Genomic DNA, 112377 nt, shown 5'->3' with positions numbered 1-112377 from the left:
TCGCGGGCCGCGACATCGCGCGCTACGCGCTGACCTCGGCGTGGCTGGCGCTGCTTGTGGGTTGTTTCACGGCAGTGACGGGGACGACCGCGGCCTGGCTGGTGGTGATGCATCGCTTTCCCGGCCGCGGTGTGTTCGCCTGGGCGTTGGCGCTGCCGCTTGCGACCCCGGCCTTTGCGCTGGCCTATGGCTATGCCGATCTGTTCGATGTCGCGGGATCGCTGCGCATCTGGCTGCGCGACACGACGGGACACGATCTGCCGTTCGAAATGCGCAGCATCGGCGGCGCCGCCTTCATCCTGTCGGCGGCTTTTTATCCCTATGTCTATCTCGCGATGCGCGCTGCTTTCTTGAACCAGTCAGTGAATGTGCTGGAGGCGGCGCGGATGCTCGGCTGCGGCGGCCGGCACGCACTGTGGCGCGTGGCGCTGCCGATGGTTCGGCCCGCGCTCGCCGCGGGGGTCGCGCTGGCGGTGATGGAAACGCTCGCCGATTATGGCGCGGTCCAGTTCCTCAGCGTCCAGACGTTGACCACCGGCATCGTGCGCGCCTGGTCGGTCTATGGCTCGACGGTCAGCGCGGCACGGTTCGCGCTGCCTTTGCTGGCCGCGGCGGCGCTGCTGCTGTGGATCGAGCGCGCCAGCCGCCGGGGCGCGACGCACGAAACGGGCAAGGCGCGCTGGCGAACAATCGATGTGCAGCCGCTCGCCGGGGTGCGGCGCTGGCTCGCCTTCGGCTTTTGCCTGTCGCTGCTGACGGCGGGATTGCTGCTCCCTGTCGGGTGGCTGATCTGGAACCTCGCGCAGACGACGCCCGATTGGGCGCGGCTCGTCGCGGCGACGCGCAACAGTCTGTTGCTCGGCTTCGCCGGAGCCTTGGTCACGGTCGCGCTTGCAACGATGCTGGCGCTCGGGACGCGGCGCCTGCCGATCGCGGCCCGGATCGCCAGCCTCGGCTATGCAACGCCCGGCGCTGTGATGGCGATCGGCTTGCTCGCGCCTGCCGGGCTGATCTGGAACCTCGCGCCAGGATCAGGCACAGCCGTTGCGATCGTGCTGCTCGTCCTTGCCTATGCGGCGCGGCTGATGGCCGCCGCGCTCGAACCGATCGATGCGGGGCTGGCACGTGTCACGCCGTCGATGCGCCATGCCGCGCGCACGCTGGGGCGCGGCGAGGCAGGCGCGGCGTTCGCGGTCGATCTGCCAGTCGCGCGCGGCGCGCTGCTGACTGCGCTGCTGATCATCTTCATTGATGTTCTGAAAGAACTGCCGGCGACGCTGATCCTGCGCCCGTTCGATTTCGACACGCTCGCGGTGATCGCGAACAATTATGCGCTCGACGAACGGCTGGGACAGGCGGGCCTGCCGTCGCTACTGATCGTCGCGCTGTCGCTGCCCGCCGTCATCTGGCTGACACGCCGCATTGCGACCGCGCGGCCCGGCGACTAGGCACCTTATCGTGACCGATGATCCCGTTCTCGAACTGCGCGATGTCGTGCGCGATTATCCCGGCCGCACCGCGGTCGACGGCGCGTCCTTCGCCTTGCCGTCTGGCGGGATAACCTGCCTGCTCGGCCCGTCAGGCTGCGGAAAAAGCACCTTGCTGCGCCTGATCGCGGGGCTGGAACCCGTCGATGCCGGCGAAATCCGTATCCGCGGGCACGCCGTCGCTGTACCAGGGACGACCGCGGCGCCCGAACATCGCGGCGTCGGGCTGGTGTTTCAGGACAATGCGCTATTCCCGCACCTCAATGTCAGCGCCAATGTCGGCTTCGGCCTCGCCGCCATGGCCGCCGACGCCCGCCGCGCCCGCGTCGCGGCGCTACTCGACCGCTTCCACATCGCCCATCTCGCGGACGCCTGGCCGCATATGCTGTCGGGCGGCGAGCAACAGCGCGTGGCGATCGCGCGCGCGCTGGCGCGCGAACCGTCGCTTCTGCTGCTCGATGAGCCTTTTTCGGGTCTGGACGGCCATCTGCGCGGCGCAGTGCGCGATGCGCTCCTCGCTGATATTCGCGCGGCGGGCACGAGCGTCCTGATCGTCACCCACGATCCCGAAGAGGCGATGATGATCGCCGACAATCTGATCCTGATGGCCGCGGGCCGCATCGTCCAGACCGGCCGGCCTGAGGATTGTTACCATCAGCCCGTATCAATCGCGGCGGCGCGGCTGCTTGGCGATGTCGCGGTGATCGATGCCGTCGTGACGAACGGGATTGCCGATACTGCGCTCGGTGCCGTCCAAGCCGATGCCATTCCAGACGGCGCCGCAAAGCTTGCTGTCCGGCCTGATGCGATTGTTCGAAGCCCGGCGGGCGTTGCTGCGACGGTCTCGGCGACCCGCTTCGCTGGGCACCTTTATATCGTCGAAGCTTTTGCGGCGGACCAGCACTTCACCATTCAACTGCCGGGTAAACCTCCGGCGATCGGCGAGCAGGTGACCTTGGCGCTTCGCCTGGATGTCCGGGCGCTCGTTGTGCGGGATGGTGATTGAATGCCTGTGGTCGTGAATGCCTCCGATAGCGAAGTCAAGGTGCGGGCGTCGCGAGCATCGTTTCCATCATCGCCAGCGCCGACTCTCGTCCAATTCTTGCGATGAGTGCCCGGTCGGTGTCATCACCGATTTCAAACGTCGCGGTGGGGACACCATAGGTTTCATAGACCCATGATTTGGCGGTTGGCAGTCCAGGATTATGGCTGGAATCGCGTTCGACGTGATAGCCGGGCATTCGGTCCTGATAGCGCGCCAGCCAATCGGCAGCGAAGCGGGGCGGATCGGTAATCGTGGCGTCCGGCAAAGTGTAAAAGACATCTTTGCGGGTCGAATGAAAATCAAGGAAGAGCCGCAGCGTCCGGGCCGGATCGTCGGCAATTTCTTTAAGCAAACCCTGGATCAACCGGGTCTCAGCCTGGGTGAATGGACCCCAGTCGCGATTTAGGTCGAGCCCGCCGATGGCGTGACGCCAATGCCCTCGCGCTACGCCATCGGGATTGAGCATCGGCACGACGATCGTGGAAAAGCGCGCCCGATAAGCTGTCGCGATCGGCTCATCCGACAGGATTGTATCTACAAAGGCCAGCATCGCCTGCGCACCGGTGATTTCCGGGGGATGCTGGCGGCCGACCAGTACCACCTGTTCGCGCGGCGGCGTCGGGGCGGACGTGATGGTGAGTTGTTGGATGCTGCGGCCCTCGGCGGACCGGCCCAGAATGGAGAGGCGGGCGTCAGGATGGCGAGCCTTTTCGGCGAGCCAATGATCGTTGGTCGAAGGAGCAATGATTTCCTGCCCGGCGACAAACAGCGGCCCAGCGCCCATCTGGATCCGCAGCTGCGCCTGCTTGATCCCGTTGTTTTCGAATAAAGTCACGTCTTTGGCGGGCAGGTGCGTCCAACGCACCCCGTCTTCGCTGACTTTTGGCCAATAGCGATGCCCGCAGGCAGTATAGTTCAGCGTGATCGTGACCCGCTGGCCGCGCTTTACCCCAGGTTGGGGGGTCAGGCGAAAGGCATACCAGGCGCTGCAATTGATCGGCGGCGCATCTTCGGGCGTCAGCGTCACAGCCAGTTCGTGCTTGCCCAGCGTTTCGCAACGCGCCGCGGCGGCGGTCGGAAAATTAGTGTCGAGCCGCACCTGACCGTTTGCGCATCCCGCCTTTGCCGGCGCGGCGACCGGAACCGCCGATGCGGCGGTGTCGACGGCATGTGCTGACCCAGACGCGAGCAAAAGCGCGGCTATCGATACGGAAAGGCCGTGGCGGATCATGTGTTTCATTCCCGCCACGCCTTTCTCATGCGATTATCCTCAGAATTTCTTGCGAATTTCGGCAAAGAGCGTGCGCTCTTTGCCGCTATGTTTGGCGCTATAGATGCCAACTGGACGATAACGTCGTCGGCCTCAGGTTCGCGGGCACACCATTGTTATAGTTCGTTGAGGATAGCAATCTGAGCCTGCTGGGTGCAGGCTCAGATTATTTTGGCACCGACCACTGCGGCTGTTTCTCAGCCGATCTTGAGGGAGATTACTTCTACGCCGGCATACAAGATTCGTCTTCCGATCGTGCCTAATCTTGCAGCCGTTTCGCTGGCAGCGATTACCCGCCTCGGTGCGCTAGCGACAGGTCACACGCCCGCGCGCAACTTCTCGGCCCAGCACCGCACCAGCTCCTGCGCCGACGATCGCACCGATCGTTTTGGACCTTCCGCGAGCGATCTCGTTGCCGAGTAAGCCACCGATTGCAGCGCCGACAATAAGGCCGGTCGTTCCGTCGTTGCGTCGGCAATAGTATCGGCCATCACCGCCGCGATAAATCCGGTGCGAGCGGTTCAGGCGGTAAGGACGATAGTATTGCCCGTCGCGATAGTATCGATCCGCGAAGTAGCCGCGATTGCCTGGCTCGTAACGATTCCAGTCATAGGACCTGTATTGGCGCCAATCCCGATAATCCGAACGTCGATCGCGTCGGTAGTCGCCACGCTCCTCCCTATACTCGCGTTCAACTTCGCGCCGGTCGCGCTCGCGATCATGCCATGCTTCACGCCGTTCTTCATCCCATTCGCGACGCTCCTCGCGACGTTCCTCCTCCCACTCACGTGCCTCCTCATGCCGATCTTCCCAATAATCGCGGCCCGGATTGGCTGTCGCAGGGGAACTGCCAAAGGCGGCGGTGACGATGGCAAGGCCAAGCGCGTATCTCATCATGATCTTTACTCCAAAACCCCGCGGATGGGGCGATAGATCAGGGAATAGCCACTTCAATCTGAATGGCCTTCAAATCGCATATTCATTGGTCCGAAAGCTTGTTGCGAGCTCTTCGGCTCACGAACGGAGAAACGGGACCCAAACCCATTTCCGAGGCGGCGAACGACGGGGTCCCGAATTTCAAGAATCGGACACTGACGACACAATATCTCGCGGGCAATCGGCACGATATGCCGATCCCTCGTCCCGCAGCAGCCAAGAGAATAAAAGTTTCGCCACTGCGCCATCCACGATGTCCGCGACCATCGCCGAGAGAGGGAGCAATCAGGTTAGTCGCGCAAATGCTTAATACGTTCGAGAAGGGACAGCTCAAGTGACCGGGTAAACCAGACGCCGCCGCGATTGCCGAACACCCAGCGGACAAATGCGCTTCGCGCTATATCATCGCCCGGCAGCAGCAGCTTGAGCTCCATTTCTGGCTCAAGGATCCCACCATAGACAAAGTCTGCCCCCCACTGGGATATGTTGAGAAGATCAATAGGCTTTGCCCCCTCCGGCAAAGCAAGAATGGCTTCGACCCCGGCAGAAGGCCCGAAGGCACGATGGCGTTCGGCACGGTGTTCGGCCGCCAGTGTGCGCAGAACCGCTGCCGCGTCCATTGGCCTGGAGAGTGCTACACCACAGCGGCCAGCATCGGACCAGACGATCCGGCCCACGAGGTTAACGCTTTCCGAAAGCACCATTCTGATCGTCTCGCCAACCACCACCATTGGAGCGGTTGAGACAAGCAACACCCCCTCGTTGGAAATGTTTTCAACGCGCCAGATTCCGGCGCCGGATTCTTGCTCAACCCGCGCGATCCGGCAGATACTGCGCTGGCGATCTGTCATTCGTCGATCTGGCAAAACGGCATCAGGAACGCCGTCCAACCGTCGATCACTATCCGAATGGGAAGGATCAGGCTGGTCCATCCTATCCTCCTCGTCGGAGTTGGAGGTCCGATCGCAGGACACGCTGAGCAGCCGTTGCAGCAGCCAACGCATCGCGCAGATCAAGGCAGGGTGCCGGTTTGGAGATCCCTCCCCAATCCGGCACTTCCGCACAGTTTATCTGGGCGGACGTGATCGCGTCACATCTGCCCAGCCACGATCAAAGTTCGAAGACTACCGAGACCGCCACCCGATGCTCATTATAGTCGGACGGCGCGAAATTGGAGTTTCGATTGGTATAGCGGTAGTCGCCTTCCAGGCGAAACTGGCGGTTTAATGGCAGTTCAAGGCCGGCATCGAAGCGTGACCGCGTCTCGGTGCGCCGTTCTCCAAGCGACGGCGTCACATTGTCATAATCGCGATCGCGATAACTATATCCGAATTTGGCGCGCGGACCCAGTCGAGCACTGCTCAAAGGAACCCGAGCGTTGACGCCGAGCTGATAGCCTTCGAAGTCGAGAGCGGGGTCTGCCGCATCCTGCGTTTCATACTGCACCGAACCGGATACGAAGCCGCGTCGGCCGCTAAAGAAGCGCATCACGCTCGTGCCAACCGTATGGCCATCCGCGTCGCGTCGTTCAAGGATGTCGAAGTTCTTGTCCGAATATTTATAGAAGGCGCGAGCATAAACATCCTTGGCGACAAAGCCGGCAAGGCTCGGCGTGACTGAATGCTCGTCGTAGAGAGCGTCACCGCCTAGGCGAATATGCCTGAAATCATAATCCAGGCTTAGGCGCGCTCCGCCAATACGAGTTTGCACCCCGGTCCCCAGGCGGTGGGACTGGATGTCGAATTCGTCGAAGTCCGCATAGAGCGTCTGGTCGAACGTGTAGCGAAAATCGAGCTCAAACGACTTCGTGTCCACCGGAACCACCTTTACATCGGCGCGCAGGCGCGCGCCGACATCCCCCTGCTGCTGCTCGGCGTCCGCTTCTTCAAAGGTCAGATGGCTATCGTAAAGCGCGCCAACCTCGATTTCGAGCGACACGTCCTGGGCCATGGCTGGGGTGGCGGTCACCACCATGGTCCCGATAATCAAACTGGAAATTCTACGCATTGATTTGCCCCTTACTAATGCGAAGGACGGCGCGCCCGAATATAGGCGCACCGTCCACATTCTCGTGCTGGATGAATTAGCCGTCGTCGCCGTCGTCCTCGGCATCTTCAGCAGCTTCCTCGGCATCGTCAGCCGCTTCATCCGCAGCGTCCTCGGCTTCGTCGGCGGCGTCCTCGGCATCGTCAGCCGCTTCATCCGCAGCGTCTTCGGCCTCGTCTGCGGCGTCTTCAGCCGCATCGGCTGCGTCTTCCGCAGCATCGCTCATATCGTCGGCGGCATCGTTGTCGCCGTCGTCTTCGTTGTCGTCGTCATCCATGTCATCGTCGTCATCGTCGTCGTCATCGTCATCGTCGAAATCGACACTCACGTCGGTGCTCGTGTCGAAGCCCGGACCGCTCGCGTCCGAACTGGAATCAAAGCCTGATGCGTCCCGGCTCTCGTCTTCGCTGCGATCGGTATCAGGTGTGCTGGCGTCGGCGCTTCGATCCGACCCGTCGCGGTCAACCGACGAGTCGGTGCTCTGGTCCGTCTCGCTCGTGCTTGTGTCGGAACTCGTGCTTTGCGCGACCGGCCGCGTTTGGGCGACTACCGTGCCGGAGAGCAGGGCGATTGCGGCCGTTCCTGCTGCAAGGATATTTTTCGTGTTCATTCTTCGCTCCTTTGAAATTCAGAGGCTTGCGACGCTTCGCACCGCAGGCGGGAGAATAGCGTGACAACCCTACAACGGAGCCATTGAGGAGTTATTCCCGAGGCACGCGATTATTTCGCGGCCGTCGGCGCGTCGGTTCGTGACAGAAAACTGGCGACCTCGGCTCAGCGCAAGCCGATAATGCCGTGTCCAAAGACCGGATCCCGGCCAGGCTTGCCTCGATCCAGCGCCACTTTCGCAATATCCGTGATCGCGCGGTTCCGCTGTTTGACGTCCGGCACGGCAAGGATGCGCGCGACACGAGCGCTCACGACCGGCGCTGCAAATGACGTTCCGCTTGAGGAGCGCGTAGCACCATCACCGTCGATGGTCGGAACATCGACCCCCGGAGCAGCAAAGGCAATATGGGCGCCATGAACGGCGCGGCGATAAATTCGGCCCTGGCGATCGACTGCGGTAACCGCAACGACGCCCGGCACCGCGGCAGGAAAGAGCGGCGGCGAAGCGGGGCCGTTGTTGCCGACGGCCGCAACGACCGCGTGACCTCGATCGACCAGAATCTTTATCGCGCGGTTCACCAGCTGATTTTCCGGGCCGGCAAGGCTGATGTTGATAACCGGGACCTTTTCATACGCCATCCATTCGAGCGCACGAAGAAGTGCGACCGCCGGCGCTCGGCGGCCGTGAAAGATGTTTGCAGAGTAAACTCGTCTGACGCCAGCGTCCGACAGCCGACTAGCGACAGCCGTTCCATGGCCCATGGCGCTATTCTCCCATCCGAAATTGGCGGTTCGCATCTCAAGCGAACTGTCGAATAAGCTGCGATTGACCGTGCCATCGATGAGACCGACGGTGCCGCGACGATCCGTATTCCGCCTGATATTCGACCGTTGCGGGGCAGCCGTTCCGATGGCGCCTGCTGCAAACAGATGGTTCCGCGTAACCATAATTTTCGGCGCGGCGCTTTTCAGGCGTTCTATGACCTGCCGCGCCTGCGACGGTTGCACCTTTATGCTGACAAGCTGCAATCCCAATGTCGGTAGCAGTTCTATGATCCTTGATTCGAAACCGGCTTCTTGAAGAGCTAGGAGTTCGTCGGCATCGGAAACCAGGGCCAAGACTTCGTCGGCAACGACTTCATCACCGTTCTCGTCGATTTCGATATGGAACGGATCGACGCTATCGCCCTTGGTGGCTTCCAGCGATGGCGAGCCTGGGCGCGGGCCGCTATCGGCGTCGATGTTGAGTTCGCCTGGCTCGTCACCTGCATTCGATTCCGCACTCTCGGAGACGTCGCTATCGTCCTCATTTTCAGAGGCCGCTTCGTCGTCCTGCTCAAGCTCGACCGGTTCGTCGGCCGCATCGTCTTCGGTCGCATCGATACCTTCGATGTCGGATGCCGCTTCGTCGTCATCGGCAGCGTCACCGAGCGAATCGTCCATATCGTCCATATCGTCGTCGGACGAAGGGTCGATCGCATCCTCTGCGGCGTCTTCCGCTGCATCCTCCCCGGCATCACCCGCCTCATCCGCCGCATCCTCGCCGGGATCGTCTGCGTCATCAGCAGCAGCATCAGCGGCGTCATCGGCTGCCTCATCCGCGGCATCCTCGCTCGCATCATCAGTCGCGTCGTCGGCAGCGTCGTCGGCATCGTCCCCCACGTCGTCGGACGGTTCCTCAACTTCGTCGCTGGCCTTGACGTAGGAAGCCGCGGTAAAGGTCGCGAACACAATGGCGGCGAGCAAATACGTCCTCATATGGCTTGCTTTCGACCGCATTCATTCGCTCCGTTTCCGAGGAAGCCACATCGACGGCGGCTCCGTTAATTATAACTTTGTTGACGGCAGAATATTCCTGACGTGACGGAATAATGTATTCGCCGAACCGTTGTTTAGGAAAATGGTTGATGAAATCTAATAGCACGCTTGATGCCGATTTGCGAAGGGAGTTGATCGCGTTTCTGCCGCGTTTGCGGCGGTTCACGCGTTCGCTTGCTGCGGGCGACGAGGATGTTGGGGACGACCTCGCTCAGTCAACGGTGGCAAAGGCGCTCGCGAGCATCGACAGTTTCAGGCCGGGAACAAGGCTCGACAGTTGGATGTACAGAATAGCTCAGAATATCTGGATCGACACGCTCCGGACCGAACGAGCGAAAGGAATTGCCGTGCCGGAAGATGCGCTCGAAAATCTGGTGGGCGAAGATGGACGCGAGGTTGCGGAGATGCGGATCGATCTCGCGGCGACGCGACGGGCGATCGAGGAACTTCCTGACGATCAGCGTGCGGTCGTCATGCTCGTTCTGGTGGATGGCCTGTCATATCAGGATGCATCCGAAACACTCGGGCTCCCAATTGGCACGGTCATGAGCAGATTATCCCGCGCGCGCGCGATGCTTACAGAAAAGGTGTTCGGATGTCAGTGACGCCAGAAATGTTGCTCGCGTTCCTCGATGGGTCGCTGTCGTCGACCGATCGAGAACGTGTCAGAGAGCTCGCCTGTTCGGATCCGCGTGTCGCGGAACAGTTGATCCGACAGATATTGTTAGCTGACGCGGCGCGTGAAAGCTTTGCCGATGATCTCAAGGAGCCGATCCCCGACGCCTGGATCGCCATGATCGATCACGCGGCGTTTGCGTCGTCGGCGGGACATGTCACGAGCCTCGCCGAGCAACGCCGCTCGCGCACGTCAACATATTCGCGGTGGGCGATCGGTGCGTCAATGGCCGCGTCGGTGGCCATTGGATTATATATTGGCAGCGCCCCGTCGTCGCAATCGCTGATTAATCTCCAGGATGGTCAACTTGTGGCATCAGCCGACTTGTCCGGGGCTCTGGACAAGGCGCGAGGCGGTGTGGCGGTTCGTATCGATGCGGACCATCGTCTCGACGTCCAGCTCAGTTTGCTAAAGGCCTCGGGCTCATTCTGCCGGGAAGCGATCGTGGACGCCGCGGGCACCGAACAGGATCGGCACCTCTTCGCGTGCAAGGACGGCGGAGATTGGAAGATAACTGCCATTGCAAATGCCCCGCGCCGGGAAAGCGGATATGCCGCTGTGAGTTCGGATCGACCGCTTGATGCGTTGGTGGCGTCGATCGAAGGCGAGACGCTCGATCAGCCCGCTGAAGAACGAGCCATCAGACTGAAATGGCAAATCCCGCGCAGCCGGTAAAGGATATGGTGCTCAAAGATAGTCGCTTCAGCGGCGCTGCGATAGCGCGTCGATCTTTAACGCGGGAACGCAGCAGCCCCGCTTCATGCGCGGGGACTGTCGCAGGTCGGATGGCGAATGAACAGTTCTAGTGAATCGCGGCCTTGTGAGAATAGGACGCGAGCTGATGATCATAAGCGGGAGGCGATCAGCTCGCAGCGAATCTTTTACCGCCTCGTCAAGGTCGAACGGTCAACCGACTGCGGCCTGTGGCCGGTCCGCAGCATGTACGACCGCGGAATGATGTTCGATGTCGCCGTGTCGGTGCGGCCGAACGAGAGGCTTCTGATCAGCCTATCCGACACCATCCGCCTTAGGGGCCGGGTTGTCTGGTCCGGCGATGGGCGATGCGGGGTCGCGTTTGATCGCCCGATTAGGCACGGAGACGTGATGGCTCAGCTTATCGCAGAACAGGAGTCGGAGCATTATCGTCCATTGCGATTGACCGTATCCTGCCCGGGGCAATTGCTGTTGGGAGCGCGGTGGGTGAAAGTTGACGTCACGTCGCTGTCGCGGGACGGTGCGACAATTGCCAACGCCGGACTGGTGAATGTCGGTGACCGCATTGACCTGGCGCTGAGAGATGGACTCCAGCGAAGCGGCATCATTCGCTGGGTGCGACGTGGGGAAGCCGGCGTGGATTTGCGACCGTCCTTCGCCGTCCCGGAACTCGAAAGCGTCCGACATTTCGGTTGCCGCCTTTCTGGACGGCCGCAACCTACCGATTGATTGGGCATCGGAAATTGGCGGCTATCTGAAAAGGATTGCGTTTGGAGCGGGAGCGCAGTCGAAAAGGGAAGGAAATCGCGATTTTGAGAGTTTTAGCACCCATCGCAATCATGTGCGTCGCAGGTTGCGCGGAAAATCCGCAGGTCCCACAGAATGGCGATGAAGTCGCGCGCCACGCGCCTTCGCCTACAGCTCAGCAGACCGAAACATGTGCGCCCGAAACGGCAGTCGAACCGCAGGGGCCAGTTGCTTACGACTGATGATCGAGGTTTCGGCCGACAGTCGTCGACAGATCAATGTTACCTGCCTGTCGGGGGCGTTGACTAATCCCTGATCGCCCCTCGCGGTGACATAGCCAATTGCAGAAACGACGATCAGTGAAAACCTTGCGAGCGTCGGTCTTGCGGTGCCGGGAAATGCGACCACGCTGATGGGTTTGGTCCATCTGGCTTGGTTGGCGGTAGAGCCATCAAATTTGCGGATGCCCGACCTTGATGGTGCAGCGGACCTGCTTCTTAGTTTCGAGAGCAGCTTTTTCGCAGGCGGCGATTTTCTCCCTATTATCTCGGCGCATTACGGCAGCGGCCGATATGGCCCGGTAAGCTTCTGGACTACCAACCTGCATGAGCCTGACGCCTCCCTCCCATATCGTCGGCGCGCCGACGATATGCGCCGCCATCCGTTCGGGCAGCTGCCACCGCTCGGGCAGCGCCCTCGCAAAAGCGCCCGGTAGGATCGACCAGAGCAAGCATCCTGCGACAATCCCTCCGCTTGCCGCCCAGACGAGATGGAGGCGCTGCTCATGCGTCGAACGCAGCGTCGCGGTAACACCGCGCAGGTCATGAATGGCATCATCATAGCGATCGTGCGCCTTGCGCATCCATCCCTCGTTGCGCTGGCGCGCTTCCTGCGCAACGCGATCGATCCGCCGCGCCATATCTTCGGGGGTCATCTCCATTGCGGGTTTGGCGAGGATTTCCACCAATGTATGTCCGGCGGATTCCAAGTTTGTCGATAGTTCGCCGAGCGTGAGGCTGTAGTCGGGAATCCGGATTTCCGACTTTTCGGCGGCTAGCTGCTGAACCGCCCGTCGCACGAGCGCGACTTCACCTTCAAGCCGCGCAAATGCCGCGGCTGCGGGGTCTTCGGGTTCGAGTTCTTCGTCATTCATGTTATTCTCCTACATTCCGATACCGATGCCGCGCGATCGCCCTCCACCGAGGTCGGCGATCGCTGCCAGCTCTTGCCCGACCGATCGAACCGAGTGTGCGTCGATGCCGAGCGCCGCTTTGCGACCACGCAGGATTGATTCGACCTGCGCATCGCGCTCGAGACTCTTCGCCATCGCGCCCATCTCGCCAGCGAACCGGCTCGCGGCGCGCTGTTCGCCGCGCGACAGTGACCGGCTGCGCTGTTGCTGGAGCTTCTGCCAGTCATCGACGAAGCGATCGGCGCGTTTGGCAGGGTCGATACGGATGTCGGCTTCATGGTTCATCGCGCGGATCGCGGCCTTGCTGTTGCCAGCTACCGCTCGCGCAACCAGCTCGGGTTGACGCTCGAACGCCGACGCCAGATCGCCCCGCGCATGCGGACCGATCGCGCCCAGCGCATCGCCAGCGCGCGCGAGCGCATCGCGCTGGTGGCGCAGCACCGGGAGGTCTTTGGCGTGCATGCGATCGATATCGGCTTGCGCGCGGGCATAGCGTTCGACCGCGCGCCGCGTGTCGGTGGTTCGCGATGGATCGCGCGGTTCGATGCTCGCCCGCTTCACAGTCGGCTTGAACCCGGCAAAGATGCTGCGCGCCTTCTCGGGGACTTGCCGGGCGATCCCTCGACCCGCTCGGGACAGGTTGTCGGGAAGCTTTTTCGCGGTTTCGACGATCCGCTCGCGCAAGGCTATCCCGCGCTGCTCGGCGTAGGATCGCGCCGGATCGGCCTTGGCGTAATCCTGCGCCATGTCCTTGGCGCGCTCGCGCGACAGCGTGCGGATCAATTTGCCCTGATCCTTGAAGTCATCGCGGCCATAATGAACATCGACGCCGCCGCGGTGACGCGACAGTCCAACATAGGCCGAGTGGCTGTCCATACCTGGCGTGGCGAGCACATGGGTGCGATCGACCGTCATGCCCTGCGCCTTGTGGATCGTCGCCGCAAAGCCATGATCGACATGGGCATAATCTTTGAGGTCGAACACCACCGAACGCCCGTCACCGGTGCGAACGGTCATGCTGTGCGCATCGACCTGTTCGACGATCCCAAGCGTACCGTTCTTCACCTCCAGGCTGCGTTCGTTGCGCAGGAAAATGATGCGGTCGCCGGACGCGAACATGCGATCACCGCGCTCCACTTTCACCGCGACATCATCGCCAAGATCGCCCGCCGCGCGCATCCGATCGCGCGCTGCCTCGTTGAGCGCGCGCACCTCGTCATTGCTATGGGTGAGGATGATCAGCGTATCTCCGGGCCGCGCCTGCCGATCGCGATCCCAGCGGTCGATCAGTTCGGTCCGCGCGGCGTCGCGCGAAGCGGCGGCGTGCACCATGCGCGCCTCGTCGTATGCGCGGATCGCCTCGCCGGTGCGGCCCGTCGCCAGCGCGCGGGTCGCCTCGCGCTGCCAATCTGCTTGCTGACGGCGCACCTCGGTTATCTCGACACCGCCATGCCGTTCGTGGATCGCGCGGAAGGCCGCGCCCGCTTCGATCGATTGCAGCTGCTGCGGATCGCCGACCAGCACGACCTTGGCGCCGACGTCGGCGGCGTGCGACAGCACACGCTCCATCTGCCGCGTGCCGACCATGCCCGCTTCGTCGATTACGAGCACATCACGCGCCGTGAGCAGATCGCGACCCTGCGCCCAGCCATGTTCGAGGCTGGCGATGGTGCGCGACGCGATGCCCGAGCCGTTCTCCAGCCCTTCGGCGGCGATGCCCGACAGCGCGGCGCCGCGTACCTCCAGTCCGGCGTGCTCCCATGCCCCGCGAGCCTGTCCCAGAATCGCACTCTTGCCGGTTCCGGCATAGCCGACCACGATTGCGAGATCCTGCCCGCTCGTTATATGCTTGAGCGCGGCCTGCTGCTCACGACCAAGCACCAGGCCAACACTCCCGGCTGCGTCAGCGGCTCTCTGCAAAGACGCGGCCGGGAGACCATGGCCGGACTGCCTGGCGAGCCGATCCGCCGCGAGTTCGAGTCGCTGTTCGGTCTCGATCATATCGCGCGAGGTGAACCGGTCGTCGCCGCGGCCGTCCATGCCGAGCGCGATCAGGTCGGGCGATGATCGCACCGCGCCAATGACAGCATCATATTGCTCGCGCCCGTCGCTGTTGCGGTGCGCGAACATTGCGAGGTCGCGGTCGGTAAAAGTCGCTTGGCCGTGCGAGATCGCGTCGAGCGCGATACGCGGGTTGGCGATGATCCGCTCGCCATTGCGCTGGGCGATCTCTCGATGCTCGACAATACGTTCGGCTTCGAACCCGCGGCCATCCATACGCGAAGCCGCGGGGCCGATCTTGTCCTGGGGTTCAAGCTCAATGCCCTGCGCCGCGAGACTGCGATGATCGACACGCGCGTCGATGTCGAGGTCGGCGAGACGCTCGTTGACAAGGCTCGCCCAACGCTCGCGCCATTGCTGGACAAGTTCGGTTCGGTTCCAGTCGCGCACCTTCTGACCGAACCCCGCTTCGCCATCCTCGCCGACGACGATCTCGCGCATCGTCAGCATGACATGCGCGTGCGGTTTGGCGAGGCCGTCGGCGCCGATGTCCCAATGGACATTGAGGTCGGCGACCATTCCCTGATCGACAAACTCGCGTTGCACAAAATCGCGCGCAAGTTCGATGCCTTGCGCTTGGTTCATCTCGCGCGGGATCGCGAACTCGACCTCGCGCGCAAGTTGGGCGTCCTTGCGGATTTCTGCGGATTCGATATCGTTCCACAGCTGCTCGCGGTTGCCCCACGTCTCAGACGCACCTGCGGGCAGCAACACTTCCGAATGCACGACGCCCGATTTGTTGGTGAAGTCATGCGCCCGATCGAGCCGCTCATCATGCAGCCGCTCGGCGGACCGATAGGCGGCAGCCGCGACGGCGCTGCGCCCGGCAGCGCGGCTGATGACTTTGACCGAGAGATGGAAAATTGCCATTGCGGCAATCCATCTACACTTCAAAAGCCACGTCGGCACGACGTATAAGCGCGCCCTCACACGGAAAAATCCGCGGAGGGACTAGGCTGTGCCAGACTGTCCCGACGACCTTGCTGCGCACGGACAAGCGCATCCCTATGATGGGCGCATCACCCCGTCATGGAGATGCGACATGCGCAAACCACGCGATATCGATTCGGAACTGAAGGCGCTCGAAGCCAAGGCGAAGACCCTAAAGGAACGCCGCGTTCGCCAGCTTGGCGAACTCGTCATCGCTACCGGTGCCGATGCACTCGACACCGACATGCTAACCGGCGCATTACTCGGTGCGGTGGCGACGAAGGACACAAGCGCGAAGGAGGGCTGGCGCAAGGCAGGCGCGGGCTTCTTTCAGCGTGGCGCGCGGAAAGCTGCGGCAGGAACTGATCGCGGCGCAGCGAACGACACGGCGCCTGATCGCAATGCGGCATCGGCTTGAAGCAGCGCAGGCGCGGACCGGCATGCGCGAATGGCAGATCAAGCGCCGCGAACGCACGCGCCAGCTGATCGAACTCGGCGGCCTCGTTGCGAAAGCGGGGCTCGTCGATCTGACCGACGATAATCGCGCGATGCTCTATGGCGCGCTCCTCTGGATGGCCGACAAGCTGCGCAGCGATGACGGCGCCCATGCCGCCGCGCTCTGGCGCAAGCGCGGCGCTCGCGCATTCGAGAGCGAAGCCGCAGCAGCCGCGCCGCTCGATCCGCCGCGCCGCTAGTCCAGGTCTTTCAAGGCACGGCGCAGTGCGATCAGCGTTGCCGCTATATGGCCCTCGACCTCCTTGACGTCGATGTCGAGGCGCCGCGCAATGCGCTCGTAGCTCAAATCTTCGAAGCGGTGCATGAAGAACACCTCGCGCGTGAGTTCCGGCAACCCGGCGATGGCGACCTCGGCCCGTGCGATGCGCGCATCGCTTGGTGCCGCCAATGGACGACGCCGCGGTTCGCGCCGTCGCCAAATGGTCCAGCGCATCACCGTTGCTCCGCAATCGCGGCGCGGCAGCGCGCGAGCGCGCGCATCATGTGATACTCCACCGTTGCTACGCTGATGCCGATTTGCTCTGCGATCTGTTTGTAGGTCATGCGGCGTAGCCGGTGCATCACGAACACGCGCCGCGTCTTCGGCGGCATGGCGCGAACCGCCTGCCGGTACAGCCGCAGCAGGTCCGCTGCCTCGATCCGCCATGTCTGTTCAGCGCGCGACGCGGCGTCGCGGTTTTCATCGAACGGAAAGAAGACGGTGCAGTCCCGCCTCTTTTGGCGCGAGCGGTCGATCAACAAATTGCGCGCGATCCGGGTTAGATAGGCGGGCGGATTGTCGATCCGGTCCAACGTCCCGCTGCCGAACATGCGTGCGAACACCTCCTGCACCAGATCGGGGGCTGCTTCGCGGCCAACGCGTCGGCTGAAGTAGCGCAGCAGTCGGGCATGTTCGGCGGGGAGCGTGGCATGGAGCATCGCCTTAGGCGTGTGGAGCGTCATGGCCGCACCCTCCTGCCGTCGCGCGCACCAAGCGGCGCATCACGCGACTCGCGGTAGAGAGTGATGCCCGCCTCGATCCGGTCGAGGATGAAGGTGTCGCGTTCGGCCTTGGCGATGCGGATGTCGGACTTGGAGTAAATCTCCAGATCGACCGCGCAGCGGTCGCCAAGTTCGCCGCGGATGACGTCGCGGGCGCGTTGCCAGCAGCGCTCGTCGGTGAACAGCGGATGGTTGACGACGATCCAGAACTCGTAATCGGAAAAGTCGATCGTCCGACTGTCTTCGTACCAAGATCGCCGCGCGTAGGGACCGATCAGGATGATGCGTTTGATCTCGCCCGGCTCGGGTGCTTGCACCTGACTTGAATCGAAGAAGGCGCGCAGGATGCGCGTGATCCGTTCGACCTCGCGCTGCTTGCGGCGGACAAGATGGCCGACGCGCGCCATCACGACTTCGCGCGCGTAAACGTCGTTCGTTGGGGTGGTCATGGTAAGCTCACACAGCGACGGTCCGCGCGTTGTCGCGCGGATGTGCAAGCGGTGTCCGCTGGGCCGCTATTGCGGCGTTCAGCAACTGCCCGACCGAAATGGCCGAACCTACATGATGCCTGGCAGGGTTATCCTCGGGATGACCGCCAGTCTCTTCATCCCGTGGCTCTGATTATGCCAGAATCTGGGAGTCAGAACAAGTCGAGTAGCGGGGGGCGTTTGGGCAAAAGTTGCAGTTCCGGAATCGACCAATTGCAGCCGTAAGCGGCGTCTGACATACTTCGCGAAACATTGGTGGAGCGCCGCAGATGAGTTTTTTGGAGCGAACGCAATTATTCTTGGCCGGAATGTTCTTGTCGCTGGGCTTGGTTCATTTTGAGATTGTGAATGACTTGGATCAGGCGGCCTTCTGGGTGACCGGAGCGTTTAGCCTTTGCTGGGCGATTGAGGCGATCCGTAAAGGCCGTGATAGAGACAAGGACCTTTCAGCTATCGTGGGTGACGCGAAGGGAAGTTGAGTACGTCTGCCGCGTTGGCGACTCGTCGGCTTCGTCAATACGTTGAGGGACGCTATCGTTAGCTTTGCTGCGTGCCCCTTAACTGTTCGTCCGCTTCCCACCCCACTCTTGCCGTTCCGACCTGCCAGCCTGCGACGCGAAACCCGACACTAAAATTAATCGCGCGCGTGCACGCCTATCTGCGCGCGGCTTCTTTAAGCTCGTCGATCTTGTCGGTGCAGACCTGATGGACGACGCGCCCCAGTTCCTCGACGCGTTCGCCGAGCCACGCCAGCTCCTCTTCGCTGATCCGGTAATGTTTTGAATATCTCGCCTTGGTGTAGGCTTCCTTCAGTTTCTGAAACATCGCACGCTCGCGGTGTGCGGTTTCGGGCCAGACGCCATAGAGGCGGCGGTCAAGCCCTTCGGCAAGAGACCGCAGGAAGGCGATATTATGGTTGTAAGGCGTGTAATATGTCGCGGTGAGCAATAGGCACGAATATAACCGTTCGACCGTTTGATGCATGTCGAACGCGGCATCTTTCAGGAAGCCGCGTTCAATATCAAACTTGGCAATCTCGAACCGTTTCATCGCGGAAGGAAAACCGTCCTCGAAATATTCCCTTGCAGTTTCCAATGCCTGTTTGGGCGTTTTCGGCTTCGGCGTCGCCAATTCCCGATCATCGGCTTCATACAACGCGATGCCATCCTTGGCGACCTCCATGAAGAACACCCGGCCATGCGCGAGCCCGTCGTTCACTTCGTGCAGCGAATGGACGATGAAATTAACCGGCGTGCGGAGCATCTTCTCAATCGTGTAAGAGCGGATCAGCCGTTCCTCGGCCTTCGCCCAATAGGCGGCGCGGTCGGTCAGTTCCTTCTGGCTGACGATGATGAGGATATCATAGTCGGATTTATACTGGTTCGCCGACAACGGCGCATCGACCCAATCGCCGCGCGCATGGCTGCCGAACAGGATGATCTTGAGGATGCGGGCGCCCTTGCGGCGGCCGGTCGCGTTTTCGGTCACCTGCCCGAACTCGTCGAACAATATCTCGACGATGCGCTCAAGCTCGCGCTGCTTCGCGGCAGGAAGGTGATCGATGTCGGCGCGCATGTGTCCGAGAATCTTCGGGAAGTTCGCTTGCTTTGGCAAGCACAGATTGCCCGGCGCTTTGCGCCGGGCCAAAAATTTGGGGGAGGGGGCGAAGCCGCTCCCCTAATGATGATTGCGGAAGTCGATCAGGCCGCTTGGTGCATCTCTGATTCTTCCTCGACCTCTGCCGGGACGAACAGCGGGCGATGCGTTCGGACCGCTCGATGCAACCGATACCGCCGCGGGCGGTGTAGCCGGTCGGCGGAAAAGCGAACCAGGTTATCCTTGCCGCTTGACTTCGTGCAGGTTTCGAGAGCGAAAACCGAAATAACAAGATTCCAAACTCGCCCGTGAGCAGTCCAGTTCATTCAGTCCGCATCACTCGACCACATTCTCGGCAAGCAAGGCGTCCACAGGCCCTTGAAAAGCGATGAAGAGCGTACATGCTTTTGTACCCAAGCAAGCGGCAGTGTGAACACTCCCCGGAGGCCCGTATGCATAGCTACCCGGCTCCAATATGGACGGCGAAGAACCTTGATAATCAACCAATAGTCGACCGCTCACAAGTATCATTCTTTCCGCGGAGGTGTGATAGTGCGCGGGCAAAGATGTGCCGCCCCCGATCCTAAGGAAAACATCCGAATTCGGCTTGGACGGATTGCCGTGCAATACCGCTATCGCGCAATCGCCTTCGAAGATTGGCGGGCAGGAACCCCATTGGAGTTCGGGATCGCCTGCGCGCATTGCAAGCGGAGAATCGACGGTCGGCTGAGCCAGCGCAGCGGGGGTAGGCGCCGACAGAACCGCAAGCGATGCCATAGCAAGATAGATGTTCATCTAAGCTAACCCTTTCTATATCATGATGCCATCGCGTGTATATCGGCGGCAGCAAGCTGCTTGCCGCCGATGGCCCAGTCGCCCTGTTCAAACTCGCGGATTCTTACCCAAGTGACTGTGCGCATCGCCTCTCCCTCAACGGACACCATGGCTTCTGTTACGCGATCTATAAGCGCGCTCTTCTGCGCCGGGGTAAAGACGTCTTTGATCACATCAATGGTCACCAGTGGCATGGCGTTTCTCCTACAAATTTCGACCTTTTCGTATCGTACTTTTCGACCCTAAACTTGCAGAGAGCATGATGATTTCATGCAGAAGTGTAAAATTGTGCTATTCTGACATGTCATGCTGTACCGCTTTGGTCCCTTTGAACTCGATCCGGGGCGCTTTGAGTTGCGTGAGCGGGGAGATGCGGTCGCCGCTGAGCCGCAAGTGCTATCTCTCCTACTTTTCTTGGTAGCCAACCGCCACCGGTTGGTGACCAGGGATGATGTCGTGGAAGCAGTCTGGCACGGGCGCATTGTCTCCGACTCCGCGATTTCTAGCCGCGTCAAATCGGTGCGACGTCTGATAGGCGACGATGGCAATGCGCAGCGGCTCATTCGGACCGTCCATGGTCGTGGGTTCCGCTTTGTTGCAAAGGTAGAAGAACTCCCATCGCCCTGTATTCCTGCTGCCGCATTGCCGCAGCCGCCTGTCACCGAGCCGGAACGGCCCTCGATTGCCATCTTGCCGTTGTTGGCGCTGGGTGACCTAGGCTCGCTTGCTATCGCCGCCGAGGCACTCCCACATGAAATCATCCGCGAGCTTGCACGGCTACGATGGCTTTTCGTCATCGCACGGGCATCGGCATTTCGCGTCGGCCGTCTCGCGCTTGACGTCCGGCAAATTGGACAGATCCTTGGCGTCCGATACGTGTTGTCCGGCACAATCGAAACTTCGGGTCGACAACTTACCGTCGCTGTCGAACTGAGCGACACACATGACAGTGGCGTCATCTGGGCGGAGCACTTCAGCGCCGATGTCGGAGCGATCCATGAGCTTCACGCCAATATCGTCGCCTGCGTGGTAGCAGCGCTTGAGGTGCGGATACCCGTCCACGAGGCCAACCGGGCGCGCCTTGTCTCGTGCGAAGCGCTGGACGCTTGGTCGGCCTACCACCTCGGCTTGCAGCGGATGTTCCGCTTCACTGCCGGCGACAACGCGGCCGCGGCCGCCTTGTTCACTCGTGCCATCGCCAATGCGCCGGGCTTCGCCCGCGGCTACGCTGGTCTGTCGTTCACCCGTTTCCAGGACGCCTTTCTGAACTATGCTGACCGAGCGACTGCGACCGCCGCCGCCCGCGATACAGCCGAGAAGGCTGTCGCGCTCGATCCGCTTGACCCTTTCGCCAACCTTGCGATGGGGCGAGCGTACTGGCTCTCAGGTGATTTGGAGGGAAGTCTTGCTTGGCTTGATCGATCGAGCGCGCTGAGCCCCAACTATGCGCAGGCCACCTACGCGCGTGCTTGGGCGGAAACTCTGCTTTCACGAAGCGATGACGGCCTTCGTCACGCCGATCAGGCTTTAGCGCTCAGCCCGGTTGACCCAATGCGATACGCGATGCTTGCGACCCGCTCACTATCGCATTTAGTGCGAGGTGAGGACGTGCTGGCCGTTGTTTGGGCGGAGCGCGCGGCGCGAGAACCCGGCGCTCACGCGCTGATCGCTGTCATCGCGGCTGCCTGCCAAGCTGGGATAGGTGATACTGGTCGCGCTAAGGTTTGGATCGATATCGCCAGACGGCGACACCCCGCTTTAACGCGAGATGCATTCTTTCAGTCTTTCCCCTTTTCCGAGCCGGTCTTTCGAAGTCGAATGCAAGTCCTGCTTGATCGATCGGGTCTGCGATAAAGGCCATCCTTTGATTAGAGGAATTTTGGGCTGGGTCGCATTGGACTGTAGCTCAACGTGGGCGGAACATGCCTCGGGGGGCTCGGCTTCCGTTTTCCCTATGTTGCCGAACCCAGCCTCGAGAATTGGCGCCAGAACAACTGGTTGGCGACGATCAAAAAGGACATGATCACAACCGCAATTGCGACGGCTATTATCGTGTTCTCCAATAGCGCGACGAAAACGCTGCCAATACCGAAAGCGCGTTCCAGAAGCCACGCCACGGCCGCCGCCATGCCGACAACGGCCAAGCCGATACGAATCTGGCGATAAGATGGATACGGCGCCAACAGCAATAATGTCGGCATCCCAATCAACACGATTGCTAGCTGAACGAGTTCTATCCCAAGGCTAAAGCCCAGTAACGCCAGCGGGGCGGCTGTGCCGCCCAGATCCAGCCCGGCGATCAAGGTGGCAAATGCAAGACCGTGGATCAGTCCGAAAATGCCGGCGACGACCGCTTCATAGCCCGGGAAAATCGGCCGGACGGCGTGCGCCGCCGATATGAGCACCGACACAGAAATCGCGATTTCAACCGGTTGTACCGGCAAACTCCAGCCGCCTATTGTCGCGCCGATCAAGGTCAGACTATGCCCGATGGTAAAAGCGGTGACCACGCTGACAATCCGGCGGACGCTGCTGCGCCAATCGCAAACGGTCGCCCAGCGACCTGCTCTCGCCGCCAGCGGTGCCGGCAGCAAGAGCGCGAGCAAGAACATCAAATGGTCATATCCGCCGATGATGTGGTCGATACCGAGTTTAACCGTATTGCGAAACTCGCGCCATTTGCTTGCGTCACCGACGTCGATCACGATGCGTGCGCCGCCTGACCGCACGGCGCCGACGATTTGTGGTTCCGCGCCCGATACGCCAGCTATATCGCGCCGGATGACAAACAGGGCGAAGTGACTCGGAAGCTCGTCGACGACGGCGTGCCACTCGGCAACAAGATTCCGCGGCGATGCCCCGGACGGAGGGGTCAGGACAGCGACCGCGTGCAAGTCCGGCGGACCCGCGCGCTGCGCAAACTCGACAAAATCGACTTGCACCGACCATGGCGTTCCTTGCGGCGTGAACGCTTTGAAACGGTCTTCGATATAAGCCTTGGCGCGCGACAGGCTTTGCCGATCGTTGCCCGCCGAATGCGAGGTTGCGACCATATATTCACTCTGGGGGATGATAATCTCGGCGCGGACGTCTTTGGCGCCAATAGTCAGGCCGATCTCCGAATTCGGCGTCAGATGCGCCGCCGCGGGCGAAACCAAAGCTAATAGCGTCGCGAAATAGATGAACCAAGCCAGCGTGATGCGGGTGAAGCGGGTCATCCGTGCGAAAACCAGATCAGCGACGTGCGGGGATGGAATATCTGCGGATTGATGCGCACGGCCGCCGCGCGGGCAACCTCGGCCGTCTCCGGTCGGCCAGCGAGCGCTGCGGCTTCGGCCTTGAGGGCGTATAGTTGTGCACTGCGCCAACCTGACGCTTCGGCGCGAGCGATCTCGTCCAGCGCATCCTGGGGCCGATTGTTCATCAGAAGCGCGCTGGCAAGGAGCAAGCGCGCCTCGCCATAAGGCCGCTGCGCAACGTTGCGCAGCGCGAGATCGAGAGCCGTTGCTGAGTCCCCAAACGCGAGTTCATGTTCGACAGCATGGCCATAAGCAGCCTCGGGCAGCAAGCGTAGCCGCTCTTTCCAGACGACGGCAGCCCGCCCGGACCAGCGCCGACTGTTCGGACCATCCCCGCGCTGGCGAAAGAGCATCGCTGTCGCGTCCATCGCCTCGGCGCTATTGCTGTTCGCCGCGATCGCCGCCATCTGCTCGGCAGCGGCCGCATCACCGCGAAGTGCGCGCGCCTGCACCCGATGGGCGGCAATCAGCCAATAGCCCGGGAAGAGCTCGTCGGCGCGCGTGAACCAAAGCTCTGCGCTTTGCCATTCGCCTCGCGAGAGCGCATGCGCGCCAAGACGCAGCGCAGCCTGGGCCAGCATCTGCGGCGAATGCCGGCGGTCGCCGGACACCGATCGCCAAATGGCGGCGTCGGCATCGGCAAAACGCGCCTGCGCCGCCGCAAAGACGGCAAGACGAAAATCGATGGCGGAACCTCCTGCGAGGTCTCTGCCGCGCGCATAGTGGCGCTGAGCATCTGCCATGTCGCCCCGGTAGAATGCTATGTCTCCGGACAGACCCGCCATCCCAGCCATCTGGCCGCGATCGGGCGGAACCGCTGCGCCTTGGATGGTTTTCAGCGCGCGTTCTGCGACAGCCAGCCGATGCGTGGACAGCGCCAGCGTCGCGTTGGCGACCACTGGTCCGGATGCCTTGGGAGCTAACGCCATGCCGACGTCGAGTAGGCGCCGGGCTTCGGCCCAGTCGCTATAATCGCCGGTCAGACGGGCGCGTAACATCAGACCGTTCGCAAGCACTTCAAGACTCGTCCAGTCACGTGGCGCGCGGCGTAGTTTCTCTCGGCCCAGCTCAATATGGCGATCGGCATCTGCCAATGCGGCCTCGAAATTGGCAGGCCCGAACGCGGGTATCGGGAGGTCGAGGGGGGCGGCCTCAGGCGGTGGCGCCGCCCGCCATCTGTCGCCCGCAAATCCCGCCGCGACAATCGCCAGCACGACCAGGACCGGAAGCAGGTTCCACGTCTCCAACACCCGGCGGAGACGTGCCCCGGTCATTCGTCTCCGAACGACCAGGGCACGATTTCGCCACGACTGCGAGGCCCAAGGCCCCATGTCCGTGGCCGGTTGCGGCATCAGCGCGGCCTGGCGCAGGGTGTCAGGCCAAGCCCCGTCAAATCATCCGCCAGCGCATTGGTCAAGCCAGTGAGTTGAGCCGTGAGTTCGGGGACAAAATCGCCGTTAGCGTCATTCACCGGGTCGGCGGCATTATAGGCCGTCTTCGCTGAAGATCCGATGAGCGCGGTCGCGACGGCAGGCATCCCCATGCGATCGACCCGTACATAGCTCGAGGGGCCGTCGGTCCGGAAATTGAAGCTCGTCCCTCCCATCGCTGCCAGCGGCGGTGAGCCTTGTGGCGGCGCAAGATATGGAAAAGAAGTGCGAAAAGGCCGATCATTGGCCGACGGATTGACTGGCAAGCCGGCCAAGAGCGCCGGGCTATGCCGCGTCAGGTCCAGGAAAATGACGGCAAGCGTGACGTCAATGACCGGATCGGGCAATCGCCGACCATTCGGAAACCCTGACGCCGCCGGCAACGTTAGCGTCAATGTGTCGGGCACAACCGCTTGCGCGACCGTGAATCCCGTTCCCGGAATCGTTTGATTCAGGCAGGCGGTTACATCGAAGCCGGTGGGTGTCGGGGTAGGCGCGGGTGTGGGCGTGGGCGCAGGACTTGGTGTCGGCGTGACGGTTATGGGAGGCGGAGCGCCATTGTCGCCCCTATCGTTGCAGGCTGCGAGACCAATGGCGGCGAGCACAGCCAGACTGGCTACGCCCCCTCTTTTAGACAGAGAGCGAGTTTTTGCAGCCGCAGCTGCCATTTGAATTTTCCGGTCCATCACAGCTGTCCTCCAAAGCGGGCGGTGGTCGCCCAGATGTCGATCAGATTGCTGCCATTTGCGATCCTGTCGCGCGGTATCTCCATAACGATCGCGGTAAGATTCTGACCGGCGAAAAAATCGCGGTCCTTGTTGAAGCTGAGCGTTCCCGTCGCGCGCGTGTCGCGGAAGCCTTGCAAGTCGAAGAAAAAGGGATCGTCGAACAAGCCTGCTCGCACCCGGACACCATCTTTGGCCAGGTCGGTTTCGACGGAACCCGTCAAATCGCCTGTCACCCCAGGCAATCCACTGACTTGGACACCAACTTGATCACCCGAGCCGGGCCCAAAGCGGACGCGAATGGGAATATCAGCCGTGGTGCGGGGCATAGCGTTGGAAATATTGACCGTGTAAAGCACATCCCGATCATAAGCGGCAGGCCGCGACGTGGCTTGGGGACCGGCGAACGTCAGCGCGATGATGACAGATGAATCTGTATGCCATGCGTAGAGGTCGGCGATATCCGCGGGCCGGTCGGGCGTCATATCGACGGCTGGATCGGTCAGTGCAGGTGGATCGAGATGATCGGCCGCCGTCAGGAACTGGCCGGGTAAAATCAGGGCAATGGCGCCAGCGGACGCGAGAACGCCTGCCCCCATCAGCAGTTGGTATTTCTTCCTCACCTTCATGCTCCTTGCTGTAGTTTGCGACGACTATGTTTTCAGCAGCAGGGAATGGGTCCAGTTGAGATATCCGACCGCGACCGTCCCTTCTTCCTGAACAGAAGAAAGCGTGTTTTGTTCTATTTCGGCCCAGCTACGGTGCTGCGGTCGTCGCGGATGCAGCGGTCGCAAAAAAATCACAGAAAGCCGCATTGGCGCAACTGACGTCGTCGGTGTTCTCAATTTGCAGATGGCCAAACGCCGCGACTGGTCGTGGCGCCAAGTGGGACTCGAAATTGGTAAAATTGGAGATGGGCGGCCCTGTCGATCAGTGCCAAACATGGCACTACCTCCTTGGCTGGGACAGCATGGGAAATTAATTTCGGCCGAAAAATCGCACGCTAGGAAACAACAAGAAACGATAGGAAACGACAGGATACGACAGAGGCAGGTGGCACCATTTTTGGCACTCTTGCGCGATTTTTTCGGATCGCCAATTCTACACCCAGGGGAGCCCAACCGACGCTAGCCGATGGAGTAATTGCCATGCCCGTCTCTGAAAGGATCATCCGCCTTCCGACCGTTCTCAACCGCACCGGACTGTCTCGGTCGACCCTCTACCGTAAGATCGCAGAGGGCACCTTCCCGGCGCAGGTGCAGATCAGCGTCCATGGTGCCGGGTGGCGGGAGTCGGCCATCAATCGGTGGATCGCCGACCCGCCCGGCTACCGCGCCGAAAATGACAATCGGCCCCTTGGCGATGGGCCGGTATGAAAAAGGACGAAGCGCCGCATTCGCGGCCGCTCACGGCCGCGAATGACAACTCTTCCTCACTTGCTCCTAGCGCCGTTGACGCGGCCTTGACGCGCATCGCAGAGGCGATCGGGCGGCACATCGCACGTGAGCATGTTCGCGCGCGGAAAGCCGCCAACGACAATGATCTTCCGTAAATATGCGAAGGCCCGCGAGCGTTGACCCTAAGGGCATGGCGCGCGAGACTGTCATAGTGGGGCAAGCGGGCCGGTGTCCGCTTGCCTCTACTCCAAAGGAAGATGTCATGATCCGCGCCGCGCTGTACGCCCGCTATTCCTCCGATCAACAAAGTTCGGCTTCGATCGCCGACCAGCAGCGTATCTGCCGCGAACGCGCGTTGCGCGAAGGGTGGCAGGTCGAAGGCGCCTATGAGGATGCCGCGATCTCGGGCGCGAGCATGATCCTGCGTCCCGGTATCCAGCGGCTGCTCGCCGACGCACAGGCGGGTAAGTTCGATATCGTCTTGGCCGAGGCGCTCGATCGTGTGTCGCGTGATCAGGCTGACGTCGCGACGCTCTTCAAGCATTTGCAGTTCGCGCGTGTGCCGCTGGTCACGCTCGCCGAAGGTGAGATTTCTGAACTTCACGTCGGGCTCAAGGGGACGATGAACGCGCTGTTCCTCAAGGACCTTGCAAAGAAAACGCATCGCGGCCTACGCGGGCGCGTCGAGAAGGGCTTCTCGGCGGGGGCCGTCGGCTATGGCTATCGCATGATCCGACGCCTTTCGAGCGAACGCGAGCTGGTGCGTGGCGAACGCGAGATCGAACCTGCTGAGGCGCTGATCGTCGAACGCATCTTCCGCGAGTTCGCGGCGGGCAAGGGCCCGATCGCGATTGCGCGCGACCTCAATGCCGATGGCATATTGGGGCCAGCGGGCAAGGCTTGGCGCGATACCAGCATTCGCGGTGATATTCGCCGAGGGACCGGCATCCTCAACAACGAGCTTTATGTCGGCGTTCGCGTCTGGAACCACAAGCATAGCGTGAAAGACCCCAGCACAGGCAAGAGCGTCACGCGCCTCAACCCAGAAGGCGAATGGGTGCGGAACGCGGCTCCAGAGCTTCGCATCGTCAGCGATGACCTCTGGGCAGCGGTCAAGCGCCAGCAGGCGGCGCTTGCCGAGCGCCATGCCGGGGTCAAGGAAGCGGCAGAGGCGCGCGCGCTGCATGGCGCCCGTCGGCCCGCCTATCTTCTCTCGGGGCTCCTTGAATGCGGCGTCTGCGGCGGTGTCTATGCGATCGTGGTAGGAGACCGCTATGGCTGCGCCGGTCATCATCGCGGTCGTGCCTGCACCAACGGTCGGACGATCCGGCGCGATGAACTGGAGCGCCGGGCGCTAGCAGGCATGACCGAGCGGCTCGTGTCGGCGGACAAGATCGAGACGGCGGTCGCAGCCTATACGGCACACATCAACCGCGAGAACCGCGAGCGGCGGATTGAGGCCGATGCTGATCGCCGCGCACTCGCGAAGATCGACAAGGCCGTCGCGGGCATCATGGCCGCGATCGAAGACGGGCTATACCAGCCCGCCATGAAGACGCGCATGGGCGAGCTGGAACGGGAAAAAGCCGAAATCACCGCGCGCCTTGCAGAGGCGCCGCAGGATGTTCCAGACATCCATCCCGGCATCGCCGAAATCTACAAGCGCAAGGTGGAACGGCTGACTGAAACACTTGCGGACCCGGAAACGCGGCTCGATGCTTCGAGCGACATTCGCGCACTCGTTGGCAACATTGTTCTGCATCCCGGCGCGAAGCGCGGCGAAATCCATGCTACCCTTCACGGGTCGTTGATGGGGATACTCGATTTCGCCAACGACAACCCGTCGCCCGACGCCAGCCGAGTTATAACATCGGTGGCCTCGGGTTCGCGGGGATGACGACGGCTACCCCTCGCTCTCGCTGATATCCTCCAGCATATCGGCATCGAGCACCCGCACCCGCCCCTGCTCGAGCGAAATCACCCCCGATTCCTCCCAGCTGCGTAGCTGGCGGTTGATATGCTCGCGGCTCATCCCGGCGAAATTGCCCAGCTCTGTCTGGCTGAGCTCAACACGGTGCGACGCCTCGACATCCTTGCGGATCAGGCGCTTCAGGTACCGCGCCAACCGCGGCCCCGACGCATAGGCGCGGTCGCTTTCGATCGTCTGGTCGGCGGTGCGCAGCCGCCGCGCCAGCTGCTGCATCAGCGACCAGGCAAAATCGGGATGGTTCGCGGCAAAATCGCGCAGCGCGTTACGACCCAGCTGCAATGCGCTCCCCGCGCTAGTCGCGGTCACCGATGCGGTCCGTTCGCCGCCATCGAGCAGCGCAATTTCGCCCAGCACCGCACCGGGTTCGGCATAGGCCAGCACGATCTCGCGCCCCCCGCCGGTCAGCATCGACACGCGCGCCGTGCCTTGGGTCAGGATCAGCATCATGTCGCCCGGGTCGCCCTGGACCAGCAATTCCTTGCCCTTGACGAAATTGACCTGCACCGCGCGGCTGGTGATCTCGGCCCAGTCTTCGGCCGACAGCCCTGAAAAAATGCTATCGGGGCTCTGCAACTCGGCGAGTTTTGCGTGATCCATGCCCCTGATACCCCTTTATCCGTTCGGTCAGACCAGCCGACTCTGCTTCACCGCCGCTTCGATAAAGCCCGCGAACAAGGGATGCGGGTCGAACGGCTTCGATTTGAGCTCGGGATGGAACTGCACCCCGATAAACCACGGATGGTCAGGCCGCTCAACGATTTCCGGCAACATGCCGTCGGGCGACATGCCCGAAAACACCAGTCCGCCCTTCTCCAGCCGCTCGCGATAGGCACCGTTGACCTCGTAGCGGTGGCGGTGGCGCTCGCTGATATCGTTGGCGCCATAGACGGCCGCGACATGGCTGTTCGGCGACAATTTCGCGTCATAGGCGCCCAGCCGCATTGTGCCGCCCATGTCAGTATTCGCGCCCCGCTTTTGCAGCCCTTCGGCACTCATCCATTCGGTGATCAGGCCAACCACCGGCTCGTCAGTCTTGCCGAATTCGGTGCTCGACGCCGCCGCAATGCCGCTGGTGTTCCGCGCCGCCTCGATGCACGCCATTTGCATGCCCAGGCAGATGCCAAAGAAGGGTACATCCCGTTCGCGCGCAAAGCGGACGCTCGAAATCTTGCCCTCCGACCCGCGCTCGCCGAACCCGCCGGGGACCAAAATACCATGCAGCGGCTCGAGGTTGGCGGCCAGATCCTCATCGCGCTCGAACATTTCGGCGTCGAGCCAGCGGATATTGACCTTCACCCGGTGCGCCAAGCCGCCATGGACCAGCGCCTCGTTCAGCGACTTATAGGCATCGGGCAGCGACACATATTTGCCGACGACGCCGATTGTCACTTCGCCTTCGGGGTGCTGCTTGCGGTCCATGATGTCGTACCAGCGCGACAGGTCGGGCGCGGGCGCATCGTCGAGGCCGAAATGCCGCAGCACTTCATTGTCCAGCCCTTCGCCATGATATTGCACCGGCACTGAATAGATGCTGTCGGCGTCGAGCGCCGGGATCACCGCCTCTTTGCGCACGTTGCAGAATTGCGCGATCTTGGCGCGCTCGCCATCGGGCAGCGGCCGTTCGCAGCGACAGAGCAGGATTTCGGGCTGCACGCCCAGCGAAGCCAGCTCGCGCACACTATGCTGCGTCGGCTTGGTCTTCAGCTCACCCGCAGCGGCGATATACGGCACCAAAGTGACATGCACCGACAGCGTCTTGTCGCGCCCCTCTTCGTTGCGCAGCTGGCGGATCGCTTCGATGAACGGCAGTGATTCGATGTCACCCACGGTGCCGCCGATTTCGCACAGGACGAAATCGAGGTCGTCGAGTTCGGCGCGCGCGAACGCCTTGATCGCATCGGTCACGTGTGGGACGACCTGCACCGTCGCGCCCAGATAATCGCCGCGGCGTTCCTTGGTGATGATCTGCTGATAGATGCGGCCCGAAGTGATATTGTCGCTCTGCCGCGCCGCAACGCCGGTGAAGCGCTCGTAATGGCCCAGATCAAGGTCGGTTTCCGCGCCGTCGTCGGTCACATAGACTTCGCCATGCTGATACGGCGACATCGTGCCGGGATCGACGTTCAGATAGGGATCGAACTTGCGAATCCGGACGCGATAGCCGCGCGCCTGCAACAAGGCCGCGAGGCTAGCCGCCATCAAACCTTTGCCAAGCGAGGAGACCACGCCGCCGGTGATAAAAATGAACCGCGCCATGGGAGGAAAGACTTACTCAACCGGAGGGGGACGGCGCAAGCCGTCGAATCGCAAACGGCGGAATTTATTTCCGCCGCGCGGGCTTATCTGAAACCGAAGCTGTCGGTTATTGCTTGGCGGGCGCCTGCGCCGGCGCCGGAGCAATTTCCTGCGTCGCTGCCGCGGCGGCAGCGGCGAGCGGATCATCGCTAACCGGTTCAGGGGCTGCCGTCGCGGGTGCGCTTTGGGTCGGCTGCGCCGGACCGGTCAGCGACGACGTCGGTGCCGCGCCGCTCGTCTGCGCCGATTTCGACAGCGAGGTGTCGATCGTCGAGCCGCTGCGGCCTACCGATGCCATCGCCGCCAGTACGATCGACAGGCCGACGAACAGGCAGGCCAAAATAGTCGTCGCCCGGGTCATGAAATCCGCCGCGCCGCGCGCCGACAACATCCCGCCGGGGCTGCCGCCAACCCCCAAACCGCCACCTTCCGACTTTTGCATCAGAATGACGCCAATCATCGCCGCGGCGACAAGCGCCTGCAGGACGAGAATGAAGGTGAAAAGGCTGGACATCATATTTTCCCGAACTTGCGCGGTCTCACACGGACCACGCCCGCGGCGCACATAGAGATGAAGCGGCTCGGCTTCAAGCTATACGTCGCCCCGATACTACCCGTCGCGCCCGCCAAGGGGGCCGTTCGCGGTTTGCGCGGCAGCGCCGACTAAAGCCGATGGCGGCCCCGCCTTCGCGGGAGCGACGATCATAACTTGGCAGCCGCCGCCACAATCGGCAAAAACTTCGCCGCCGTCAGGCTCGCGCCGCCAACCAGCGCCCCATCGACATCACCTGCTCCCAGCAATTCGCAAGCATTGTCGCCATTGACCGACCCGCCGTACAACAACCGCATATCGTCCTCCGCCGCGCCGCCAAAGCGCGCCGCCAATGCGCCGCGGATCGCACCATGCATCGCGGCGACATCGTCCACCGTCGGGACCAGCCCGGTCCCGATCGCCCAGATCGGTTCATAAGCGATCGCCAGCCGAGTGGCGTCGAAATCGTCGGGAACCGACCCAGCAATCTGCGCCAGCACATAATCGATTGCCCGTCCCGATTCGCGCACCTCGCGCGGCTCGCCGACGCACAATATGACCGACAATCCCGCACCCAGCCCGGCCTCGGCCTTCGCCCGCACATCGGCATCGCTTTCGCCGCAGCCTTCGCGCCGCTCGCTATGCCCGACGATCACCAGGATGGCACCGGCATCGGCCAGCATCGGCGCCGCGACCGATCCGGTAAACGCGCCCGACACAGCGCTGTGGCAATCCTGCCCGCCGACCGCGGCGCCCGGTACCGCGGCAACCATCGCGCCGATCAGGGTGAACGGCGGGCATATCGCCACATCTACCTCGGCATGATCGCCAGCCGCCGCGAAAATCGCCTGCGCATCTGCGATCGACGCGGTCACGCCGTTCATTTTCCAGTTGCCGACCACATATTTACGCCGTGCCATTGCCGCATCTCTCCCGCTGTCTGAATGATGCCAAAGCCCTAGCGGCGGGCGGGGGCGATAGGCAAGCCGCGTTGCGCCGCCATGAAAAGCCCGTTTCGCGCCTTGATGCCGTGCCGCCGCGGCTCTAAAGCATCGCACAACCGCGCATCCCCGCGCCCCGCCGAAAGATTGCCTGCCCCATGATTACCGCCATCCGCCGCATGTTTTCCTCGACCATCGGCAAATTCCTTGCGCTCGCCTTCGTCGCCCTTGTTGGCGTGGCCTTTGCGCTCAGCGACGTCACCGGCAATTCGTCTTTTGGCGGCATGGGCGGCGCCAATGTCGCGAAAGTCGGCGGCGAGGAAATTGGCGTTGGCGAGCTGCGCGACCGCGTGCGTCTCGCCTATAATCAAGCACGACAGGACCAGCCTGGGATGACGATGGCCGCCTTCGTCGAATCGGGCGGGCTTGACCAGGTGCTTAACCAGCTGATCGAAGGCATGGCTTTTGACCAGTTCGCGACCGAAATGGGCTTTGGCGTCAGCAAGCGGCTTATCGATGGCCGCATCGCCGACATCCCTGCCTTTGCCGGCGTGTCGGGCAGTTTTGACCAGACGCGCTTTGAAACCTTTCTGCGCGAAAACGGCATGACCGAAGCGCAGCTGCGCCGCGACCTGCGCCAGCAACTGCTGATCGAACAGATCGCCGCCCCGATCGCCAGCATGCCGCGCCTCGCCCCCGGCATGGCGCAGCCCTATGCCGCGCTGCTGCTCGAACAGCGGCGTGGTCAGGCGACCTACATTCCGTCGAGCCCTTTTGCGCCGACCGCCGACCCCGGCGACGCCGCGCTCAAAACCTACCTCACCCAGAACGCGGCGAAATTCACCGTGCCCGAACGCCGCGTTATTCAATATGCGCTGTTCGATGCGGCCAGCGTGCCGGTCTCGGCCGTCACCGACGCCGAAATCGCCAAAGTCTACAAGGACAATGCCGCGCAATATGCCGCGAGCGAAACGCGCCGCTTTGCGCAGGTGATCGCGCCCGATCAGGCGACCGCCAATGCACTCGCCGCCAAGGTGCGCAGCGGCACCTCGCTCGCCGCCGCGGCGCAGGCCGCGGGGCTGTCGGCCTCGACCACCGGCGACCTCACCCAATCCTCCTATGCCGCCACCAGCACCGCGGCCGCCGCGAAAGCCGCCTTTGCTGCCAAGCAGGGCGACCTGATCGGTCCGATCCAGACTGGTCTCGGCTGGAGCGTCGCGCGCGTCGAAGATGTCACCGCGCGGCCGGCGCGCAGCCTCGCCGATGCCAGCGCCGACATCCGCACCGAACTGGCCAAGAACAAGGCGAACGAGGCGATCGTCGATTATTACAACGCGATCCAGGACGCCGTGAACAGCGGCGCGTCGATCGAAGAAATCGCCGCCGACCGCAAGCTCACCCTAGCCACGACGCAGCCGCTGCTGCCCAGCGGCCGCGTCCCCGGCCAGCCTGCCGACACGCTGCCGTCCGAACTCGCGCCATTGGTCAGCCAGGCGTTTCAGGGCGCGTCTGAAGGCGAAGGCCAGCTCGCGACGCTGGTCGAGAACGAAAAATTCGCCGTCTATGCGGTCAAATCGATCATCGCCGCGGCGCCGCCGCCCTTCGCGCAAATCCGCGCCGAGTTGCTTGCCGACTGGCGTTTGGCGCAGGGGCAGAAAATTGCCCGCGACAAGGCACGCGCGATCGTCAAGGCGGTCGAAGGCGGCCAGGCGCTCGGCGCCGCGGTCACCGCTGCGGGGCCGAACATCGGCAGCGTCCAGACGATCGGCGGGCGCCGCGGAGAACTCGGCCAGAACGGCCAGCCCGTGCCGCCCGAACTCGCTTTGCTGTTCTCGATGGCCAAGAACAGCGTCAAGACGCTCGAAATCCCCGGCAATCGCGGCTGGATGGTCATCGCACTCGCCGACGTCCAGCGCCCCGATTCCAAATCGATCGAGCCCGCCCGCGTCGCCGCCATCGCCCAGCCGCTCGCTCCCGCGTTCGGCAACGAACTGATCGAACAGCTGGCAGGCGAAGCAAAGCGCCGCGTCGGGGTGACGATCAACAAACAACTGGTCGAGCAGCTGCGCCAGGAACTCACCGGCACCGCGCCGGTCGCCGAATAACGTCGCGGTGGCGTTGGAGGGCAAAGCCGCGGCGCTCGAGGCCCTGGCGCGCGGCCGCGGCGCGGTCGTCTGGCAGCGGCTGATCGCCGACATCGAAACTCCTGTCTCGGCAGCGCTCAAGCTGATCGAACCGGGGCGCGGCGACTGGGTGCTTGAATCAGTCGAAAGCGGCGAAACGCGCGGGCGTTACAGCCTGATCGGGCTCGATCCCGACCTGATGTTTGAAGTGACCGGGGACACCGCGCGCATAAACCGCGACTGGCGCCATGACCGGGGCGCCTTTCAGCCCCTCGCCACTCCGGCGTTGCAGGCGCTGCGCGATCTCGTCGCCGAATGCCGGTTCGACGTCCCCGACGGCTTGCCCAAGGCGCTCGCAACGCTCGTCGGCTTCTTCGCTTATGAAACCATCGGCCTCGTCGAGCGCATCCCGCGCGCGTCGGGGGCCGGGCTCGAACTGCCCGACATGGTGTTCGTCCGCCCGACGACGATCCTCGTCTTCGACCGCCTCGCCGACGAACTGTTCCTGATCGCGCCGATCTGGCCCGATGCCGACGGCGCACTCGACCGGATGATCGAGACCGCGCAGGACCGGCTCGACACCATCGCCGCGCGCCTGTCGACCGCCAGCGTGTCCGCCGACCGCGCCTTGACCGATGCGCTCCCCGCCGACATCGCGGCCAACCCCGCCACCCCGCCCGCGCAATTCGCCGCGATGGTCGCCAAGGCCAAGAATTATATCGCCGCGGGCGACATTTTTCAGGTCGTGCTGTCGCAGCGCTTCTCGACCCCCTTCGACCTGCCGCCCTTCGACCTCTACCGCGCGCTCCGCCGCATCAACCCCTCGCCCTTCCTCTATTTCCTCGACCTGCCCGGCTTCGCGCTGATCGGCTCGTCACCCGAAATCCTTGTCCGCGTGCGCGACGGCGAAATCACGATCCGCCCGATCGCCGGAACCCGCCCGCGCGGCAAGACCAGCGCCGAGGATGTCGAAAACCGCGAAAGCCTGCTCGCCGATCCCAAGGAACGCGCCGAACATCTGATGCTGCTCGACCTCGGCCGCAACGACGTCGGCCGCGCCGCGGTCGGCGGCAGTGTCACCGTCACCGACAGCTACACCGTCGAATTTTACAGCCACGTCATGCACATCGTCTCGAACGTCATCGGCCGCATCGCCCCCGACAAGGACGCCATCGACGCGCTGTTCGCGGGCTTCCCCGCCGGCACCGTCAGCGGCGCCCCCAAAGTCCGCGCTTGCCAGATCATCGCCGAGCTCGAAGCCGTCGCGCGCGGGCCTTATGCGGGCGGCGTCGGCTATTTCGCCCCCGACGGCAATATGGACAGCTGCATCGTGCTGCGCACCGCAATCGTCAAGGATGGCGAAATGCATGTGCAAGCGGGCGCCGGTATCGTCGCCGATAGCGACCCCGCCTATGAACAGCGCGAGTGCGAGGCCAAGGCGGGCGCCCTCTTCGCTGCTGCGCGCGAGGCGGTACGGCTGGCGGGAACGCCGGGATATGGGCAATAGCTTGACCTGAACTTGGCGCGCGTTAGCGTCGCGCCATGCACAAAATCCTCGCCCCGCTCGCCCTGCTGCTCACCAGCCTTCCCGCCCACGCCCAAACCCCCGCAGGCGCTGTCGAAGGCGACGCGATCCTGAAGGATTTCACTTTCACCACCGGCGAGAAACTGCCCGAACTCAAAATCCACTACACGACGCTCGGCACACCGCAGCGCGACAAAAAGGGCCATGTCACCAACGCCGTGATGATCCTCCACGGCACCGGCGGCACCGGCAAGCAATTCTTCCAGCCGCAATTTGCCAGCGAGCTGTTCGGCCCAGGTCAGCTGCTCGACACCGCGAAATACTACATCATCCTGCCCGACAACATCGGCCATGGCGGCTCGTCCAAGCCCAGCGACGGGATGCGGATGGCGTTCCCAAAATATGACTATGACGACATGGTCGCCGCGCAGCACTGGATGCTCACCGAAAAGCTCGGCGTCCACAAACTCAAGCTGATCCTCGGCACGTCGATGGGCTGCATGCACGCCTTTGCCTGGGGCACCACCCGCCCCGGTTTCGCGGAAAAGCTCGCGCCCTTTGCCTGCCTGCCGGTCGAGATCGCGGGGCAGAACCGCATATGGCGCACGCTGACCATCGACGCGATCAAGGCCGACCCGCTATGGCAGGACGGCAATTACACCACCCCGCCCGCCGCAGGCCTGCGCACCGCCGCCTCGCTGACGCTGATCGCAGGCGCCAACCCTTATGCGCTCCAGTTGCAATATCCAACCCGTGCCGCGGCCGAGACATACAAGGACGAGGCCTTTGCCCGCACCTATGGCCGCAACGACTCCAATGACTTGATTTATCAGCTCGATAGCTCGCGTACATACAACCCGTGGCCCGACCTCGAAAAGATCAATGTCCCGATCCTGTGGATCAACAGCGCCGACGATTTCATCAACCCGCCCGCCTACGGTATCACCGAAAAGGCGGCATCGCGGATGAAAACGACGACGTTCATCCTCATCCCAGCCAGCCCTGAAACCAAGGGCCACAGCACCCACACCTGGGCAAAGTTCTGGAAGGACGATCTGGCAAAGCTGATGGCGCAGTAACCAATCCTCCCTGTGGCGAAGCCATGGGGAAGATCGCGACCCGCAAATCCCGCTTCGTCCGCACAAAAGGACTTATTGCTTCACTCGCGCGCCTTCACCCATTACGGCCCACCCCCATGATCCTCGTCATCGACAATTACGACAGCTTTACCTTCAACCTCGTTCATTACCTGATCGAGCTGGGCGCCGACGTACGCGTCGAACGCAACGACGCGCTGACCGCCGCTGAAGCACTCGCGACCGGCGCCGATGCCATCCTGATCTCGCCCGGCCCCTGCACCCCGAATGAAGCCGGGATCAGCCTCGACCTTGTCGCCGCCTGCGCCGCTGCCCAGCGCCCGTTGCTCGGCGTCTGCCTCGGTCATCAGGCGATCGGCCAACATTTCGGCGGCACAGTCCAGCGCGGCCACCTGATGCACGGCAAGACGTCGCCCGTCTGCCACGACGGCACCGGCCTTTACACCGGCCTGCCCTCCCCATTTCAGGCGACGCGCTATCACAGCCTCGAGGTTGTCGACATTCCCGACTGCCTGATCATCAACGCGACGAGTGACGACGGCGCGGTGATGGGCCTCCGTCACGTCGACCTGCCGATCCACGGGGTGCAATTCCACCCCGAAAGCATCGCGACCGAACATGGCCATGCGATGCTCGCCAACTTCATGGGCGTAGCCGGACTGCCCGTATTGGCGCGGCAAGCCGCATGAGCCGGTTCGGCCTGCTGCCCGACCCCGCGCATCTGCTGGGTCATGACGAGGCCGCGCAGGCCTTCGCCGACATCCTCGACGCGGGTACGAGCGAGGACGAGATCGCCGAATTCCTCACCGCTTTGTCCGATCGCGGCGAAACCATGGTCGAAATCGCCGCCGCGGCGCAGGCGCTGCGCGACCGGCTGATCCCCATCGATGCCCCCAAAGGCGCAATCGATGTGTGCGGCACCGGCGGCGACGGCCACCACACGCTCAACGTCTCGACCGCGGTCGCGATTGTCGTTGCGGCGTGCGAAGTACCCGTCGCAAAGCACGGAAATCGTGCCGCTTCCTCAAAATCCGGCGCCGCCGACACCCTCGAAGTCCTCGGGCTCGACATGGAACGCGCCGGGCGCCTCGCCGAAGCTACCCTCGCCGACCTCGGCATCTGTTTCCTCTTTGCCGCCAACCACCATCCGGCGATGAAGCGCATCCAGCCGATCCGCCAGAAGCTCGCCCGCCGCACCATCTTCAACCTGATGGGCCCGCTCGCAAATCCCGCGCGCGTCACCCGCCAGCTGATCGGCATCGCGCGCCCCGGCTATGTCCCCGTATATGCCGAGGCGCTACACCGGCTCGGCACCGACCATTCGCGCGTTGTCTCGGGCGATGAAGGCATCGACGAACTGTCACTGGCGGGCGGCAACGAGGTCGCGGTGGTCAACGCCGAGGGCGTGTTCATGCAGCGCAGCCACGCCGCCGACGCAGGTCTGCCCACCCACCCGATCGAGGCCATTCGCGGCGGTGATGCGGCCGACAATGCCAAGGCGCTCCGCGAACTGCTGGAGGGCGCCCCCGGCGCCTATCGCGACGCGGTCCTGTACAACGCCGCCGAAGCGCTCGTCATCGCGGGCGCCGCCGAAACGCTGACCGAAGGCGTCGAGGAAGCCGCCGAAGCGATCGATAAAGGGCTCGCCCACGCGCTCCTCAACTGCTGGATCGCCTATAAATGAACAAGCTGACCCAGATCCTCGCCACCAAAGCCGAAGAAGTGGCCGCGCGCCGAGCGCTGCGCTCGTTCACCGACCTCGACGCGATCGACGCCAGCCCGGTGCGCGGCTTCCACGCCGCCTTGCAGGCGAAAATCGACGCAGGCGGCTTTGCCCTGATCGCCGAGATCAAGAAAGCATCGCCCTCCAAAGGATTGATTCGTAACGATTTCAACCCCGACGACCATGCCCGCGCTTATACTGCGGGCGGCGCCGCCTGCCTCTCGGTGCTCACCGACGCCCCATATTTCCAGGGGCATGAGGATTATCTCATCGCCGCGCGCAACGCCTGCCCGCTGCCCGCGCTGCGCAAGGATTTCATGATCGACCCCTGGCAGGTCGCCGAAGCGCGCGCGATTGGCGCCGACGCGATCCTGATCATCGTCGCCGCGCTGGACAATGGCGCAATGCAAGAGATCGAGGCCGCGGCGCTCGACCGCGGCATGGACGTGCTCGTCGAGGTTCACGACGAAGCCGAACTCGACCGCGCCCTGACCCAGCTGCAATCGCGCCTGATCGGCGTCAACAACCGCGACTTGCGCACTTTCGAAACCGACCTCGGCGTCACCGAACGTATCGCCAAACTTGTCCCCACGGGCACCCTGCTCGTCGGCGAAAGCGGCATCGGCACCCACACCGACTGCCAGCGCCTCGCGGCCAGCGGCGTAAAAACCTTCCTCGTCGGCGAAAGCCTGATGCGCCAAGCTGACGTCACGGCGGCAACGAAGGCGCTGCTCGGGGGCTGATGTCAGCTCCTGAATGGCGAGCAGGACCCACAAAACCGTCGCCGCGCAGGCGGTCGCTAGCCGCCTGCTCCTGCGCTGCTGCGTAAACCGGCAGCAGCTCTCGCCTGCGCAGGGGCACTGCTAGTTTCGGTCGCTTCAAGGCACCATATTCCCGCATTGAACCCCACGCCCCTCATCTGCCCTTGCCTTTCCCACCCCACCTTGCTTCGCTCCCGCAATGACCCTCAAACCGACTCATCTCGACCAGACCGGCGCCGCGCATATGGTCGATGTTGGCGCCAAGCCTGCCACCCAGCGCCGCGCCATCGCCAGCGGCCGGATCACCATGTCGACCGACGCCCTCGAAACGATCCGCGACGGTAATGCGCCCAAGGGCGACGTGCTGTCGACCGCGCGCATCGCCGGAATCATGGCCGCCAAGCGCACCGCCGATCTCATCCCGCTCTGCCACCCGCTTGCGCTCACCAAAGTTGGCGTGGACTTTGCGTGGGAATACAATGGAATCACTGTCACAGCTACCGCGGAAACCAAGGGCCAGACCGGGGTCGAGATGGAGGCGTTGACCGCGGCGTCGGTCGCGCTGCTCACGCTTTACGACATGGCGAAGGCGCTGGACCGCGCGATGGTGCTCGGCGACATCCGCTTGCTCGAAAAGAGCGGCGGCCGCTCGGGCGACTGGCGCGCCCAATGAGCGCGCTGCTGCCGGTCGAGGAGGCGCAGGCGCGGCTGCTGGCGTTGCGTGGCCCGCTGTCGCCCGAGAAAATATCCTTTTTCGAATGTTTTGGCCTCTACACCTTGGATAATATCTTCGCCCAGCGCGACCAGCCCGCCGCGCCATTATCGGCGATGGACGGCTATGCGATTCGCTTCGACGACCTGCCCGGCCCGTGGACCATTATCGGCGAAAGCGCCGCGGGGACCGCGCCGGGTCGCAGCGTGAACGCGGGCGAAGCGATGCGCATCTTCACCGGGGCGCTCGTCCCCGATGGCGCCGACACCGTCATTGTGCAGGAGGATGTCGCCGCCGATGGCACCGCGCTGACCTTGACCGGCGACGGCCCCGCCAAGCGCGGCCGCCATATCCGCGCCCGTGCGAGCGACTTCGCCGCCGGCGATTGTCTGCTCCCAACGGGAACCCGCCTGAACCCCGGCGCGATCGCCGCCGCAGCGATGAGCGGCGCCGAGCAACTTGTGGTCGGACGCCGCCCGCGCGTCGCCATCCTCACCACTGGCGACGAACTCGTCCAAGCCGGACGCGCGCTGACCGCGGGGCAGATCCCCGACAGCAACAGCCCGATGCTGGCGGCTATGCTCGCGGGCGAACCCGCCACCGCCAGCCTGCCCCACCACGTTCGCGACGATCGCGCAATTTTGGCCAAGGTTTTGAAGAATTTGGCGCGACGTCACGACGTCGTCGTCACCGTCGGCGGCGCCTCGGTCGGTGACCACGACCATGTACGCGGTGCGCTGCAGGACGCGGGCGGCACCGTCAATTTCTGGAAGATCGCGATGCGCCCGGGCAAGCCGCTGATCGCCGGAACGATTGGCGATGCGATCCTGCTCGGCCTGCCCGGCAACCCGTCGTCGGCGCTCGTCACCGCGACCCTGTTCCTGCTCCCACTCGTCCGCCACCTCGCCGGTGCGCGCCATCCGCTCCCCGCGATACACCGGGCGCCGCTCGCGACCCCTTTGGACGGCGGCGGCGGGCGCCGCGATTATCTGCGCGCGCGAATCGAAAACGGCCGGCTGACCCCGCTGATCAGGCAAGACAGCGGCATGACGCTGCCGCTCGCCGCGGCAAACGCGCTGCTGATCCGCAACATCGCCGCACCGCCGCGCGATGCGGGCGTCATGGCGGACTACATCGTCATCGCTTGACAAGTCCCGCTCTGTTCCACTATCGTTCTCATTATGTCCGGTTCTGGTCCTGACGGAGAATGACAATGTTGACGGCCAAGCAGCATGAACTGCTTCACTTCATTCAGCTAAAGCTCGACGCGAGCGGCATTTCGCCATCGTTCGAGGAGATGAAGGAAGCGTTGGGGTTAAAATCCAAGTCGGGAATTCACCGCCTTATCAGTGCCTTGGAAGAGCGGGGTTTCCTCCGCCGGCTCCCCAACCGCGCCCGCGCGCTCGAAGTGATCAAGGTGCCCGAAGCGGCCAAATCTCCCGTGCGAAACGATCGTGACAATATCGTCTCGCTGCGCAAACCCGCCCCCGCGATGCGCCCGATCGCCGCCAATGACATCGTCGAGGTGCCGCTGCACGGCAAGATCGCCGCAGGCGTCCCGATCGAAGCGTTCGAGGATCACAACCACCTCTCGGTTCCCGCCGCGCTGCTCGGCTCGGGGGAACATTATGCGCTCGAAGTTTCGGGAGACTCGATGGTGGAGGCCGGAATCTTCGACGGCGATTATGCGCTAATCCAGAAAGCCAGCACCGCGCGCGAGGGCGACATCGTCGTCGCGCTCGTCGATGGACAGGACGCGACGCTCAAATATTTCCGCCGCGAAGGCCCGATGATCCGGCTCGACCCCGCGAACAGCGCCTATGAGCCGCAGCGTTACCCCGCCAACCGCGTCATCGTGCAAGGGCGTTTGTCGGGACTGCTTCGTCGTTACCACTAAGCTGCTGCGGCTGCCGCCACGGATGCGCGTCCCTCGCGCGCAGCGTGGCGACGGCCGTGGGCCGACCCCCCAGATAGAGCGTCAACCCGCGGGTTTCGGCCAGACTTTCCCGGTCGATCGTTATCCAGCGCTCGACGCATTCGCGCGGTAACCAGCGGTCGTCACTGGCTACGCCAACACCGGGCGGGCACCCTACAAGGCGCGGCCGCAGATGAGCAGAATTCCTATCGCAACGTCGACGCAGCCGATGACGATCGAGCGCCCGAGCCGACGCTGCCAGCCCGCCAGCGGCCCTGCCCACGCTCACGCGCTCAGTGCCAGCAGCGCCCCGATCCAGTGCATCACGGTCGGCAGAGCCAGCTACAGAGCAGTGCCTGCGCCGAACGTAACCGGCGGCCACAGCGCAATCCGCTAGCGGTCTTCCTCCAGTCGCTCCTCGATCGCATCACCCAGCGTCTGCCAGCGACCTCCCCAGCGCACCGCATTGGGCGTTTGAAGCTGCCTTGTCGCCATGCTAGGGGCTCCCCGATCGCCGCTGCGATGCGCGGCAAATTGAGTGAAAGAGGCCTTGGTGGCAACCAAAATTGAAACCAGTTTGACCGCGACCGCCACGGAAGCAACGGGCGCCGACGTCGTGACGCGGTTCGCCCCCTCGCCGACCGGTTTTCTGCACATCGGCGGCGCGCGCACCGCGCTGTTCAACTGGCTGTTCGCGCGCCATCATGGCGGCAAATTCCTGCTGCGGATCGAAGATACCGACCGCGCGCGCTCCACCGATGCAGCGATCGACGCCATCATCGACGGGATGCAATGGCTCGATCTCGACTGGGATGGCGAGACGGTGTTCCAGTTCGCTCGCGCCGACCGCCACGCTGCGGTCGCCGCCGAACTGCTGGCGAAGGGCGAAGCTTATCGCTGTTACCTCAGCCAGGACGAACTCGCCGCGATGCGCGCCGAAGCGCAGGAAAAGCGCTTGCCCTTCCGCGTCCGCAGCCCTTGGCGCGACCGAGACGACGGCGACCCCGCCCTCCCTCACGTCGTGCGCCTTCGCGCGCCGCAAGACGGTGCCGCGACGATTACCGACAAAGTACAGGGCGATGTCACCGTCCAGAACGCCGAACTCGACGATTTTGTCCTACTGCGCAGCGACGGCACCCCGACCTATATGCTCAGCGTCGTCGTCGACGACAACGACATGGGCGTCACCCACGTCATCCGCGGAGACGACCATCTCAACAACGCCTTCCGCCAGCTGGCCCTGATCCGGTCAATGAACTGGCGCGAGCCGGTTTATGCGCATGTGCCGCTGATCCACGGCGCCGACGGCGCCAAACTGTCGAAGCGCCATGGCGCGCTCGGCGTCGATGCTTACCGCGACGAAATGGGCTACCTCCCCGAAGCGGTGAACAATTATCTGCTCCGCCTCGGCTGGGGGCATGGCGACGACGAGATCATCAGCCGCGAGCAGGCAACCGAATGGTTCGACCTTGCCCATGTCGGGCGCTCGCCGTCGCGTTTCGACTTCAAAAAGCTGGAGAATCTCAACGGCCATTATCTGCGCGAAGCCGACGATGCGCGGCTGGTCACGCTGGTCGCGCCGCGCGTCGAAACGCTCGTCGGTCGCGCGCTGAACGACGACGAGCGCGCCGTGCTGACCCGCGCGATGGAATCGCTCAAACCGCGCGCCAAGACGCTCGAGGAAATCGCCGACGGCGCGATGTTCCTGTTCCAGAGCGAACCGTTGCCGGTGGACGAAAAGGCCGACGAGGTGCTAAAGGGCGCCCCGGAAGGCTTGCTGGCTGCCGTGACGCAGCGGCTGCGCGGGCTGAACCAATGGACGATAGAAGAGCTGGACGCCGCCGTACGGGCCGAGGCCGAAGCCGCCGATCTGGGGCTCGGCAAATTGGCCGGGCCATTACGCGCTGCCCTAACCGGCCGGACCGTTTCCCCAGGGATTTTCGACGTGCTGTTGTTGCTCGGGCGTGATGTCAGTCTGGCCCGACTTGACGCAGCGCAACATTATCCGGCAGGGGCGTAGCCACGCTCTCTCCTCGCCGTCATAACAGGGAAAAATATATGACCGATCAACCCGCAAAAATCACCCTGGGCGACAAGACTGTCGAAAGTCCGGTATTGTCGGGCACCGTCGGTCCCGACGTCGTCGACATCCGCAAATTCTATGCCCAGACGGGCGCCTTTACCTACGATCCGGGCTTCACCTCGACCGCGAGCTGCGAATCGCAGATCACCTATATAGACGGCGACGAAGGCGTGTTGCTGCATCGCGGCTATGCGATCGGCGACCTCGCCGAACATTCCAGCTTCATGGAAGTCTGCTATCTGCTGCTGAACGGCGAATTGCCGAGCGCCGACGAGCTGGCGACCTTTGACTATACGATCACCCGCCATACGATGCTGCACGAGCAGCTGGCGACCTTCTATCGCGGCTTCCGCCGCGACGCGCACCCGATGGCGATCATGTGCGGCGTGGTCGGCGCGCTCAGCGCTTTCTATCATGATTCGACCGAGATCCACGATCCGCACCAGCGGATGATCGCCAGCCACCGGCTGATCGCCAAAATGCCGACGATCGCCGCGATGGCGTATAAATATTCGGTCGGCCAGCCATTCGTCTACCCTGATAACAAGCTCAGCTACACCGGCAATTTCCTGCGCATGACCTTTGGCGTTCCGGCCGAGGAATATGAGGTCAATTCGGTCGTCGAACGCGCGCTCGACCGCATCTTCATCCTCCACGCCGATCATGAGCAGAACGCGTCGACTTCGACCGTCCGCCTCGCCGGTTCGTCGGGCGCCAATCCGTTTGCGTGCATCGCCGCCGGTATCGCCTGCCTGTGGGGTCCGGCGCATGGCGGCGCGAACGAGGCGGCCCTCAACATGCTGCGCGAAATCGGCCGCCCCGAACGCATCCCCGAATATATCGCGCGCGCCAAGGACAAGGACGATCCGTTCCGCCTGATGGGTTTTGGCCACCGCGTCTATAAAAATTACGATCCGCGCGCGACGGTAATGCAGAAAACCGTCCGCGAAGTGTTCGAGGCGCTCAAGGTAAACGACCCGGTCTTCGAAGTCGCGCTGCAGCTTGAGGAAATGGCGCTCAGCGATCCCTATTTCGTCGAGAAAAAGCTGTTCCCGAACGTCGATTTCTATTCGGGCGTCATCCTGTCGGCGATCGGTTTCCCGACGACAATGTTCACCGCCCTCTTCGCGCTCGCCCGCACCGTCGGCTGGGTCGCGCAGTGGAACGAAATGATCTCCGACCCTGCCCAGAAAATTGGTCGCCCGCGCCAGCTGTACACGGGCCCGGCACCGCGCGATTATGTGGCGGTAGGCAAGCGCTAATACGCTGCAAAGAAATGAGGAAAAGGGACCGCGATTGCGGGCCCTTTTCGTCTATCCGGGTGTTGCCTGCGACAGACACGGACCATCGCCCCCGCGAAGGCGGGGGCCGCTGTCGGGTTACGCAGCAAGGCAGAAGCACGGTGCTTACGGCTCCCGCCTTCGCGGGGGGACGGCTCTTCTCTAGTCCCGCGCCGGCAAGCTCAACGTAAACCGCGCCCCCTGTCCCGGCGCGCTATCCACCGTCAAATCACCGTCCATCGCTCGGGCCAATCGCCGCGCGATATATAGCCCCAGCCCCGATCCGCCGCTGTCGGTCCGTCCCAGCCGCTCGAATTTCTCGAACACCACGGCCTGTTGATCGGCGTCGATCCCCTGCCCCTGATCGGCGACGGTCACCGTCGCGCGGTCACCTTCGCGGTTCACGCGAATCCAGATCAGCGAATTGTCGGGCGAATAGCGGATCGCATTGCCCAACAGGTTGAGCAGCACCTGCAACACGCGGCGGAATTCGCCCGTCGCGGGAGCCTTGTCGTCAGTGCGCGGGGCGTCGATACGAATGCCCTTTTCTTCGGCCTTCATGCCGAGCAGCCCGACCGCGCGGCGCGCCAGATCGCCGAGGTCGATTTCGTCGGCCGCCGCCTTGAACCCCGGCCGCTCGATATTCTGCAAATCGGCCAGATCGTCGACCAGCCCCAATAAATGTCGTCCGGCGTGGGCAATGTCGCCCGCGTAACGCGCATAATCGGCGCGGATGGGGCCGTCGAACTGGCCTGAAATCGTCTCGGCGGTCGCGATGATGCGGCTGAGCGGACCGCGCAGCGCGCCGTCGATGCGCCGACCGAACTGCGGATCGGAGAGCGGTAGCGATCCGAAAGCAGGATCGACGAGCATCGCGGCGGGCACCGGATCGGCCGCCACGTCATCGGCGACGACGGCCGATCCGCGAAACCCGGTAAATCCACCGACCGCGTCGAACAGCGCGTCCCCCGACAAGGTCATCGCCAGCCGCCCGGCAGGCGCGTCAGCCTGCACATGCTGGCCGTCGAAGCGCGATTGCCGCGCCAGCGCGCGCAGCACCGGAAAGCGGCCATCGCCGTCGGGTTGCAGCTCGAACAATTCCGACAGCGAGCGCCCCTCCCAATTGGCGGGGACCGGCGGTGCATCGGGCGCCGCGCGCAGCGCCACCACCCGCAATTGCTGGTCGCACTCCCACGTCCAGCCATGCGGCACCACGACATTATCGCCGATTGCCGGGATCTGCGGGTGCGCCACCGGCCGCGTGCGCCAGTCGCTTATCTCCAGGCTCGCACCGTCGGCGTCGGGGATGATGCGCACCAGCGCGTGAATATCGCTATGATCGTCGGCGGTGTGCAGCGGTCGGCTGATGTCACGGTGCAGTCGCTGCGCCAGCGCCACCAGCCGCGCCAGATGCGGCAGCGCCAGCGGTTTGCCCAGCCCCGCCCCCGCGCGCTGTTGCAGTCGCAGCAGCGGCGCGTCGGCGCTGACCAGCGCACCCGACCGGTCGATCCGGCCGCGGATGATGCGCTCGCTCATTGCGTATCGCGCCCCGGCGCCAGCATTTCGCCAAAATTGCGCGCGCTATGGTCGGCGACTGCGCGCGACGGCAGCATCGCCAGCGACGCTTCGAGCGGCGCCAGCGCGGTGCGATCGAGGTGGAGCGGCGCGAGCAGCGACGGCAGCGCCGCCGTCTCCGCCGTCAGCAGCGTCAGCGCCATATCGTCATAGCTGCTGCCGAGCGCCGCGGCGGCGAGCGCGATCAGCGTCGGCCAGTCGTGTCGCGTGATCGCCTGCCCGGCGGCCTCGGACACGCCCGCGCCCAAAATCTTGTGATAGGCTGCGCCCGCATCCGCCATGCCGCGCTCGGCGGCGTGACGCTCGGTGGCAAGCCGCACCGCGTCGCCCAATTGGGCGGCGCGGGCCTGATACTGGCTGACCTCGGCCAGACGCCACGCCGCGACGTCGCGCAGCAACCCGCGAAACACCTCGCCGTCGAGGTCGGCAATCGCCAGCGCCGGATGGCCTAGCGCGTCGAAACGACGGCGATCGGCGATCTGCAACGCCAGATAGGCGCGGTCGATGTCGGACATTGGCGCGTCCACCGCCGCCTCGCTGTTCGCCTCACCAGTGTCGGCCAGGATCGGCGGCGGCGGCGTGCGCTGCGCCGATTGTTCGCGCCAGCGATGCTCCTCGGCGCGGGCGAAGCAGATGTGCGCCAGCCGCTCGGCGCCCGGCACTCCCTTGCGCAGCCATTCGAACCACAATCCATCGGTGTCGATCGCCAGGTCCAGCCACACCGCGACATCGGCAACCAGCCGCCGCGCGATCCCCAGCGACAGCGCACGCTGCTCCTCGGTCAGCCGCCCGGCGGCGGGTGCCGACAGATAGTCCGCGAGTTCGCGCAGACGCGCAGACAGCGGATCGGTGCCGGACGAGGAGACGGAGTCAGTCATGCACGATCGCGGATAGCAGGATGGCGTTAATACGCGCTAAACCTTGAAGCGCTTTGTTTTACGGCGCTTCCGGGCGCCGCGCCAACCGCAGCCAGAGCAAAATCTGGAGCAGCGCGAGCAGCGGCAGGATCGCGAACATCAATGACGCAAAGCCGAACAGCAACGCGGGCGCCAGCATGATCCACGCCTGATCGGCATCGGGGAGCAGCCAGTGGAAGCGCCGCCGCTCGCTTGAATCCTCGTACAACGACCGTGCTAGCAGGATGGTCGCGGCGAGGCACGGCGCCAGCGCAGCTTCGGAAAACAGCGGCATTTCATGCCCCGGCCCCGCCAGCGAAACAATCCATGGAAAAACCGCGAGCAAGACCCAGGCAAAGGTCCGAATGACGTCGCGCACCCGGTCCTGCGCCGCGCTTTCGGCGCGGAACGCCGACAGGAAACGCATCGCGGTCAGCCCCAGTCCGCCAAGGATTGCGACCAGCGCGCCCGCCGCGGCCAGCCCGCTCGCCGCCATTCCCGCAACGGCCAACCACAGAAAGGCGGTCAAATAGGGGAGGTACCGCGCTGTCGTCGGCGACTTGACCAGCAGCGGCCCGAAAAGCCGGATCAGCGGCATCATGATCGCCGACCGCCCAAACCCCATCCCCCCATATTCGACCTGCTGCAGGCTCGATTGCTCGATCAGCGCGGCGGTCGGACGATCGGTAACGATCGCGATCTCGCCCTGCTCGAACAGTGCCGGTTCGCAATAGAGCCGCCGCGCGCCCGATTGCACCGCCAGCCGCAGCAGCGTGAGCATCATGTCCCATTCGCCCGGCATGGCCGCCAGTTCGGCGACCATCGGCTGGGCAATGCTCGCCAGCCCTCCCCAGCGCCGCGTCGCGTCGATCCGCTCGAACCCCTGCGTCAGCGGCGTATCGCCGGTGACGAGGATCGCAGGCGCGCCGGGCTTGGCGATCGCGGCATAATGCGTCCCGCCTGCGCGCAGCCCGTCGGCGACCAGGATGATCCGGTCATCCTCCTGCACCAGCCCCATCATGTCGGTGGCGACGCGTATCGGGGTCACTTTCACGCCGCGACGTCGGATGCGGTCGCACGTCGCCAGCAGGTCGGCGGGCACTGCCGCGACGGCAACCGCGATATGCGTCACCCCGACATCGGCCAGCCGCGCCGCCTGCCGCTCGATCAGAGTTTCGCCCGCCACGGTGACGAGCGCGCGCAGCCCGCCGTCGGGCAAGACTTCGCTGGCGCCGATCAGCGCGATCAGGGCCATCGACGGGCGCAATGATGGTAAGAAGCCACGGCTCACCGTCATATGGCGCCGAACCGGTTTGGCAAGCATCGCTTGTCGCACGGTGACGGCGCATGATACGCCGCCGCGGTGACAGAGCATGGATCGGCAGTCATCATCGGGGCTTCGGGCGGTATCGGCGCCGCGCTCGCTGACGCTTTGCAAGCGGACGGACGCCATGACATCATTCACCGTTTCGCACGCTCGTTGCCGGCGCCGCACAGCGTCGACATCACCGACGAGGCCTCGGTCGCAGCCGCCGCCGCGCTCGTCCGCGACAGCGGCCCGCCGCCGCGACTGGTCTTCGTCGCCACCGGCCTGCTCCACGCCGACGGACGGCAGCCCGAACGAAAGCTCGCCGACATCGACCCCGACTGGATGGCGCGCAATTTTGCCGTCAACACGATCGGCCCCGCGCTGATCGCCAAATATTTCCTGCCTCTGCTGCCGCGCCGCGAGCGTACCGTCTTCGCCATGCTGTCGGCGCGGGTCGGCAGCATCGGGGATAACCGCAGTGGCGGCTGGTACAGCTACCGCGCCTCGAAAGCCGCGCTGAACCAGCTCGTGCGCGGCTTCGCGATAGTCGAGGCAAGGCGCAATCCCGATGCGATCGTCGTCGCGCTGCATCCCGGCACCGTCGACACCGATCTGTCGGCACCATTCCAGCGCGGCGTGTCCGCCGAACAGCTGACCAGCGCGCCCACCGCCGCCGCGAATCTGCTACGCACCCTCGGCGCGCTGACACCCGCCGAAACCGGGCGGATTTTCGCGTGGGACGGCAGCGAAATCATTCCCTGAAAACCCACCGAATCGCTGGCATTTCCTGCCACCGTCGGCTAGGTAAAAGCCACCTCCCGAAAAGCAGAAAAAAGGCCGGGTCTTGACCGAAGAAAATACGCCGACGCCGCCGTCCGAGGACGGCATTTCGCCGATCAACATCGTCGACGAAATGAAGACAAGCTACCTCGATTACGCGATGAGCGTGATCGTCAGCCGCGCGCTTCCCGACGTGCGCGACGGCCTGAAGCCGGTGCACCGGCGCATCCTTTATTCGGCGTTCGAAAGCGGCTATGTCGCGGGCCGCCCCTATCGCAAATCGGCGCGTATCGTCGGTGACGTCATGGGTAAATATCACCCGCACGGCGACAGCTCGATCTACGACGCACTCGCGCGCATGACGCAGGACTGGTCGATGAGCGTCCCGCTCGTCGATGGTCAGGGCAATTTCGGCTCGATGGACCCCGATCCGCCGGCGGCGATGCGCTACACCGAATCGCGCCTCGCAAAGGTCGCGAACACCCTGCTCGGCGATCTCGACAAGGACACCGTCGATTTCCAGCCCAACTATGACGGCTCGGAATCTGAACCCACCGTCCTGCCCGCACGCTATCCCAATCTGCTCGTCAACGGCGCCGGCGGCATCGCCGTCGGTATGGCGACCAACATCCCGCCGCATAACCTGGGCGAAGTGATCAACGCCACGCTGGCAACGATCGACCATCCCGAAATCACCCTCGACGAACTGATGGCGATCATCCCCGGTCCTGATTTCCCGACCGGCGCGCTGATGCTGGGTCAGGGCGGCGCGCGCAATGCCTATGCCACCGGCCGCGGATCGGTGATGATGCGCGCGACGCACATCATCGAGGAAGGTAGGAACGACCGGCTGTCGATTGTTTTGACCTCGATTCCGTTTCAGGTCGGCAAGTCGGGACTGGTCGAGAAGATCGCCGAAGCGGCGCGCGACAAGCGCATCGAGGGCGTCTCCGACATCCGCGACGAATCGAACCGCGAAGGCGTCCGCGTCGTGATCGAACTGAAGCGCGACGCGACCGCTGAGGTCGTACTCAACCAGCTTTGGCGCCACACCCCGGCGCAGTCGAGCTTCCCTGCCAACATGCTCGCGATCCGCGGAGGCCGCCCCGAAATGATGGGGCTCAAGACGATCCTGTCGGCGTTCATCGACTTCCGCGAGGAAGTGATTACTCGCCGCTGCAAGTTCGAGCTGAACAAGGCGCGCGACCGCGCCCACATCTTGCTCGGCCTCGTCGTTGCGGTCAGCAATCTCGACGAAGTCGTCCGAATCATCCGCGGTTCGTCCAGCCCTGCGGCGGCACGCGAAGCGCTGCTGACGCGCGAGTGGCCGATTGGCGACATCGCGCCCTATATCCGTCTGGTCGAAGCAATCGATGGCGAGCTCGATGCCAGCTCGAGCTATCGCCTCTCCGAAGTGCAGGTCAAGGCCATCCTCGACCTCCGCCTCCATCGCTTGACCGCGCTCGGCCGCGACGAAATCGGCAAGGAACTGAAAGAGCTGGCAGATGAGATTGAGGAGCTGCTGAGCATCCTCGCCAATCGCGAGAAGCTCATCGCCGTCATGCGCGAAGAGCTGATCGCGGTGCGTGACGAATTCGCCAAACCGCGCCGCACCCAGCTAGCCCCCGCTGCCGACGGCATCGACGACGAAGATCTGATCGAGCGCGAAGACATGGTCGTGACGGTCACCATGGACGGCTATATCAAGCGCACCACGCTTGATACGTTCCGGGCGCAAAGGCGCGGCGGCAAGGGCCGCGCTGGCATGGCGACGAAGGACGAGGATGTCGTCACCGAAATGTTCGTCACCTCGACGCACACACCAGTGCTGTTCTTTTCGACCCTCGGCAAAGTGTATCGCATGAAAGTGTGGCGCCTGCCCGAAGGCGGTCCTGCGACGCGCGGCCGCCCGATGGTCAATCTGTTGCCGCTGGGCAAAGACGAGACGATCTCGACCGTGCTGCCGCTGCCCGAAGACGAGACCGAATGGAGCAAACTCCACGTCATGTTCGCCACCGCCAAGGGCAGCGTGCGCCGCAACAGCATGGACGCCTTCACCAACGTGCCGTCGAACGGCAAGATCGCCATGAAGTTCGAGGGCGAGGATGAGGACGACCGCCTGATCGGCGTCGCGCTGCTCGACGAAAGCGACGATGTCCTGCTCGCGACACGGCAGGGCAAGGCGATCCGCTTTGCCGGCGACGATGTCCGCGAATTTCAGAGCCGCAATTCGACCGGCGTGCGCGGCATGCGCCTCGCCGCGGGTGACGAAGTCATCTCGCTGTCGATCCTCCACCGCGTCGGCACCACCGGCGACGAACGCGAGGCCTATCTGCGCGCCGCGCCGTGGAAGGATAATGAGAACGAACCGACGCTGCCCGCCGACCGCATGGAAGAGCTCGCCGCGCGCGAACAGTTCATCCTGACCGTCTGCGCCAACGGCTTTGGCAAATTGTCGTCGGCCTATGAATATCGCCGCACCGGTCGTGGGGGTCAGGGGATCACCAACATCGACAACATCGCGCGCAACGGCCTGGTAGTCGCCAGCTTCCCCGCGACCAAGGCGCACCAGCTGATGCTGGTCACCAATCAGGCAAAGCTGATCCGCATGGGTCTCGATTCGATGCGCGTCATCGGCCGCGGCACTGCAGGCGTGCGCCTGTTCGACGTGTCGAACAACGAGCATGTCGTTTCGGCAGCACTGATCGAGGAAAGCGAAGAAGTCGAAGCCGAGGGTATCGACACCGAAGCTGAAATCCCCGAACCCGCACCCGACAGCCCCGCCGAATGACCGCGACCACCGCTTTTAAGATATTGACCCATCAACAATGGGTCGATTTCGAGCGCGAGCGTGTGTTCCGCGGCGCCCCGGTGGATATCGCCGACGGCTATATCCACCTGTCGACCGCCGAGCAGCTCGAAGGGACGATCGCCAGGCATTTCGCCGGGCAAACCGACCTGATGATCGCCGAGGTGGATTTGATCGGACTCGGCGACGCGATCCGCTGGGAAGAAGCGCGCGGCGGCGAGCTGTTCCCGCATCTCTATGCGGAATTGCCGATCACGGCGGTGATCGGCCTACTAAAGCGTGACTGACGATCGTTGACCTGCTTTGCGGGGGCGACGGTCGCCATTCATCGATCGCTGTTCGCCGTCGGTCGGTTCTTGCTTCGCCCGCCCCCGTGAGCCTACCACTGTCGGCCATTGCACAACGCACTGGGGGAAATCGACAATGCGCCTGATCCTGACCGCCGCCCTGCTGGCTTCGGCCGCCGTTCTTCCCGCCTATGCGCATGAAACCGCGGCCTCGGTCGCGCAATCCGAACCTGTCGCCAAGGAAGAACTGCTCAAGCCGCCCGCCGACGCGGTCCGCTATGTCGTCGTGTCCGAGGCCGGCCAGCATGGTAGTCAGTGGCAATGGCAGCTCTCCGATGGCCGCACTGCCTATCGCTGGTCGCAGGAACTGCGCGGCTGGATCACCGAAATGGATCAGGTAACGACCTTTGCGCCCGGCGGCACCATCGCCGCAACTACGGTGCGCGGCGTCACCATGTCGGGTGACGCCGCCGAGGATTATCGCGTCGCCAACGGCCGCGCGACGTGGAAAACGGCGACCGACGCTGGTGAAGCCGCCGCGGGCGGCTGGTATATTCCGGCGGGCGGCGTCGGCATCGCCAACGCGCCGCTGATTAACGCGCTCGCCGCCGCAGGCGACGAAGGGCTCGATTTCCTGCCGAGCGGCAAGGGCCGGATGACCTTCGACGCGATGCAGACGATCCAGGGACCGGCCGGCCCAAGGAAGGTCCAGCTCGCCTTCGTCAGCGGCATCCTCCCCTCGCCCTACCCTGTCTGGCTCGATGAAAATAAGCGCTATTTCGCCGACATCAGCTTCATTTCGGTGATCCCCGCGGGCTATGAGGGCGCGCTGAAGCAGCTTCGCGATGCACAGGAAGCCGCGACCGCCGCGGCAGTTGCCGGTGTCGCCAAACGCTTCCTGTCGCCCGCCGCGAAAGCCCCGGTGCTGTTCGACAATGTCCAACTGTTCGACGCCGACAATGGCACGTTCCTGGCGAACCGCGCCGTGCTTGCCCGCGATGGCAAGATCGCCGCCATTGGCGCCGCCGGATCGCTGACCGCGCCGTCGGGCGCACAGGTCATTGATGGCGCTGGCAAGACGCTGGTCCCCGGCATCTGGGACAGCCACCTCCACATCGGCGACGATTGGAGCGTGCTGTCGAACGTGGCGAACGGCATCACCAGCTTCCGCAGCCCCGGCACGACCTTCGACCGCGCCGTCGATGCCACCAAACGCCGCGCCAACGGCAGCTTGCTGATGGGAGAGCCCTTCATTTCGGCGATCGTCGACAAGAAGGATCCGCTGGCGGCGCAGGGCGCCGAAGTAGTCAGCAGCGAGGCAGAAGCGATCGCTGCGGTGCGGCGCATCAAGGACGCCGGACTGTGGGGAGTCAAATTCTACACCTCGATGAATCCGGCTTGGATCGCGCCTGCCGCCGCCGAAGCGCACCGGCTCGGCCTGCACGTCCATGGTCACGTCCCTGCGACGATGAAGCCCAGCGAAGCCGTCGCCGCGGGCTATGACGAGCTCACCCACCTCAATTTTGTCGTGATGGAATCGATGCCGCGCGACGTGATCGACCGGGCAAACACGCGCCAGCGGATGGAAGGCCCGGCGCGCTATTTCAAGGACGTCGATCTGGACGCCCCCCTGATGGCGGGCTTCATCGCCGACCTTGCCAAGCGCAAGACGCTGGTCGACCCGACGATCGTCATTTTCGAAGGCATGTTGACGCAGGACGGCGGCAAACCGCACCCGGCTTACGCGCCCTATATGGGCATCATTTCACCCGTCATCGAACGCTCGGTGTTCACCGCCGGGGGCTATCCGCTCATCGAATGGCTGACGCGCGACGATTATCGCAAAAGCTATGCTAAGATGGTCGAACTCGTCGGCCTGCTGCACAAGGCGGGCGTGCCGATCGTTGCGGGGACCGACGGCTGGGGGATCGAGCTTGTCCGCGAACTCGAAATCTACCAGCAGGCCGGGTTCACGGCCGCCGAGGCGCTCCAGAGCGCGACGATCATCCCTGCCCGCGTCGTCGGCGCCGACAAGCGCACCGGCTCGATCGCGGTCGGCAAGGAGGCCGACATGGTGCTGGTCGACGGCGACCCCTCCACCGACCTCGGCGCCCTTCGCCGCGTCGTGACGGTGGTCAGCGATGGTTATGTGATGGATGCGGAAGAGCTGCGGACGGCCGCGGGGTTTGGCGGGCGGCCGAAGTAACTTATGGGATGATCGCGGGCAGTCGAGGCCCGCGATCCGGTCAGCGCTGCCGCGCCTTCCACGCCCGCACCGCCGCCATCGTCTTTTCGACATGCGCCTGCGGCTTGCTGTCGGTGTAGCTCAGCAATATGCTTCCGTTCGGGGCAATAACGAAAGACGTCCGGCTGGAAATCGCGGGCTGGCCGGGACGCCGGATGGCGGTGTCATATTTCGCCGCAACCTTTGCGCCGGGATCGGCTGCAACGGCGAACTTGTCGCGGCATTCCGATTTCGAAAATTCAGCGACGCGTTCGATATTACCCGCCGTCACGCCGACAACGCGCGCACCCAGCTTGTTGAAATCATCGCTCGCTTCGGCGAAGAGATGCGCTTCCATCGTGCAGCCTGGGGTGAAGGCGGCGGGAAAGAAGTAGAGCACGACCGGCCCCTTCCGCAGCACTTGCTTCAGCGACAGGCTGAACGGCTTGCCACCCTGCGCGGCGTTCAGCGTGAAATCGGGCGCCTTCGCTCCCTGTTGCAGAGCGGCGATGCTCGACGCGGGAATCGCGGTCATCGACAGGCAAAGGCCAAGCGCCATCGCAATTTTCATCAGGGTCTTCATCGGGATTCCTTCGCCTCGCACAATAGAAGCATGCTGGTGCCAGGATGAGGAAAAAACATGGCGGCGTCTATATCGATCATCCGCCCGGCCTGCGCTCAATGCGGCACCATCCCGATCTCCACCCCGGTTTTGTCGTGCAGCGCGAATTTGTCGATGATGTCGGCGCTGGCGCGATTATAGCCCACGACCTCCACGTTCCGTCCCTCGCGCCGCAGCTTGGCGACGATCTTGTCGAGCGCCCCGACGCCCGAAATATCCCAGAAATGCGCCGCTGACACGTCGATCAGCACATGGCCAACCTCGTTTTCGGTCTGAAACGCGCGCGTAAAGCGATCGACCGAGGCGAAGAAGATTTGCCCGGTGACGCGGTACGTTGCGGTGCGGCCGTCGGCGGATACCTCGCGCTCGACCGCGAACATCCGCCGCACTTTGCCGGCGAAGAACACCCCCGACAGCAGCACGCCGGCCAAGACTCCCTGCGACAGGTCATGCGTCGCCACCACCACGATCACCGTCGTCAGCATGACGATCGACGATGTCGGCGGATGGCGGCGCAAATTGCCGATCGAATTCCAGCTGAACGTCCCGATAGATACCATGATCATCACTGCGACCAACGCGGGCATCGGCACCTGCCCGACGAACGGACCGAGCACCGCCAGCAGGAACAACAGGAACGCCCCCGCGGTAAAGGTCGACAGGCGCCCGCGGCCGCCCGACGTCACGTTGATCACCGACTGGCCGATCATCGCGCAGCCGCCCATGCCGCCAAAAAAGGCCGCAACGATATTCGCCCCGCCCTGTCCCGCGCATTCGCGCTGTTTGTCGCTGTCGGTATCGGTCATGTCGTCGACGATCTGTGCGGTGAGCAGGCTTTCGAGCAGCCCGACCGCCGACATGGTGAGCGAATAGGGCAGGATGATCTGAAGCGTTGCCCACGTCAGCGGCACATTCGGTAAGGCGAAAGTCGGCAGACCCTCGGGCAATTTGCCCATGTCGCCCACGGTATTGACCGGCAGGCCGAACCCGATGCTGATCGCCGACAGCGTCAGGATCGCAATCAGCGGAGAAGGGACCGCTTTGGTCAGGCGCGGCAATAGATAGATGATCGCCAGCCCGCCCGCGACCATCGCATAGGTTTCCCAGCCGACGTTAATCAGTTGAGGCAGCTGCGCCATGAAGATCAGGATCGCCAGCGCGTTGACGAAACCGGTGATGACCGACCGCGAGACGAACTGCATCAGCAGGTCGAGCCGCAGCAGCCCTGCCACGATCTGGATCAACCCCATCAGGATCGTTGCCGCGAACAGATATTCGACGCCATGATCGCGCACCAGCGGGATCACCAGCACCGCAACCGCGGCGGTGGCGGCAGAGATCATGCCCGTCCGGCCGCCGGTAACGGCAACGACCATCGCGATCGCGACCGAGGCGTACAGCCCGACGCGCGGGTCGACGCCGGCGATGATCGAAAACCCGATCGCTTCGGGGATCAGCGCCATCGCGACAACGATCCCGGCCAGAATTTCGCGGCGCAGCGACGCGCTGTCGGTGAACCACTGCTGGCGATAGGAAGACAAGGAAACAGACATTGGAATTCCACAACAAGGCACATGGCGCCAGCTCGGGCGCGAACAGGATTTCATGTGTGATGTCGTCCGGCGGATCGGCGGCCGGAATAGCCACCCGGATTTGCACCGGGTCCATGCGAGTGCGCGCCTCCTAGCTTGATGTCCCCACCGGCGCAAGCGGGCGGATTGCGCGGGAATTGACCCCGCGCCCCAATCGGCGCAGCATCGCGGCATGACCCTGACCATCACTCCCAGCGGCCAGTCCTGCGGCGCCCGCATCACCGGCGTCGATCTGACCCGGCCGCTCGCCCCCGACAGCGTCGCCGAAATCCGCGCCGCATGGCTCGACCATCATGTTCTCGCCTTCCCCGATCAGAAGATGGACGACGATGATCTGGAGCGTTTCACCCAATATTGCGGCGGCTTCGGCGACGATCCCTTCATCAAGCCGATCCCCGGGCGCGACCATGTGATCGCGGTCAAGCGCCGCGCCGACGAAACTTCGCCCTTATTTGCCGAAAACTGGCACAGCGACTGGAGCTTTCAGGCGCGCCCACCCGCCGGAACCTGCCTGTTCGGGATCACCATCCCGCCCGTCGGCGGCAACACCGATTTTTCGAACCAGCACGCGGCGCTTGACGCGATGCCCGATGCGCTGCGCGCGAAAATCGAAGGTCGGAGCGCGGTCCACAGCGCGCGCGGCGGCTATGCGCCGTCGGGGATGTACGGCACGGGCGACAAGGATCGCAGCATGGACATCCGCTCGGGCGACGAAGCGCTGGCGACGCAGTTGCACCCCTTCATCCGCCGCCACCCCGAAACTGGCCGCGACGGGCTGTTCGGCTGCGCGGGTTACATAATGGGCATCGAGGGCATGGACGATGCCGAAGCGCTGCCGCTGTTGTATGAATTGCTGCAATGGCAGGGGCGCGAGGAATTTCGCTACAGCCATGTCTGGGAACCAGGCATGCTGATCCTGTGGGACAACCGCTCGCTCCTTCACCGCGCCACCGGCGGCTACGACGGCCACGACCGCCTGCTCCACCGCACGACGATTGCGGCGTGGAAGGGGGCCACATAATCCTCCCTGTGGCGAAACCATGGGGAGGTGGCAGCGCGAAGCGCTGACGGAGGGGCCATGGCGCAACGTCGCCGCCCCTCCACCGCTGCCTCCGGCGGCGGTCCCCTCCCCATCGCTCCGCGACAGGGAGGATCAACTGCGGGTCGCCTCCCGCGACAATATATTCACCACCCCCCACGCAATCAGCGCCTGGCCGCCGAAATACAGCGGCCACACGAGCAACAAGGTGACGTCCTTGCTAAGCGTCCCGCCCTCCCCCGCAAAGATGAACAGGTCGCTGGCCAGAAACGCCATCGCGCCAATCCCGGTGCGATAGCGCGGGAAGCGGCTGATCCACGCCGTCGCTGCCATGATCGCGACCCCGCCAGTATAGGCAATCGCCGCGCCCATCAGCGCTGCCTCCGCCTCGTGCGTCAGCCCCCATGCGATCAGCAACGCCAGCGGTACCAGCACCCACGCCAGCAATTTCTGCGACGACGTCAGGCTGGGCCGCCGATTGCGCAGATACAATATGATCGCGATCAGATGCCCAGTCGCGAAAGCCGTCGCCCCCGCCAGCATTCCGACCGAATCGAGCAACCAATCGCCCAGCGCCCCGAACGCCAGCGCTGCCGCGATCAGCTTGCCATCGCTGCTCCGCGCGTTCGCCGCGGCCCAGACCGCGAGTAGCCCGACCCCTGCCGCCTTCCACGCCCAGATCGCCGGCCCGTCGAGCCGCATATACACCGCAACGAAATAGCTGATACCACCGGCCAGCGCCGCCCACCACAGCCACCGCGCGCGATCCCAACTCTGTCCCCCACTCATCGTCGCCCCTTTGCATCTTGTCCGCAACCCGCCTACTGCGCGGCACATTGGTCGCAAGTCAACGGATAGGGTAAATGGCGCAATACGACGTGCACATCATCGGCGGCGGCCTCGCCGGATCCGAAGCCGCCTGGCAGCTCGCCGAAGCCGGTTTCCGCGTTCGCCTGTCCGAAATGCGCGGCGGCGGCGACATGACCCCGGCGCATCAGGGCGACGCGCTCGCCGAGATGGTGTGCTCCAACAGCTTTCGCAGCGACGACGGCGACAGCAACGCCGTCGGCCTGCTCCACCGCGAGATGCGCACGCTCGGCTCGATCATCATGCGCGAGGCCGATGTCCATAAGGTACCCGCCGGCTCGGCGCTCGCGGTCGACCGTGACCTCTTCTCCGGCGGAGTCACCAACGCGCTCCAAAGCCATCCAAACATTACCATCGTCCGCGAACGCATCGACATGCTGCCGACCGAAGGGCTTACCATCGTCGCCACCGGCCCACTCACCGCCGCCAGCCTCGCCGACAGCATCGGCAGCGCGACCGGCAAGGATGCGCTCGCCTTTTTCGATGCCATCGCGCCCATCGTCTATCGCGACAGCATCGACATGGACATCGCGTGGATGGCGAGCCGCTGGGACAAGGTCGGGCCGATCGGCGACGGCAAGGACTATATCAACTGCCCGATGGACAAGGATCAATATCACGCCTTCGTTCAGGGGCTGGTCGACGGCGACAAGACCGAGTTCAAGGAATGGGAAACCAACACCCCCTATTTCGAAGGCTGCATGCCGATCGAAGTGATGGCCGAGCGCGGTCCCGAAACCTTGCGCTTCGGCCCGATGAAAGGCGTCGGCCTCGACAATCCGCGCACCGGGCGCTGGCCCTATGCGGTGGTCCAGCTGCGCCAAGACAATGCGCTCGGCACGCTGTGGAACATGGTCGGTTTCCAGACCAAGCTGAAGCACGCCGCACAGGTCGAGCTGTTCCGTACCATCCCCGGCCTCGAAAAGGCCGAATTCGCGCGCCTCGGCGGCCTCCACCGCAACAGCTTCATTCGCTCGCCCGAATTGCTCGACGCGCAGTTGCGCCTTAAATCAGCGCCGCACATCCGCTTCGCGGGGCAGATCACCGGCTGCGAGGGCTATGTCGAAAGCGCCGCGATCGGCCTGATCGCCGCGCGCTTCGCCGCTGCCGAACTCGGGGGCCGCGACCTGCTCCCGCCGCCCCCCGAAACGGCGCTCGGCGCGCTGCTCGGCCATATCACTGGTGGCGCGGATGCCGCGAGCTACCAGCCGATGAACGTCAACTTCGGGCTGTTTCCGCCGCTGGCCGAGGATGTGCGGAAGAAGGATCGCAAGCTGGGATATACGGCGCGGGCGGGTGCCGCCCTGGCGGATTGGGTGAAGGTAGCGGAGGGTGTGACGGCCTAAACGTCGCCCCCGCGAAGGCGGGGGCCGCTGGAGGTCATATTCAGCATCGCCGCGTAAAACCGCAGCGGCCCCCGTCTCCGCGCGGGCGACGTGCTTTTCTCGCCGTCTAGCAATTGCGACTTTGCGACCCGGTTCGGCGCCGTCGTCGCAAACTCCGTGCGCGTCAGATCGCCCGACGTATCACCATCGGCCTCGCAAACCGCTCGCCCGTGGCTGCGGCGCACTCCTCGAACGTCAACAGATTAATACCTTCCTTGTCGAACTTGCGAAACGCTGCGGTGCGCGACGACATCAGCTCGACCCGACTGATCCGTTCGTTGCGGTCGCGGTCGAAGCGGTTGAAGCGCCGTTCCTCGCGCGATGCCTCTTTCGAGGCGGGCAGCGCCGGCGGCGCCGGACCACGCTTCGGCGCATTCTCCCCCGCCACCGGGATCGCGGCCAGAGCCGGCGGCGCATCGGGCAGCACCCCCTCCGCGGCAATTTGCGTATTGCCTGCCCACATAAACAGGCCGCCGGTCAGCAGTAGCGCACTCGCCACGCCGCCGATCAGAAAACGGGAAATCGCCCTCCGCCCCTCCGCCTTGTCCGACTCCATTGGCTATCACAGCACCGCGGAAATCGACAACAATCGCCGCCACTATGGCGACGAATAATTATCGCCAAAACCATTCAAAACGACCCGGTTCATGGCTATATCCGATCAATGTCGAACTACCTCCCGACCCTCAAGCAGATGCAATATCTCGTCGCGCTGCACGAACATGGCCATTTCGGCCGCGCCGCCGACGCGTGTAACGTCACCCAGTCGACGCTGTCAGCGGGCATCCGCGAGCTGGAATCCCTGCTCGGGCCGACCCTCGTCGAGCGCACCCGCCGCGTTGTCCGCTTCACCGGGCTCGGCAATGCCATCGTCGAAAAGGCGCACCGGGTTTTGCGCGAGGCCGAGGAACTCGCCGACATGGCCGCCGCCACCGCGGCACCGCTGGTCGGCGACCTGCGGATGAGCGTCATCCCAACCATCGCGCCCTTCCTGCTCCCCGGCATGCTCCGCCTGCTCCGCAAGGAGCGCCCGGCGCTGAAACTGTTCCTACGCGAAGAACCCAGCGCGCAGGCATGCGAATCGCTCCACCACGGCACTGTCGATTGCGTCCTGCTCGCCCTCCCCTACGCGTGCGGTGACGTCGAGAGCGAGGAGCTGTTCGACGATGCGCTGTTCGTTGCCTTCCCCGGCGATCAGTCCGAAGACCTGCCCGCGATGGTCAGCGCCGACCAGATCGACCCAGCGCAGATGCTGATGCTCGAGGACGGCCATTGCCTGAAGGACCACGCCCTCGCCGCGTGCAACCGCCCCGAATTGCGCGCCGGGGCGCGGATGATGGGGACGTCGCTGCACACTTTGGTGCAGATGGTCGACAATGGCCTTGGCATCACGATGCTGCCGCAAATGGCGATCGAGGCCGGCATCCTCGACCACACCGACATCGACACCCGCCCGCTCGATTCGGACCATGACTGGCGCACGATTGCGTTGGTGTGGCGCAAAGGCAGCCCGCGCGCCGACGAGTTCAAAATGCTGGCGGATATTTTCCGCAAACATCGGGCGGATTAAAGAGCCGCGTCTACCAGTTCCAATCGTCATCACCCCGGACTTGATCCGTGGTTCATGCGGTGCCGCGGCTATGGATCCCGGATCAAGTCCGGGATGACGCTGGTATTTGGTCCCAACGCTCCGCGCGCACCTCATCCCCCGCCCGCGCCTCGACCCAAGCGACGCGCCCATCGCCAAACGTCTCGCGCTTCCACAGCATCACGTCGGTCTTCAGCCGGTCGATCAGAAACTCGCACGCCGCCAGCGCCTCGCTGCGGTGCGGGCTGCTCGCGAGCACGAGCACAATTGTGTCGGCTGGCGCCATCGCCCCCACCCTGTGAATCAGCGTCAGCGCCGCCAGCTTCCACCGGTCAGAGGCGGCATGCGCCAGATCGCCCAGTCCCGCTTCGGTCATCACCGGATGATGCTCCAGGAACAGCTCGACCAGCCCGCCATCGCCGCGCACCCGCCCGATAAAGCTGGCACTCGCGCCATGCCCCCCCGCATCATGCAGGTCGAGTTCGGCGCCGACGTCGATCGCCGCCGCCTGCACCGCCACGCGGATCATCCGCCCGTCACCGGCGGGAACAGCGCCACTTCGCGCGCTCCGGCCAGTGGCGCCCCCGGTCTCATCATCACGCCATCGATCGCGACGCGAATCCGCTGAGGCTCGGCAAACGCCAAAGCGCCGCGCGCATCGCGCGCCGCCAGCCACGCCAGCAGCGCGGTCAGGTCGGCAACCTCGACGGGCAGCTCGACAACCTCCTCAGCCACCCCCATCCGCTCGCGCACCCAGGCAAAATAGGAAATCGTCAGCGCCATCGCGCTAGTCCATATGCTTCAGGCCAACGCGCAGATAATCCCAGCCGGTGATCAGCGTCAGCACCGCGGCGCCCCACAGCGACGCCAGCCCGACGATCTTGACCCACTCCATCGCGGGCAGCGCCCCGGCCAGTATCAACGCTCCGAACGCAAGCAGTTGAAACGTCGTTTTCCACTTCGCCAGCTGGGTTACCGGCATCGACACCTGCAACGTTGCGAGAAACTCGCGCAGCCCCGACACGATAATCTCGCGCAGCAGAATCATTAGCGCCGCGATGACGTGATAGCCGGAGATGTCGCGGGTAAAGACGAGCAGCAGGATCACCGCCGCAATCATGATTTTGTCGGCGATCGGATCCAGAAAGGCACCCAGCCGGGACACGATCCCGCGCGAACGTGCCACATAACCGTCAAAATAATCGGTAATGCCCATTAGACAGTACAGACCGAACGCCAGCGCATAATCGATCGGCTTGGGCTGGTGCGATCCTTCGACCACCCCCGGCCACAGCAGAAACAGCAGAATGGGCACCGCGAAAATGCGCGACAATGTCAGGATGTTCGGAAGACTGAGCATGATCCCCGCTGGCGGTCCATTCCAAAATGGGCTTTGACCGCGTCAGCCCTAGCCGATAAGCCCCACCGGCGACAACCAAATTGCCCGCAAATCGCATGGCTATCGACGAATTCTTAAATAGATTGGACCACGCATGACCGGTTCCTTTGCGCTGTTGAAGCAACGCCGGTTCCTGCCTCTTTTTGTCACCCAGCTGCTCGGCGCATTCAACGACAATCTGTTCAAAAACGCGATGGTCTTGTTCGTCGTTTACGGCGTGTTTAACGACGAAGCTTCAGAAACGGCCTTCAGTGCGGTCGCGACGGGCCTGTTTATCCTGCCTTTCTTTCTGCTCTCCGCGCTCTCGGGCCAGCTCGCCGACACGCGCGACAAGGCGCGGATCATCCGCATCGTCAAATTCTGCGAAATCCTGATCATGATCGTCGGCGCCGCCGGACTAATCCTCGCCTGGATGGGCTTTGCGGTGCATCTGATCGCGATCCCACTGATGATGCTCGCACTGTTCGCAATGGGGATTCATTCGACCTTTTTCGGCCCGATCAAATATGCCATTCTGCCGCAACATCTGAAAAGCGACGAAGTGCTCGCGGGAACCGGGTTGGTCGAGGCGGGTACCTATATCGCGATCCTTGCCGGGACGATATTGGCGGGGGTCATCGACGTCGAATGGGCCGCGCTTGCCGTCGTTCTCGTCGCCGCCGTCGGCTATTGGACGGGCCGTCAAGTGCCGCCCGCGCCGCCCGAACATGCAGAAACCGGCATCGACTGGCACATCATTCGCTCGTCGATTACGCTGGTGCGCGGCACGATGCACATCCCGCGCCTGTTTTTGGCGATCCTGTCGATCAGCTTTTTCTGGACGATCGGCGCGGTGCTGTTCATCCAGTTCCCGCCGTTGGTGAAAAATATCCTCCACGCAGATAAAAGCGTCGCCAGCCTGTTCCTTGCGGTCTTTTCAATCGGCATCGCGATCGGCTCGGTCGCTGTGAACCGCTTGCTCAAGGGCCAGGTGTCGGCGCGCTACAGCCCCGCCAGCGTTCTTGTGATGGGCGGCTTCGTGCTCGCCTTTTACTGGGTGTGCCGCAACTGGGAGCATGATCCGTCCGGCGCGATGTACGGCATCGCCGGGTTCCTCGGCCACGCCGACGTCATCCCGCTGCTAACCGCCCTGCTCGGTATCGCGATCAGCGGCGGCATGTTCGTAGTTCCGCTCTACGCCTTTCTGACCACCACCGTCCCCAAGGACCAAACCGCGCGCACCGTCGCCGCCAACAATATCGTCAATTCGGGCGCGATGGTGGCGGGTTCGCTCCTCGCCATCGGGCTGGGCTTCGCCGGCATCGGCGTCGTCGACCAGCTGCTGATGAGCGCGGTGATGTGCCTGATCAGCGCCTGGCTGGCGGTGAAGCTGCACCGGGCGTGTGATTGAGGCCGGGATTGCGCTAGATTCAGCTTCGCGGGGGCGACGGCTATCGTTGGTCGAAGTCCCGCTTCAGATCAAAAACACCATCGTAGCGGTAAAGAACACCGCAAAGCTCTGCAAAAACAGCTTCAGATCGCTGCCCGCAAAGATCGACACCGGCTCGCGGTGCGCCGCCAGCGCCTGCCGCAATTCGCCCTGCCAGTCCGCGGGTGCGCGCAGCCGCGCTATGGTCAGCTGGCGGGCGCTATGCGCCTGAATCCGGCGGCGAATATCGATGTGATCCGAGTCCATACCCGGCAAGCTAAACCGGTCTTAACGACTTGGTAAGGTTAAAAGATCGTTAACGGATGCAGCGTCTCAAAGCGGCACAGGGATTAGTCTTTCAACATCGGCCGCACCCGCACTGTCCGCACATCGCGCGCGCCGACCTGAAACGGCTTGCAGCGCTGCGGCCGCATCCGCGGGCCAAGGCACAGCCGCACTTCCTTCAGCCACCCCTGCCGATCGGTCGTCACCGCGACCATCGGTGCGGTTACCCCCCTGTTGGCCGCGGCAATGGCGCGGCGGACGCTACCCACAGTCTGCGGTTTCGCGGCCAGCGTCGCCATGTCGGGAAAGCGCACCGCGCGGAACAGCATCTCGGCGGAGCGGAAATAGGCCGCCGGGTGCGGGCTCATGCAAGTGCCGTGCTTGGCCCATTCGTGCTGGAGCAGCTGCGCCGACGGCGTCATACACAGATGCTCGCGCAGCACCGGCTGGGGCACGATCCTGGCCGGGCGGCACCATTGCGGATAGTCGCGGCTGTCGGTTTCGGGCCACAGCCCATGGAGCACCCAGCCAAAGCGGCCATTCTCGCCCGCGCACTGGAACCGGTCGCGCGCGTCGCGGGGGCCCCGGACATTGGCGCAATGCTGCGGCGACCAGCTCATCGCTAACAGATAGCCGGTGGTCGGGGTCTTGCGCACCGGCTCGCCGCGCTTGGGCTGTTCGAGCCGCGGCTCCGGGATGCGATCGGGGATCTTGCAGGCGAGCGCCTGGGCCTGGGGTGCAGTGGGCGCGAGCAGCAAGCTCAAGGCTGCAAAGTTATGCCAGCGCAAAATCAAGCCCGACATCCGCCGCGGGCGCCGACTGCGTCAACCGCCCGACCGACACATAGGTCACCCCGGTCGCGCCGATCGCGCCGATTGTGTCGAGTTGCACCCCGCCCGACGCCTCGGTCGGCACCTTGCCGCCAACGATCGCCACACATTCGCGCAGCTCATCCAGCGTCATATTGTCCAGCAACAGGTGCGTCGCCCCGGCGGCAAGCGCGGGCTCGACTTGCGCCACCCGATCGACCTCGACAATGATCGACCCGATCCCCGCCGCGACCGCGCGGCGCACCGCTTCTTCGACCGACCCGGCGACAGCGACATGATTGTCCTTGATCATCGCCGCGTCCCACAATCCCATCCGGTGATTTGTCGCGCCGCCCATCCGTGTCGCATATTTCTCCAGCACCCGCAGGCCGGGGATCGTCTTGCGCGTATCCAGCAGCGTCGCGCCGGTGCCTGCCAGCGTATCGACATACTGCCGCGTCATTGTCGCGATTCCCGACAGGTGCTGCACGGTGTTCAGCGCCGAACGTTCGGCGGTCAGCATCGCGCGCGCATTGCCCGACAGGTGCATCAAATCGCTGCCCGCGGCCACTTCGGCGCCTTCTTCGACTAGGATCTCGATCTCTATGGCAGGATCCAGCGCGCGAAAGAAAGCTTCGGCGATCGGCAGTCCCGCCACAATGATCGCATCACGGCTGTCCATCACCCCGCCAAAGCGCGCATCGGCGGGAATCACTGCCATCGACGTAATATCGCCCCCCGCCCCCAAATCCTCGGCCAGCGTGGCACGAACAAAGGCGTCGAGGTCGAAATCGGGCAGGGACAATTGGGTCATGAGACTGCGATAATGGGCGGCCCCAGCAAATCAACTTGACGTTTACGTAAACTAACGCTGACATGCGCGCTACGTGGCACCTTAGCCCACATCCGGAGAGGCCTAATGCAATCACCCATCTGCGCGATGCTCGATATCGAATTCCCCCTCCTCGCCTTCTCGCACTGCCGCGACGTCGTTGTCGCGGTGTCGAAAGCGGGCGGCATGGGCGTCTTCGGCGCCGCCTCGCTGCCGCCAGAACGGCTTGAGGAGGAGCTCGCGTGGATCGACGCGCATGTTGGCGGCAAGCCCTATGGTGTCGATCTGATCGTCCCGAACAGTTTTGCCGGCAAAGGCGATAGCCGCAGCACGCCGCCGACGATCCCGGACGAGCACAAAGCCTTCGTCGCCGGACTGCTTGAGAAGCATGGAGTCGACGACGGCAATCTCTCGCTGCCCGCTGTCGGCGGCGGCCTCGGCGAAAATATGACCGATGACGGCGCGGCCAAGCTGCTTGAAGTCGCTTTCCGTCACCCGATCAAGCTGATCGCCAACGCGCTCGGCGTCCCGCCGCCGCTGATGCTCGAACTCGGCAAGTGCCATAACGTCCCCGTCGCTGCCCTCGTCGGCACCCGCGATCATGCGTTGGCGCAGGTCCGCGCCGGGGTCGACATCCTCGTTGTCGCGGGCGGCGAAGCGGGCGGTCACTGCGGCGAGGTCGCAACGATGGTGCTGGTTCCGGAAGTCGCGGAAGCGGTCGAAGCCGTCGGCGCGACGACGCCAATCCTCGCCGCAGGCGGCATCGTCACCGGGCGCCAGATGGCCGCGGCAATGGCGATGGGCGCGCATGGCGCCTGGACCGGATCGGTGTGGCTGACCACCGCTGAAGCTGAAACCAATCCGGTGGTGAAGGAAAAGATGCTGCTCGCCAGCTCGCGCGACACGGTGCGCTCGAAAAGCCGCACTGGCAAGCCCTCGCGCCAGCTCCGCTCGCCGTGGACCGACGCCTGGGAGGCCGAGGGTGCGCCTAAGCCGCTGCCGATGCCGCTGCAATCTTTGGTCAGCGAACCGGCGCTACGCAAGGTCGACAAATTGTCCGAAGGCGGCCACGAAGGCGCCAAGGCACTCGCCACCTATTGGGTCGGCCAAGGGGTCGGGCTGATGAACGAGGCGATGGGCGCCGGGCAGGTCGTGCAGGAGTTCAAGGTCGACTGGATCGCCGCCTGCGAACGGTTGAACGGCTTTATCGGCGACTGACCGGCGGCGCGATCAGTCGAGGCCGAGCAATCTTCGGGCGTTACCGTCGCGGATCTGTGCCCGCTCGGCATCGGTGAGATCGAGCTTTGCGAACGCGTCGAGCGTTTTGGCAAGCGAGAATTGCGGATAGTCCGAACCGAGCAGCAGCTTGTCGGTGCCAACGTTGCGCATCGTCCAGATGAACTCCTCCTCGATCGGTGAATCGGCGGCGATGACGACGCTGGCGCTGATGTCGAAATAGACATTGTCGCCGAACAGATTTTCCGCCGTCCGCGCCAGCGCCAGCATGTTCCAGAAGCGGAACTGCAACGCGCCCATGTGCGCGAAGATGAAGCGCGTCCTCGGCGCCGCCAGCGCAAGGTTGAACAGCTTTTCATTGTCGGCGGGGACGATGCTGGCATTGTCCATCAGGACAATCAGCCCGACCTCGCCCGCGCGGCGGACGAGCGCCAGCACGCGCGGGTCGGCGGCGTCGAATTGCTGGGTGTGCGGGTGTATCTTAAGCAGCTGGACCCCGCGCGCGGCTACGCGCTCGACCTCCGCCAGCGCTGCGGCATCGTCATAGGGGTGAACGGTGGCGATCGGGATGATGTCCTTGTGCGTCGCCGCCAGCGCGATGATCCCGTCATTGCCCGCGCGAATGCGGTCGGGGTCGCCGGCACGCGCCTGATTGGGACCGCCAAACCACATCGCGCCGATGCCCGAGACCGCCCGCCCCGCCGCCTTCGCCTGTTCGCGATAGGCACGCAGCGATTCTTCACCCTTCCACAGATGGACGTGGATATCGACAACGGGCGCTTCGCCGGGTGCGGCGGCGTCCGGAGCGAGACCCAGCGCCGAATAGGCGAGCACGAGCGACAAGAAACGCATGATAACTCCTGACAGGTTGACCGGCGCGGCTTTTGCCACAGCGCGGTGTCCGGCGGCAATGATGCCCGAGACAAGATCGATAGTCAGGGGCGCAGAACGACCTTCCCCACCACCTCGCGCCGCTGGATCATCGCAAAGCCTTCGCGCCAGTCGGCAAGGTCGAGCGCGGCATGGATGTGCGGGCGGATCGTCCCCGCCGCCGCCAGCGCGTCGATCGCCGCGACATTCTCCGCGCCGCGCTCGGGAAAGCGGCGACCATATTCGCCCGCACGCACCCCGACGATCGAAAAGCCCTTGATCAGCGGCATGTTCACCGACACCTCGGGAATCCGCCCCGACGCAAAGCCGATCACCAGCAAGCGCCCGCCGAACGCGATACAGCGCGTCGATTCGTCGAATATATCGCCCCCGACGGGGTCGAAGATGACATCGGCGCCGCCGCCATCGGTGAGTTCTTTCACCCGATCACGAAAGCCCGGCCCGCCGTCGATCACCGCATCGGGCGCATAGAGCCGCGCCATCGCATCGCGCTTGTCGGCGCTACTCGCCGCAGCGATCACGCGCGCGCCGAGCGCTTTCGCTAGATCGACGGCCGCCAGCCCGACGCCCCCCGCCGAACCATGCACCAGCACCCACTCGCCCAGCTCGACCCGCGCGCAGCGGACCAACGCGACATAGGCGGTGAGGTACGCGACAGGATAGGCCGCCGCTTCCTCCCACGTTAGCCGTTCGGGCTTCGCGCGCAGCGCCGCGGTCGGTGCGACGCAATATTCGGCCATCGCGCCGAAACGGTTGCCGCCGACGACCGCGTCGCCGACCTGCCAATCGGAGACCCTTTCGCCCAGCGCATCGACCTCACCGGCAAACTCCAGCCCCGAAACAAACGGCAGGTCGGGCTTGAACTGATAATCACCGCGCGTCATCAGCAGGTCGGGGAAATTCACCGCTGCCGCGCGCACCCGCACCCGCACCTCGCCCGGTCCGGGCTGCGGCACCGGCACATCCGCCAGCGCGGCTCCTGCATGATCGGGCAACAATTCGGTGACCTGCAAAGCGCGCATGGAGAAAAGTCTTTCCTACAATACTCCAATATGGTTCGTTTTATTCGTTAAACCAACCACATGAGCGACACATGTCTATATCCGATTGCGCGCCCATCGAAGCCGACGCGCTTATCGATGCCGTAATCGACCGCGAAGGCCAATATGTAAACCGCCCCGCAGACTGCGGCGGCGCGACTTGCTGGGGAATCACCGAAGCGGTTCCCCGCGGGCAGGGTTATCATGGCGCCATGCGCGACCTGCCGCGCACCACCGCCGTAGAAATCTATCGCCAGATTTACTGGCTCCGCCCCGGCTTCGACAAGATTGCATTGCGTGCCCCGCAAATCGCCGCCGAATTGTTCGACACTGGCGTCAACATGGGCACCAGCACCGCCGTCGGCTTCCTCCAGCGTGCGCTCAATGCCCTCAGCCGTACCGCGCGCGACTATCCCGACATTGCCGTCGACCGCGACATCGGCCCGCGCACGTTTGCGGCGCTCTACGGCTTTCTGAAAGCGCGCGGCGAAGGCGGCGAAACGGTACTGCTGCGCGCGACGGAGGCGCTGCAGGGCGGACGCTGCATCGCACTCGCCGAACGCCGCCCCAGCCAGGAGGCGTTTCTTTACGGCTGGCTCGCCAACCGGATCGGCCCGCAATGAACGCCGTTCACAGGCCTCGACCGATCATAAACTTTGACAACTTCCGATAAAAGGACATCCAACCATGAGCATCATCGAAGGCCTGATTGGGCCCATCGCCAAGCTGGTCGACAAGATCATCCCCGACCCCGAAGCACGCGACGGCGCCAAGCTCGAACTGGTCAAGATGGAGGGCAGCCAAGATATGGAAGCGATCCGCACCCGGATGACCGCGATCGTCGCCGAAGCGAACAGCGTCGACCCTTGGACCAGCCGCGCACGGCCGAGCTTCCTCTATGTCATGTACGCGCTACTGCTGTGGGCCATCCCGATGGGCCTGATCGCTGCGGCGCGGCCCGAGATGGCGAAGGACATTGCCGAGGGGATGAATGCCTATCTCGCCGGGATTCCTGAACCGCTCTACGCGCTCTTTGCCACGGGGTATCTGGGCTACAACGCGGCGACGGCTATTCTTCCACCACCCTCGCCAGATTCGCCAACGACGATTTCAACCCCGCCTCATGATCCTTCGCCGAAATCCCCGGCGGCACATGATGCGCGTCGATTGTCACCAGCGTACCGCCGCCTTGCCGCGACAGATACCAGTGCATCGCCATCGTCCCGGAAAAGCGCGGGTCGTCGGAGACGAATTCGACCTCCCACACGATCAGGCGACCGTCGTCGAGCGTCGGAATATAGACCTCGACGACATCGCTGTCGTCGTCGCTCTTGGTTTCGACGTCGGCATCGTCAAACGTCAGCCGCATCAGAAAGCCGCCACCCGCGCGCAAATCGACATGCTCGAATTCGCCGGTCGCGCCCTCGGGCGGCAACCATTGCGCAAGCTTCACCTCGCTGGTGAATGCCGAAAAAACATCGACCAACGGCGCCGCAATCAGCCGTTCGGCATGATCGGTGCGCCGCGTTTTCTTGGTCGGTTTCAAGCGAGCGCGGCTTTGACCGCGGCCACCGCCGCATCGGCCGCGCCGCCATCCGGACCGCCGCCCTGCGCCATGTCGGGCCGGCCCCCGCCACCCTGCCCGCCCAGCGCCCCGACCGCCAGCTTGACGAGATCGACCGCATTATGGGCCAAGCCCTCGGTCACACCGACCGCCACCGAAGCGCGCCCGTCGTTGACCGCGACGAGCATCGCGACACCGCTGCCGACCTGCTTCTTCAGCCCGTCGACGGTGCCGCGCAGTTCCTTGGGATCGAGTCCATCGACGACCTGCGCGATGAACGCCGTATCGCCCACCTGTTCGACAGCCGGACCGCTTGCAGCGCCACCGCCGCCCATTGCCAGCGCCTTCTTGGCATCGGCGAGATCGCGCTCGGCCTTTTTCAACGCCTCGGCCAGCTGCGCGACGCGCGCCGGGACATCGTCGGGCGACGTCTTGAGCGCCGCCGCGGCCGCCTTCAACGCTTCGTCGCGCCCGTTCAGCCACGCCCGCGCCGCCTCGCCGGTCAGCGCCTCAATCCGACGCACACCTGACGCTACCGCCGATTCGCCAATGATCTTGAGCAACGCAATATCGCCCAGCGCCCGCACATGCGTCCCGCCGCACAGTTCAACCGAATAATGATTGCCGGTCACCTTGCCCATGCTCAGCACGCGCACTTCGTCGCCATATTTCTCGCCGAACAGCGCCAGCGCGCCCGCCGCGACGGCGTCGTCGGGGGTCATCAGCCGCGTCGTCACCGCCTCATTGCCGCGGATCTGCGCATTCACGTCGGCCTCGACGTCGGCGATCTCTTCGGCGCTCAGCGCCTTGGGATGCGAGAAGTCGAACCGGAAACGATCTTCGGCAACCAGGCTGCCCTTCTGCGTCACATGCCCGCCCAGCCGATTGCGCAGCGCCGCATGCAGCAAGTGCGTCGCGCTGTGGTTGGCGCGGATGCGGTCGCGGCGTTCGGCATCGACGGTCAGCTGCACCGTATCGCCGACCTTCAGACTACCCGCCTCCAGCTTCGCATGATGCGCGTGCAGCCGCCCCAGCGGCTTGCCGGTGTCGCTGACCAACGCCTTCGCGCCGCCCAGCGTCGCGATCGTGCCGCTGTCGCCCATCTGGCCGCCGCTCTCGCCGTAAAAAGGTGTCTGGTTGGTCAGCACGACCAGATCGTCGCCCGCCTTGGCATCGTCGACCTGCACGCCGTCCTTGACCAGCGCGATCACCTGGCCTTCGCCGACGGTGGCGCCGTAGCCGGTGAATTCGGTGCTGCCATTGGCTTCGGCGAGATCGAACCAGATTTCCTCCGACGCCTTTTGCCCGCTGCCCTTCCACGCCGCGCGCGCCGCCGCCTTCTGCTGCGCCATGGCTGCGTCGAAGCCCGCACGGTCAACCGCAATGTCCTGCGTCCGCAACGCATCCTCGGTCAAGTCATAAGGGAAGCCAAAGGTGTCGTAGAGCTTGAACGCGACGTCGCCGGGCAAGGTCGCCCCCGCACCCATGCCAACCGTCGCTTCGTCGAGCAGCCGCAGCCCCTTGTCGAGCGTCTGGCGGAACTTGGTTTCCTCGCGCTCCAATGTCTCGGCGATCAGCGGCTGCGCGCGGATCAGCTCAGGATAGGCGGCGCCCATCTCGGCGGTCAGCGACGGCAGCAGCCGGTACATCAAAGGATCCTTGGCGCCGAGCAGATGCGCGTGGCGCATCGCGCGGCGCATGATCCGGCGCAGCACATAACCGCGCCCTTCGTTCGACGGCAGCACGCCGTCGGCAACAAGGAAGCTGGATGCGCGCAGGTGGTCGGCGATCACGCGGTGGCTCGCCTGCGTCCCGCCCTCCGCGGGCACCCCGGTCAGCTCGACCGATGCCGCGATCAGCGCCTTGAACGTATCGGTGTCATAATTGTCGTGGACGCCCTGCAGCACCGCGGCAACGCGCTCCAGCCCCATGCCGGTATCGATACTGGGCCGCGGCAGATCGACCCGATCGCCGGGGCCGCGCTGGTCGTACTGCATGAACACGAGGTTCCAGATTTCAACGAAGCGATCGCCGTCCTCTTCGGGCGACCCCGGCGGGCCGCCCAAGATATGGTCGCCGTGGTCGTAGAAGATTTCGCTGCACGGCCCGCATGGCCCGGTGTCGCCCATCGACCAGAAATTGTCGTTGGTTGCGATGCGGATGATCCGCTCTTCAGGGAGTCCCGCGATCTTCTTCCACAGCGCGAATGCCTCGTCGTCGGTGTGATAGACGGTCACGGTCAGCCGCTCGGGCGCCAGCCCCCAGGTCTTGGTGATCAGGTTCCACGCGTGATGGATCGCCTGTTCCTTGAAATAGTCGCCAAACGAGAAATTGCCCAGCATTTCAAAGAAGGTGTGATGCCGCGCGGTGAAGCCGACATTGTCGAGGTCGTTATGCTTGCCGCCCGCACGCACGCACTTCTGCGCCGACACCGCGGTGCTGTACGGACGCTTTTCCAGCCCGGTGAAGACATTCTTGAACGGCACCATCCCGGCGTTGACGAACATCAACGTCGGGTCGTTGTACGGCACCAGCGGCGCCGACGGCTCGATATGGTGCCCGGTGCCCCCGAAATAGTCGAGGAACGAGCGGCGAATGTCGTTGGTCGATGTCATCGCCGCGAATTAGGGATTTTGCAGGCATGCGACAAGCCGCTTCGTGTCGATGACCATCAACGCCGGAATCGATCAAAAAGCGGTCGCAATCCCCTTACCCAGATAACAGGGTAATTGGCGCAGCACGTCGGCCTTGGGTATCCCATCCTCAATCAATTCGGCGGGCACTTGCGAAGTGTCGGTGCGCACCACGGTCCAGTCGGCGCCGGGGGCGGTGCGATGGACCGCGACATAGCCGCAGTCCATCGTGCCGTCCTTGCGATCGCCGCGAAAATCGAATGCGGCGTAAAGCCCCAGCGGCTGCCCCGCGGGATCGGCGTACCAGCTGACGCGCAGCACGCGGAGGGTACCATCGGCCCACAGGCTCGGGCGCTTGCGCAGGTTCATTTCCCATTCGAGCCGCGGGTTCGATGCCTGGAACGACAGCCGCAGCATCGCATAGGCACTCGCATAATCACGCTTCGCGAGCGCCATCGTGTAGGCGGCAAAGCGGCCCATCGCGGCGCTTTCGTCGGCCGCCGCGACGGTTAACGCCGCGCCGTCGGCACCCGTCGCTATCCGTTCGACCTCGGGACTAAGCGGCGGCACCTGCGCCGCGGCCGCGCTGGCAATCATCCCCAGCGCGGCCAGCGGCAGCCAACGCCGCCGGTCAATAGCCATAATAGGCGCCGCCCTTTTCGCGCGCACGCTGCCAGGCGGGGCGCGCATGGCACGCGTTCACAAAGGCCGCGAGCTTGGGATAGCGCGGCGCCATCCCCTGCATGATCGCGATTTCGGCGGGAAAGCTCAGCATGATATCGGCCGCCGACAGGCTGTCGCCGATGAAATGTCCGCTGTCGCCGACACGGCTCTCCATATAGGCGAAATGCGCGTCGAGTTGCTGGTTGATCCGTGGTTCGAGCGGCGCCGCCGCCTCGCCCAGCCGCGCGGTATAGATGCGCAGCAGGATCGGCGTCATGGCCGACCCTTCGGCAAAATGCAGCCATTCGAGGTGGCTGATATGGTCGTCGGTGCCGCGCGCAGGAACCAGATGCGCGCCGCCGTGCCGCTCACACAGATATTCGGTGATCGCGCCCGATTCGATGATTACGCGGCCATCGTCTTCGATAACCGGCGATTTGCCGAGCGGATGTACCGCGATCAGTTCGGGCGGCGCCAGGTTGGTGGTCGCATCGCGGTCATAATTTTTGACCTCGAAAGGCGCACCGATTTCCTCGAGCAGCCACAAGATGCGCTGCGAGCGGCTGTTGTTCAGATGGTGGACGATCAGGGTCATGCTACTCTCCTCAAAGCGTTAGTTCTTGTAGGTGCCGTTGCGGTCGATCAGCGCCGCGAGTTCGCGGACCAGCTTGGCGCCGAGGATCGCAGTGACATCGCCGACGTCGCGGCCGGGATGATGCTCGACGATGTCGGCGCCGACGATCGGCGCGGTCTGTTTGTGCAGCACCGCCAGAACCTCGCGTACCGTCAATCCACCCGGCTCGGGATGCGCGATGCCGGGCGCCGCCGACGGATCGATGCCGTCGAGGTCGATCGAGATGTAAAGCGGTCCGTCGAGCACCGGGACCCGATCGGGGGTAAAATCGGCCATCGGAATAACTTCAACCTTGAAGCGCGCCACTTGCTCCCGGCAATGGCGGTTGAGGGTGCGAATACCGACCTGCACCAGACGTGCCGCGTGGCCGGCTTCGCAAATGCGCGCAAAGGGCGAGGCATGGCTGCGCGGGTTGCCAGCGAAATCGTCATAGAGATCAGGGTGGGCATCGAAATGGAGGATGTTCACCGGCCCAAAACCGGTCGCCGCGGCCTCGACGAGCGGAAAGGTCACCGCATGATCACCCCCCAGCGCCAGCGGCACCTCGCCATCCTCCTGCAACATCACGACATGGCGGCGGATCGCGGCATCGTCCTGCGAGGTATTTTCGGTCAGCTGCAGGTCGCCATCGTCGGTGAACGCAATGTCGGTGCCGATCTCAGCGCCAAGCTCACTCGCCATATTGCCGCGCTCGCTGAACAGCGCCGCGCGGATCGCCGCGGGACCGGCAGCGGCGCCGCGTTCGAAGCTGCTGTTGATATCGGTGGGTAGGCCGAAAAGGCGGATTGCGGGCATCGCTCACTTGTACCTGTTGGCGGACCGCGCGCAAGGCACGGCAAGAGGGATCGCGATCGTGAAACGGGATAACGGCGCGCCGGTGAAGGATGTTTAGTCGATAGCACCCTTGCCACCCCCGTTCACAGCGAGGGAAGGCGAGATGCACCTGGGAGCCGAGCCTCACCAATGAGTGACGACTTCGCTCGACACGAACGGACGTGAAAAGGCGCCAACTAACGAACAGAAGCAGACCTGCGCTTTCGTCACCCCGGACTTGATCCGGGATCCATCCGTCTTCTCGGTATAGGGCGGTGCAAGGCCTCATGGACCCCAGATCAAGTCCGCGGTGACGAAGACATGAGGGTCACTCCCCGCCCCAAGCCGCCATCTCCGACAAAGCAGCCATCATAAAGGTCAACGGCCGGCGGGCCCACCTGCGGGGAGAGGGGAGTGCAGGTGCAAGGGGCTGGAGACCCGCCGCCGTTTCCCGATCGGTCCGCAAATGCGAACCGACCGGATCGGGATCAATTGCCGTCGTCGCCTTCGTCGTCGGGGCCGGCCATCATTTCTTCGGCCACCGCGTCGGTGCGGCTGCGGATCGCGGCTTCGAGCCGGTCCATAAGTTCGGGATTTTCCTTGAGGAAGGTCTTTGCATTTTCACGGCCCTGGCCGATGCGAATCGAGTCATAGCTGAACCAGGCGCCCGACTTTTCGACGATTCCGGCCTTAACGCCAAGATCGAGGATCTCGCCGATCTTGGAGATGCCCTGCCCGTACATGATGTCGAATTCGACCTGTTTGAACGGCGGCGCGACCTTATTCTTCACGACCTTGACCTTGGTCGTGTTGCCGACGATTTCGTCGCCATTCTTGATCTGGCCGGTGCGGCGGATGTCGAGGCGGACCGAGGCGTAGAATTTCAGCGCGTTGCCGCCGGTGGTGGTTTCGGGGTTACCGTACATCACGCCGATTTTCATGCGCAGCTGGTTGATGAAGATCACCATGCAGCGCGAACGGCTGATCGAGCCGGTGAGCTTGCGCAGCGATTGCGACATCAAACGCGCTTGCAGGCCGACATGGGTGTCGCCCATCTCGCCCTCGATTTCGGCGCGCGGGACCAGCGCGGCAACCGAATCGACGACGAGCACGTCGATCGCGTTCGAGCGCACCAGCGTGTCGACGATTTCGAGCGCCTGTTCGCCGGTGTCGGGCTGTGAGATGATCAGTTCGTCGATATTGACACCGAGCTTGCGCGCATAAACCGGGTCGAGCGCATGTTCGGCATCGACAAAGGCGACGGTGCCGCCGCCCTTTTGCGCTTCGGCGAGGACGTGCAGCGCCAGCGTGGTCTTGCCCGAGCTTTCGGGGCCATAGATTTCGATGACGCGGCCGCGAGGCAGGCCGCCGACGCCGAGCGCGATGTCGAGGCCGAGCGACCCGGTCGAGATCGCCTCGACCTGCATCGCCTCCTTCGAGCCCAATTTCATCACCGAGCCCTTGCCAAAGGCGCGATCGATCTGCGCGAGCGCGGCGTCGAGCGCCTTCTGCCTGTCCGTGTTGTTCACTGATTTCCCCGATTCGACGAGTGACAATTGACTGGCCATTTGCCGTCCTTTCCAGCTCTAGAGCGACGACAGAAACATCGCAACGCCGAACCCGTGTACGGTATTTGTTCCTGCAGAACAAGAGGGGAACAAATTATTCTGTCGCCATCGTCGCTGCGCAGACGGCGGAAAAAGTCAGGTTGCGAATTCGGCTAGCGCGGCCTCGATATCGCTGATCCGAAAAGGTTTGGCGACCAGCCGACGATGGGCATGCGCGGGTGGCAAAATGTCGCCGCCGCCCGACGTGAAGGCAAAAGGAATTCCCCGCTCGGCCAGCGCATCCGCGACCGGCCAGCCCTTTTCATCCCCCAAGTTGATATCGACGAGCGCGCCGCCCAATGGCTCGTTCGCGATGATCGCCAGCGCCTCTTCCCTGCTCGCCGCCTGCGCGGGTTCGGGCAGCCCGAGCGCGTCGAACATGTCGGCAAGCATCATACCGATCAGCACATCGTCCTCGACGAGCAGGATTCGCAAATTATCAGCCATTATTCACCCGATGTGCGGCATCGTCGAGCGCCGCCGATGTTGCCTCGGTGAGCTGCGCGACCGAAAAGGGTTTGGGCAGAAATGCGACGTCGTCGATATTGATCGAATGCCTGAGCTGCTCCTCGGCATAGCCCGACATAAACAGCACGGGCAGGTCGGGTCGCTTGGCGCGCAGCGCGCGCACCATCGCGGGACCGTCCATCGTCGGCATCACGACGTCGCTGATGATTAAATCGACCTGTGCCATCTGGGCAAAGCGTTCGAGCCCTTCCTCGCCTTGCGATGCGGTGACGACGCTGTAACCCGCGCGGGTCAGCGCGCGTTCGGCCACCGCGCGCACCATATCCTCGTCCTCGACGAGCAGGATCGTCCCAGTCCCCCATTGGCTTTTCTTCGGTTTAACAGGCGGCGGCGCCACCACCGGAGTGTCGGTGCCGACGCGGTGGACGGGGAGGTAAATCGAAAAGCTCGTCCCCTGCCCCGGCGCGCTGTCGGCAAAGATATAACCCGCCGATTGCTTGATAATGCCATACACCGTCGACAGGCCAAGGCCGGTCCCCTTGCCGACATCCTTGGTGGTGAAGAAGGGTTCGAAAATCTTGGGTAATACATCGGCGGCGATGCCGGTGCCGGTGTCGCTGACCTTGAGCGCGCAATAATCGGCGGGCGGCATGAATTCATGGCCCATCTGGCGCACGTCTGCCGCCGATACCGGATAGGTTTCGATCGTCAGCGTCCCGCCGCCCGGCATCGCATCGCGCGCGTTGACCGCGAGGTTGATGATAACCTGTTCGAGCTGCCCGGGGTCGGCGCGCACCGCGCCCAGCCCGCGGCCGTGGTGCACCGCCAGCTGCACCGTCTCACCGATCAGCCGTTTGAGCAAATGCGACACTTCCGAAATCACATCGGGCAGCTGCAATATCTGCGGCCGCAGCGTCTGCTGGCGCGAAAAGGCCAGCAATTGCCGCGTCAGGCTGGCGGCGCGGTTGGCGTTGCTGCGAATCTGCTGGATGTCGTCATAATCGCTGTCGCCGGGCGTGTGACGCATTAACATTAGATCGCAGGCGCCGAGCACCGCGGTCAGGATATTGTTGAAATCATGCGCAACGCCGCCCGCGAGCTGGCCGACGGCTTGCATCTTCGATGCCTGCGCGACCTGGCGCTTCAGGCGCGATTCCTCGCTCGAATCCTTCAGGCTGAGTAGCACCGCCGCCTCGCCCAGCCCGCGCACCCCCACGATCCGGATCGACACCGGGTCGCCGCTCTGGCCCGCCAGCCGAATCGACAGGTCGCCGCCGACCTGCTGACCGCTGCTGTGGCGGCGGATCATGTCGGCCAACGGCCCCTTGTCCTCACTGACGACGATGTCGCCGGGGTAGCGCGGCATCTTGCCTTCGCCCAGGTTCGCTGCGCGCACAAAAGCACGGTTCATATAGAGGAAACGCCCGTCGCGATCGACCATCGCCAGCCCGAACGGCAGCAGCGACAGCAAGGTTTCGACATAGGTCTGCGCGGTACCGCGGTCGGCCGGCCCCATTTCCTCGTCGAGCAGCGCGAGCAGCACCGGGGTGTTGCTGTCGGCGGGCGCGAGCGGGATTTGCAACATGCGTACCGGGGTCGCGCAATCGCCCTCGCGCGCGAAATAGAGGGCGCCGCCGTCGTCGATGCGCAGCATCGGGGCGACATCGCGGCCGGCATAATGGCCCGCATCATCCTCACCCAGCGCGCGCAGCAGAAACGCCTGATTGGCGACGCGCAGACGCCCCTCGGCGTTGACGAGCGCCGCCATCACCCCGGCATGGCTGAGCGTGCGGCCCGCAGGACCATCAAGGTGGCGGGTGATCTCCGACGCCAGATCAAGCCGTTCGAGTGCCGAGAAACGCCAGACCAGATAATCCTCCGCCTGGCCGGTCCGCGTCACCTGCGCGCGCAATTGCAGTGGCCCGATCGCTAGGTCGTCGGCGCGTCCCTCGCCATCGCGCCACGCCATACGCCCGGCATTCTTCAGCACATCGGCGCCGCGCCCCTCGAGCGGCAGCCCCGGTGGCGTCACGAAGCCGCCCATCCAGGTGCCGAACAAATCGTTTGCGCATACCATGCGACCGGCGCGGTCGGTGACCGCGATTGCGACATCTTCATGATTGACCGCCTGCCGCAGCATCGTCCAGTCCGGCGGCGCCGTATCACCCGCGACGACGGCGGGGAACAAGCGGCGCGCAAGTACCACCCCGCCGACCGCAACCGCAAGCCCGGCGACAAAACCGGCGGCAAGCACCGTATCGCGCGTCGCCCAGAATAGAAGCGCGGTCGACAACAGTGCCAGCCCGCCGAGCAGGCCCACATCGACCCGTGACAACCTCGGCGGCACCGAAAGTGGGCCGACAGCACCCACCCCCCTGCCGATATCAGAATCAGCGGAAGGCAGGCTCGTCGCGGTCAATGACAGACTTTCTTATCGGCGCATCACCAGATGCGAACACGGTCCTTGGGCGCCAGATACAGCTTCTGGCCTTCCTTGATCTGATACGCCTTATACCAAGGGTCAAGGTTGCGCGAGACCCAAGTCCGCTGGATCGACGGCGAATGCGGATCGGTCGTGATCCGTTGCGACAGATTCTGGTCGCGATAGTTGCGCCGCCACACCTGCGCCCAGCCCAGGAAGAAGCGCTGGTCGCCGGTCAGCCCGCCCAGCACCGGCGCTTCCTTGCCGCCGAGCGATGCCTTGTACGCGTCATAGGCGACGGTCAGGCCTGCCAGATCGCCGATATTTTCGCCTAGCGTGAAGGTGCCGTCGAGCTTTTCGCCGGGCAGCACTTCATAGGCGTCATATTGCGCGATCAGCGCCTTGCCCGCGGCCTCAAACTCGGCGACGTCGGCGGGGGTCCACCAGTCGGCGAGTTTGCCGGTCTCGTCATATTTCGCGCCCTGATCGTCGAAATGATGGCTGATTTCATGACCGATGACCGCGCCAATACCGCCATAATTGATCGCCGGATCGGCGTGCGGGTCAAAGAAGGGAGGCTGAAGGATCGCGGCGGGGAACACGATCTCGTTCATGCCGAAATTTGCATAAGCATTGACCGTCATCGGGGTCATTCCCCATTCCCAGCGGCGGATCGGCCCGCCCAGGCGGCTGATATTGTCGTCGTGCGCGAACTGGTTCGAACGCAGCGCATTGCCAAACAGGTCGTCCGCCTTGATCTCGAGCTTGCTGTAATCTTTCCAGCGCTCGGGATAGCCGATCTTGGTGGTGAAATTGGCCAGCTTCTGCTTTGCCTTGGCCTTGGTCGCGGGCTGCATCCACGCCAGCCCGTCGATGCGGCGGCCCATCGCGCCGAGGACGTTCTTGACCAGTTCGTCCATCGCCGCCTTGGTTTGGGGCGGAAAATATTTCGCGACATAATCCTGACCGACGGCCTCACCCAGATTGCCGGTGGTGAAATCGACCGCGCGCTTCCAGCGTTCCTGCATCTGCGGCGTTCCCGACAAGGCGGTGCCATAGAAGGAGAAGCTTTCCTGCGCGAACTTCTCGGGCAGCACGCCCGAAAAGCCGTCGAGGCTGCGGACCATCAGCGCGTCGCGGATCACCGCGATCGGCGCTTCGGCGAGCAGCTTGGCTTCGCCGGTGAAGGCGCTTGGCTGCGACACCAGCAGCGAATCTTCGTTGACCCCCAGACCGCGAATGAAGGTCGCCCAGTCGAAACCGGGCGCCGCGGCAGCAAGCTCGGCGATCGTCATCTTGTTATAGACTTTGGTCGCGTCGCTACTGTCGTTCTTGTCCCAATGGACTGTCGCTATCTGCTTTTCGAAATCATAGATTGCTTTGGCGCGCGCCGCGGCGTTCGCCTCGCCGGCCAGCGTCAGGACATTCTCCAGATGCTTCAGGTAGGCTGCCTGCAACTTGGCGTTGCGCTCATTGTCCTTCAAGTAGAAATCGCGGTCGGGCATGCCGATGCCGCCCTGGAACAACGTGTAGATATAGACTTCGGGGTTTTTGTCGTCCTGCCCGACAAAGCCGCCAAAGAAATGCTGGACGCCGCTGCGGTCGGCTTCGGCGAGCAGCACGGCCAAGCCGGGCTTGTCGACCGTGCGGATTTTGGCGAGCCACGGCTGGATCGGCGCCAGTCCTTTCGCCTCGACCGCCGCGCCATCCAGATAGGCAGCATAATTGCGGCCAATCATGCTGTTGGGATCAGCCTTGGCCGCATCGAGGATTTCGCGCGTGCGCTGCTGCGACAGGTCACCAAGTGCGGTGAACATGCCATAGTTCGACTTGTCGGCGGGGATCGTGGTGTTCTTGGCCCAGGTGCCGTTGGCATAGGCGTAAAAGTCGTCACCCGGCTGGACGCTCGAATCCATGCCCGCGATGTCGAAGCCGAACATACCAAGCTCGGGCTTGGCCGCGGGTGCGGCAGCGGGCGCCGCCTTTTCCTTGGCAACTGCCGGTGCGGCGGTCATCAGCACGGCGCCTAGCGCGGCGGTCGCCAGCAGGCGCGAAGAAACATGCAAAAGAGTCATGATAGTCCCCAGTTTTCAAAACGAAGCAACGACGCGCAGCGCGTTGGCGCCGCAGGATATTGCGATGGGTTAGCTATACGGCGGCGCGCGCGGGGTTCAACCGGCGGGGGTGTCGCTGGTCGATGCCTCATGTCGTTGGTCGCGTGCCCGCTGCAATTTGCGCCGCCAGCGGAGGCGAATCCAGTTGTCCCAGAAAATCGAGGCGAGCACATATCCGACTGCCGCCGACACGACCGAAATGACCAGAAGTCCCGCCATCATGGCAGGCGCGGCGTCCGAAAACACCCAGCGCGCCCATTCGCCCGCCGACGCGCCATGTTCGATCATCGCCGAAAAAGTCGCGCTATTGGCCTGCAACCCGAACAGCCAGTCGCCCAGCCACACCGACGCCAGGATGATGAACGGCGTCGTCACCGGGTTCGACAAAAATGTCATCGCGGCACCAATCGGGATGTTCGCCCGCACCGGCAGCGCCAGCAGCGCGACGCCCAATATCTGGATGCCCGGGATCAGGAAAAAAATGCCGACGAACAGGCCGAGCGCGGTCCCGCGCGGCACTGAAGTGCGGGTGAAGCGCCACAAATGGCTGTGCGCAACCCTATGGGCAAACGGCTTGACGAAACGGCTCGCGAGCAGCTCTTCGCGCGTCGGCGAGTTGCGGCGGATCCAGTTCATCACCGCCGCCTTGTCCCGAGGCTTGCCGCCGCTCACCCGCGCTCTTTCATCAGTCGTTGCTTGTCGCGCTTCCAGTCGCGCTCCTTGATCGACTCCCGCTTGTCGTGTGCTTTCTTGCCCTTGGCGAGCGCGAGCTCGACCTTGGCGCGGCCGCGGCTGTTAAAATAGACGCTCAGCGGGACGAGCGTCATGCCCTGCCGCGCAACGCCGGCGTACATCTTGTTGATCTCCCGGCCGCTCAGCAGCAGCTTGCGTGGGCGCTTGGGTTCGTGATTGTGGCGGTTGCCGTGGCTGAATTCGGGGATGTTGCTGTTGATCAGCCACACCTCATTGCCCTTCACCTCGGCATAACTCTCCGCAATCGTGCCTTCGCCGAAACGCAGCGATTTGACTTCGGTCCCCTGCAACGCGATCCCAGCCTCGAACACCTGTTCAATGGCAAAATCAAAGCGCGCGCGCCGGTTCTCGGCGACGACCTTTTTCTTGTCAAATTCGGCGGCGGACTGCGGACGAGCCATGGGAAACCTAAATCACTCCTGCCGCGGACAGCGCGGCATCGACGGCGGCGCGCGAGGCTGCGTCCGCCGGGATGATAGGTAGGCGTACTTCGGGCGAAAACCAGTCGTGGACGCGCGACAGCGCATATTTGACCGGCCCGGGCGAGGTGTCGGCGAACATCGCCTGATGCAGATCGAACAGCCGGTCGTGCAGCACCAGCGCCCGCGTCCAGTCGGCCGCCGCGCAAGCAGCGGCGAAATCGGCGCACAGCCCCGGTGCAACGTTGGCGGTGACCGAAATACAGCCGACTCCGCCCATCACCGCGTGCGGCAGCCACAGATCGTCATTGCCACTCAGCTGGCAGAAATCGGTTCCGACACCCGCGCGGTGGATCGTGACCCGCGCCAGATCACCGCTCGCATCCTTAATCGCGACGACCGAGGGGATCTCGGCGAGCTTGCACATCGTTTCGGCGCTGATGTCGGCGACGGTGCGGCCGGGGACGTTATAGACAACGATCGGTAGGTCGCTCGCGTCCGCCAGCGCCTGAAAATGCGCGATCATCCCGTTCTGGCTGGGACGGTTATAATAGGGCGCGACCACCAGCGCCGCGGCGGCTCCCGCAGATTGCGCGTAGCGCATATGCCGAACCGCAGTCGCAGTGTCATTCGACCCGCACCCGGCGATCACCGGTACGCGCCCAGCCGCGGCCTGAATGCAGCTGTCGATCACCTGATAATGTTCGTCGAAACCCAGCGTCGGGCTTTCACCGGTCGTACCGCACGGGACCAGCGCGCTGGTCCCTTCATTGATCTGCCAGTCGACTAGGCGCGCGAAGGCCGGCGCGTCGAACGCCCCATCGCGAAATGGCGTCACCAAAGCGGGAATAGACCCCGAAAACATGCCCCGCTCCTTTACAAAAACATGGCCGCGCCGGTAGAGTCCCGACGGCGCGCCGCTAATGGACGCCTATTCAGCGCCCCGCAAGGAGTTTGGCACTAACATGCACGGCATGAACACGCTGCCCCGTATTTCGCGCCTGGCGCTCGCCATGGCCCTGCTCATTCCGACCGCGGCCACGGCCAGCGAACTGACTCCTGAACAAATGGCGTGGTACCGCGCCCAGATGGGGCTGGCGTCGACATCGGGACCGCCGCCCTCCACCAATTCGGTTGGCGACGCGGTGATGGAATGGCGGCGGCTGACCGCCAACACCGGCGCCTCGTTCGATCAGCTGTCGCGCTTTCTGATGACCAACAAGGGTTGGCCCGACGCCGACAAGATGCGCACGCGCGCCGAAAAGGCGATCGCGATCGACAGTTTCGATCCGCCGCGCACCCTCGCCTATTTCCAAGCGTACCCGCCGCAGACCGCCAGCGGCCATTTGCGCCACGCGCTGGCGCTCAATGCATCGGGCCGCCGCGACGAGGCCAATGCCGCAGTTCGCCGCGCGTGGGTCAGCGGGCCGTTGGATGACGCCGAAACCAGCCGCGCGCTCGGCCTGTTCGCGGGTGCGATCACGCTCGCCGATCACGACGCGCGGATGGATCGGTTACTCTGGTCGAACGCCACCGCCGCTGCCAGCCGCCAATTACCCTATACGTCGCCCGAAAAGCGCGCGATTTTCGCTGCGCGTCTCGCGCTGCGGAGCAAATCGGTCGATGCCGCATTGCAGGCCGCCGCGGTCGAGGCGGCGAACCCGTCGCTCGTCCGGACCGACCCCGGATATATCACCGCCAAGGCGACCTGGCTGCGCCAGTCGGGTCGCGTCGGCGAAGCGCGCGCGCTGCTCGCCGCGCCGCGAGCACTGACCCAAGCGCCGACCGATCCCGAGGAATGGATCGAAACGCTGCTGACCAACGCGCGCCAGGCTGACAGCGGCGGCGACAAGCTTACCGCCTATAATATCGCGCGGCAGATCGACGACGCTTTCCCGCCCGGAACGGTGATCCGCGAAACCTCGCTCGCCGTTCGCGACGATTATACGTCGCTGGCATGGCTGGCAGGACAATTGGCATACAAGGATCTGCGCCGCCCTGCCGAGGCAGTAAAGCTGTACCGTGCCTATGGCGAGGCAGCGCGATCGGCGCAGACGCGTACCAAAGGCTTTTACTGGGCGGGCCGGGCCGCGCTCGCGGCGGGCGACCGCGGCACTGCCAATTCGCATTTCGCCGATGCCGCGCAGCATTATGACCAGTTCTACGGCCAGTTGGCGCTTGAACGGCTGGGCCGTCCGCAGCCCAAACCTACCCCCAACCCGACGATCCAGGTCAGCAACGACGAAAAGCGCAACTTCAACGACGACCGCCTCGTCCGCGCGGCCCGCGCGCTCGGCGAAATCGGTGCGTGGCGCGAACAGACTTTGTTCCTGCGCGCGCTGTCGCAAAAGGCAAGCTCGCCCGCCGACCATATCCTTGCCGGACAATTGGCGTCGCAGATCGGGCGCCCCGACCTTGGCGTCATGATCGGCCGCAGTGCGCAGGCGAACAGCCTCGACGCGGTCGAAGTCGCGGGTTTCCCAACGGTGCGCGTGCCCGCTGGTCATGAGGGCAACTGGACCTTCATCCACGCGATCACCCGCCAGGAAAGCCAGTTTGACCGCGCCGCGATCAGCCACGCCGGGGCGCGCGGGATGATGCAGCTGATGCCCGGCACTGCGAACGAAGTCGCCGGCAAACTCGGCCTGTCGTACAACCGCGACCTGCTGACCGCCGACACCAATTACAACATGATGCTGGGATCGACCTATTTTCAGCAGATGCTGCGCTATTTCGGCGGCAGCTACCCGTTGGCGGTCGCCGCGTACAACGCCGGTCCGGGCAATGTGAACAAATGGCTGCGCGCCAACGGCGACCCGCGCACCGGGTCGATCGATATCCTCGACTGGATCGAGGCGATCCCGATCTTCGAGACCAAGAATTACGTCCAGCGCGTGCTCGAAAATGCGGTCGTTTACGACACGTTGCAACCGGGCAAGACGCTGCCGCAGGCACCGCTCAGCTTCTACCTTGGCAAACGCTCGCCGGGGTAAGGCCGCGTGGCGGGGGAACGCAGCAATATCATCTCGCCGACCGGCTTTGCCGCGCTGCGCGCCGAATATGACGCGCTGCTCGGCGACGAGCGGCCGAAACTGGTCGAGGTGATCAGCTGGGCAGCGGGCAATGGCGACCGCAGCGAGAATGGCGACTATATCTATGGCCGCAAGCGGCTGCGCGAAATCGACCGGCGCTTGTCGTTTTTGGCACGACGCATGAAGGCGGCGCGCGTCGTCGATCCCGCCGAACAGCCCGACAAGAGCCGCATCTGGTTCGGCGCGACCGCCGAGCTTGCCGACGACGACGATGCCCGGCGCACCGTCACGCTGGTCGGTGACGACGAGGCCGAGGCCGGCGACGGCCGGATCGGCTGGAACAGCCCTCTCGCCCGCGCGCTGCGCGGCGCCGCGGTGGGCGATGTGCGCGTCGTCCAGCTACCGTCGGGGCAGAAACAGTGGGAGGTGATGGCGGTCGGCTATCCCTGACCAGTCACTCACCAATCCCCGCGATCAGTTCGCGTTGATCCTTGCGTAATTCCGGCAGGGCGCGCGCCAGCTTGGCCCAGTGCGCCGCTTCCTTTGCATCCCCCCCTACCCCGACCCCCTTGGCATAGGCATCGGCCAGGATCGCACGCGACCCCGCAAAGCCCGCGCGCGCTGCAATGCCGCAATCCTCGATCGCGCCGGGCAGCGTCTTGGCCGCAAAATGCGCCTCGCAAAGCCAGTGATTCCCCTCGGGGTTGCCCGTGGCGGCAAGAGTGCGCAGCTGCGCGAGGTTCGCCGCGCGGGTGTCGGCGAAATAGGTCAGCGCAAAGATCGCCGCCGGATGGCCCTTTTCGGCCGCTTCTGCATAAAGCGCCTGCGAGCGGGTGAATTCGGCAGGTCCGAAGGTACCCGCCGCCAGCCGATACGCCAGATGCGTCTTGGCCTTCGAGAACCCGGCATTCGACGCCGCGACATACAGATCATAAGCGCGCTTTAGGTCTTCCGGCGACGGATCATTTTCGAGCAGCAAATAGGCCAGCTCCTGCTGCCCCGCTGGAAATCCCTGCGCCGCCGACGCCTCAAGATACCCCCGCGCCCGCGGCAGATCGCGTTTCAGCCCCACGCCGAGCGAGAACATATAGCCCGCCAGCTGCTGCGCCAGCGGATGGCCGCCGTCAGCGAGCGCGATCAATTCGCTGGCGGAGTGGCGCGACAGGACATCGGCGATCAACATCGGCTCGTCCTCGATCGCCAATCGGTCGAGCGAAATATCGGCGAGCGGATCGGCAGTGGTACCGCGCGACGCGCCTTCGGCCGCCGCGCCGGGCGGTGGCGGCGGTGCCGACAAGGGCCGAAACGCCGCCCGGGGCGCCACGCGCGCTGGAACTTCCGGCGGCGCAACGAGATAATAATCGTCGAACCAGCTGCCATAATGGAACGGCTGTTGCGGCCCCAATTCCATACCATGCGTCCGCTTGTAAACTTCGCGCGACACGATCTTGAAATAATCGGATATTTCCAGGCCTGGAATAGCCAGTTCTTTGACCACCGCGGCTGCAAACGGACTCACCGGCGACCCGACCGGCGCGAAGTCGAGCGCGGGCCGTCCCTTCGCGGTCGAATAGAAAACCGCCCCCTGCCCGATGTCGAGCAGCCCGAGCGGCGCAGATGCCGCATCGCCCGCCGCGACATTGACATCCTCGATCCGCACCACCGGTTCGGTTGTGCGGCAGGCATCGACGAACAACAGCGTGAAGGCGCCCGCAGGCACCACCCGCTTCACCGCCGCCTCGATCGACAGATAGCGTTTTTCGACATCGGCGCGCCGCGTCGCTGGCGGTGCCTCCATCGGCACCAGCCAGTTGCGTCCGCCATATTCAAACCCATGTCCGGCGTAATAGATGATGACCGATTTCGCCCCCGCCGCCTCCCCGGCAAAGCGCGTCAGCGCCGCGTCGAGCGTCGGCATGTCGGCATTGCGCACGATCCGCGGCGTAATCCCGGCCTTGGCAAAGGCGGCGCAGACATAATCGATGTCATTGACCGCATTTTTCAGCGACGGCCATTCCCAGTCATTATAGGCGCTGTTGCCAATGAGCAGCGCCACGCGTTCGCCCTCAAGCGGTGCGTCGCCGCACGGCGGCGGCTGTGCCGCAGCGACCGAGGTCGTCACAATCGCTCCGAAAAGCGCCGCCAACAACGCCCCTATTCGTGTCTGAATCGCCATCCTTGCCCCTCTTAGCCCCGGTGAGCGGCCGCTTGGAAATGGCAAAATTCTGCGCAACTTCACTCTGAAATCGCGTCAGCGCCCGCGTTCGCCGTCCCGAACCCTGACGGTAAGTGACCGGGCCAATGTAGGAAAGCGGAAAGTCGCGCCGGGTCAGGGCTGCAACAGCGCCGGGATGATCCAGATCGCCGACAAAACGATCACCACGGCGATCAGCGAAAAGGCCAGGACGTAGCGGACATTATGCCCTTTGACCCCGCCGCTTGCTTCGGTTTCATCTACTTCGACATGGTCGTCGACGATTTTCATAATGCGTTTCCCTTCCAACTCGTCCGCTTAATACGCGGCCCCCGCGCGAGGGGTTCCCGCGCCGCGGTGGGGAGGTAAATGCCAGAGGGTCTATAAGCCGGGTTCTGTCCACCCCGTTGCCGGGGATGGGCGATCATTCCTCTAGGCGAACGGTTACCCGAACGCTCAAGCAGTCAACCCGGATGGCGGAGCCGGAACCAGCCCTGAGACTGAACTCGTGCCATCCCTATTCGACCTTGCTCCCGGTGGGGTTTGCCGTGCCGCGCCTGTTACCAGCCGCGCGGTGCGCTCTTACCGCACCCTTTCACCTTTCGCCGGGCCGAAGCCGTGGCGGTTTGCTCTCTGTGGCACTTTCCCTGAACCGATCCGAAGACCGGCCCGCCGGACGTTATCCGGCACCGTGATTTCCGTGGAGCCCGGACTTTCCTCCCCCGGCAGGATACCCCACCGGCGGCGATCGCCCAACCCTCTGGCTGAGCGAGTATAGCGCGATCCGACGCGCAATACGAGCGATTGTGGAAGGGCTGGTTTCGAGTTGAAAGCAGAATAGCTGCTTCAAGGGGTTGTGCCGAGGTTAGCTGCCTTCAGGCTTGGGCTGAACCCAGATGGTCGGAACGACGTGTTTGTTTGCCCATTGCTGCGCGGCGGTCAGCGCACTCTCCAACGATAAGTCGCTTTCGGCTAGAGAGCCATATCCTCCCCATTCGCCGTCCGCTTTGAACGACCCACCCGATCCGAAGAATCGTCCATCGTCAGATGCTTCGATGATCAGCCAACGCTGATCGCCGCCGTGGTCCGGCATGTCTTCATCACACGAAAGGTAAATCACGTCGGCCATGAGGCGATCATGATTGGCACAACGAACGACGGCAAGTGGGAGACGTCTCGATCCAATTTAACAGCTGACATTTGGTCGCTAGCTACCGCGTGGCGGTTGGCAGCAATCGCTTGGGAAACAGCAGTCGGTAATGGGGTGCGGCGGATGCACTAGTGCAATCGGTCGCTGGCTTGAATGACGACGGTCGTGATAGCATTTTGTCCTCACGCTGGAGACGTCACCATGAAATCCGCCTTGAAAACAGCCTTCGCCAAGGAAATGGCCGGAGCACGCGCCGCCGAAGCCGCGGGCGACATGGCGCTTGCCAAACACCATCTGGAACGCGCTCATATTCTGGGACAGCGCTGGTACGGGACCCACGTAAAAACGCATTTCCAAATGCTGCGGCTCGCCCTCAAGCAGGCGGATGGCAAAGAAGTACGGGGACAGCTTGTCCGGCTGATCGGGGCCGGTCCCTTCCACATGGCGGGCTGGATTCCCCTCGGCAACACGGGCGGCGCGGACGTTTCGGCAACACGGCCGATGCCGATACCATCGGACCTGCAATCCCATCATGAAGGTCATTCGCTGCGCAACGGGTTGATCCTGCGCGCTGTTCTGGTCGCCGCGCTCGTCGCCACCTATCTGCTGGTTGTGCGCTAAACCGGTAGCCGACAAGGCAGCGCGGTTCTTGTCGGCACGAACGCGCCGGCCAAGCCGCTCGTTCAGTTCCCTTCGGGTTGCGGCAGCAGCAAACCCAGCAGGATCGCCCGGCACTCGCCGTCGATCGTGCCATCGATCAGTTCGGGGCGAAAGCGGCGCTGGAACGCAACCGTCGCCGCAAACCCGTCCGTCACGTCATAACCGAAGCGTTCGAGCGCCAGCAGGAATCCTGCGTCGGTCCACAGCGGATCGGTCAGTTTTTTGCGCGGGCGCGGCAACGCGAGGCGGCGGCGGGCCAGTTCTTCCCACGGGAATAATTCGCCCGGATCCTGCTTGCGAGTCGGTGCAATGTCCGAATGGCCAACGACATTGCCGCGCGTGATTGCATAGCGATCCTTGATCAGGTGGACCAGGCGGACGACCGAGGCGACCTGCGGATCGGGGAACGGGACATAGCCGAATTCATGCCCCGGATTGACGATCTCGATCCCGACGCTCGCCGAATTGATATCGCTGACCCCGCGCCAGTGCGAGCGCCCGGCATGCCAGGCGCGTTTTTCTTCGGGCACCATATGGGTGATCTGGCCGTCCTCGCTGACGACATAATGTGCCGAGACTTTGGCTTCCGGATTGGCGAGCCAGTCAATGGCCGCCGCGCCGGTCTCCATACCCGTATAATGCAGCACGATCATCGAGATAGGCAGCGCGCGCTCGTCGAAATTGGGTGACCAGCGTTCGATAAAATCGCTCATGCGGTTCGCGGCCCATATTGTTTCATCCCGGTGCGAGATGCTGATCCACCTGCGCCAGCGAGGCGCAAATTGCAAGGTCAGGCCGCCGCTGCGCGGCGCATTTGCTGGTCGGCGGGTTCGTACAATCCGCGCAGCCGCGGGCTGGCAACGAACTGGTCGGTTTGCCCAAGCACCGTTTCCCCTGCCCCCAGCACGAGGAAGCTTTGCGGCGCCGCCATTGTCCGCAGCTTTGCGAACGCCTTTTGCCGCATCGAGGGAGAAAAATAGAGCAGTAGGTTGCGACAGAAAATGAGGTCGGCCGGACTGGCGAGCGGCGGCCGGTCGGTGAGCATGTTCTGGACCGAAAAATCGATGCGGCGGCGGATATCCGCTTTGACCAGCCAGCCAGCCTCGGTCTGATCGAACCAGCGCACCATCCGCTGTACGGGCAGCCCGCGCTGAATTTCGAACTGGCTGTACAGTCCAACGCGGGCGCGGCTGATCGCGTGGTAGCTGACGTCGGTGCCGACGATATCGACCTGCCAGCCTGCCCATTTTTCGCCCTGTTCGGCGATGAGCATCGCCAGCGAGTAAGCCTCTTGCCCGGTCGAGACGCCGCAATGCCAGATCGTCAAACGGCGGCGAAGCTTGTTGATCTCGCGCAGCTTATCAAGCACTGTGGCAGCAATGTCGTCGAACAGGCTGTATTCGCGGTAAAAATAGGTCTCGTTGTTGAGCATCGCGTCGACGGTATCGTCCAGCAGTTGGCGACTGGTCGAGGTGACCAATCCCGCGACCAGCGCGTCGAGATCGGCGATGTTGTGGCGCTGCATCACTGGTTTCAGCGACATTTCGATACGCCAGATGCGGCTGGGTGAAAGCGTCTGCCCGGTCCGGGACTCGAGCACGCCCATCAGGACGCGATAGGCCGATTCGCTGGCGCTGCCGCCCATCATGGCTTGCGCCGACCTGGCAAGAAGCTGCCGAGCATCAGCGCGATCGCGTCGGGATTTAACGTGGCGGCGGCGATCCCTGCCTTGGCGACCGCGCCGGGCATTCCCCAGATGACACAGCTTTCGGGCGCCTGCGCGAAGATTGTGCCGCCAGCGTCTTTGAGTCGCGCCGCGCCGATGACGCCATCGCGGCCCATGCCGCTGAGGATCACGGCGACGCCGCCCTTGCCGTAAACTTCGGCAACCGAATCAAGCATCGGATCGGCCGACGGGCAGCAGCCATTTTCGACGGCGCGACGGTCGAGCGCGATTTCATGGCGGCGCCCGTTCTTAACAACGAGCAGATGGGCATCCCCCGGCGCGAGATAGATATGGCCGCGCTCGACCGTCATCCCCGACTGGGCGACCGCCACTTTGCGGTCGGTCACAGTAGCGATCTGCTTGGCGTAAAATTCCATGAAGGCATCAGGCAAATGCTGGGTCAGCAGGATCGGCACCGTGACGCGCGGGTCGAGGTTGGCGAGGAAATTGGTAAAGGCGGGAATACCGCCGGTCGATGCGGCGACGGCAATACATTCGATCGGCTGGTCGCTGTCGATCACCAGCGCGACGGGCGCCGGAGTACGGCGTTCGGCGACGGGGACCGGCGCCGGGAAATTCTGCTGGTTGCCCAGCGACATGATGCGGTCGGTCAGCACCTCGGCAAACCGGCCCGAAAAGCTGCCGCGGCCGGGCTTGGCGAGCGTGTCGCTGGCGCCGAGCGCGAGCGCTTCGATCGCCGCCGGGCCGCCTTCGACACAGTTTGACGAAAGGATCAGCACCCGCGCCTTAGCGGCGCGCGTCAGGATGTGCGGAAGCGCGTCGATCCCGCTCATCCCCGGCATTTCAATGTCGAGCACGATCACATCGACGGGTTCGCGGGCGAGAAAGGCCAGCGCGTCGTGCGCCGAGGCGACCGAGGCGCAAATTTCGAGTCCCGGACGCTGATCGACGATACGTTCGAGGATGCTGCGCACAACCAGGCTGTCGTCGACCAACATAACCCGCACCGTCCGCGCTGACGGTTCGGGAGCGGAAACCAGGGATTGCGGACGCGCCATCGCCATCGCCTTACGCGACGCCGACGAGCTGCAATTTTCCTTCCAGCGTTTCACGGTCGAACGGCTTCATCACATATTCGTCGGCACCGGCCTCGATCGCGGCGCGGATGTGGTCGATACTGTTTTCGGTGGTGCAGAACACTACCCGCGGCCGTTCTTCATGCCCATAGTCGAGGTCATTGAACGCGCCGAGAAATTCCATCCCGCTCATCACCGGCATGTTCCAGTCGAGCAGGATCACGTCGGGACGGTTGGCGCGGCAAAAGGTCAGCGCCTCTTGGCCGTCGGCCGCCTCTTCGACGGCAAAAGACATGCCTTCAAGGATATGGCGCGCGACCTTGCGAATGACTTTACTGTCATCGACGACCAGACAAGATTTCGACATTCATTCCTCCGCAACACCCAGATTTCACGTCATGCTAGTTTCAAGGAGTGTCTAGCCCGTTAATTCATGCAGCCTTGAGTGCAGGCAGGGTGATGAAATGCGACGGATCGACCACCAACAGCGAAGCGCCCTGATGCTCGATCATGCCATCGGCGACCCGCGCCCAGCCGGGAAGCAATTTGCCCGCCACCCGTGTTTCGGGCGCTTCGATAAAACATACATCCTCGATCGCGTCGGCGAGCAGCGCATAGCCATGGTCGGCGACGTCGACCACGATCACCCGCTGCCCCGCCGCAACGGGAACCGGCGACAGGCCGATGACAACATGCGGATCAATCAGCGTGAACACGCGGCTGCGTAGCGCGAAAAGGCCCGCGACATGCGGCGGCGCGCCGGGAACTTCGACCGGAATGCCGACGGTCACCACCGAATTGATCGCACGGCTGCGCAGGGCGACGCGGGTGTCGGCGATGCGCGCGATCAGATAAAGTTTTTCCATCATGCGCGGCCTCCTCCGATGCGGCGGGCCAGCGCGTCGAGCAGCGCCTGGCGATCGTAGCGATAAACGGTTTCGTCATCCGGCCCCGCCGCGGCAATCGCGCTGCGCAGGCGGATAACCGGAATTTCGTCGCCGACATGCGCACAGGACGCGCCGTCGTCGGTCAGGCAGAGCAACACATCGGGCGCTTCCTCCACCACATCCTTGTCCGACACCACCCGGTAACCGGCGCTGCGCAGGATCGGCGCGAGAAAATTGCCGCCCCAGCCATCATGATCGTTGGCCAGGCGGCAGAGCGGCTGGTTCAGCGCGGCCTCGGCATCCAGTACCGCATATTGCGCCATCAGCCAGAAGGGATCGATCAGTTCGACGGGCTCGCCGCTGACCAGCACGACTCCGGCGATGAGCCCCGGCGCCGCCGACGGTTGCACCGCATCGGGCAAACGCACGATGTCGATGACCTCGGCGATTGGATAACAGAGCACCGATTGCCCGTCGAACAGCCGCAGCAGCTTCAGCGATCCCTCCGCTTCGGGCAGGTTCGCGGTATGGACGGGAAAAATCTCGTCGCCGATCTGCACCTGAACGCGGCCCGCGCTTTCGAACAGCGCCGATGCGGGGACTTCCTCGACCCGCTCGATGACCGACAACCGGACCCCGCGGACCCGGCAATTCGTATCGCGGAACAGCAGCAGCTGCGCGGCGTTGCGCGCGGCGTTCGCCTGCGCTTCGGCGGCGGCCATCTGATCATGGTTGCGGCCTGTTTCGGTCGCGTCGATCGCTGCAGCGGCCACCAGCCCCTGCACATCGAGCAACAATACCGGGCGGCCGTTGTCGGGCAACGTCGTCCCGGCGTAAAGCCCCGTCGCCATGATCATCGGCGCGGCGGGCTTGATCACGAGTTCCTCATGGTCGTGGATCGCCGCGACACTCAGCGCATAGCTTTGTCCCTGCCCCGGGCGCACGATCACCAGCGCGCGGTCATCGACATCGTCGTCGTCGCTCGTTTCACGTCCGAGCACTTTCTCGAGCCGCAGCAACGGATATTGTTCGCCGCGTACCGTCGCCAATTCGCCGCCACCGACGCGATCGATCCGCACCGTGTCGCCACTTTCGAGCAGGATTTCGCGCACTGCGCCGCGCGGAATGGCAAAATATTGCCCTGCGGCGCGCACCATCAGCCCGGAAATGATCGTCAGCGTCATCGGCACACGCAGCAGGATGGTCAGCCCCCGGCCCTCATCATTGCGCAGTTCGACGACGCCGCCGATCTTTTCGACATTCGCCTTGACGATGTCCATGCCGACGCCGCGCCCCGAGACTTCAGTAATTTTTGCCGCGGTCGAAAAGCCCGGACGAAAGACGAGTTCCAGCTTGTCCTTGACCGACAGGGTGCGCGCTTCGGCGGCAGTGATCGCGCGCGATGCGATCGCCTTGGCGACCAGCACATCGGGCGACATGCCGCGGCCGTCGTCGCGGATTTCGATTTCGATCTGGTTGCCCGACTGACGTGCTGACACCGAAATGGTCGCGGTGATGTCCTTGCCCGCAGCCACGCGGTCTTCGAGCGCTTCGATGCCATGGTCGATCGCGTTGCGCACGATGTGGATCAACGGGTCGCGGATATTCTCCATCATCTCGCGGTCAAGCTCGACTTCGCCGCCGCTGGTCTGGAATACGATCTTCTTGCTCATGTCCTGCGCCAGATCGCGGACGATGCGCGGCAGCGGCGCGAACAGCTTGTCGATCCGCTGCATCCGCATCTGGCTGACCGACTGGCGCATGCCGGCGATCGAATCTGACAGCCGGTCGAAAGAGGCGATCACCGTCGGACTGGCGCCCGAATCGCGGAGCATCCGGGCAAATTCGTTGCGTGCGAGCACAATGTCGGTGACCCCGGTCATGACGCTATCGAGCAGCGGGAGCGGAACGCGGATCGAGCGCCAGCTTTGCAGTTCGGCCTCGAGATCATCGTCGCGGCGGAGCGGCACCCCGGCAACGTCATATCCGGTCTCGGTCGTCGAATCTTGTTCGGCAAGCGCCGCGATGACGTCGCTGTCGTCACCAGCCGGTTCGACGCCATCTTTGCCCAAGGCAGCGCAGACAATGTTCAGCCGGTCGATGATGCCAAGCACGCCTGTAACGAGCGCGGCATTGGCTGGGTGGTTCCCGCGGCGGACCTGGTCGAGCGCGTCTTCGGCCGCATGCGACAGTGCAGTAACGCGCGGCAGAGCGAGGAAACCCGAGCTGCCTTTGATCGTGTGGACAAGGCGAAAAATGGCGTCGAGTTGGGCGCGATCAGCGGGATCAGCCTCCCACGCGACGAGCGCCCCACCGGCTTCGGCAAGGATTTCCGCCGTTTCGGCCAAAAAGTCGTTCAGCAGATCGTCTATCACGGTACCGGTGCGCCCCAGAAACTGAAGCCGCACCATGGCGGACAATGGTTAAGGGAGCCTTTACCCGCGGCCGCGAAGCACCGCGCCAACTAGTAGCGACGTCGGCGTTTCGCGCGCGAGCATGACGGTGCCGCCATTCTGCGCCGCGACCGCCTGCACCAGCACCGCGGGTGCGGTGCGCGAGGTCATGGCGGTGGCGCCTTCGCCGTCGCGCAGGATGGTTTCGACATCGGCGTCAAGGAAGATGCGTTCGGCCTCGACATGCAACGCGATTTCGGTCGCATCCCCCTGCTTTTCGCAACCAATGTCGAGCCGTCCGCCGCGGACGAGAGCATCGACGAGCAGCAGCGACAGGTTGAGGATGATCTTCACCGCCGGTTTGGGCAGCGGGTCGCTGCCGATCATCCAGTTGAGTTCGATCGCGCGGTCGCCGATGATCCCCTGGATCGCCGATTTGGCCTCGTCTGCGGGCACCAGCTCGCCGAAGCCGCCTGCAGAGCCGAACGCCAGCCGAAAGAATTTCAGTTTGTTCGCCGACGTCCGCGCGCTTTGTTCGAGCAGTTCAAAACAGCGTTCGCGCATCGCCGGGTCTTTTTCGTCGGCGAGCAGTTCGAGCCCGTTGGCGAACGCGCCGACCGGGCTGAGTAGATCGTGGCACAGCCGCGAGGCCAGCATAGAGGCGAAATCGACGCGGTCGTCGGACATGGATTGGTTAACTCCCCGCAAGCCAGACATTTCCGGCGCGCGGATGCTCCCTAGGACAGGCATCAACCCAGAGGCAAGTAGCATCCCCAAAACCGTTGGCATCGAGCGAAGTCGAGATGCCTATCGTTCGCGCGCGCCCTCGGGGGTGTCTCAAATGCGCTCGACACGGACGGAACCGAGAGAGCGCATCTTGAAATTCCGCCGTCAATTTCCACATCCTCATCAATGCAGGGGGATGACAATATTTTGACCGTGACGCTCGACGATAGCGCAGCTGGACTGCGACTGGACCGGGCGCTGGCCGAAGCCTTGCCCGACCTGTCGCGCGAGCGGGTCAAGAGCCTGATCAAGGATGGCCGCGTCAGTGACGCGAGCGGCACAATTCTGCGTGAGCCGTCGGCTAAAGCGGCCCTACCGGCGACGCTTGAAGTTCGCGTCCCCGCCGCCAAACCGACGCACAATGTCGCCCAGGACATGGGCCTGATCATCGCCTATGAGGACGAACATCTGATCGTCGTCGACAAGCCCGCGGGCATGGTCGTCCATCCCGCCGCGGGCAATTTTGACGGGACGATGGTCAACGCGCTGCTCCACCATTGCGCTGGGCAGTTGTCGGGGATCGGGGGCATCGCGCGTCCGGGCATCGTCCACCGCATCGACAAGGATACCAGCGGGCTGATCGTCGCCGCGAAGCACGACCGCGCCCACGAAGGGCTGGCCAAACAATTCGCCGCGCACAGCATCGACCGCCGCTATATCGCGATCGTCACCGGGCGCCCGATGCCCGCCAGCGGCACCGTCGATGCGGCGCTGGGCCGGTCGAACACCAACCGCAAGAAGATGGCGGTGGTCGCCGCTGATCGGGGTAAGCGCGCGGTCACGCATTACCGCACGATCGAGCCGCTGCGCCATGCCAGCCTGATCGAATGCCGCTTGGAGACCGGGCGCACGCACCAGGTGCGCGTCCATATGGCGCATATCGGCCATCCGCTGGCCGGCGACCCGGTCTATGGACGCGCCCGAAAGCCGCTGTCCGAGGTTCTGAAGGCGCGGAATTTCGTGCGGCAGGCATTGCATGCGGCCCATTTGGGCTTTATTCATCCGGTGACCGGTAACAACATCGCGCTCGACAGCGAAATCCCCCCGGACATGCGGGAACTGATCGACGAATTGCGCGTTTAGGTTTCGAATGAAAATCTATCTCGACCGCTTGCACAAACGGCGGCATATTCTGACTCCAGATACCAAAGGGAAGACGCTCTCCAATGGCTAAAAGCAATGTTCCGGCCACCGTGCCAGCGCTTGGCGGCGAAGCCAGCCTGAATCGCTATTTGTCGGAAATCCGCAAATTCCCCCTGCTTACCCCCGAGCAGGAATATATGCTCGCGAAACGGTTCCAGGAGCATGGCGACAACGAAGCTGCGGCGCAGCTCGTCACGTCGCACCTGCGGCTCGTGGCGAAGATCGCGATGGGCTACCGCGGCTATGGCCTGCCGGTCAGCGAACTGATCAGCGAAGGCAATATCGGCCTGATGCAGGGGGTAAAGAAATTCGACCCCGAACGTGGCTTCCGCCTCGCGACCTATGCGATGTGGTGGATCCGCGCGTCGATCCAGGAATTCATCCTGCGGTCGTGGAGCCTCGTCAAAATGGGCACCACCGCAGCGCAGAAGAAGCTGTTCTTCAACCTGCGCCGGATGAAGAACAACCTCGAAGCGTTCGAGGATGGTGACCTGTCGCCTGAACATCTGACCAAGATCGCGACCGACCTCGGCGTCACCGAGGAAGAGGTCACCAGCATGAACCGCCGCATGGCGATGGGCGGCGACACCTCGCTGAACGTCCCGATGGGTGAGGATGGCGACAGCCAGTGGCAGGATCTGCTCGGCGACGAAGGTCCACTCCAGGACGAGCGTGTTGCCGAGGCGCAGGAGCGTGACGTGCGCCATTCGCTGCTCAGCGAAGCGCTCGAAACGCTCAACGAGCGCGAACGCCATATCCTGACCGAACGCCGCCTGACCGACGATCCCAAGACGCTGGAAGACCTGAGCCAAGTGTATGACGTCAGCCGCGAACGGGTCCGCCAGATCGAAGTGCGCGCGTTCGAAAAGCTGCAAAAGGCGATGCTGAAGCTCGCCGGTGATCGTCGCCTCATCAACGCCTGAATCAACGCCTGACGATTTTACCGAATTAACCGATGCGCCCGCGATTTGACACGCGGGCGCATTGGACTAGCTTCCTCCTCGGGTTGAGCGAAGGGGGAAATATCATGTGGAAATGGATCCGGATTCCCAAGGGCATCGCGCTGCTGGCGTTCCTGTTGCCGTGGATGACCGTAAGCTGTTCCGAGCAGAAGCTTGTCGAAGCGAGCGGGTTTGGCCTCGCTTTTGGTCGCGTTACCGCCATGGGTCAGGCCTCGCAGGCCAGCGACGGCGCTTCGATGAATGTCTGGCTGATCCTCGCGCTGCTGGCGATCGCAGGCGGGCTGTTCCTGCTGTTCACCAAAGGGCGTGAGGCGGTGAAGCTGGTGCTCGGCACTTCGGTGGCGGCGCTGCTGCTGATCATCGTCGGCACCTGGCGCTACAGCAAGGATGCGATCATGGCTGAAGCCGCCAAAAATGACGGCGGCGCAATGGATCAGGCGGCGCTGGCGATGATCCAGGTCAATTGGCACTTCGGTTACTGGCTCGCGCTGCTGGCGCTGGTTGCCGCCGGAGCGATGGCGTGGCTTGTGATGAGCGGCAAGGAAGTCGAAGCCGAAGCCAAGATGCGCTCGCTCGCCGCCGATGCCACTGATGCGGCGAAGGGCGCCGCGGCCAAAGCCAGCGACGCGATCGACGCCGCCAAGGACAAAAAGGACGACGAGCCGCCGAAGGCGCCCTGAGACCGCGCGCAGTTTCAATCAGCCGCTTGCCGACCGCGGGCAAGCGGCTATGAAAACGGCATGACAACCGCCGCCAAAAAACGCCCGAAGCGCCGCAAGCTCCCCTGGTATTTGCGACCATTCAAATGGGTGCTGTGGTTCGTTGCGATCTCGGTGCTGTGGGTGTTGCTCTATGCGGTGGTGCCGCCACCGGTGACCTTCACGATGCTGGCGGACAGCAACGGGATCACCAAGGACTGGACGAGCCTGTCGGGCATCGACCGCAATATGGTGCGCGCGGTGATTGCGGCGGAGGACGGCAAATTCTGCTCCCATAATGGCTTCGACACCGAAGCCATCGAACAGGCAATCGAACGCAACGCCAAAGGCAAGCGGATGCGCGGCGGGTCGACGGTGAGCCAGCAGACCGCGAAGAACGTCTTTCTGTGGCAAGGCACGGGCTGGACCCGCTACGTCCGCAAGGTACCAGAAGTGTGGTTCACCTTCCTGATCGAGACGATCTGGGGCAAGCGGCGGATCATGGAGGTCTATCTGAACGTCGCCGAGACTGGCATCGGCACCTATGGCGTCGAAGCGGGGGCGCAGCGGTATTTCAAGCATGGCGCGGGCAAGCTGACCCCGGCGGAGGCGGCGCGCATCGCCGCGATCCTGCCGCTGCCGAAGAAACGCGCCGCGATCAGCCCGTCGGGCTTTACCCGCAGATACGGCAACACGATCCGCGCCCGCATCGGCCAGGTGCGCCGTGATGGGCTGGACGGGTGTGTGTATAGCTGAAAAGAACCCGCGTTGGGGTGAGGAGCGGGCCGAGCTAATCCTCCCCCGACGGGGGAGGATCGCTGACGGCGGCAATTGGTCGTTACCCATTACCCCCGTCACGCGGCCCACTCGCCCGGATCATCCTCCGCGCCAATCAACGCCAGCCCATGCGCGATCGACGTCAGTTCGCCGCCGGTCGCAATTCGCTCTGCGCCGAACCGTCGTTCGAACATTGCACCGATCGCGGGGATCAGCGACGACCCGCCGGTCAGGAACACCCGGTCAATGCTCTCCGGCGCCGCCCCAGCGCGAGCCATCGCGGCATCCATCGCGGCCTCGATCCGCCGCAGATCGTCGGCGATCCACGTCTCGAAATCGGCGCGCCGCACTGTGGCGGCAATATCGACCCCCTCGCCGGAAAAGCGAAATTCGGCCTGGCTTTCGCTCGACAGCGCGCGCTTGAGCTTCCCCACCGCATCATAGAGCGGAAAGCCCTGCTCATGCTCGATCAGCGCGATCATCCGCCCGATCGGTTCGGGGTCGACCGCGTCGCGCTGAAGCCGCGCCAGTTCGGCCATCGTCCGCCGGTTGCGCATCAACGCCAGCCGCGACCAGTCGGCGAAGTCGCGGAAATGGCCGCCCGGAATTTCGAGCAGCTTGTCGAACGAGCGATACAGTCCGCCTTTACCAAGCAAGGGCAGCACGAGACGATCGATGATGCGGTAATCGAACCGGTCACCCGCAATGCCGATCCCCGATGATGCCAGCGGCACGCAGCGCCGCGGCGCGCCGGGCGCGGCAACGCGGACGATCGAGAAATCTGTGGTGCCGCCGCCGAAATCGGCGACCAGGATCGTCGCGGGCTCGGTCAGCCGCGCGGAATAGCTGTGCGCCGCGCCCAGCGGCTCGTGCACGTAGATAATCTCGGTGCCAAAGGCTGCGAGCATCGCGTCATAGCGTTGCCGCGCCAGCACCGGATCGGGCCGTGCTCCGGCATATTCGACCGGTCGCCCGACGATTACCCGCTGCGGCAGCGTATCAAGCCGCCCGCCGGCATGCGCGACCAGCCGCTGGAGGAACAGGCGCCCCATATCCTCGAACCGATAGGGCTTGTTGAAGATCAGCGCGCGCTCGAACGACGCGCTGGCGGCAACGCTTTTGAACGACTGGACGAAGCGGCTGTCGAGCGGCGACTGGAGATATTCGGTGATCGCCCACGGCCCCGCCTCATGCGCAATCCCCTGCCACGCCCGCTCCTCTTCCCAGAAACACAGCGCCGAGCGGAATACCGCACCGGTGGCGTCGTCCCCGGCATATTCGACCAGCTGCGATCCGCCCTGCCCGTCAGTCAACGCAACAACGGTATTGGTGGTCCCGAAATCGAGCCCGAGCGCGCTGGCCGTGGCGTGGCTGGTCATGGCGTGCTCCTCTGGCTGATCCGGCGGGGCGGCGCCTATTGCATGGCGCGGCAAAGCGGGCAAGCCACGCGCATCGAATGATCCGCCCGCGCTTGCATTTCCCGCGCTTCCCCGCTAAGCGCCGCCGCTTCCGACCATGGTCATCCCTGGAGGCGTGGCGGACTTTGAAACTTTTTCTCGGAGAATAATGATGAGCGACCAGCTGGTGCTGTCGGCCGAGACGCGTGATCGGGGAGGCAAGGGAGCCTCGCGTGAACTGCGTCGTGAAGGCCGTGTCCCCGCCGTTGTCTATGGCGGCAAAGAAGAACCCCTGATGATCCACGTCGAAGAAAAGCTGCTGATGAAGCAGCTGATGACGGGTCATTTCATGAACTCGGTCGTGATGATCGACGTCGGCGGCAAGCAGATTCGCACGCTGCCCAAGGACGTCGCGTTCCACCCGGTCAAGGATCGTCCGATCCACGCCGATTTCCTGCGCATTTCAAAGGATTCGAAAGTCCAGGTCGCGGTGCCCGTGGTGTTCATCAACGAAGAAGCCTCGCCGGGCCTGAAGCGCGGCGGCGTGCTGAACATCGTTCGCCACGAACTCGAACTGATCTGCGACGCGGACAAGATGCCCGACGACATCGAAATCGATGTCACCGGTTATGATGTCGGCGATTCGATCCACATCAGCAACGTGACCCTACCCAAGGGGAGCGAAAGCGCGATCACCGATCGCGACTTCACCATCGCCACGATCGTCGCCCCCTCGGCGATGAAGTCGAGCGAAGGCGATACGACCGTCGACGACGGCGAAGCTGCTGCCGAAGGCGGCGAAGAAGCCTAAATCCATTCGGACGGCCCCTCCCGCAGTGGGAGGGGCCATCCACGAAAGGCGCTTGCCATGCAGCTCTGGGTCGGCCTCGGCAATCCCGGTCCGCAATATGCGATGCACCGCCACAATGTCGGCTTCATGGCCGCCGATGTCATCGCCAACGTCCACGACTTTTCGGCACCCGCGAAGAAATTCCAGGGCTGGATTCAGGACGGGCGCATCGGATCGACGCGCATCCTGCTGCTCAAACCCGGTACCTTCATGAACGAGAGCGGCCGCAGCGTGCGTGCCGCAATGGATTTCTACAAACTCGCGACGCCCGACGTGACCGTCTTTTACGACGAGCTCGACCTGATTCCGATGCAGGTGAAGGTCAAGCGCGGCGGCGGGGCGGCGGGGCACAACGGCATCCGCAGCATGATCCAGCATATCGGCGAGGATTTTCGCCGCGTCCGCATCGGCATCGGCCATCCTGGCCACAAGGACCGCGTCACCGGCCATGTGCTGGGCAATTATCACAAGAGCGAGATGGAGCCGCTGATCGACCTGCTCGGCGCGATTGCTGCCGAGGCGCCATGGCTGGCCGAGGACAATGATGTGCGCTTTCAGAGCGATCTGGCGCTGCGTCTGCAGGGCTGACGATCGTGCAGCGCGTGCTGATCATCGGGCCGTGCGGCGCCGGGAAATCGACGTTGGCCGCCGAATTGGGACGAACGCTGGACCTGTCGGTTTATCACATGGACCAGCTCAACTGGCGTCCCGGCTGGATTGAAAGCAGCAAGGATGAGATCCGCGCCTGGCTGGCCACCATCACCGCCAGCGACCGGTGGCTGATCGACGGTAATTATGGCGGGACGCTCGATGCGCGACTGGCACGCGCCGATACCGTCGTCTATCTCGATTTTCCGATCCGGCTGTGCGCCTGGCGCGTGTTGCGCCGGATCTGGACCTATCGCGGGCGAACGCGGCCCGACATGACCGAAGGCTGCCCCGAGCGTTTCGACCTCGAATTCTTCCTCTACCTCCTCGCGTGGAACAGCGGGCCACGGTTGCGTACCGAAGAGCGGCTGCGCGAATATGGCGGCCGCGTCGTGCGGCTCAGAAATCCGGCAGCACTGCGGGAATGGCGCGCTTCGCTGGACAAAGCGACCGCCTGACCCCGGTTTGGCGTTGGCGCAAAATTCAGGCATGATCGCTCCTGAAAAGGAGCCTGCCATGCTTATCCCTTCCCGTCCCAGCCGCCGCGAACTCATCGCTGGCGCCGCAGCATTGACCGCCACCACCCCTGCCCTGCTGCATGCTGCAACGCCCGCGGCAGCGCCGTCGCTGAAAGGCCGCACGATCCTGATAACCGGCACTTCGAGCGGGTTTGGCCGGGTCGGCGCGCTTTATTATGCCGGGCTAGGTGCCAAGGTCATCGCGACGATGCGCGGGCTGCCGCGGCCCGAGGCGGATACGCTCGCCGCCGAGGCGGCCAAGGAGAAACTCGACCTGCATATCGTCGAAATCGATGTGACCAGCGACGTCTCGGTCGCAGCAGGCACCGCCAAAGCGCTGGAAATCGCTGGGGGGCGCATCGACACGCTGATCAATAATGCCGGGATCGGGATCACCGGGCCGGTCGAAGTTCAGGACATGGAAGCGACGAAGCTGATCTTCGATACCAATGTCCTGGGCATCCAGCGGATGCAGCTTGCGCTGTTGCCCCAGATGCGCGCAGCAAAGAGCGGGCAGATCTTCAACATCTCGTCGCAGTTGGGGCGCGTCATCGTGCCGGGCGGCGGCCATTATTCGGCGACAAAGTTTGCGGTCGAGGCGATGTCTGAACAGCTTGCCTATGAGCTCGTCCCGCATGGCATCGAGGTCACGGTTATCCAGCCGGGTGGTTATCCGACCAAGGTGTGGGTCAATCGCAACGCCTATACCGGCGCGCTCAAGCAGCGCAGCGATGCGGCGGTGCTCGAAGCCTATGCGCCGTTCACAAAGGGCATGGGGACCGAGGACGGTAGCGGGCGCAGCGCCGATCCGCTCGACGTGCCGCGGGCGATTGCCGAGGTCATGGCGATGCCCGCGGGCAAGCGTCCGCTGCGCCGTGCGGTGCATCCGGGCAACAAGCCGCAGGAGGCGATCAACCGCGTTTCGGCCGAGGTTCAGCTGGCATGGCTGGGCGGCAGTGCGCTGGGGCCGCTGATCAAGGCGGTCCACGACTGACCGGACTAGCGCGGAGCAGTCACCGGCGGCCGTTTCGGCGGCGGCGGCGGCGATCCGTCGGGGCTGTGCGACATCAGCGTCACGCACATCGTCCGGTGGACGCGGTGCGGGCCGCAGGCGATACCGGCATAGCGATGCGTCGGACGCAGCAGGCTGTGGCGATGGCCGCGGCCGGGGACACCGTCGTCGATCAGCAATTGATGCACCACCCCCGCCGCGCTGTGGTGGCCATAGGTGATGACCTCGTTGACGTAAGGACCGCCACCGCGCGCCTTCATGCGTTCGCCGGGGCCATTGCCGCGGGTATAGTGGCCGACTGCGCCTGACCGCGACTGAACCGCAACATGATCGGCCGCGGCGGCGGCCAGCAGGTCGCTTTGCTGAAACCGTGGCAACGGCTTTTCGGAACGCAGGTCGCGGATAGCTTCGTCGACAGCGGCGACGCCTTCGTTGGTCAGGATGTCGATTTCGCCATCGGCTTCGCCGCGCAGGCGTCGGCCCTCGAAGCGCGGAAGGTAGCCGCGCAGGTCGCTGGCATAGGCGGCAGGGTCGCTGCGAAAGCGATTCAATTCGGCGAGCACACCGGCTTCGAAACGGCTGGGCGCAGCGCTGGTGGCGACCGCACCAAGACCCAACACCAGCGCGGCAGTGGTCCATCGAACAGGGATCATCATGGCGCCCGCGATAAAGCCGCAAGGCTGAACCCTTCGCAACGATAATCTGGCGCGTCAAAAGCTGGCGTCGCAGGCGACTTGGCGCTAGGGGCGCTGCAACCCCGGCGTCATGCCGGTCACACGGAGTTTTTATGGGTTTCAAATGCGGGATCGTCGGCCTGCCCAACGTCGGCAAGTCCACCCTGTTCAACGCGCTCACCGAAACGGCGGCGGCGCAGGCGGCTAATTACCCCTTCTGCACGATCGAGCCGAACATCGGCAATGTCGCGGTCCCCGACGCGCGACTGGAAAAGCTCGCTGCAATTGCGAGCAGCAAAAAGATCATCGCGACGCAGCTCGCCTTTGTCGACATCGCGGGTCTTGTCCGCGGCGCGTCGAAGGGCGAGGGTCTGGGCAACCAGTTCCTGGGCAACATCCGCGAAGTCGATGCGATCGTCCACGTTCTGCGGTGTTTCGAGGATGACGACATCCAGCATGTCGAAAACAAGGTCGATCCTGTCGCCGATGCCGAGACGGTCGAGACCGAACTGCTGCTGTCCGACCTCGAAAGCCTGGAAAAGCGCGTCCCCGCCTTTGTGAAAAAAGCCGCGCAGGGCGACAAGGAAGCCAAGATCGCCGCATCAGTGCTGGGCCAGACGCTCGAACTGCTGCGCGAAGGCAAGCCCGCGCGATTGACCGAACCGAAGGACGACGAAGAAGCCCGCGTGCTGCGCACCGCCCAGCTGCTGACGTCAAAACCCGTGCTCTATGTCTGCAACGTCGATGAAGGCAGCGCCGCCAACGGCAATGCCTTCTCGGAAAGGGTGTTCGCCAAGGCGGCCGCCGAAGGCGCGCAGGCGGTTGTCGTGTCGGCCGCGATCGAAAGCGAGCTGGTGACGATGGACATGGCCGACCGGCTGGAATTCCTCGAAGAAATGGGCCTGCACGAAACCGGCCTGGCGCGCGTCATCCGCGCCGGGTACGAGCTGCTCCACCTGATCACCTTCTTCACCGTTGGTCCGCAGGAAGCGCGCGCGTGGACCGTCCATACCGGCGCCACCGCGCCCGAAGCCGCGGGCGAGATCCACAGCGATTTCCAGAAAGGCTTCATCCGCGCCGAAACGATCGCCTATGACGATTACATCGCATTGGGCGGCGAAGCGCGCGCACGCGAAGCGGGTAAGCTGCGCGCCGAAGGCAAGGCCTATGTTGTGCATGACGGCGACGTGATGCATTTTTTGCATAGCTGAGGGTCGGTTTTTGCGGGGAGCGGACGTTCCAACAGATCGTCGACTCCGCGAAGGCGGGTGCCGCAATCGGCCTTTTCCTGAGTCGCGGCGCAAACCGACGGCGGCCGCCGCCTCCGCGGGGGCGGCGGCGAGTATCGACCGCTAGCCGCCATTGTGCAACCGGTTTACGGCTCGAACGCCGCCAAGATCGGACATGGCCCCTTGTCGCTCGCAGCACATTGGTCCGCCAGCCGCGCCAACGCCGCGCGCGTTTGCGTCATCTGCGCTATCTTGGCGTCCAGGGCGTCGATGCGCTGCCGCGCCAAGCCACGCACGCGCACCCGGTCGTCGCTTTCTTCCAGCGCGAGCAGCTCAGTGATTTCTTCGAGGGTGAAGCCCGACGCTTGCGCCGACCGGATGAATTTGAGTCGCCGCAGATCATTCTCGTCATAGCGGCGCACCCCGCCGCCCCAGCCGTCGCCGCCGCGGCGCGCGGGCGTCCCCATCAGGCCGCGGCGCTGATAATAGCGGATCGTTTCGACGCCGACGTCGCCTGCTGCGGCCAATTTTCCGATGGTCAATTGCATCGCTTGACTCCGTACTATGGTACGGAGCCTATATGGGTTGCATGACAAACCAAGCAACCCTTCATCGCATGGTCATGCCGGGACACACCTGCCCCTATGGCCTCAAGGCAAAACATCTCCTGAAACGGCGCGGCTTTGCGGTCGACGACCGCTGGCTGACGACGCGCGGCGAGGTTGACGCATTCAAGGCAGAACATGGCGTCCAGACGACGCCGCAGACTTTTATCGATGGCGTCCGGATCGGCGGCTATGACGATCTGCGCCGCCATTTCGGCCTGACAGTCGCCGATCCCGATGCGATCAGCTATCGCCCCGTTATAGCCCTGTTCGCGATGACGGCGCTGATGGCGCTGGCGGCGAGTTTAGCGGCGTTCGGTAATGCGTTCACAATGCAGGCGGGCGAATGGTTCATATCGTTCAGCATGGTCGTGCTGGCGCTGCTCAAGCTGCAGGACATCGGCAAGTTCGCGACGATGTTCCTGAATTACGACCTGCTGGCGCGCCGCTGGGTGCCTTATGCAACGATCTATCCCTTCGCCGAGGGGTTGGCGGGGGTGTTGATGACCGCGCACGCGCTGCCGTGGCTGTCGATCCCGGTCGCGCTGTTCATCGGCGGCATCGGCGCAGTTTCGGTGTTCAAAGCGGTCTATATCGACAAGCGCGAGCTGAAATGCGCGTGCGTCGGGGGCAGCAGCCGAGTGCCGCTGGGCTTTGTTTCGCTGACCGAAAATCTGGCGATGGTCGGCATGGCATTTTGGATGCTATGGATGCTGTCGTGACGATGATCCACCATCTTTTGCTCGCACTGTTCCTGATCGGCCTGTCGTTGCCGTCAGTGACCGCGCCCGTGCAGGCCGAGTCCATGGCGACCGACTGCCATGGCGCGATGCCAATCAATACGTCGCACCACCAACCCGATGCCGACAACGGCAAAGCCGCGGCGCATGTCTGCATCGGTTGCGTCGCCAGCACCCCGGCGGTCGCAGCGGCGACACGCGCGCCGCTGCCCGCACTCTTGCCGCCGATTCGACTAGTGGCGATACTGACCGGCGCCAATGCGCCGCCCCGCATCCTCCCGCCCCGACCCTGACAGCCACAAAACCCAACCGCGATTTTCCGATCCGGTCAGGACGAAACTAAATGAAAACGCCATTTATGGCGGGGCGCGGCCGCGCTCGCCCTCCTCCCGCTGTCCGTTACCACGCAAGCCATAGCGGGCATGATCCCCGCGCGGGGCATGCGATGCCCGCCGCCGAACCCAAAACCGCCGATCCGGTCGACCATAGCGCGATGGATCCTGGCACCATGGACCATGGCGCGATAGACCATAGCAGCCCGAGCGCCCCCCGAAGGATCGGGCACCGCGCGTCTGCCCGCCAACGAGGGCGGCCACGCCGGCCTGCACATCGACGCGGGCGACGACTGGATGGTGATGACCCACGTCTTTGCCTGGGGCGTCTATGTCGATCAGTCGGGGCCGCGCGGCGACGACAAGGCCTATGTCCAGTCGATGCTGATGCTGTCGGGCGAAAAGCAGACCGAATGGGGCTGAATCCAGCTGAAGTTGATGATGAGCCTGGAGCCGTTGACGTCGAATTTCGGCTATCCCAATCTGTTCGCGACCGGCGAAACGGCAGGCGGCGAACCTTTAGTCGATCGCCAGCATCCGCACGACCTGTTCATGGAGCTGGCGGCGCGGATCGACGTCAATGTCGGCGATGATGCGCGGCTGTTCGTCTATGGCAGCCCGGTCGGCGAGCCCGCGATCAGCCCCAGCGCCTTTATGCACCGCGGCAGCGCGCTATAATCCCGAGGGGCCGATCGCCCATCACTGGTTCGATTCGACGCACATCACCTCTGGTGTGGCGACGCTGGGCTATGCGACGCGCGCTATCCAGCTCGAGGGATCGCTCTTCACCGGCCGCGAGTCCGACGAGAAACGCTGGAACATTGAAGGCCCGCGTTTCGACAGCTGGTCGCCGCGCGGCACTTGGACCCCCTCCCCCGCCTGGGCGTTGCAGGTCAGCCATGCGCGGCTGAAAGAACCCGAGGCGCAGCATCCGGGCGAGAATGGGCATCGCACCACGGCGAGCATCAGCTATGCCAACGGTCGCGGCCTGTCGGCGACCGCCGCGTACAGCGAGAAGAACCGCGATCCCGGCGCCACGCTGAGCGCATGGCTGGCCAAGGTAAACTGGGATCGCGACGATCATCACACATTGTTCGGGCGGGTGGAAAATGTGAAGAATGACGAGTTGTTCAGCGACCATGATGACCCGCTGCACGATGTGCCGTTCCGCGTGATCGAGTTTCAGGGGGGCTATGCTTGTCGCCTGCCAATCATCGGGCCGCTGAATTTGGCGCTCGCGGGCAGTATCGCGGCGTTCGACAAGCCGCGCGCGCTCAATGCCGCCTATGGCAAGAACCCGAGCGGCGCGATGGTCTTCGCCCGATTGAGCATCGGTCATTGATGTAACTTATGGCTGGGCTATCGAAGGTGAACGATTCGCGCCGATGGAGCCAAGCCATGTACAACCGCCGCCACTTCCTTACCGGGGCGACCCTTGCCGGCCTCGCCGCACCGGCGATCGTCCGCGCGCAGGGCATCTTGCGCGACTTTCCGTTCAAGCTGGGCGTTGCGGCGGGCGATCCCGCCAGCGACGGTTTCGTCATCTGGACCCGGCTGGCGCCCGAACCGATGGAGCGCCACGGCGGGATGCCGCTGACCAACGTGCCGGTCGAGTGGGAGGTCGCGAGCGACACAGGGTTTCGCGACGTTGTCGCCAAGGGGACCGAACTGGCGCGGCCCGAATTGGCGCACAGCGTCCATGTCGAAGTGGCAGGGCTGCTGCCCGATCGTCCCTATTATTACCGCTTTACCGCGGCGGGCGAGCGCAGTCTGCGCGGCCGCGCGCGCACCCTGCCCGCCCCCGGCGCCAGGGTGGACGCGCTGAAATTCGGGGTCGCCGGGTGCCAGCATTTCGAGTCCGGGTTCTACGGCGCCTATCGCCACATGGCGCGCGAAGACCTGGCGTTCGTCTATCATTATGGCGACTTCATTTACGAGTATCAGCAGAATTACCTCTACGACAGCGGCCTACCGATCCGGCCGGTGCGCCGGTACGAACAGCGCGCGCTGATCGACGTCACCGATTTCCGTGCCGCCTACGCGCAAACGCTGCTCGACATCGACCAGCAGGCGGTCCGTTCGGTCCACGCGCATCTGTCAAGTTTCGACGATCACGAGATCATCAACAATTGGGTGTCGGATGCTGCCAATTGGAAGATGGACCTGTCGGGCAATGATCCCGATGCCGCG

General features: G+C 63.8%; 111 protein-coding genes, 1 other RNA gene, 1 pseudogene and 1 other annotated feature (2 of these 114 cut by a window edge). Of the genes and pseudogenes, 50 read left to right on the top strand and 63 right to left on the bottom strand.

Features of this window, described 5'->3' with window-relative positions:
- On the top strand, positions 1-1448 hold the 3' portion of the coding sequence (locus tag CDQ92_RS14640) for an ABC transporter permease (protein ID WP_088442074.1). Its footprint begins 58 nt before the window's first position; 1448 of the gene's 1506 nt are visible here — the last part of the coding sequence; its start codon lies off the left edge, out of view; it ends in the stop codon at positions 1446-1448.
- 10 nt (positions 1449-1458) lie between these two features.
- Complete coding sequence (locus CDQ92_RS14635; protein WP_158213862.1) at positions 1459-2493, top strand: ABC transporter ATP-binding protein; 1035 nt, start codon at positions 1459-1461, stop codon at positions 2491-2493.
- Between the two features lie 34 nt (positions 2494-2527).
- On the opposite strand, the gene CDQ92_RS14630 is transcribed toward CDQ92_RS14635, so the two are convergent.
- The 6 genes from CDQ92_RS14630 to CDQ92_RS14605 all read right to left on the bottom strand — a co-directional run bounded on the left by CDQ92_RS14630 (position 2528) and on the right by CDQ92_RS14605 (position 8845).
- Positions 2528-3772 (bottom strand): M14 family metallopeptidase, encoded by a 1245-nt coding sequence (locus CDQ92_RS14630; protein ID WP_088442072.1) that lies wholly within the window; start codon positions 3770-3772, stop codon positions 2528-2530.
- Between the two features lie 336 nt (positions 3773-4108).
- Positions 4109-4756, bottom strand: a complete 648-nt coding sequence (locus CDQ92_RS14625; protein ID WP_237246129.1) for a glycine zipper 2TM domain-containing protein — start codon at positions 4754-4756, stop codon at positions 4109-4111.
- 272 nt (positions 4757-5028) lie between these two features.
- A complete protein-coding gene (locus CDQ92_RS14620; protein WP_158213861.1) occupies positions 5029-5670 on the bottom strand; it encodes a PilZ domain-containing protein in 642 nt (213 codons plus the stop codon).
- A 178-nt stretch (positions 5671-5848) separates the two neighbouring features.
- Entirely contained in the window at positions 5849-6745 is an 897-nt protein-coding gene (locus tag CDQ92_RS14615; protein ID WP_158213860.1) for a surface lipoprotein assembly modifier, read from the bottom strand.
- Positions 6746-6821: 76 nt separating this feature from the next.
- Positions 6822-7394: a hypothetical protein gene (locus CDQ92_RS14610; protein WP_088442069.1), complete on the bottom strand. Its 573-nt coding sequence runs from the start codon at positions 7392-7394 to the stop codon at positions 6822-6824.
- A gap of 164 nt (positions 7395-7558) precedes the next feature.
- Positions 7559-8845, bottom strand: coding sequence for a S8 family serine peptidase (locus CDQ92_RS14605; protein WP_144035792.1), 1287 nt, complete (start codon positions 8843-8845; stop codon positions 7559-7561).
- Between the two features lie 419 nt (positions 8846-9264).
- Between CDQ92_RS14605 and CDQ92_RS14600 the strand changes: the two genes are divergently transcribed.
- The 3 genes from CDQ92_RS14600 to CDQ92_RS20915 all read left to right on the top strand — a co-directional run bounded on the left by CDQ92_RS14600 (position 9265) and on the right by CDQ92_RS20915 (position 11330).
- Positions 9265-9816: an RNA polymerase sigma factor gene (locus tag CDQ92_RS14600; protein WP_308423614.1), complete on the top strand. Its 552-nt coding sequence runs from the start codon at positions 9265-9267 to the stop codon at positions 9814-9816.
- The gene (locus tag CDQ92_RS14595) at positions 9807-10562 is read left to right on the top strand and encodes an anti-sigma factor (protein ID WP_158213858.1); all 756 of its coding nucleotides are present in this window, start codon (positions 9807-9809) and stop codon (positions 10560-10562) included. The genes CDQ92_RS14600 and CDQ92_RS14595 overlap by 10 nt, the downstream gene beginning before the upstream one ends.
- A gap of 429 nt (positions 10563-10991) precedes the next feature.
- Positions 10992-11330 carry a hypothetical protein gene (locus tag CDQ92_RS20915; protein WP_144035791.1) on the top strand — a complete coding sequence of 113 codons (339 nt, stop codon included), beginning with the start codon at positions 10992-10994 and terminating at the stop codon, positions 11328-11330.
- A 469-nt stretch (positions 11331-11799) separates the two neighbouring features.
- On the opposite strand, the gene CDQ92_RS14585 is transcribed toward CDQ92_RS20915, so the two are convergent.
- On the bottom strand, positions 11800-12501 hold the full coding sequence (locus tag CDQ92_RS14585) for a DUF6118 family protein (protein ID WP_088442064.1): 702 nt from the start codon (positions 12499-12501) through the stop codon (positions 11800-11802).
- 9 nt (positions 12502-12510) lie between these two features.
- Positions 12511-15471: a Ti-type conjugative transfer relaxase TraA gene (traA, locus tag CDQ92_RS14580; protein ID WP_088442063.1), complete on the bottom strand. Its 2961-nt coding sequence runs from the start codon at positions 15469-15471 to the stop codon at positions 12511-12513.
- Positions 15472-15643: 172 nt separating this feature from the next.
- On the opposite strand from traA, the gene CDQ92_RS14575 reads away from it, so the two are divergent.
- Together CDQ92_RS14575 and CDQ92_RS14570 are read left to right on the top strand one after the other, a co-directional pair.
- Positions 15644-15949: a conjugal transfer protein TraD gene (locus CDQ92_RS14575; RefSeq protein ID WP_088442062.1), complete on the top strand. Its 306-nt coding sequence runs from the start codon at positions 15644-15646 to the stop codon at positions 15947-15949.
- A gap of 22 nt (positions 15950-15971) precedes the next feature.
- Positions 15972-16226, top strand: a complete 255-nt coding sequence (locus tag CDQ92_RS14570; protein ID WP_088442275.1) for a conjugal transfer protein TraD — start codon at positions 15972-15974, stop codon at positions 16224-16226.
- Here the strand turns inward: CDQ92_RS14570 and CDQ92_RS14565 are convergent.
- Genes CDQ92_RS14565 through CDQ92_RS14555 form a run of 3 tightly spaced genes read right to left on the bottom strand, consistent with a single transcriptional unit; the run spans position 16223 to position 17477 of the window.
- Positions 16223-16480 (bottom strand): sigma factor-like helix-turn-helix DNA-binding protein, encoded by a 258-nt coding sequence (locus tag CDQ92_RS14565; RefSeq protein WP_088442061.1) that lies wholly within the window; start codon positions 16478-16480, stop codon positions 16223-16225. The genes CDQ92_RS14570 and CDQ92_RS14565 overlap by 4 nt on opposite strands.
- Positions 16480-16989 (bottom strand): sigma-70 family RNA polymerase sigma factor, encoded by a 510-nt coding sequence (locus CDQ92_RS14560; protein WP_229667362.1) that lies wholly within the window; start codon positions 16987-16989, stop codon positions 16480-16482. Before CDQ92_RS14560 ends, CDQ92_RS14565 begins: the two co-directional genes overlap by 1 nt.
- Positions 16986-17477 carry a hypothetical protein gene (locus tag CDQ92_RS14555; protein WP_229667360.1) on the bottom strand — a complete coding sequence of 164 codons (492 nt, stop codon included), beginning with the start codon at positions 17475-17477 and terminating at the stop codon, positions 16986-16988. The genes CDQ92_RS14560 and CDQ92_RS14555 overlap by 4 nt, the downstream gene beginning before the upstream one ends.
- A 308-nt stretch (positions 17478-17785) precedes the next feature.
- On the opposite strand from CDQ92_RS14555, the gene CDQ92_RS14550 reads away from it, so the two are divergent.
- Positions 17786-17995 carry a hypothetical protein gene (locus tag CDQ92_RS14550; RefSeq protein WP_088442060.1) on the top strand — a complete coding sequence of 70 codons (210 nt, stop codon included), beginning with the start codon at positions 17786-17788 and terminating at the stop codon, positions 17993-17995.
- Positions 17996-18170: 175 nt separating this feature from the next.
- On the opposite strand, the gene CDQ92_RS14545 is transcribed toward CDQ92_RS14550, so the two are convergent.
- The 3 genes from CDQ92_RS14545 to CDQ92_RS14535 form a co-directional block, all read right to left on the bottom strand.
- A complete protein-coding gene (locus tag CDQ92_RS14545; RefSeq protein WP_088442272.1) occupies positions 18171-19091 on the bottom strand; it encodes a nucleotidyltransferase and HEPN domain-containing protein in 921 nt (306 codons plus the stop codon).
- Between the two features lie 357 nt (positions 19092-19448).
- A complete protein-coding gene (locus tag CDQ92_RS14540) occupies positions 19449-19907 on the bottom strand; it encodes a cupin domain-containing protein (protein ID WP_088442059.1) in 459 nt (152 codons plus the stop codon).
- A gap of 20 nt (positions 19908-19927) precedes the next feature.
- A complete protein-coding gene (locus tag CDQ92_RS14535; RefSeq protein WP_088442058.1) occupies positions 19928-20140 on the bottom strand; it encodes a tautomerase family protein in 213 nt (70 codons plus the stop codon).
- 112 nt (positions 20141-20252) lie between these two features.
- Here CDQ92_RS14535 and CDQ92_RS14530 point away from each other — a divergent pair, with 112 nt between their 5' ends.
- Positions 20253-21800, top strand: a complete 1548-nt coding sequence (locus CDQ92_RS14530) for a winged helix-turn-helix domain-containing protein (protein WP_088442057.1) — start codon at positions 20253-20255, stop codon at positions 21798-21800.
- A gap of 98 nt (positions 21801-21898) precedes the next feature.
- Here the strand turns inward: CDQ92_RS14530 and CDQ92_RS14525 are convergent, their stop codons facing one another.
- The 4 genes from CDQ92_RS14525 to CDQ92_RS14510 form a co-directional block, all read right to left on the bottom strand.
- Complete coding sequence (locus CDQ92_RS14525; protein ID WP_158213857.1) at positions 21899-22840, bottom strand: HupE/UreJ family protein; 942 nt, start codon at positions 22838-22840, stop codon at positions 21899-21901.
- A gap of 320 nt (positions 22841-23160) precedes the next feature.
- The gene (locus tag CDQ92_RS14520; protein ID WP_088442055.1) at positions 23161-24519 is read right to left on the bottom strand and encodes a hypothetical protein; all 1359 of its coding nucleotides are present in this window, start codon (positions 24517-24519) and stop codon (positions 23161-23163) included.
- 77 nt (positions 24520-24596) lie between these two features.
- Complete coding sequence (locus tag CDQ92_RS14515; RefSeq protein WP_229667358.1) at positions 24597-25361, bottom strand: DUF4331 family protein; 765 nt, start codon at positions 25359-25361, stop codon at positions 24597-24599.
- Positions 25361-26023, bottom strand: coding sequence for a DUF4331 family protein (locus CDQ92_RS14510; protein ID WP_229667355.1), 663 nt, complete (start codon positions 26021-26023; stop codon positions 25361-25363). The genes CDQ92_RS14515 and CDQ92_RS14510 overlap by 1 nt, the downstream gene beginning before the upstream one ends.
- A 525-nt stretch (positions 26024-26548) precedes the next feature.
- On the opposite strand from CDQ92_RS14510, the gene CDQ92_RS14505 reads away from it, so the two are divergent.
- Together CDQ92_RS14505 and CDQ92_RS14495 are read left to right on the top strand one after the other, a co-directional pair.
- A complete protein-coding gene (locus tag CDQ92_RS14505; protein ID WP_088442054.1) occupies positions 26549-26776 on the top strand; it encodes a helix-turn-helix transcriptional regulator in 228 nt (75 codons plus the stop codon).
- A 283-nt stretch (positions 26777-27059) separates the two neighbouring features.
- Positions 27060-28694: a recombinase family protein gene (locus tag CDQ92_RS14495; RefSeq protein WP_088442052.1), complete on the top strand. Its 1635-nt coding sequence runs from the start codon at positions 27060-27062 to the stop codon at positions 28692-28694.
- A 6-nt stretch (positions 28695-28700) separates the two neighbouring features.
- Here CDQ92_RS14495 and CDQ92_RS14490 read toward each other — a convergent pair whose 3' ends face one another.
- The 4 genes from CDQ92_RS14490 to tpiA all read right to left on the bottom strand — a co-directional run bounded on the left by CDQ92_RS14490 (position 28701) and on the right by tpiA (position 32534).
- Entirely contained in the window at positions 28701-29384 is a 684-nt protein-coding gene (locus CDQ92_RS14490; RefSeq protein WP_088442051.1) for a Crp/Fnr family transcriptional regulator, read from the bottom strand.
- Between the two features lie 27 nt (positions 29385-29411).
- Positions 29412-31043: a CTP synthase gene (locus CDQ92_RS14485; RefSeq protein WP_088442050.1), complete on the bottom strand. Its 1632-nt coding sequence runs from the start codon at positions 31041-31043 to the stop codon at positions 29412-29414.
- A 106-nt stretch (positions 31044-31149) separates the two neighbouring features.
- Positions 31150-31599, bottom strand: a complete 450-nt coding sequence (gene secG, locus CDQ92_RS14480; RefSeq protein WP_088442049.1) for a preprotein translocase subunit SecG — start codon at positions 31597-31599, stop codon at positions 31150-31152.
- A 185-nt stretch (positions 31600-31784) separates the two neighbouring features.
- Positions 31785-32534, bottom strand: a complete 750-nt coding sequence (tpiA, locus tag CDQ92_RS14475) for a triose-phosphate isomerase (RefSeq protein ID WP_088442048.1) — start codon at positions 32532-32534, stop codon at positions 31785-31787.
- Between the two features lie 179 nt (positions 32535-32713).
- Here tpiA and CDQ92_RS14470 point away from each other — a divergent pair, with 179 nt between their 5' ends.
- The 11 genes from CDQ92_RS14470 (at position 32714) to CDQ92_RS14420 (ending at position 45756) form a co-directional block, all read left to right on the top strand.
- Positions 32714-34660 (top strand): peptidylprolyl isomerase, encoded by a 1947-nt coding sequence (locus CDQ92_RS14470; protein WP_088442047.1) that lies wholly within the window; start codon positions 32714-32716, stop codon positions 34658-34660.
- 7 nt (positions 34661-34667) lie between these two features.
- Positions 34668-36185, top strand: a complete 1518-nt coding sequence (gene trpE, locus CDQ92_RS14465; protein ID WP_088442046.1) for an anthranilate synthase component I — start codon at positions 34668-34670, stop codon at positions 36183-36185.
- Positions 36186-36220: 35 nt separating this feature from the next.
- The gene (locus CDQ92_RS14460) at positions 36221-37282 is read left to right on the top strand and encodes an alpha/beta fold hydrolase (protein ID WP_088442045.1); all 1062 of its coding nucleotides are present in this window, start codon (positions 36221-36223) and stop codon (positions 37280-37282) included.
- A gap of 116 nt (positions 37283-37398) precedes the next feature.
- Complete coding sequence (locus CDQ92_RS14455; RefSeq protein ID WP_088442044.1) at positions 37399-37989, top strand: anthranilate synthase component II; 591 nt, start codon at positions 37399-37401, stop codon at positions 37987-37989.
- Complete coding sequence (gene trpD / locus CDQ92_RS14450) at positions 37986-38984, top strand: anthranilate phosphoribosyltransferase (RefSeq protein ID WP_088442043.1); 999 nt, start codon at positions 37986-37988, stop codon at positions 38982-38984. The genes CDQ92_RS14455 and trpD overlap by 4 nt, the downstream gene beginning before the upstream one ends.
- Positions 38981-39766, top strand: a complete 786-nt coding sequence (trpC, locus tag CDQ92_RS14445; protein WP_088442042.1) for an indole-3-glycerol phosphate synthase TrpC — start codon at positions 38981-38983, stop codon at positions 39764-39766. The genes trpD and trpC overlap by 4 nt, the downstream gene beginning before the upstream one ends.
- A 217-nt stretch (positions 39767-39983) precedes the next feature.
- Entirely contained in the window at positions 39984-40457 is a 474-nt protein-coding gene (gene moaC, locus CDQ92_RS14440) for a cyclic pyranopterin monophosphate synthase MoaC (protein ID WP_088442041.1), read from the top strand.
- On the top strand, positions 40454-41644 hold the full coding sequence (locus tag CDQ92_RS14435; RefSeq protein ID WP_088442040.1) for a molybdopterin molybdotransferase MoeA: 1191 nt from the start codon (positions 40454-40456) through the stop codon (positions 41642-41644). Before moaC ends, CDQ92_RS14435 begins: the two co-directional genes overlap by 4 nt.
- A gap of 65 nt (positions 41645-41709) precedes the next feature.
- A complete protein-coding gene (lexA, locus tag CDQ92_RS14430; protein ID WP_088442039.1) occupies positions 41710-42393 on the top strand; it encodes a transcriptional repressor LexA in 684 nt (227 codons plus the stop codon).
- Positions 42394-42964: 571 nt separating this feature from the next.
- Positions 42965-44431 (top strand): glutamate--tRNA ligase, encoded by a 1467-nt coding sequence (gene gltX, locus CDQ92_RS14425; RefSeq protein ID WP_229667353.1) that lies wholly within the window; start codon positions 42965-42967, stop codon positions 44429-44431.
- A 38-nt stretch (positions 44432-44469) separates the two neighbouring features.
- Positions 44470-45756, top strand: a complete 1287-nt coding sequence (locus CDQ92_RS14420; protein WP_088442038.1) for a citrate synthase — start codon at positions 44470-44472, stop codon at positions 45754-45756.
- A 180-nt stretch (positions 45757-45936) separates the two neighbouring features.
- On the opposite strand, the gene CDQ92_RS14415 is transcribed toward CDQ92_RS14420, so the two are convergent.
- Genes CDQ92_RS14415 through CDQ92_RS14405 form a run of 3 tightly spaced genes read right to left on the bottom strand, consistent with a single transcriptional unit; the run spans position 45937 to position 49542 of the window.
- A complete protein-coding gene (locus CDQ92_RS14415; RefSeq protein WP_088442037.1) occupies positions 45937-47310 on the bottom strand; it encodes a sensor histidine kinase in 1374 nt (457 codons plus the stop codon).
- Entirely contained in the window at positions 47307-48227 is a 921-nt protein-coding gene (locus CDQ92_RS14410) for a hypothetical protein (RefSeq protein WP_088442036.1), read from the bottom strand. Before CDQ92_RS14410 ends, CDQ92_RS14415 begins: the two co-directional genes overlap by 4 nt.
- A gap of 58 nt (positions 48228-48285) precedes the next feature.
- A complete protein-coding gene (locus tag CDQ92_RS14405) occupies positions 48286-49542 on the bottom strand; it encodes a hypothetical protein (RefSeq protein WP_229667351.1) in 1257 nt (418 codons plus the stop codon).
- A gap of 66 nt (positions 49543-49608) precedes the next feature.
- On the opposite strand from CDQ92_RS14405, the gene CDQ92_RS14400 reads away from it, so the two are divergent.
- From CDQ92_RS14400 to CDQ92_RS14385, 4 genes are all read left to right on the top strand, one after another.
- Entirely contained in the window at positions 49609-50316 is a 708-nt protein-coding gene (locus CDQ92_RS14400) for an SDR family NAD(P)-dependent oxidoreductase (protein ID WP_088442034.1), read from the top strand.
- A gap of 151 nt (positions 50317-50467) precedes the next feature.
- A complete protein-coding gene (gyrA, locus tag CDQ92_RS14395; RefSeq protein ID WP_229667376.1) occupies positions 50468-53125 on the top strand; it encodes a DNA gyrase subunit A in 2658 nt (885 codons plus the stop codon).
- The gene (locus tag CDQ92_RS14390; RefSeq protein WP_088442032.1) at positions 53122-53430 is read left to right on the top strand and encodes a DUF952 domain-containing protein; all 309 of its coding nucleotides are present in this window, start codon (positions 53122-53124) and stop codon (positions 53428-53430) included. The genes gyrA and CDQ92_RS14390 overlap by 4 nt, the downstream gene beginning before the upstream one ends.
- 136 nt (positions 53431-53566) lie before the next feature.
- Positions 53567-55636 carry an amidohydrolase family protein gene (locus CDQ92_RS14385; RefSeq protein ID WP_088442031.1) on the top strand — a complete coding sequence of 690 codons (2070 nt, stop codon included), beginning with the start codon at positions 53567-53569 and terminating at the stop codon, positions 55634-55636.
- A gap of 40 nt (positions 55637-55676) precedes the next feature.
- On the opposite strand, the gene CDQ92_RS14380 is transcribed toward CDQ92_RS14385, so the two are convergent.
- Together CDQ92_RS14380 and CDQ92_RS14375 are read right to left on the bottom strand one after the other, a co-directional pair.
- Positions 55677-56237 (bottom strand): peroxiredoxin, encoded by a 561-nt coding sequence (locus tag CDQ92_RS14380; RefSeq protein ID WP_088442030.1) that lies wholly within the window; start codon positions 56235-56237, stop codon positions 55677-55679.
- Positions 56238-56332: 95 nt separating this feature from the next.
- Positions 56333-57829: a SulP family inorganic anion transporter gene (locus CDQ92_RS14375; protein ID WP_088442029.1), complete on the bottom strand. Its 1497-nt coding sequence runs from the start codon at positions 57827-57829 to the stop codon at positions 56333-56335.
- Between the two features lie 60 nt (positions 57830-57889).
- Positions 57890-57945, bottom strand: a sequence feature (sul1 is cis-regulatory element that is thought to sense ions involved in sulfur or methionine metabolism; They are found in Alphaproteobacteria).
- Between the two features lie 95 nt (positions 57946-58040).
- On the opposite strand from CDQ92_RS14375, the gene CDQ92_RS14370 reads away from it, so the two are divergent.
- The gene (locus CDQ92_RS14370) at positions 58041-58889 is read left to right on the top strand and encodes a TauD/TfdA dioxygenase family protein (protein ID WP_088442028.1); all 849 of its coding nucleotides are present in this window, start codon (positions 58041-58043) and stop codon (positions 58887-58889) included.
- A gap of 132 nt (positions 58890-59021) precedes the next feature.
- Here the strand turns inward: CDQ92_RS14370 and CDQ92_RS14365 are convergent, their stop codons facing one another.
- Positions 59022-59696 carry a lysoplasmalogenase family protein gene (locus CDQ92_RS14365; protein WP_088442027.1) on the bottom strand — a complete coding sequence of 225 codons (675 nt, stop codon included), beginning with the start codon at positions 59694-59696 and terminating at the stop codon, positions 59022-59024.
- 74 nt (positions 59697-59770) lie between these two features.
- Between CDQ92_RS14365 and trmFO the strand changes: the two genes are divergently transcribed.
- On the top strand, positions 59771-61120 hold the full coding sequence (gene trmFO, locus CDQ92_RS14360; RefSeq protein ID WP_088442026.1) for a methylenetetrahydrofolate--tRNA-(uracil(54)-C(5))-methyltransferase (FADH(2)-oxidizing) TrmFO: 1350 nt from the start codon (positions 59771-59773) through the stop codon (positions 61118-61120).
- 163 nt (positions 61121-61283) lie between these two features.
- On the opposite strand, the gene CDQ92_RS14355 is transcribed toward trmFO, so the two are convergent.
- Positions 61284-61715: a hypothetical protein gene (locus CDQ92_RS14355; RefSeq protein WP_229667349.1), complete on the bottom strand. Its 432-nt coding sequence runs from the start codon at positions 61713-61715 to the stop codon at positions 61284-61286.
- Positions 61716-61823: 108 nt separating this feature from the next.
- On the opposite strand from CDQ92_RS14355, the gene CDQ92_RS14350 reads away from it, so the two are divergent.
- Positions 61824-62729, top strand: a complete 906-nt coding sequence (locus tag CDQ92_RS14350; protein WP_088442025.1) for a hydrogen peroxide-inducible genes activator — start codon at positions 61824-61826, stop codon at positions 62727-62729.
- Positions 62730-62811: 82 nt separating this feature from the next.
- Here the strand turns inward: CDQ92_RS14350 and CDQ92_RS14345 are convergent, their stop codons facing one another.
- From CDQ92_RS14345 to pgsA, 3 genes are read right to left on the bottom strand one after another with little or no spacing between them, the layout of a single operon-like run.
- Positions 62812-63276, bottom strand: coding sequence for a molybdenum cofactor biosynthesis protein MoaE (locus CDQ92_RS14345; protein WP_088442024.1), 465 nt, complete (start codon positions 63274-63276; stop codon positions 62812-62814).
- A complete protein-coding gene (locus CDQ92_RS14340; protein WP_088442023.1) occupies positions 63273-63530 on the bottom strand; it encodes a MoaD/ThiS family protein in 258 nt (85 codons plus the stop codon). Before CDQ92_RS14340 ends, CDQ92_RS14345 begins: the two co-directional genes overlap by 4 nt.
- Positions 63531-63534: 4 nt before the next feature.
- Positions 63535-64107, bottom strand: coding sequence for a CDP-diacylglycerol--glycerol-3-phosphate 3-phosphatidyltransferase (pgsA, locus tag CDQ92_RS14335; protein WP_088442022.1), 573 nt, complete (start codon positions 64105-64107; stop codon positions 63535-63537).
- 133 nt (positions 64108-64240) lie between these two features.
- Here pgsA and CDQ92_RS14330 point away from each other — a divergent pair, with 133 nt between their 5' ends.
- The gene (locus CDQ92_RS14330) at positions 64241-65536 is read left to right on the top strand and encodes an MFS transporter (RefSeq protein ID WP_088442021.1); all 1296 of its coding nucleotides are present in this window, start codon (positions 64241-64243) and stop codon (positions 65534-65536) included.
- A 63-nt stretch (positions 65537-65599) separates the two neighbouring features.
- Here CDQ92_RS14330 and CDQ92_RS14325 read toward each other — a convergent pair whose 3' ends face one another.
- From CDQ92_RS14325 to nadC, 3 genes are all read right to left on the bottom strand, one after another.
- Positions 65600-65821 (bottom strand): hypothetical protein, encoded by a 222-nt coding sequence (locus CDQ92_RS14325; RefSeq protein WP_088442020.1) that lies wholly within the window; start codon positions 65819-65821, stop codon positions 65600-65602.
- A gap of 83 nt (positions 65822-65904) precedes the next feature.
- On the bottom strand, positions 65905-66603 hold the full coding sequence (locus CDQ92_RS14320; protein ID WP_229667347.1) for a ribonuclease T2 family protein: 699 nt from the start codon (positions 66601-66603) through the stop codon (positions 65905-65907).
- Between the two features lie 10 nt (positions 66604-66613).
- Complete coding sequence (gene nadC / locus CDQ92_RS14315) at positions 66614-67462, bottom strand: carboxylating nicotinate-nucleotide diphosphorylase (RefSeq protein ID WP_088442018.1); 849 nt, start codon at positions 67460-67462, stop codon at positions 66614-66616.
- A gap of 105 nt (positions 67463-67567) precedes the next feature.
- Between nadC and CDQ92_RS14310 the strand changes: the two genes are divergently transcribed.
- Positions 67568-68698, top strand: coding sequence for an NAD(P)H-dependent flavin oxidoreductase (locus CDQ92_RS14310; protein WP_088442017.1), 1131 nt, complete (start codon positions 67568-67570; stop codon positions 68696-68698).
- A gap of 12 nt (positions 68699-68710) precedes the next feature.
- Here the strand turns inward: CDQ92_RS14310 and CDQ92_RS14305 are convergent, their stop codons facing one another.
- On the bottom strand, positions 68711-69568 hold the full coding sequence (locus CDQ92_RS14305) for an amidohydrolase family protein (RefSeq protein WP_088442268.1): 858 nt from the start codon (positions 69566-69568) through the stop codon (positions 68711-68713).
- Positions 69569-69651: 83 nt separating this feature from the next.
- Positions 69652-70629 (bottom strand): NADPH:quinone oxidoreductase family protein, encoded by a 978-nt coding sequence (locus CDQ92_RS14300; protein ID WP_088442016.1) that lies wholly within the window; start codon positions 70627-70629, stop codon positions 69652-69654.
- Between the two features lie 71 nt (positions 70630-70700).
- Here CDQ92_RS14300 and CDQ92_RS14295 point away from each other — a divergent pair, with 71 nt between their 5' ends.
- Positions 70701-71270 carry a glycoside hydrolase family 108 protein gene (locus CDQ92_RS14295; protein ID WP_373289634.1) on the top strand — a complete coding sequence of 190 codons (570 nt, stop codon included), beginning with the start codon at positions 70701-70703 and terminating at the stop codon, positions 71268-71270.
- Positions 71271-71334: 64 nt separating this feature from the next.
- A pseudogene (locus CDQ92_RS14290) lies at positions 71335-71712 on the top strand (holin family protein); the annotation flags it as partial.
- A gap of 4 nt (positions 71713-71716) precedes the next feature.
- Here CDQ92_RS14290 and CDQ92_RS14285 read toward each other — a convergent pair.
- The 12 genes from CDQ92_RS14285 to dapA all read right to left on the bottom strand — a co-directional run bounded on the left by CDQ92_RS14285 (position 71717) and on the right by dapA (position 85602).
- Complete coding sequence (locus tag CDQ92_RS14285) at positions 71717-72193, bottom strand: SRPBCC family protein (RefSeq protein WP_088442015.1); 477 nt, start codon at positions 72191-72193, stop codon at positions 71717-71719.
- Positions 72190-74826: an alanine--tRNA ligase gene (gene alaS, locus CDQ92_RS14280; RefSeq protein WP_088442014.1), complete on the bottom strand. Its 2637-nt coding sequence runs from the start codon at positions 74824-74826 to the stop codon at positions 72190-72192. Before alaS ends, CDQ92_RS14285 begins: the two co-directional genes overlap by 4 nt.
- 72 nt (positions 74827-74898) lie before the next feature.
- Positions 74899-75486, bottom strand: a complete 588-nt coding sequence (locus CDQ92_RS14275; RefSeq protein WP_088442013.1) for a hypothetical protein — start codon at positions 75484-75486, stop codon at positions 74899-74901.
- Positions 75476-76102, bottom strand: a complete 627-nt coding sequence (locus CDQ92_RS14270) for a glutathione S-transferase family protein (protein WP_088442012.1) — start codon at positions 76100-76102, stop codon at positions 75476-75478. The genes CDQ92_RS14275 and CDQ92_RS14270 overlap by 11 nt, the downstream gene beginning before the upstream one ends.
- Before the next feature lie 18 nt (positions 76103-76120).
- Positions 76121-76936 (bottom strand): agmatinase, encoded by an 816-nt coding sequence (speB, locus tag CDQ92_RS14265; RefSeq protein ID WP_088442011.1) that lies wholly within the window; start codon positions 76934-76936, stop codon positions 76121-76123.
- 506 nt (positions 76937-77442) lie between these two features.
- Positions 77443-78522, bottom strand: coding sequence for a recombinase RecA (recA, locus tag CDQ92_RS14260; RefSeq protein ID WP_088442010.1), 1080 nt, complete (start codon positions 78520-78522; stop codon positions 77443-77445).
- Positions 78523-78657: 135 nt separating this feature from the next.
- Positions 78658-79008, bottom strand: a complete 351-nt coding sequence (locus CDQ92_RS14255) for a response regulator (RefSeq protein WP_088442009.1) — start codon at positions 79006-79008, stop codon at positions 78658-78660.
- The gene (locus CDQ92_RS14250; RefSeq protein WP_229667345.1) at positions 79001-81364 is read right to left on the bottom strand and encodes a hybrid sensor histidine kinase/response regulator; all 2364 of its coding nucleotides are present in this window, start codon (positions 81362-81364) and stop codon (positions 79001-79003) included. The genes CDQ92_RS14255 and CDQ92_RS14250 overlap by 8 nt, the downstream gene beginning before the upstream one ends.
- Positions 81365-81471: 107 nt before the next feature.
- The gene (locus CDQ92_RS14245) at positions 81472-83526 is read right to left on the bottom strand and encodes a M13 family metallopeptidase (protein ID WP_088442007.1); all 2055 of its coding nucleotides are present in this window, start codon (positions 83524-83526) and stop codon (positions 81472-81474) included.
- 96 nt (positions 83527-83622) lie between these two features.
- Complete coding sequence (locus CDQ92_RS14240) at positions 83623-84201, bottom strand: DUF2062 domain-containing protein (RefSeq protein WP_088442266.1); 579 nt, start codon at positions 84199-84201, stop codon at positions 83623-83625.
- A 32-nt stretch (positions 84202-84233) separates the two neighbouring features.
- Positions 84234-84719, bottom strand: coding sequence for an SsrA-binding protein SmpB (gene smpB / locus CDQ92_RS14235; protein ID WP_088442006.1), 486 nt, complete (start codon positions 84717-84719; stop codon positions 84234-84236).
- A 7-nt stretch (positions 84720-84726) separates the two neighbouring features.
- The gene (dapA, locus tag CDQ92_RS14230; protein WP_088442005.1) at positions 84727-85602 is read right to left on the bottom strand and encodes a 4-hydroxy-tetrahydrodipicolinate synthase; all 876 of its coding nucleotides are present in this window, start codon (positions 85600-85602) and stop codon (positions 84727-84729) included.
- A gap of 100 nt (positions 85603-85702) precedes the next feature.
- Between dapA and CDQ92_RS14225 the strand changes: the two genes are divergently transcribed.
- Together CDQ92_RS14225 and greB are read left to right on the top strand one after the other, a co-directional pair.
- Positions 85703-87730, top strand: a complete 2028-nt coding sequence (locus tag CDQ92_RS14225; RefSeq protein WP_088442265.1) for a lytic transglycosylase domain-containing protein — start codon at positions 85703-85705, stop codon at positions 87728-87730.
- A gap of 6 nt (positions 87731-87736) precedes the next feature.
- Positions 87737-88219 carry a transcription elongation factor GreB gene (gene greB, locus CDQ92_RS14220; protein ID WP_088442004.1) on the top strand — a complete coding sequence of 161 codons (483 nt, stop codon included), beginning with the start codon at positions 87737-87739 and terminating at the stop codon, positions 88217-88219.
- A 4-nt stretch (positions 88220-88223) separates the two neighbouring features.
- Here the strand turns inward: greB and CDQ92_RS14215 are convergent, their stop codons facing one another.
- The 4 genes from CDQ92_RS14215 to CDQ92_RS14205 form a co-directional block, all read right to left on the bottom strand.
- On the bottom strand, positions 88224-89891 hold the full coding sequence (locus CDQ92_RS14215) for a caspase family protein (RefSeq protein ID WP_158213856.1): 1668 nt from the start codon (positions 89889-89891) through the stop codon (positions 88224-88226).
- 207 nt (positions 89892-90098) lie between these two features.
- Positions 90099-90254, bottom strand: a complete 156-nt coding sequence (locus tag CDQ92_RS21380) for a hypothetical protein (RefSeq protein WP_169714570.1) — start codon at positions 90252-90254, stop codon at positions 90099-90101.
- 77 nt (positions 90255-90331) lie between these two features.
- Positions 90332-90727: RNase P RNA component class A (gene rnpB / locus CDQ92_RS14210), an RNA gene on the bottom strand.
- A gap of 101 nt (positions 90728-90828) precedes the next feature.
- A complete protein-coding gene (locus tag CDQ92_RS14205; protein ID WP_088442002.1) occupies positions 90829-91092 on the bottom strand; it encodes a hypothetical protein in 264 nt (87 codons plus the stop codon).
- 222 nt (positions 91093-91314) lie between these two features.
- On the opposite strand from CDQ92_RS14205, the gene CDQ92_RS14200 reads away from it, so the two are divergent.
- Positions 91315-91734 carry a DUF3703 domain-containing protein gene (locus CDQ92_RS14200; protein WP_158213855.1) on the top strand — a complete coding sequence of 140 codons (420 nt, stop codon included), beginning with the start codon at positions 91315-91317 and terminating at the stop codon, positions 91732-91734.
- Positions 91735-91796: 62 nt separating this feature from the next.
- Here the strand turns inward: CDQ92_RS14200 and CDQ92_RS14195 are convergent, their stop codons facing one another.
- The 7 genes from CDQ92_RS14195 to CDQ92_RS14165 form a co-directional block, all read right to left on the bottom strand.
- Positions 91797-92486, bottom strand: coding sequence for an N-acetylmuramoyl-L-alanine amidase (locus CDQ92_RS14195; protein WP_088442000.1), 690 nt, complete (start codon positions 92484-92486; stop codon positions 91797-91799).
- A gap of 77 nt (positions 92487-92563) precedes the next feature.
- Positions 92564-93421, bottom strand: a complete 858-nt coding sequence (locus CDQ92_RS14190) for a CheR family methyltransferase (protein ID WP_088441999.1) — start codon at positions 93419-93421, stop codon at positions 92564-92566.
- Positions 93418-94572, bottom strand: coding sequence for a chemotaxis-specific protein-glutamate methyltransferase CheB (gene cheB / locus CDQ92_RS14185; RefSeq protein ID WP_229667342.1), 1155 nt, complete (start codon positions 94570-94572; stop codon positions 93418-93420). The genes CDQ92_RS14190 and cheB overlap by 4 nt, the downstream gene beginning before the upstream one ends.
- Positions 94529-94903: a response regulator gene (locus CDQ92_RS14180; RefSeq protein WP_088441997.1), complete on the bottom strand. Its 375-nt coding sequence runs from the start codon at positions 94901-94903 to the stop codon at positions 94529-94531. Before CDQ92_RS14180 ends, cheB begins: the two co-directional genes overlap by 44 nt.
- A 64-nt stretch (positions 94904-94967) precedes the next feature.
- The gene (locus CDQ92_RS14175) at positions 94968-95405 is read right to left on the bottom strand and encodes a chemotaxis protein CheW (protein ID WP_169714569.1); all 438 of its coding nucleotides are present in this window, start codon (positions 95403-95405) and stop codon (positions 94968-94970) included.
- The gene (locus tag CDQ92_RS14170) at positions 95402-97798 is read right to left on the bottom strand and encodes a chemotaxis protein CheA (protein WP_229667337.1); all 2397 of its coding nucleotides are present in this window, start codon (positions 97796-97798) and stop codon (positions 95402-95404) included. The genes CDQ92_RS14175 and CDQ92_RS14170 overlap by 4 nt, the downstream gene beginning before the upstream one ends.
- Before the next feature lie 60 nt (positions 97799-97858).
- The gene (locus CDQ92_RS14165; RefSeq protein WP_088441994.1) at positions 97859-98503 is read right to left on the bottom strand and encodes a histidine phosphotransferase family protein; all 645 of its coding nucleotides are present in this window, start codon (positions 98501-98503) and stop codon (positions 97859-97861) included.
- Between the two features lie 225 nt (positions 98504-98728).
- Here CDQ92_RS14165 and CDQ92_RS14160 point away from each other — a divergent pair, with 225 nt between their 5' ends.
- The 4 genes from CDQ92_RS14160 to mtgA all read left to right on the top strand — a co-directional run bounded on the left by CDQ92_RS14160 (position 98729) and on the right by mtgA (position 102161).
- Positions 98729-99685 carry an RluA family pseudouridine synthase gene (locus tag CDQ92_RS14160; protein WP_088441993.1) on the top strand — a complete coding sequence of 319 codons (957 nt, stop codon included), beginning with the start codon at positions 98729-98731 and terminating at the stop codon, positions 99683-99685.
- A gap of 83 nt (positions 99686-99768) precedes the next feature.
- Entirely contained in the window at positions 99769-100668 is a 900-nt protein-coding gene (gene rpoH, locus CDQ92_RS14155) for an RNA polymerase sigma factor RpoH (RefSeq protein ID WP_088441992.1), read from the top strand.
- 104 nt (positions 100669-100772) lie between these two features.
- The gene (locus CDQ92_RS14150; protein WP_088441991.1) at positions 100773-101387 is read left to right on the top strand and encodes a hypothetical protein; all 615 of its coding nucleotides are present in this window, start codon (positions 100773-100775) and stop codon (positions 101385-101387) included.
- 60 nt (positions 101388-101447) lie between these two features.
- Positions 101448-102161 carry a monofunctional biosynthetic peptidoglycan transglycosylase gene (mtgA, locus tag CDQ92_RS14145; protein WP_088441990.1) on the top strand — a complete coding sequence of 238 codons (714 nt, stop codon included), beginning with the start codon at positions 101448-101450 and terminating at the stop codon, positions 102159-102161.
- A 98-nt stretch (positions 102162-102259) separates the two neighbouring features.
- Here mtgA and CDQ92_RS14140 read toward each other — a convergent pair whose 3' ends face one another.
- Positions 102260-103561 (bottom strand): Hsp70 family protein, encoded by a 1302-nt coding sequence (locus CDQ92_RS14140; RefSeq protein WP_088441989.1) that lies wholly within the window; start codon positions 103559-103561, stop codon positions 102260-102262.
- 190 nt (positions 103562-103751) lie between these two features.
- Here CDQ92_RS14140 and CDQ92_RS14135 point away from each other — a divergent pair, with 190 nt between their 5' ends.
- From CDQ92_RS14135 to CDQ92_RS14120, 4 genes are read left to right on the top strand one after another with little or no spacing between them, the layout of a single operon-like run.
- Complete coding sequence (locus tag CDQ92_RS14135) at positions 103752-104390, top strand: 50S ribosomal protein L25/general stress protein Ctc (protein WP_088442264.1); 639 nt, start codon at positions 103752-103754, stop codon at positions 104388-104390.
- Between the two features lie 57 nt (positions 104391-104447).
- A complete protein-coding gene (pth, locus tag CDQ92_RS14130; RefSeq protein WP_088441988.1) occupies positions 104448-105017 on the top strand; it encodes an aminoacyl-tRNA hydrolase in 570 nt (189 codons plus the stop codon).
- 5 nt (positions 105018-105022) lie between these two features.
- Positions 105023-105535: a P-loop NTPase family protein gene (locus tag CDQ92_RS14125; RefSeq protein WP_088441987.1), complete on the top strand. Its 513-nt coding sequence runs from the start codon at positions 105023-105025 to the stop codon at positions 105533-105535.
- Between the two features lie 58 nt (positions 105536-105593).
- Positions 105594-106589 (top strand): SDR family NAD(P)-dependent oxidoreductase, encoded by a 996-nt coding sequence (locus CDQ92_RS14120; protein WP_169714568.1) that lies wholly within the window; start codon positions 105594-105596, stop codon positions 106587-106589.
- 5 nt (positions 106590-106594) lie between these two features.
- Here the strand turns inward: CDQ92_RS14120 and CDQ92_RS14115 are convergent, their stop codons facing one another.
- Positions 106595-107263 (bottom strand): CAP domain-containing protein, encoded by a 669-nt coding sequence (locus CDQ92_RS14115; protein ID WP_088441986.1) that lies wholly within the window; start codon positions 107261-107263, stop codon positions 106595-106597.
- Positions 107264-107394: 131 nt separating this feature from the next.
- Here CDQ92_RS14115 and ychF point away from each other — a divergent pair, with 131 nt between their 5' ends.
- On the top strand, positions 107395-108492 hold the full coding sequence (gene ychF / locus CDQ92_RS14110; RefSeq protein ID WP_088441985.1) for a redox-regulated ATPase YchF: 1098 nt from the start codon (positions 107395-107397) through the stop codon (positions 108490-108492).
- 164 nt (positions 108493-108656) lie between these two features.
- Here ychF and CDQ92_RS14105 read toward each other — a convergent pair whose 3' ends face one another.
- Entirely contained in the window at positions 108657-109058 is a 402-nt protein-coding gene (locus tag CDQ92_RS14105; protein ID WP_088441984.1) for a MerR family DNA-binding protein, read from the bottom strand.
- Positions 109059-109099: 41 nt separating this feature from the next.
- Between CDQ92_RS14105 and CDQ92_RS14100 the strand changes: the two genes are divergently transcribed.
- From CDQ92_RS14100 to CDQ92_RS14085, 5 genes are all read left to right on the top strand, one after another.
- Complete coding sequence (locus tag CDQ92_RS14100) at positions 109100-109837, top strand: glutaredoxin family protein (RefSeq protein ID WP_188682353.1); 738 nt, start codon at positions 109100-109102, stop codon at positions 109835-109837.
- The gene (locus CDQ92_RS14095; RefSeq protein ID WP_144035789.1) at positions 109834-110148 is read left to right on the top strand and encodes a hypothetical protein; all 315 of its coding nucleotides are present in this window, start codon (positions 109834-109836) and stop codon (positions 110146-110148) included. Before CDQ92_RS14100 ends, CDQ92_RS14095 begins: the two co-directional genes overlap by 4 nt.
- Positions 110149-110625: 477 nt before the next feature.
- Positions 110626-110865 carry a hypothetical protein gene (locus CDQ92_RS21685; RefSeq protein ID WP_229667335.1) on the top strand — a complete coding sequence of 80 codons (240 nt, stop codon included), beginning with the start codon at positions 110626-110628 and terminating at the stop codon, positions 110863-110865.
- Complete coding sequence (locus tag CDQ92_RS21680) at positions 110798-111529, top strand: hypothetical protein (protein WP_229667332.1); 732 nt, start codon at positions 110798-110800, stop codon at positions 111527-111529. Before CDQ92_RS21685 ends, CDQ92_RS21680 begins: the two co-directional genes overlap by 68 nt.
- Before the next feature lie 56 nt (positions 111530-111585).
- Positions 111586-112377: the 5' portion of an alkaline phosphatase D family protein gene (locus CDQ92_RS14085; protein ID WP_088441981.1), read on the top strand. 774 nt of this gene lie beyond the right edge of the window; the window shows 792 of its 1566 coding nt (coding positions 1-792); the start codon lies at positions 111586-111588; its stop codon lies off the right edge, out of view.

It is taken from the genome of Sphingopyxis bauzanensis (assembly GCF_002205675.1).
Taxonomy (GTDB): Bacteria; Pseudomonadota; Alphaproteobacteria; order Sphingomonadales; family Sphingomonadaceae; genus Sphingopyxis; species Sphingopyxis bauzanensis.
The sequence above is the reverse complement of the archived record's forward strand: the minus strand, read 5'-3'. Positions and strand labels throughout refer to the sequence as shown.

Coding starts and splice junctions, on each gene's coding strand:
- CDQ92_RS14630 (WP_088442072.1), bottom strand. CDS start 3,772: ATGAAACACATGATCCGCCACGGCCTTTCCGTATCGATAGCCGCGCTT.
- CDQ92_RS14620 (WP_158213861.1), bottom strand. CDS start 5,670: ATGGACCAGCCTGATCCTTCCCATTCGGATAGTGATCGACGGTTGGAC.
- CDQ92_RS14615 (WP_158213860.1), bottom strand. CDS start 6,745: ATGCGTAGAATTTCCAGTTTGATTATCGGGACCATGGTGGTGACCGCC.
- CDQ92_RS14610 (WP_088442069.1), bottom strand. CDS start 7,394: ATGAACACGAAAAATATCCTTGCAGCAGGAACGGCCGCAATCGCCCTG.
- CDQ92_RS14605 (WP_144035792.1), bottom strand. CDS start 8,845: ATGGACGATATGGACGATTCGCTCGGTGACGCTGCCGATGACGACGAA.
- CDQ92_RS14600 (WP_308423614.1), top strand. CDS start 9,265: ATGTATTCGCCGAACCGTTGTTTAGGAAAATGGTTGATGAAATCTAAT.
- CDQ92_RS14595 (WP_158213858.1), top strand. CDS start 9,807: ATGTCAGTGACGCCAGAAATGTTGCTCGCGTTCCTCGATGGGTCGCTG.
- CDQ92_RS20915 (WP_144035791.1), top strand. CDS start 10,992: ATGGCTCAGCTTATCGCAGAACAGGAGTCGGAGCATTATCGTCCATTG.
- CDQ92_RS14585 (WP_088442064.1), bottom strand. CDS start 12,501: ATGAATGACGAAGAACTCGAACCCGAAGACCCCGCAGCCGCGGCATTT.
- traA (WP_088442063.1), bottom strand. CDS start 15,471: ATGGCAATTTTCCATCTCTCGGTCAAAGTCATCAGCCGCGCTGCCGGG.
- CDQ92_RS14575 (WP_088442062.1), top strand. CDS start 15,644: ATGCGCAAACCACGCGATATCGATTCGGAACTGAAGGCGCTCGAAGCC.
- CDQ92_RS14570 (WP_088442275.1), top strand. CDS start 15,972: ATGCGCGAATGGCAGATCAAGCGCCGCGAACGCACGCGCCAGCTGATC.
- CDQ92_RS14565 (WP_088442061.1), bottom strand. CDS start 16,480: ATGCGCTGGACCATTTGGCGACGGCGCGAACCGCGGCGTCGTCCATTG.
- CDQ92_RS14560 (WP_229667362.1), bottom strand. CDS start 16,989: ATGACGCTCCACACGCCTAAGGCGATGCTCCATGCCACGCTCCCCGCC.
- CDQ92_RS14555 (WP_229667360.1), bottom strand. CDS start 17,477: ATGACCACCCCAACGAACGACGTTTACGCGCGCGAAGTCGTGATGGCG.
- CDQ92_RS14550 (WP_088442060.1), top strand. CDS start 17,786: ATGAGTTTTTTGGAGCGAACGCAATTATTCTTGGCCGGAATGTTCTTG.
- CDQ92_RS14545 (WP_088442272.1), bottom strand. CDS start 19,091: ATGCGCGCCGACATCGATCACCTTCCTGCCGCGAAGCAGCGCGAGCTT.
- CDQ92_RS14540 (WP_088442059.1), bottom strand. CDS start 19,907: ATGAACATCTATCTTGCTATGGCATCGCTTGCGGTTCTGTCGGCGCCT.
- CDQ92_RS14535 (WP_088442058.1), bottom strand. CDS start 20,140: ATGCCACTGGTGACCATTGATGTGATCAAAGACGTCTTTACCCCGGCG.
- CDQ92_RS14530 (WP_088442057.1), top strand. CDS start 20,253: ATGCTGTACCGCTTTGGTCCCTTTGAACTCGATCCGGGGCGCTTTGAG.
- CDQ92_RS14520 (WP_088442055.1), bottom strand. CDS start 24,519: ATGACCGGGGCACGTCTCCGCCGGGTGTTGGAGACGTGGAACCTGCTT.
- CDQ92_RS14515 (WP_229667358.1), bottom strand. CDS start 25,361: ATGGACCGGAAAATTCAAATGGCAGCTGCGGCTGCAAAAACTCGCTCT.
- CDQ92_RS14505 (WP_088442054.1), top strand. CDS start 26,549: ATGCCCGTCTCTGAAAGGATCATCCGCCTTCCGACCGTTCTCAACCGC.
- CDQ92_RS14495 (WP_088442052.1), top strand. CDS start 27,060: ATGATCCGCGCCGCGCTGTACGCCCGCTATTCCTCCGATCAACAAAGT.
- CDQ92_RS14490 (WP_088442051.1), bottom strand. CDS start 29,384: ATGGATCACGCAAAACTCGCCGAGTTGCAGAGCCCCGATAGCATTTTT.
- CDQ92_RS14485 (WP_088442050.1), bottom strand. CDS start 31,043: ATGGCGCGGTTCATTTTTATCACCGGCGGCGTGGTCTCCTCGCTTGGC.
- secG (WP_088442049.1), bottom strand. CDS start 31,599: ATGATGTCCAGCCTTTTCACCTTCATTCTCGTCCTGCAGGCGCTTGTC.
- tpiA (WP_088442048.1), bottom strand. CDS start 32,534: ATGGCACGGCGTAAATATGTGGTCGGCAACTGGAAAATGAACGGCGTG.
- CDQ92_RS14470 (WP_088442047.1), top strand. CDS start 32,714: ATGATTACCGCCATCCGCCGCATGTTTTCCTCGACCATCGGCAAATTC.
- CDQ92_RS14460 (WP_088442045.1), top strand. CDS start 36,221: ATGCACAAAATCCTCGCCCCGCTCGCCCTGCTGCTCACCAGCCTTCCC.
- CDQ92_RS14455 (WP_088442044.1), top strand. CDS start 37,399: ATGATCCTCGTCATCGACAATTACGACAGCTTTACCTTCAACCTCGTT.
- trpD (WP_088442043.1), top strand. CDS start 37,986: ATGAGCCGGTTCGGCCTGCTGCCCGACCCCGCGCATCTGCTGGGTCAT.
- trpC (WP_088442042.1), top strand. CDS start 38,981: ATGAACAAGCTGACCCAGATCCTCGCCACCAAAGCCGAAGAAGTGGCC.
- moaC (WP_088442041.1), top strand. CDS start 39,984: ATGACCCTCAAACCGACTCATCTCGACCAGACCGGCGCCGCGCATATG.
- CDQ92_RS14435 (WP_088442040.1), top strand. CDS start 40,454: ATGAGCGCGCTGCTGCCGGTCGAGGAGGCGCAGGCGCGGCTGCTGGCG.
- lexA (WP_088442039.1), top strand. CDS start 41,710: ATGTTGACGGCCAAGCAGCATGAACTGCTTCACTTCATTCAGCTAAAG.
- CDQ92_RS14420 (WP_088442038.1), top strand. CDS start 44,470: ATGACCGATCAACCCGCAAAAATCACCCTGGGCGACAAGACTGTCGAA.
- CDQ92_RS14415 (WP_088442037.1), bottom strand. CDS start 47,310: ATGAGCGAGCGCATCATCCGCGGCCGGATCGACCGGTCGGGTGCGCTG.
- CDQ92_RS14410 (WP_088442036.1), bottom strand. CDS start 48,227: ATGACTGACTCCGTCTCCTCGTCCGGCACCGATCCGCTGTCTGCGCGT.
- CDQ92_RS14405 (WP_229667351.1), bottom strand. CDS start 49,542: ATGACGGTGAGCCGTGGCTTCTTACCATCATTGCGCCCGTCGATGGCC.
- gyrA (WP_229667376.1), top strand. CDS start 50,468: ATGAAGACAAGCTACCTCGATTACGCGATGAGCGTGATCGTCAGCCGC.
- CDQ92_RS14390 (WP_088442032.1), top strand. CDS start 53,122: ATGACCGCGACCACCGCTTTTAAGATATTGACCCATCAACAATGGGTC.
- CDQ92_RS14385 (WP_088442031.1), top strand. CDS start 53,567: ATGCGCCTGATCCTGACCGCCGCCCTGCTGGCTTCGGCCGCCGTTCTT.
- CDQ92_RS14380 (WP_088442030.1), bottom strand. CDS start 56,237: ATGAAGACCCTGATGAAAATTGCGATGGCGCTTGGCCTTTGCCTGTCG.
- CDQ92_RS14375 (WP_088442029.1), bottom strand. CDS start 57,829: ATGTCTGTTTCCTTGTCTTCCTATCGCCAGCAGTGGTTCACCGACAGC.
- CDQ92_RS14370 (WP_088442028.1), top strand. CDS start 58,041: ATGACCCTGACCATCACTCCCAGCGGCCAGTCCTGCGGCGCCCGCATC.
- CDQ92_RS14365 (WP_088442027.1), bottom strand. CDS start 59,696: ATGAGTGGGGGACAGAGTTGGGATCGCGCGCGGTGGCTGTGGTGGGCG.
- trmFO (WP_088442026.1), top strand. CDS start 59,771: ATGGCGCAATACGACGTGCACATCATCGGCGGCGGCCTCGCCGGATCC.
- CDQ92_RS14355 (WP_229667349.1), bottom strand. CDS start 61,715: ATGGAGTCGGACAAGGCGGAGGGGCGGAGGGCGATTTCCCGTTTTCTG.
- CDQ92_RS14350 (WP_088442025.1), top strand. CDS start 61,824: ATGTCGAACTACCTCCCGACCCTCAAGCAGATGCAATATCTCGTCGCG.
- CDQ92_RS14345 (WP_088442024.1), bottom strand. CDS start 63,276: ATGATCCGCGTGGCGGTGCAGGCGGCGGCGATCGACGTCGGCGCCGAA.
- CDQ92_RS14340 (WP_088442023.1), bottom strand. CDS start 63,530: ATGGCGCTGACGATTTCCTATTTTGCCTGGGTGCGCGAGCGGATGGGG.
- pgsA (WP_088442022.1), bottom strand. CDS start 64,107: ATGCTCAGTCTTCCGAACATCCTGACATTGTCGCGCATTTTCGCGGTG.
- CDQ92_RS14330 (WP_088442021.1), top strand. CDS start 64,241: ATGACCGGTTCCTTTGCGCTGTTGAAGCAACGCCGGTTCCTGCCTCTT.
- CDQ92_RS14325 (WP_088442020.1), bottom strand. CDS start 65,821: ATGGACTCGGATCACATCGATATTCGCCGCCGGATTCAGGCGCATAGC.
- nadC (WP_088442018.1), bottom strand. CDS start 67,462: ATGACCCAATTGTCCCTGCCCGATTTCGACCTCGACGCCTTTGTTCGT.
- CDQ92_RS14310 (WP_088442017.1), top strand. CDS start 67,568: ATGCAATCACCCATCTGCGCGATGCTCGATATCGAATTCCCCCTCCTC.
- CDQ92_RS14305 (WP_088442268.1), bottom strand. CDS start 69,568: ATGCGTTTCTTGTCGCTCGTGCTCGCCTATTCGGCGCTGGGTCTCGCT.
- CDQ92_RS14300 (WP_088442016.1), bottom strand. CDS start 70,629: ATGCGCGCTTTGCAGGTCACCGAATTGTTGCCCGATCATGCAGGAGCC.
- CDQ92_RS14295 (WP_373289634.1), top strand. CDS start 70,701: ATGTCTATATCCGATTGCGCGCCCATCGAAGCCGACGCGCTTATCGAT.
- alaS (WP_088442014.1), bottom strand. CDS start 74,826: ATGACATCGACCAACGACATTCGCCGCTCGTTCCTCGACTATTTCGGG.
- CDQ92_RS14275 (WP_088442013.1), bottom strand. CDS start 75,486: ATGGCTATTGACCGGCGGCGTTGGCTGCCGCTGGCCGCGCTGGGGATG.
- CDQ92_RS14270 (WP_088442012.1), bottom strand. CDS start 76,102: ATGACCCTGATCGTCCACCATCTGAACAACAGCCGCTCGCAGCGCATC.
- speB (WP_088442011.1), bottom strand. CDS start 76,936: ATGCCCGCAATCCGCCTTTTCGGCCTACCCACCGATATCAACAGCAGC.
- recA (WP_088442010.1), bottom strand. CDS start 78,522: ATGGCCAGTCAATTGTCACTCGTCGAATCGGGGAAATCAGTGAACAAC.
- CDQ92_RS14255 (WP_088442009.1), bottom strand. CDS start 79,008: ATGGCTGATAATTTGCGAATCCTGCTCGTCGAGGACGATGTGCTGATC.
- CDQ92_RS14245 (WP_088442007.1), bottom strand. CDS start 83,526: ATGACTCTTTTGCATGTTTCTTCGCGCCTGCTGGCGACCGCCGCGCTA.
- CDQ92_RS14240 (WP_088442266.1), bottom strand. CDS start 84,201: ATGAACTGGATCCGCCGCAACTCGCCGACGCGCGAAGAGCTGCTCGCG.
- smpB (WP_088442006.1), bottom strand. CDS start 84,719: ATGGCTCGTCCGCAGTCCGCCGCCGAATTTGACAAGAAAAAGGTCGTC.
- dapA (WP_088442005.1), bottom strand. CDS start 85,602: ATGTTTTCGGGGTCTATTCCCGCTTTGGTGACGCCATTTCGCGATGGG.
- CDQ92_RS14225 (WP_088442265.1), top strand. CDS start 85,703: ATGCACGGCATGAACACGCTGCCCCGTATTTCGCGCCTGGCGCTCGCC.
- CDQ92_RS21380 (WP_169714570.1), bottom strand. CDS start 90,254: ATGAAAATCGTCGACGACCATGTCGAAGTAGATGAAACCGAAGCAAGC.
- CDQ92_RS14205 (WP_088442002.1), bottom strand. CDS start 91,092: ATGGCCGACGTGATTTACCTTTCGTGTGATGAAGACATGCCGGACCAC.
- CDQ92_RS14200 (WP_158213855.1), top strand. CDS start 91,315: ATGAAATCCGCCTTGAAAACAGCCTTCGCCAAGGAAATGGCCGGAGCA.
- CDQ92_RS14195 (WP_088442000.1), bottom strand. CDS start 92,486: ATGAGCGATTTTATCGAACGCTGGTCACCCAATTTCGACGAGCGCGCG.
- CDQ92_RS14190 (WP_088441999.1), bottom strand. CDS start 93,421: ATGATGGGCGGCAGCGCCAGCGAATCGGCCTATCGCGTCCTGATGGGC.
- CDQ92_RS14180 (WP_088441997.1), bottom strand. CDS start 94,903: ATGTCGAAATCTTGTCTGGTCGTCGATGACAGTAAAGTCATTCGCAAG.
- CDQ92_RS14175 (WP_169714569.1), bottom strand. CDS start 95,405: ATGATGGAAAAACTTTATCTGATCGCGCGCATCGCCGACACCCGCGTC.
- CDQ92_RS14165 (WP_088441994.1), bottom strand. CDS start 98,503: ATGTCCGACGACCGCGTCGATTTCGCCTCTATGCTGGCCTCGCGGCTG.
- CDQ92_RS14160 (WP_088441993.1), top strand. CDS start 98,729: ATGCAGGGGGATGACAATATTTTGACCGTGACGCTCGACGATAGCGCA.
- rpoH (WP_088441992.1), top strand. CDS start 99,769: ATGGCTAAAAGCAATGTTCCGGCCACCGTGCCAGCGCTTGGCGGCGAA.
- CDQ92_RS14150 (WP_088441991.1), top strand. CDS start 100,773: ATGTGGAAATGGATCCGGATTCCCAAGGGCATCGCGCTGCTGGCGTTC.
- mtgA (WP_088441990.1), top strand. CDS start 101,448: ATGACAACCGCCGCCAAAAAACGCCCGAAGCGCCGCAAGCTCCCCTGG.
- CDQ92_RS14140 (WP_088441989.1), bottom strand. CDS start 103,561: ATGACCAGCCACGCCACGGCCAGCGCGCTCGGGCTCGATTTCGGGACC.
- CDQ92_RS14135 (WP_088442264.1), top strand. CDS start 103,752: ATGAGCGACCAGCTGGTGCTGTCGGCCGAGACGCGTGATCGGGGAGGC.
- pth (WP_088441988.1), top strand. CDS start 104,448: ATGCAGCTCTGGGTCGGCCTCGGCAATCCCGGTCCGCAATATGCGATG.
- CDQ92_RS14120 (WP_169714568.1), top strand. CDS start 105,594: ATGCTTATCCCTTCCCGTCCCAGCCGCCGCGAACTCATCGCTGGCGCC.
- CDQ92_RS14115 (WP_088441986.1), bottom strand. CDS start 107,263: ATGATGATCCCTGTTCGATGGACCACTGCCGCGCTGGTGTTGGGTCTT.
- ychF (WP_088441985.1), top strand. CDS start 107,395: ATGGGTTTCAAATGCGGGATCGTCGGCCTGCCCAACGTCGGCAAGTCC.
- CDQ92_RS14105 (WP_088441984.1), bottom strand. CDS start 109,058: ATGCAATTGACCATCGGAAAATTGGCCGCAGCAGGCGACGTCGGCGTC.
- CDQ92_RS14100 (WP_188682353.1), top strand. CDS start 109,100: ATGACAAACCAAGCAACCCTTCATCGCATGGTCATGCCGGGACACACC.
- CDQ92_RS21685 (WP_229667335.1), top strand. CDS start 110,626: ATGATGAGCCTGGAGCCGTTGACGTCGAATTTCGGCTATCCCAATCTG.
- CDQ92_RS21680 (WP_229667332.1), top strand. CDS start 110,798: ATGGCAGCCCGGTCGGCGAGCCCGCGATCAGCCCCAGCGCCTTTATGC.